Raw genomic sequence first — 85,919 nt, forward strand, 5'->3', positions numbered from 1 at the left:
AAAATCACCAATGAGAAAATCAGCAAGGATATGGAAATTGCTGCCGAACGATTAAAAAACTTAAAGATAGGATAACTAAAAAATTCCTTCTTAGAATTAAAATCCATTGATAACATTTCAAAAAGAGATGTGTCAATGGATTTTTTTGTTGCCTTACAGAAAGCCATTAGAAGAAAAAAAGACTTCAACAAATAAGGAAAAGGGTATTCGTTTGTCACAAATAGAAATACGTCATTAAGACTTACCTATTTTCCCTGTTTTAAACACTTAAGGCACGTAATGGCGGTTCGTTGTTCGAGTGCAAAGGTATTTCTGTGTTCTTAACGCTTCTTGCAAGGTCAAGCCCGATGGGTTTTCAAAAAAATCTCCAGCCCTTGTCCGTTGTCCTGCGGGTAGTATTTTTTTGAAAAACCTTGCAGAAGCTAAACACAGACCTTTTATGGCACTCGAAACGAAACCAGCTCATTCCGACCTTTAAGCGAATAAAAAAAATGTCAAATATGAGAAAAATGCCGCTTCTTACAGATTGTTTTTTGAAACGAATACCGCTTTTCCTCCCATTGTCGAATAAAAAATTTCAAAAAGACAACCCAAAAGTCGAAAATCGTGCGTATCGTGTCCAAACAAGCCGTAAAGCTGCATAAAACTCCTAAAATGCAACAAGATGAAAAAAGAACCCTGTATCGCAACTAAATTCGTTTCTCACGAAATAAGCCCCTTAGAACATCTGAAAGACTGCCAAGTCTATCAGCTCCGTGTAAAGCTCAATAGCGGTGAGAAACTCACCCGAACAGAGAAAAATTGGATTACCCAAGCGGTCAATAGTAACTGCTTTTTTAGGAATGCTATCCCCTTATTGGGCTACCGATTTGATTTTTCCGATGTACTAAAAAAGTTCATTGTAAAGCAGTATAATACTTGGTATGAATACTATGCTATCGACCGCACCAGCCTCCGTGCCTATCTTTATGGGCGCATAGACCAAATAGTAGAAATTTAGTAACCTAATAACAAATAGAACGCTTATGAATATCGTAGGAAGACTTACCGAAAATGCACAAGTGCAAACCCTATCAAATGGCAAACAAGTCGTTAATTTCTCTGTAGCAGTGAACGACAACTACCGAAACAAAGCAGGTGAAAACGTACAACAGACCTCCTTTTTTGACTGTGCTTATTGGCTCAGTACGGGAGTTGCTCCGTACCTTACCAAAGGTACATTGGTTGAATTGGAAGGACGAGTATCGGCACGAGCGTGGCTCAATCGTGAGGGAGAACCTCAAGCAGGCTTGAACTTTCACACCTCCAAAATCAAATTCCACTTTAGCAAGAAAGCAGAAGTAACACCTAATACCTCTGCAAGTGAGACAAATAACGCAAATGCCATAACACCTTTGCCAAAGCCCCAAGTTACAGCAGGGCAAGTAGCAGAGGAAGACGAGGACGATTTGCCTTTTTAAATGTATAACCCTTTAAAATTGAACAGAAAATGAATATCAGCAAAACACCTACAACACACCTATTGGTGTGTGCCTATACCAATAGCGAATGGGATAGTTGCGACTTTGCCCTTATCACCCTTACCGAGCAATGGTTTGAGAAAGTGAAAAAAGTAGCCCAACAAGTGGCTACCCTAAAGAGCAACCCCGATTTTGTGAACCTTAGTTTCTATGAAACAAGAACCGACTTTTATACCCTCAGCGATGAGGAACAGCCCGATTTATCCTTTTTGGAAGAACGTACTTGGGCTTTTGTGGAACTCACTGAGGAGGAATTAGCCTCTTTCAATACGCCTGAAAGCCGTTTAGATATTTACCGAAGCGTATTTACTCGATACGATGATTTCTATATAAAAGCCTATGGAAAATACTCCTCCGATGAGTATTGGACGGACGACATCCGTTTTGATGAACTTTTTAAAACCTTTGAAAAATGATAATAACAGACCTCAATGGTGCACCTATAGAGGTAACCGACCTTGATAAAGCCTTAGCGCAAGCCGATAGCTTTAGAGGCTATAAGCATACCAACAACACCCACAAGGCGTTAGACAAGAGGCTAAAAGCCTATTGGCAGAACTTATATATTAAACTAAAGCAACTCAAAGAAGCCCAAAACTAAACCCTTAATAAAACCTAACAGCCTATGGAAAGCGTTTACTTAGTCTATAAAACCGACAGCTGGCACTATATGAGTAGCCGTGTCCTTATGCAAGTATGCACAAGCAAGTACAAAGCAATCGAAGTGATAAAAGCCTATTGCAAGCGGTACAAGCTACCCTTTACCCAAGACGACCTAACCAACTTGCAATGGTACGACCAAACCCAATGTAGCAAAAGAAGCATTGAGTTTGAGATAGAACCCCAAGAAGTAGTTTAACCTAAAAAAGAGTATCCCAATGAAACCACTCAAACAACCCTTAGCAACCGACACCCAAGCCCTGTCCTATATAGGGATAATCATCCGAACTTTTGAGCCACTGCACTTTATAAACCTTAGCGACCAAGACCGAGAGGCAACCCTCAAAGCCCGACAAGCCTTAGAAGCTATCGTAAAGGCAAACGGCTACACAGTGAGTTATCGCACTGAAAACACTATTAAAAAAGTCCCTTAAAAGATAAGGATATAAAAACAGAAGTATTAATTTAAAAACGAAGTAATGAAGACACTTAACATAAATGTATTCCCCTATAGTGAGTTATCTATAACCTCTCAAAGAAAAGCCGTAGAACACTTTAGATACATCAATGTAGATAATGTAGATTGGTGGGAGGGTGATTTTATTGATTTTGTAGCATTATGCACCTATATCGGTATTGATGTACACCCTAAACAAATCTTTTTTAATGGCTTTTATTCTCAAAGTGATGGAAGCTGTTTTTTCTCTTACATAGATATTCCTAAAATGATAGATGGAATTTCTAAAAAGCGTTGGAGAGAAATTGCCCCTAACTTGCTCTTAGAGTTTGACAATTGCCCTATCCCTAAAAGAATTGTCAAATTAATAGAAGTTGGTGCTATTGACTACTATGCACTTACTAACATTCCTAAACAAGGTTATTATATAGATTTGGAAATCCAATTCTTTTTAGGCGATAAAACCTACAAACGTATAGAAGAAGCCTTAAACACTCTAAAGGAATGGTTACAAGAGAGTTTAGAAAATATCAATCACCACCTATTTTGTAGTTTGCGAAATAGTTATGAAACACTTATCGGTGACGAAGCTATTGCTAATAGCCTTATTACAAATGAATATCTATTTACCAAAGACGGATATTACAGCGACTACCTAATGCAAAAAATCAATATAACAGAAGTATCAATTTAAAAACGAAGTATCCAATGGAAACCCTTTTTTTCAATCAAATTGCTCAGTTAGCCATACAAGGCAAACTACACTTAGTCATAACTCAAGAAGCAAATAGCCAGCTTGTTGTATCAATATTGCTTGAGAATGAACATTGTTCAGACCCTGCTAAGCACCTTTTGCCTCCCTTAGTACTTAGAGGCACTGCCGAAGAATTAGACGCAGGCTTTTTTCAAAGCATCACCCAACCCTTAGAAGAAACCTCCTCTCTGCTTGTGAATATGGAGCAGTACATTGAGGCGCAAAAGCAAGCCCAAAGGCAATCAGCTATGGAAAAAGAAAAAGCCGAGAAACAACAAAAGAAATACGATGAGGCTATGAAAAAAGTAGCTGATTTAGAAGCGCAGGGCAAGTACCGAGAAGCGTGGTCAAAACTACCTCCTCCCGATGAGTTCCCTAACTATGCCGATAAAATCCGCAAAAAAAGGTCAGAACTATCCACACACTTTGCCCCTACCTTGTTTGAAGAATAAGTATTAACCCCTAAAAAAAGTATTGTTATGCTCATAGCTACCCAACTGAAAAGAATGTTTGTCTTTGAAGAAAACCGACAAACTATTCATCTTGCCGACCCTAATCCATCGTGGTCAGTAGAGCAAGTCAAGAATTTTTACAGCACCCATTACCCCCTGCTCACCAATGCCAAAGCAGGCACACCTTACGTAGAGGGAGACAGCGTTGTCTATCCCCTACAAATCACAATGGGTACGAAAGGCTAAATCTCTATTAATTCTAAAGCTATGAGCCTTGTAAAACAGCTTAAAACAAGGCTTATAGCTAAAATTACAAACATTATCAAAAACTAAAAACAAACTAAAAATGTATGCCACAGCAATCCCAACAAAACCTCGCACCTATACAAAGCGAAGCACAGAGAGAACTCTACCGCAGGTTAAGAGAGTTTTCCAAAGCAGTCCAACGCCCCAAAGACCGCTCACAGATACATCAAGAACAGCAACAAGTAGCCCCGAAAACTCTTTTGCCAATGGTTTTCTAAAAACGACCTTTCCTCCTAAAGTGTATCATTCAAGCAAGCACATCATTTTTAGTGGAGAGGAGCAGGCACAGCTAAAAACCACTCTCAAGTGTTCCCTTGCTCAAATGGCAGACCATTACGGCTTTACTCCCTTTCCCATAGAGCAGTACGACCTTTCTTGCGGGATTGCCTTAGCCCTTTCTTACAGCCAAGAGCAAATCAAAAAGAGAGATACCAAAGGTACTTTCTGTGAACTAAAAGTATTGAAAGCCCGCAATGGTAATGCTTTTTTCTCTTGCGAAGAACGTTTTTATTTGCCCAACGAAGTGTTTTTTGTTCCTCTGCAACCGCTTTATAAACTTCTGAAAGTACATAAAAACAAACCACTTTATGAACTATTTTTATCGGTATATGCCTACCTAAACCAACGTGCTTTTATAGCGAACTATGTACAAGAAGATTGTTTTGTGGCTTATGCCTATGAAATGTTGCAGGATTGTATTAGCCAAGACTATGAAGAAATAGCAGAAAAAGACCACCTCCTGCACCTTTTAAAGCAGGCACAACAAATAGGTGCTATTCTTTCCAAAAAGATACGAAACCCTTGCCATTTAGACTTTTTTCAAAGGCGTATAGACCGATTTATTCCTAAGAATGATTTAGAAGCCGAATGCCTTGCCCTTTCACAAGCCTTTTATACCTTGTGGCAGGATTTTCCTAATCACTCTATCTATACCCATTTGCACAGAGCAGAGGACTATGGGCAAGGTGAAGAGGAACTTTTTGAGGTAGAGAAATATCTATCTTTTGTCTATGAAGACCAAAGCGACCTATTCCATACCTATCTTTTAGATTGGCTCAATGGAGAATACTCCCAATGTAGTGAGATAGAACTCCCTACCATTTACAAACATTTTAACGGCACAACACCCCTTGCTAACTTTGATTTTGAACAGCGTTTCTTTCCTCTCTTAACCAAACTTATAACCCTTTTAAACCGCATTTAAAATGAAATATACAGACCTCTCCCCAGAAGTAGGGGAAGTATATCGCCCTACATCGGCACTTGTTTTTTACGAAGACAGTAACCGCTACAACCCACAGAGTTATGTAGAGTACTTACACCTTGATAGCAATGGTAACCCTACAAGCGCACAACCGCTTACCCTCGACCAAGCGCAAGCACTTGCCAAAACGCTCACCTGCCAAAAAGAGCAAGCAAAAGCCTTTCTAATACCCAAAGGTATTATCCCCCGCAGGGTGCTCCATCTATCCCATAAAGGTGAGGGGCAGGCTGTTTGGTACTCTAAAGCACAAAAAAAGCAGTTATTTTTTGCCTCCTCCCTCGCTATAGAAAGCAAAGAAGTAAATCTACCTCCTCTGTTGTGGAAAGCTACCCCCAAGAGCCTTTGGATATATGCTCTGCCGAAAAACCAAAAGCCACACCTTAATACACCTCTATGCTATGCGCCTTTTTTTAACGTTTATGAAAATGGCAATGTGTGTATGGGGTCAGTGCAGGTAGATGAGCGTAAAGCCTCTTGCTTAGAAGATTTTATCACCCAATGGGAAGATTATTTTTTCAATAGCTATTTTTCTCATCAATTAGGCTCATACCCTATAACCAAAATACCCTTAATAACCCTTTGGCAGGAACTCACTCAAAGTAATAAGCCTTTTCCTTGCGAACTGCTCAATCCCAATCATCTCACCTTACAACAAATCCTATAACAATGAAACAGAATACAAACATTCTCAACCCTTTCAATACCTCTGTCCAAGCACACAAAGAGCGGGTACATTTTACTGATACTGCTTTGCTCAACGCTACCAATCCTATTAAAGTACATCTGATAGGAGCAGGAGGCACAGGCTCGCAAGTAGCCACTGCTTTAGCACGTATCAACCACGCTTTGGTTGCTTTAGGACACGCAGGGTTATCGGTAACCCTTTGGGACAATGACTTTGTAAGCCCTGCCAATCTCGGCAGACAACTTTTTTCGGCTTGTGAGTTAGGAATGTATAAATCTACTGCCCTAATAAGCCGTATCAATCGCTTTTTTGGTACAGATTGGAGAGCGCAAACACAGCTATTTAGCACTGAGACCTTTTCCTCTGAAGAAGAAACAATGAGAGGAAGTATTTACCTTTCGTGTGTAGATAGCGCAAAGGCACGCTTTAACATTGGGGAAGTACTCACTCATTTAGAACGAGCTCACCACTACCACAACAACCCTAAGTATTGGTTAGATTTTGGTAACAGCACTCATTCAGGGCAAGTGATTTTAGGTACTTTACAAGCCATTGAGCAACCTCATAGTGATACCTTTATCCCTATAGACACCCTGCCTACTATTACCCAAGCCTTTGGAGAACTATTAACGCAATCCGAGCATAATGACAATACCCCAAGTTGCTCCCTTGCTGAAGCCTTAACCAAGCAAGATTTGTTCATTAACGCCACTCTCTCACAAATGGGAAGCACCCTACTTTGGAACTTGTTCAGAGAAGGACTCACTCCTTACAGAGGTTTTTTCCTCAACCTCAAAGACTTTCGTACACAACCCTTATTGGTTTAATTCTTAATAAAAACACCTCTTAGAGTATTTCTAAGAGGTGTTTTTATAACTGCTTGTCAGTGCTACTGACTGCCTGCTGGTGCTACCAGCCTTCTTTTCTTTGAGAAAGAAAAGAAGCAAAAGAAAGACCTTACAGATAGATTTTTTGTTAGTTTAGGATAAAGAGAAGCCTTATAAGATAGCTATTAAAGATAAAAAGAGGAGCTATTTCTTATAGTTAGCCTCCAAAATCTTTAGAATATCACTTTGTTTAAAGAGAATTTTACCACCAATTTGGATATAAGGAAAGAGCCCATCATCACGGTATTGCTGTAGGGTTCTTTTGGTGATATGTAGCAGCTCACAGACCTCCTTCCCTGATAAAAATACTTCGCCGTCAAATACAGGACGGAAGTTTTTAAGGATAAAGTCCATTTGTTCTTTTAGGTTTTCAAGCTGACTTAGGTAAGAGCCTAGTTCCTGGTGTGTTTCTGTGAGTAAGTTCATCGAGTTTGAAGGTTAGAGGTTAAAAGCTGTTCTACATCACTACGCTTAAAATAGTTCTTGCGGTGGATACACGAGAAAGGCAAGAGTTTTTGGTCTTTATAATACTGCAGAGCACGCTTACTAATGCCCAAAAGCAGACAAACCTCCTGAGAATCCAACCACTTTTCTTTTTGCCAAATACCTTTGTAAGTATCCATTACCACTTGCAGAGAATTGTTGAGTTGCTGTACATCTTTTTGTATCTGTTCAAAAACAGATTTTTCTATAACTACTACTTCCATTTGCATTATTTTGCGCAAAGGTAAAACAAAACAAGCCCACTTTTAGAAGTAGGCTTGTTTTGGAAGAGAAAGGAGGATTTTGGCTTTTACAAGGGTTCTAAATCAGATAATTTATTTTCAGTTCCTAATTCTTCAAATTCATTATTAATATTTATTTGGATAATTTTTCTATCCGATTTAAATTTTATATGCCCCACAAAAAGTAATCCCAATAGGATTTGTAATTTATTTTCTTTCTGATAATAGTTTATATCATCAATCCATTTTTCTTTTATAGCTTCATTTTCTGGAAGATTGATATCTATTACTGTACCATATATATTCCATTTGTCACTAATCTTTTTCACTTGTAGTTCTTGTTTGACTTCCTCTGAAATATCTGATTTTTCTATTTTAGGTAAATTAGATTTTTCTAAAATGAAAATAGTGTTTTTGAAATCTATTGCAGGTAAATAAATGATATTCTCTTTATATTTACTATTTTCTATTTTCTGAGTAGTTTCATATCCTCCACTAAACACTATTATTACAATATCTTCTTTGTCCTGAATAACTCTATCCATTCCTTCTAATAGATTATTATTGTTTAATAGATAGCGATTAGTTTTTGCAATTAAAAAACTATTAGAAATATCTCTTGGAATAGAATAACTTGAAATAAAATCAGCTAAACTACTATCAAAACCCATACAAGGGATATCATCATCTACAAAAAAAGATTTATTAGATAATGTTCTTTGTCCTAAAAAAGTAACCTTAAAATCAGTATCAAAATCTTCTGGATTATTAATTGGGAGATACTCTTCCAAACAATTCTCTAAGATTTTTTTCGATGATGCGTAAAATTGTTTTATTTTCTCTTGAGATAATTCAGCTCTTTTCTTTTTATCTGATATACGTTCGTCAATAGATTGTTCAAGTTCAATTATAAATTTATCTATTTCTGAATATTTTAGTTCATAGGTATTCCACAATTCAAGTTGTTCTAAGGCTTCTTTATCTTCTAAAACCTTATTCAAACAGAACTTAAAATAAGTAATTGATTCTTTCCAATTATACAATTCCATTAAAGATAAATCATATAAATATGGTTGATTTGTAGTATTAGAATAGTATAGAGTTTTTAGCAATTTATATTGCCTAATAAACAACACACATAAATAACGACAAATCCAAAAAACAACTTGTCTATTTGTTCCTGCACTATCCAAATTTGGAAACTGATATCTAGTAAAACCTATAATGAATATTGGGATTCGTTTATATTCATTTCTGAAAAATTCTATCCATTCAAATATTTGCTTCATATTATAAGGCAAAAGTTTATAATCAGGAGTAGATTGTTGAGAATAAGAAAAAATGTACTTCAATGCTTCATAGTTCTTAGAATAGAGCAATAAACCTCCTACAGCATAATGAAATTCTAAGAACCTTTTACGTTCTTCCTCTCTTTCTATAAATTCCTTTTCATTAGACCTGTCAAAATTTAGTGCAATTTCTTTTAGTCCCGTCCAAAAATATTGATTAGAATATGCCCAAAACTTACTTATATAATAAGTATTATTCCTAATTAATGTGATATTATACCATAGGTTATTATAAGTATTCTCTGATATTTTGATATCTTGAGTATCATAAGGTATTAATAGTTCCCCATTAATAGCACTATACCTAAGAGGCAATAGGTCTTTATAATTATTCTCGACACACTCATCAATTATACGACGAATCAATCCCGAAAACTCTTCATCATAGTTTAATTCTTTATCAGTATTGTTATATTCCTTTCTATACTTGATAACATAGTTAAAATAAAACTTTAATAATTTACTTTGTAAATCAATGTCTTTTGTGTTAACAGCATATATAGCTATATCATTAATAGACATAAAAGCATATTCTTTAGTTTTTCCATTAGAACTTTCATATCTTTTAATGATATAATCAAGTAAGTTATCTATATTGCTATTATATATAGAAATTTTTTTTATCCATTTGGAAAAGATAAATAGTAATAAAGCAGTTACTAAAAAAACTAATATGTTTGCAGAATTATTAATAAACCAATTATCCCAACCAAATAAAGGTTCAAATTTAAATATAAGGAGAAATAGAAGAAATAAAGAAAGGTACAATATCCATTGAAAAGAACTTTGGTTATAAAATCTCTCTTGTTTAAATAAAGCTATAATGTATTTTGAATGATACTTTTCTCCTATATTAGAAATATTGTTTAGAATTATAGGATATGCTGTTCCTAACAATATGATTATTAAAGGAACACAAATTTCTACAATGTTATTTACTGAGGGTTGCATCTTATTTTGTTTTATTTAAGACTGCAAAACTACAAAAAAAATCCCGAATTAACGGGATTTTTCTTTTTACTCTTTCTTCACATTAAACTCAAAATCAAGTTTTTGTTCATTGCCGAAGGAGTCGCTTATCCAAACGGAGAAAGACTGGTTAGCTTCTGAGGCAGAAGTGTAGTAAAGCCTAAACGCTTCTTTGGAGACAAGAGGATAGACATCATTAACAAGTAAGACTTCTCCTTGTGGAGAGGTACGCAAACTACCTTTTCCCTCATACTGAAAGTAACGAATAAAATAGCGGTTCTCATCGTACTGGTAGGGAGAGCGCAACTCACAGCGTATTTCTACCGTATCGGTTTTACCTATGCTTTTAGGTACAGGCAATACCTTTACCTCAAAAGGAAAGTTTTGTTGTACGTCTAACTCTTTTTTACAAGAGGTGAATAGGCTCACACATAGCATTGCAATAAGTCCTATTACAATTTTTTGATTTATTTTCTTCATTGTATTGTCTTTTAAAGGTTAAAACATATAACGCAGTCCTACAGTAGCACAGGAATGCAGTAGCTCAAAGGAACTTCCCCACAAAGCCGCTACCTTGCCAGAGCAAAGTACTAAAAAATGATCACTTAGGTAAGTCTCTATCTGCAAACCTACCTGTGCACCATAGAGAAAATGGTTTTCATTCTTTAGCAAAGCTCCATCAGGAAGGAGGCTTTTGCTATGATTGACTACCTCATAGCCCAAAAGAGCTTCTGCTCCTAAGTTCAAAGCTACCGTTTTACTGCTGTCACTGACTAAGGCAAAACTATACCCTCCTGCGCCTATATACCTCTCAACGGGTATATTCAGACTCTTGTAAGGGTACAATCGCCTTTGATATTCAAGGGCAAAATGCTTGTAGTTACCCCTTTTAGTATTGATACTATAGCCCAACTGTACCCCAAAATCATCAGAAAAGGAGGAAGTAAAAGCCTCTGCAGGTGCAACCCAAGAGAGCGAGATACCTTTTTGCTTGGGTAACAATCGCTGTGCCTGGGCAATGGAGCCTCCTAAAAAGCACAGACAAATACAAGTGATAATTCTTACCATTGGCATTAAAATTTAAGGTTAAACTGTTCAATAGGGCGAGCGGCTATAATCTCCTCGTTGGTGATAAGGAACGATTGGTAACGAGAGCCGTTCTTTTCAAAGATTTCTACCCGCAAAACCTTGTCATCAGAGAGGGTGAGTTGGTCTAACATATACACCGAGCGGGCTTCTTTATGCGCCTTTAGTAGCGATATAGGTTGGTATACGCGCAAGGGATCAACGGGCACTTCTTGTACAATGCTCTTTTTGGTGGTCTTCTTATCAATGATTTTAAAAGTGATAAAATCTACTTCAAAAGGCAGGTTAGAGCGATTGGACAATTGCACATCTACATAGAGTTTGCTATTGTGTACATAGATGCCTTTTAGTAGCCACTGTATACCTGCATTCTCTGAACCTATATGCTTGATGTAATTCTTCTTCTGATGATAGATAGATGACATAATAATTTGTGCTACCGCAGGTGATTCCCAGCCTGTATCGGAGAAGAGAATATCCGATTTCACATTGTTGCCTTGGGGCATTCCTCTGCCAAAATCAATGGTAAGAGGCTGTGGCGTGGTGTGATAACTTACCTCAAAGCTATAAAAGCCTCCGTCTTGAGTGATGACCGATAGGTTGGTGCTATCGGTAAAGTCTGTTTTAGCTGCCTTTACCCTTAGTACATTCTCGGCATCTTTCACCTTGTCAGCTACTAAGTTTTCACTGCCTAAATCCACATAGCGGATAGAAGCAGGAAAGATAAGATGAGTTGTTTGGTCATAAGCTACCTGCAAAGGATACGGCACTACCTTTCCTGATTGAGCTAAAAGTTCCTTTTTCTCAGTACTGAGGGCTGTGTTTTCCTTTGCCTCATTCTGGGCTTGCACGGTAACAGTAAGCATTGTTACCGATAAAAATAAGTGTAATTTACGCATAAATAAAATGATATTAAGTGTGTTTAATAGGTTGAAAAATAAATAATTGTGTTGTTTTGTGCTTTGTTGTATGTTTATGGGTTTGTCTGAAAGGCTATTTTTTAGAGATGAGTAGGAGCTGATAACCTGCTTTAACTCTTATGGAAGGCTGTGCAATCTTTTTAGAAAGATAAGACGTACCTCCTTGCACGACCCCTTTGCTCAGCTCAGAGACAATTTGGTCTTTGGCTGAAGAGCTAAAGGTAAAGCTACTCCCTGAACTTTTGCTCATTCCTGCTGCTATCTCTCTAAAGGCATTGGCATCGGAAGAAGCGGGCAGGTATAATCCTTGTTGCCCATCGATGTCGTAGGCAGCTATAGAGACAGGAATCACTTTGCCCTTGTACTCTAAGGATTTTACGGTGAGTAACAATCTATCACCACTCACTTTAGCAGAGGCTGTAAGCAGTTCTCCTTTAGGAATGAGTATGCCTGCTACTCGTATAGGCTCTAAAAGTCTTAGTTGCACCCTTGAGTTTTCTCCTAATAGCTGTTCAATATGCGTACAAGCGCGAATGCTATTCTTTAGGATACTACCTTGTGGCTTAAAGCTCTCGCCATTGAAAAAAGCGGTCTGTTGCTCCTTTACCCATTCTTGCAGAGCCTCCTTCTCGGACTGCTTGCGGGGCAAACGACTGACTACCTTTTCCTCTGGGGTATAGACAGGAGCGATGTTTTTACTCTGTTCTGCATTATCAGCTTCGCTACTATTGTTTCCCTCGCCCTCTTGCGAGCCTGCACCACCCATCATTGAGGGGTTTTGTTGTCCTTTAGGCAAATATCTTGAAGCCATTTCATAAGACTTTTCCATCAATGCCATTTGGGCATCTATAGAGGTAGGATCTTGCTTGTTGGAGAGTTGAGACTTGAGTGAGGCTATCTCTTCTTTGAGTCGTTGTTGCTCCTCGTAAGCACTATTGTCTTGGTAGAAACTGCCTAAAGTCTGGTGAATATCGCGATAAGACTGGGCAGAACGCTCAAAGGCATTAGGGGTAGCCTTGCGATAACGTGGGGAGGGTTCTTCTTCCTCCTCGATAGCTTCAGGATACTCCTCGCCTTCATCTTCCTGCCAATAGTCTGACAGCGCATTGAGAGAGGCTTTTTTATCAGCTTCTTTTTCTTCTAAGAGGGCTTCTTCGTAGGCTTTTTCCTTATCAGAAGGCAAGAGTGTCTCGGTAGCTTGTGGTATTGCCTCATTGATGCCTACTTGTGTTTGCTCTTGCTCACTTCCGCCACCAAAAAGCAGATACATACAAGCGAGGAAGATTATCCCCATTAGGGCATAGATGACAATTTTCTTGAGTTGTTGTTTTTTAGCAAGGGCTTTTTCCTCATTGCGCTCTTGGAGGGCTTTTTCCTCTTCTTCACTGACCAAGAAACTCGGTGTAGAAGAAGAAGCGTTAGCCTTATCTGAGACAGGGGTATTACCGTTTTGCTCTGGAAGGGGTGTGTTCTTTTCCATTATTAAGTTGTTTAAAAATTAACGAATCCTTTTTTGGGGTATTTCCCTCTGTAGGTACAATAGCCTTGTTGTCAATATGCTGTATGGCAGGGGCTTCGCCTTGGTGGTACTCTTGGTAAGCGTGCCATAGTATAAAAAGAGTAAGCAGCGAGTAGACTGCAAAGGCTAAGAGTACCAAGCGTTTTCTTTGTGAGGGTGAAAGTCCCTGACAATAGCTTTGGGTTTGCTTTTTTAGAGAATGTATCTCTCTTTGGATTTTGGCTATCATCTCTCTACAGTTCTAAGGTCTTTGTTTTCTATTACATTGAACTGTTCGATGATAAACCCTTGAGGGTTATTATCAGAACGCACGGAGTTAATCAACCGGCAGGAGGTAATAAGACTCCTTTCGGTGATGTTGCTGGCACGAGTGATGAACTGTTTGGCAAAGGTTTCTACCTGATAAGGATAGCTATTAAAGTTACAGCGCACGCTATCGATGACTACCCTTTGGAGAATATTGCCAGAGATGATGCGGTTGTAATAGCCTTTTTCAGCCAAATCTTTATAGTAGTTAAAGGCAGATTTATCAGCCATAAAGAAGGCACGTTTGGTATTGTCTTCAATTGCTTTTTTATCAGGGGCTAAGTTGAAGAAGAGTTCGTGAAACCTGCGCACGTGTTCTTTAGCCTCGACAGGGCGATTGATTTTCTCATCTTGAGAGAGTGCCAGCATTAGTGATTTACCGTTGTCTAACACATAGATTTTCTCGCGCTGTTTCTCAGCAAAGTAATAGGCATAGCCTACAGCGAAGATACTCACGCCTGAGCAGAGCACTGCAAAGGCTATGGCATACATACGGATTTGCTTGAATCCGTTTTCGATGTTTCTAAAGATTTTAAATTCCATTAATTTTAGTATTCAATTAGACTTGTTTTTACTTCATTAACCTACCTGTAATATTACCTGAAAGAGAGCCAGCTCCTGCACCTGCTATATTACCCGCATTAGAGGTAGCTTGGTTTACATTTCTACCATAATTACCCATACCTCCTGCTTGTATAATCCAACCTGCTACAGTAGGAATGGTAAAATAGCCTATGATACCAATGACCATAAAGATAATGTAGGCTGTGTTGGTAGTATCAGGAATGAAACTTGGGTCGGAGAGTTGTTCGATGTCTCGTTGTAAGATAAGGGATTGGATACGTGCTAAAATAGCACTGAACAAATCGGATACAGGAAGCCATAGATAGACACTCACATAACGAGTAACCCATTGTAGTAAGGTAGATTGAAATCCATCCCATACCGAAATGGCAAAGGCTATAGGTCCTAAAATAGACATCACCACAAGAAAGAAAGTGCGTATGGTGTCAATCACTAAAGCGGCTGCTTGAAAGAGCATTTCGAGTAGTTCACGAAACCACGATCGGATGCTTTGCTTGAGGTCATACATCCCTCTTTCAATGTACATTCCTGCCATTACAGCCATATCTTCGGGCATCCAACCTAATTCATCAATCTTTTTGTCAAACTCTTCATCTGAGACGAGATAGGCAGTTTCGGGGTTGCGCAATTGTGCTTCTCGCTCTAATCGGTCTTTTTGCTCTTGTAGTTTGTGCAAATCGAGCGTTTGTCCTTCTAAGATGCTATGGGTACCCGTTACCACAGGGCTTAGCACTGTATTCATTGTTCCTAACACCAGAGTAGGGAAAAATATCACACACAGCCCTATGGCAAAGGGACGGAGCAAGGGATACACATCCACAGGTTCGGCACGGGCTAAGGCTTGCCATATACGCATTGCCACATAGAACAGTGCCCCTAAGCCTGCCAAGCCTTTGGCTATGGCAGACATCTGAGCTGTTAGGGGCATCATCTCATCGTATAAAGTACGGAGTATTTGGTGTAGATTTTCCATTTATCAGTTTTTACCAGTATTTGAGTTCCGTTCCATAGAGTGAAAGTACCTTTTGCGCATCGTTTTGCTTCTTAGCACGTAGGTAGCTTACCGAGATGTTTTTCTGGGTGTAGTAGCGTACTAAATTATAGTACTCTTTCACTTCCTTATGCACCTTGTCGATAATGTCCATACGCTCTTTGTCGTTCATCGATAGCGAAGAACTATTGACGATTTGTTGCAGGTCTTTGAGCAGTTTAGAACTTTCCCCCAAGAGCTTGGAGTAGCCATTGGCAATAGCCGACAACTCTTGAGAGGAGAAGTTAGGGTCTTGGCTCATCTTCTTGAAGTTGGTTACATACATCTTGGAGATGTCGCCGACAAGTAGCACCGTTTCCTGTACCTTGCGAGCATCTTTTACCAAGTTATTTACCTTTTTCAGAGCATCGTAATACTCCTTGCCTTGGTTGTATAGCTTTTCCACCTCTCGGAAGTTGTTGAGCATATTCTTAGCTGTTGAGGAGGTCTGCACTATCTGCTGGGTAGTGTTGATAATGCTCTGAGCAAAATTAGTCGGGTCAGTTACTACCCATTGTGCGCTTAGTTTGGGGCTTGCCAGCATAGCTATAGCAAAAAGCCCCGTTAATAACATTTTTTTCATTGACTTTAATTATTATGATTTACGTATGATTATTAGTTTATTACAGTCCATTAGCCATTTGTACAATGGCTTTTTCCAAATTGCCGTCTAACTTCTCGGAGAGTTCCATCACTTGGTGTTTTTCGCTCTCTTCAGTGGTGTAGGCAAAGTATTCTTCTCGGCTTACTTCTGTAGCATATACCGCAGAGTGTGTGCCTCCTAAGCCTATCCACACTTCTTTGTATTTGCGACGAGAGTCGTTAGAGAGATTGATAGATAGGATTTGCGACTTCTCTTTCTCGGTAAGTCCTAACATCATCGAACTTGTTCATATACTTACGCTGGTCGAGCAATATCTTGCAATCGGAGTTGTTGATGATAGATTCCTTCACGATAGGTGAATGGATAATATCATCTACCTCTTGGGTTACAATCACTGCCTCACCAAAGAACTTACGCACGGTTTTGAATAGGTACTTGATGTACTCCGCCATTCCTTCTTTGGCAATCGCTTTCCACGCTTCTTCGATGAGAATCATCTTGCGGATACCCTTCAGACGTCTCATCTTATTGATAAACACCTCCATAATGATGATAGTAACCACAGGAAAGAGTATCGGGTGGTCTTTAATCGCATCGATTTCAAAGACGATAAAGCGTTTGGAGAGCAGGTCTAACTCCTTGTCAGAATTGAGCAGATAGTCGTATTCACCTCCTTTGTAATAAGGCTCTAACACGTTGAGGAAGTTAGCCAAGTCAAAATCTTTTTCTCTAACCTGCTTCTCTTGTAGTATGGCTCGGTAGTCATTCTTGATATACTCATAAAAGCCATTGAAAGAGGGCGTGTGCGAGGGATTGTCTTTTACCAATTGCAGGTAAAGGTTCACTGCATTGGAAAGGGCTACCTCTTCCGCACGTGTAGGAGGCTCATTGTCTCGCTTCCAAAGGGTGAGTATCAGTGTTTTAATACTCTCTCGCTTTTCAATGTCAAACACTCCATCATCGGTGTAGAAAGGGTTAAAAGCAATAGGGTTGTCTTCGGTATAAGTAAAGTAAATCCCGTCCTTTCCTTTGGTTTTGTGGTGAATAAGCTCACAAACCCCTTGGTAGGAGTTCCCTGTATCTACTAAAACGATATGCGTTCCTTGTTCGTAATATTGCCTTACTAAGTGGTTCGTGAAAAAGGATTTGCCACTACCCGAAGGTCCTAAGACGAACTTATTGCGGTTGGTGATAATCCCTTTCTTCATAGGCTCATCGGAGATATCTAAGTGGATAGGCTTGCCTGTGAGCCTGTCGGCCATCTTAATGCCGAAAGGACTGGAAGAACTTTGATAGTTGGTCTCCTGAGTGAAAAAGCACAAAGCGGGCTCTATAAAAGTATAGAAAGTCTCTTCACTGGGGAAGTCGGCAGCATTGCCTGCAATACCTGCCCAATAGAGAGTTGCCGTATCAATGGTGTTATGGCGAGGCTTGCACTCCATTGACGCCAAAGCGCTACCCACATCGTTTTTTATACTCCTGAGCTCTTGTGGGTTGTCCGACCATGCCATCACATTAAAGTGCGCTCTGATAGAGGAAAGTCCGTAAGAGTGTGCCTCATTGAGGTATTGCTCTATCCATTCTTTGTTGATTTGGTTGCTACGGCTGTATCTTGAAAGTGAATGCATATTGCGTGCTGACTTCTCAAACTGTCTGAGGTTCTCATCGGAATTGTCCAAGAACAGATATTGGTTATAGATATGGTTACAACTCAGTAGCAAGCCCACAGGAGCTGCAAACGATAAACGGCAATCGCTCTTATCGGTAGAGAGTCGCTCGTAACGGCTATCGGCTTGTACCTTAGAAGGCAAATCTTCTGTATCTGATAAGGTATGCACACAGAGTCTTTGGTTACCAATGCGCATTTGTTCGGCAGAGAGGCATATATCTTGCAGGCTCTCTTTCTCATTAGTGGAAAGACTGAGATACTGCTCAAAGAGTCCCTTTTTGTGAGGAGTACCTATGTAGTCCTCCGTTTTAAGCTGGCGGAGTTTTATTAGGTTAGAGTCGTTTAAGATGCGTTCCAGCTGTGCTACCGCTTCCAAGAACTGGGTGGCGTGTTCTCGGTTAGTGAGCTCCTTAGGCAAGAAGTTTCCTTTGCAAAGGGAGGAAAAGTTGCTTTGGGCTCTCATTCGGTTTTTAGTGGTTTGGGTGATAAATAGGTAACATCTGTGATTTAAGAACGGACGTTCGTTAAAATGCTTTTCATACGAATGAGAGAGAAAACTCAGATTCTCGCCTTGCAGTTCAGGTTCGTATTGTTCCTTGATAAACCAGTCCTGTTTGTGGATAACGGTATACTGTGGCAATACTTTGATAGCCTTATGCCAAAGTGAGTGGAGTATCTCATAGTCCTCACCCGAAATGGTAAAGAGCTCTGGAAGCTGCACCTCGAAGCCGACGCTGATGTCGGCTTCTTTGGTGAGTAAGCAGTCTTGTTCTATGGCAAGAATAGGGAACTTACTCTCTAAGGTATTGATTTTAGAACTATTTCTCATTGAGGGTTGTTTTAGGTTTAGGGTAACGAATAAATTGGCGTGGTGATCTTTGGTGGCGTAGGTATTTGGGGTGGCGTTTGCGAGCTGCTTGTTTCATCAGGCCGTGTTCACCGTATTTTTGATTCAGTGAAAAAGTCTGCCAAACCACAAGGCTGACCATACTAACGCCTACCCCCAGGCATACAAAAGAATTGACCCCTATCGTGTAGAGGATCATCACCAAGATAAGCACCGAGAGCAGTCCTCCTGCAAAGATGAAGAGGTACTGCGCTTTAAGTCCTTTGAACTCTACACTTCTGCCGATGCCTTTGTTGATAGAATAGCTATTTTTTGTCTCCATAATTTATAAGAAGAACGAACGCAAGATAGTAGCCGCTACAATTAGGAAGATACAAGCCCCAAACCAACTGGCAGCAGTTTTGCTGGTGTCGGGGTCGCCACTACTAAACTTGTTATACACCTTCACCCCACCAATGAGTCCCACCACAGCCCCTATGGCATAGATGAGCTTGGTAGCAGGGTCAAAATACGAGGTAACCATACGGGTAGCTTCATTGATACCTCCTACGCCATTGCCCTGAGCAATGGAAAATTGTGTAACTCCTATCATCGTCAGCAGAAGGAGTCGTTTTAGAATTGATTTTCGCTTCATTGATAATCTGTTATTTTAAAATTTGGTGCAAAAGTAAGGGGAGATAAAGAGCTATAAGTAAACGTGGTAGCAGGTGGCTGAAAATGGCAGGGGATGGCTTGCTGTTTAAGAAATTTTTTGTAGCTTTGCAACGTGAATTAAAAAAGAATAAACAATGACTACTAATATAGCAGTAAATAGAGGTTCTGAATGGAGAAAATGGGATTTACACTTTCATACTCCTTCATCATATGATTATAAAGATAAAAGTGTAACTAACCAAAAAATTATAGATATATTAGCTGAAAATAAAATATCTGTTGTTGCAATAACAGACCACCATACAATGGATATAGATAGAATCCAAGAATTGCAACTACTTGGTAAAGATAAAGGAATAACCGTCTTACCTGGAGTAGAATTTTGTTCGGAATTGGGAGGTTCTGAATCGATACATTTTATTGGAATATTTTCAGAAAAATCAGACTTTAGTACAATATGGACAAAAATACAAGGAAAACATAATCTAACTAAAGCTGATATAGAGTGCAAAGGAAATGAAAGAATAGTTTGTAATTTTGTAGATACTTGTAAAACAATCATTGAATTAGGAGGAATAATATCTGTTCACGCAGGGAGTAAGAGTAATTCAATTGAAAGTATAAAAAGTAATCTTTTAGTGAAACAAGAAACAAAAACAACTCTTTTGTCTGATTATGTAAGCATTTTAGAGCTAGGAAAACCTGAAGATGAAAAGGTTTATCAAGAAAAAGTTTTCCCTTCTATAGGATTTAAATTACCAATAATAATTTGTTCAGACAATCATGATATAAAGAATTATTCCTTAAAAGAAAACTGTTGGATAAAAGCAGATCCTACTTTTGAAGGATTAAAACAAATAATTTATGAACCAACAGAAAGAGTAAGAATACAAGAGAACAAACCTGAAGAAAAGTCAGGTTATCAAGTTATTGATAGAATAGAAATTTACCATGAAGACTTTCAAGAGAAAATAGAGAAAAAAGGAAATAAAGAAACTATAGAAGAAGAAAATGAAGAATATAAAACTATCTTCTTAAATCCCAACTTAAACACAATTATAGGAGGAAGATCTACTGGAAAATCCATATTACTTGGTGCAATTGCTAAAAAACTTAACTCAGATAAAGAAGTAAAACTTGATAATACAGAATATTCTCAATATATAGATGAAATAGTATCAAGTATGAAAATATTTTGGAAAGATGGTGATGAAAATAGCACACGCGACATTGAATATTTTCCACAGAGCTATATGTACCAGTTAGCTAAAGATTCCAATGAATTGAATAAATTGGTAGAAAACATTATAATACAAGATGCAAACAAGAAAACAAAAATAGAAGCATATCAATCATTTAGCTCAGATAACAATAGTAAAATAATAGAAGATATTAATAAACTATTTAAAGCAAAATCTACTATTGATAGTATTCAAAAGAGTATGACAGAAATAGGTGATAAAGAAGGTGTTACCAAAGAAAAAGAAAAATTATCAACAGAGTTAGAGAGTTTAAAGGCTAAAATACAGATTACAAGTAATGAATTGATTAGTTATTCTAATTTAAAAAATGAATATGATAAAAACATTAGTTCTATTCGAGAAATAGAACAACAAAAAATATCTCTTTCTGCATTAAAATCTCTTTCAATAATAAATGATATAAGTCTTAATCTTATAGACTTAACGGAAGATATTAGGGATCAAGTTAATAGGGTATACTTAGATTTAAAACAAAGATATTCAGAAGAATGGAATGAAAAAATAGAAACTATTTTAGCACAAAAAGAAACTGAAATAGTGAGAATAAAAGAAAGGAATGAAAGTATAGAAAAAGATGAGTTATATTTAAAAGGTAAGTCCGTTATTGATAGTAACCAACAGTATAAAGAAAAGGAAGAAAAGTATAAAATAGAAAATAGTAAACTTGAAAAAATAACAGAATTAGAAAAACAAAGAGATGAATATGATAATTTTATTAATTCATTAAAATCCTCTATTATAGAAAATTCAAAAAAATATTATACAGAATTACAAAGAATACAAAATGAATTATCTGTTTCTTCTGGAAGGTTAAAAATAACAGCCACAATAAATACAGATTTTCCAAAATACAAAAATATCTTGTATAGTAGCATAAATCAACAAGGTGTTCAAGGAAAACAAATTATTGAAAAATCAATAAATACAACTCAAGAACTATTTGAAGATATCTCTAGTATGTTTGAGTTATTATTATCTAATTCTATAACATTAAAAGGAGGATATGACAATCAAAAACTCATAAAAGAACTATTAGGAACTAATTTCTTTAATATTTCTTACGAAATAGAATATGACACTGATAAATTTAAGGCTATGTCAGAAGGTAAGAAAGCTTTTATCATTTTAATGTTACTATTAGATTTCAGCAAAAAAGAATGTCCTATATTGATTGACCAACCTGAAGACGACTTAGATAATAGAGCTATTTATAATGAATTAGTAACTTATATAAAAAGCAAGAAAAAAGAAAGGCAAGTTATTATAGTTACACATAATTCCAATATTGTCATCGGAGCGGATAGCGAATTAGTTATAGTTTCGAATCAGCAAGGCGTAAACTCTCCAAATAAGAATAATAGGAAATTTGATTATATCTTTGGAAGTATAGAATCTTCAATGGAAAAAGATAACACTATAAGTGAAATTCTATATAGTCAAGGAATTAGACAGCATATTTGTGAAATACTCGAAGGAGGAGAAACAGCCTTTAAAAATAGAGAAAAAAAGTATGGATTTTAACTTTAACAAGATATGAATCAGCAAGACATACTACACTTCTGGAGAGATGTTGAAATTTTCAACCTTCCAAACTTTCCCAAAGCCAATCAAGGACAAGGAAGGCTTTATCCATTGAAGACCTTTTCTTCATTGCCTTGGCAACAAACTCGCCCAACAGAGAAAAACAAAAAATGGAGTTACACTCTATTTTTTGGTAAAATCTCTCAAAAAACGATAGTAGCGTATGTAGATAATCTACTAAAAAATAAAGTAAAAGAGGAATGGGAAGAACCTATTGATGGCTACACTTGTTTGTCCTGTATAAACCTTGATGAAGAAGGAAAACCCAACTTCAAAAGTTATACAATAGCAAGTTATGTGGTAGGGTTAACGCTTCTTACAAGAAGGAAAGATTTATCTCTTGTAAAAGAAGAATTAGAAGAGAGTAGTTTAAAATTTTTAGAAAGGTACAATATACCTCAATTTAATGAAGCTAAAGAAGAAATACCAACAGGCGATACTGTTTCTTGGGAACATATCAAAAATGAAATAGCCTACTTAAAAGAAGAAAATCCTTGGCTCACGCAAGATATTGAAGTATACGTTCTTGAAAAACAAGTTAAAAAAGATACTGAATCTGAAGTTCCTTTCCTAAATAGTTTTTTCTTAGATGATTTGAACAGACTTATTGCTTCAAATGATTTTAGTCCTACTTTACAAAGTTATTTAAGTCTTTCTGTAGCTGATAAAAAGCAAGATTTAATACAAAACAAACAGTATCTGTTTAACACTATAAATCCGCAGAACCTCACAGCGGGTAGATGGCCATCGAAAATTGAACATGGCTTATGTACTGCACAAATGGGAGCTGTAAATACTATTCTTTCGGAACTTGAGTATTCTGGGGTACAAGGTGTAAATGGACCTCCAGGTACAGGCAAAACAACTTTACTTTTAGATGTTATTGCTGAAGTTATTGTAAGAAGAGCTAAAGTTTTAGCTGATTTAGGTTGCGATAAGCTATTCAATGGACATCAGAAAGTAGATATAAGTGATTCCTCTTATCTCTTTATATACAAACTTGCTCCTAAATTGCTTAACAATTTTGGAATAGTAGTAGCAAGCAACAATAATTCAGCAGTAGAAAATATCAGTAAGGAGTTGCCACAAGCAGAAAAAATTGACAAAAACTCTTTCCCTGAAGCAGACTATTTTGCTGATTGCGCCTCTAAGATAACCGATAAGGAAAATTGGGGTATCTTAGCCGCTGCTTTGGGTAATTCTGCTAACAAAATTGCTTTTTACAATAACTTCTGGTGGAACTATAAAGAAAATGAAAGAGACTTTTCTACAACATTAGAAGAGAACCTCAATAATGAAACTAAAAACCAAGAACTTTTCAACAATTCTGTAAAAGAATTCAAACAATTGTTGTTGTCTTTTGAAGAGTTTAAGAAGAAGGCAGCTAACCAATACTTAGAGGATAATAAAACAGAAAATACAAAATCTGCTTTGGGGGCTTTTGTAAATTGTCTTAAGACAGGAATACTCTCTCCAAGAAACAAGGTAAGTGATAATAATTTAGAAGAACTAATCAATAAATATGGGATTGAAACAAAAAATCTATTCAATGAGGAATTTACTTCTAAAGACTTAAAAGAAATACACTTACTTAGTCCATATCATTCTGAAAAAGTAGCAACTTTACGTAGTCAGATTTTTCTAAAAGCATTAGAAATACACAAATATGCTATCTTAGCCAATGCTAAGAAATTTAAGAATAACCTAAAATCATTCTTTGAAATGATTTTAGGAAGAGCTACGGTTTCTAAGGAACTAACAAGTATTTTATGGGATTCTTTCTTCTTATGTGTTCCTGTTGTCTCTACCTCCTTAGCTTCTGCAAGTAGGCTTTTCCCTAATATTAATAAGAATCAAATTGGATGGTTACTTATTGATGAAGCAGGACAAGCTACTCCACAATCTGCTGTAGGACTCATACAACGTTCTAAGAGATGTGTAATAGTAGGAGACCCGCTACAAATAGAACCTGTGGTTACAATATCTAAAAATTTGGTCAATAAATTCAGAAATGATAAGGGTATTTCAGAAGTATGGTCTCCTTATGCATCTTCTGTTCAGAGGTTAGCCGACAGAATATCTGTTTATGGTACCCAAATAGATGAAAACACTTGGACAGGCTTCCCTCTCAGAACACACAGAAGATGTCAAGACCCTATGTTTTCTATAGCTAATAAAATTGCGTATCAAGATCAAATGGTATTAGGAACCTCTACAGAAAAGTCTTCTGAAAAATATTTAGGGACTTCTTGTTGGTTTGATGTAGTAGGAGGTGGAGAAGGAGACTCTCAAGTGATAAAGGAGGAAATAGAGTTCCTTACACAAAAAATAGCTGAATTAAGGGAGACATACCAAGACAATGTTTATGTAATTTCTCCTTTCAAAGCTGTAGCTAAAGAATGTGACAGAGTATTAAGAGAAAGGTTTAATGACCCAAAATTACTTTGTGGCACTATCCATACTTTTCAAGGAAAAGAAGCTGATGTAGTATTCTTAGTTTTAGGTAGCCAACCCAATAGAGAAGGATCTCGTAGATGGGCTTCTGAGAAACCTAATATGCTCAATGTTGCTGTAACACGAGCTAAAAAACGCTGTTATATCATAGGAAATAAGAAGTTATGGGTGAAACAACCTATCTTTGCCGTAGCAAATGAAATTCTGTGCGACATAGCTACTCTCACACAAACTCCCTAATATCAAACACTAAAAAGAAAAAATAATTTTGCCCTGTTAAAATAAAATACTATCTTTGCCATATTCTTTATAAATCATAAATCATCATCCACAATGATAGGCATACTCAACATAGCAGGACATCAAAGAAAGTTGCTTAGTCTCACCACTTCCTACAGCAAAACTGTTTGTAAGAAGGGTTATCCCGATAGTCTCCCTATAGCACACTTCTTTAAGATTTCTTTCCTAACAGAAGAAGGAGATGACTTTTTTGCAGACTGGATGTATGGTAGAAATAAGAACTATCCATCGCTAAAAGGGCAGTGGTACAACGGTACGATTATCTTTTATGACGAGACTTTTTATGGACAAGAGTTCTTGCAGTATGAACTTACTGAAGCTCTTGTGACGAGTTTTAGGGTAGATTACGACCAAGAAAAGGGGATGGTAACTACCCTTGAAATCTTTGCTCGCGAGCGTGTGTATGACCATAAGTTTATTATCAACTCCGAATACTATGCTATTACTTTTGACTATGTGAAGCCTAAAGAGAAGACCCAATAGTTGCTGAATGATTAACCAGAATTCATAGCCAAATACTATACAGACTTAGAAGGTAATAAAATTAAAGAAACCATAATAGGTGAAGAAGTCTATTTGGTTTTGGAAACTAAAAATATGATAGGAAAAACAGTTGATATTGACTTATCTGATAATACAAAAGATTTTGAGTATGAAGGGCAAGTTTTAGAAGATGATATACTTGCAAATCTCACTATCAATGGAAATATACAGCAAGAAAAATTAAAAGTAATCCCACAACAAAAATAATAATATCATGGCAAATTTAGTTATAAAAGCTCCACAGCTGGGGATAATAGATCCTATTTTAGATGTGTATTTTGCAAAAGTTGTCGAAAAAGATAAAGGTATACTACTTGAAAAATTAGAGGAAGCATATCTTTATCAAAAAGTTTCTGTTGTTGTAGAGGTGCCTCAAAGGGTAGCTACACTTCTATACTTAAAATTGCGTTTATGTTTTTGTAACAAGGAATCTAACAAAGGAGAAGTTTTTAAAGTTCAACAAAAAGGAAAAGAGGTAGATACAATAGAAATGACTATAAGTTCAAATCAAAAAGAAGGTGAAGTTGTTTATACGGCTATTGCTGAAATTGACTTATATACCCAAGATAAAGAAAAAATGGGAATGTTAGAAAGTTTATCCCCTTTAAATACATTTATACAACTTACTTGGGGGATTAGGGATTTTAATCCCCAATATTCTTTAAAATCAATAAAAGAATTTATATATAAAGATTCTTATTTTTATCATTTTTTTGGAGAAGGGAAATGGTTTAAAATAAAATTTTGTAAATGTTGCGCTTATAGAATAGAGAACAACTATTTAAAAGATTTACGAGATAATAATGTTGTTTATCAAGTGAAAGGTTCTAAAATTATTTCCCAAGGTAAAATGGAAAAAGTAAAAGCTATTGTGTTACATAGAACATCTGGCTATTCAACAGCTGGAGCTGTTAGTTCAACTATTGGAGCTCATTTTTATATTGATGGGTTTAGAGGCATAGATGGACAAATTTTTCAATCTCTACCTCTAAATGAAGTTGCTGCTCATATTATGGATGAGACAGCAAGAACTGATAGGAGGGATATCTTGAAATCTAATTCTATTGGTATTGAAGTAGTAGGAATGTGTTTTGATAAAGATAAGAAAGGTAATTGGTTTAGTTCAAAATACAAGTTTCCTGAAGGCAATAATAACTTATCTAAATCATATAAATTTGATAACGGAACCCATCAATGGGATATGCCAACAGATAAACAAATAAATTCCTTAATATGTTTAATACGTGTGTTGTTAAAAGAATATAACCTCACAAAAGAAGATATTCTATGCCACGAAGATATCCAAATTAAAAGAGCTGGAGAAGGTCGTCTTCTATATGAAACTATCATTTCTAAAATTTAGCATTATGAAGTATTGTCTTATTCTTTTTTTTATATCATTGAGTTTTTCTTGTCTTGATAATAAAAAGGTAAATTTAGTAAATGAACTTCAAAAAGAAACATTATCTCTAAATAATAATTTATCTTTTGTACAAGATACTTTAAATGTTATTGATTCATTGCAAATTTTCTATTCTTATATTGAAAATAATGATATAGATCAAGAAAAATTTGAAGAAACTGTTTATGGAATTATTCAATTTTATAATAAGAAAGATACCATTAGATTAAACAAACTTATCCATCCAAAAATAGGATTGTATTTTCTCTATTCTCCAGGAGGTGATGTATATTGGAGTAATCAGAAGAAGATTTATCTTGATACTTTATATCAAGAAAAGGAAAAAACTTTTATAAGTGGTTATGACAGAAAAGAATTAGCGATAGAAAAGATTGGTGTAGGAAAGGTTCCTATTGAAAAAGTAACTAAAAATATTATTCCTACTGAATATATACCTAAAACAGGAATATTCTTTGTAGACAATTTAGAAGCACAGAAAAAATTAACTTATTATATAAATGTTTATTTAGAAACTACTCCACTATCTCCAAAAGAAAGAAAAATAGTATTATTAGAATTAAAAAAAGCTAAAAATATAGAAAAAAATACACGTTGTATTATTGCTTCTTGGAAGAAGAAGTCAAGTTTTAATAATCGTTTTTATACAGCTAATTTTGTTTTTTATGTAACAAAGATAGAAAACAAATGGTATTTAACTATGATTGATTTTTCTTGGAGGGCTTGATTGGAATCATCTCAACACTGTCTTTTTAACTCACACAAACTCCCTAATATCAAACTCCGTTTTACTTTCCACGGTTTTAGGCAACGCCTTCTCCAAGAGCGCACTTACTTTAAGTGTCGCTTGGGGTAAGGCTTTTTCTATGGCTTCTAATAGGCTTGTGCCCTCTACTTTTTGCAGTAACTCTATGTTCTCGGTGGTAACCTCTTCTTTATCCTCAGAGAGGAAAGTAGCAACCTTTTCCAAGTCCTCAAACGAAAGCCCCGTAGCAAAATCATTGTCCTCTGCCTCTGTGCGATAACTGCGCAAATCCTCTTCTTCATCTTCAAGGTTTATGGTGGGGTCCTCATCCCATTCTGTCAGAATATCCTGTTGCTCTTTTTCTGTTAAGGAGATAGCTGTAGAGATTACCTTTGCAGGAGGCACAAACCTGCTTTCCCCCATTACCGAAGTTAAATGAGCTGTTTTGGGTATAGGGGTAGCTTTAGGTTTGGGAGCTCTCTTTTTAGAATGTGTTATAGGCATTTTGTCTGATAGCAACAACAAAATCACCACAATAAGCAGTAAAATAATTATCTTTTCCATTGTTAAAATATAGGTTTGTATTTCTGTTCAAAACTCTGTGTAATTTCCTCTTGATACAGCTCGAAATGCGCTTTAAGTACATTGTCCAAATAGTTATACAGACTGATCTTATCTTCTCCTATCACCTGTACAATGCGGGCTATTCGCTGGTGAAACTCTGGGCGTATATACACTGATTTTCCTTCCCTTGCTGAAGTCTCTCCCTGCTCAAAAAAATAACTTTCATACTCGTAGAGTTCTGCCTTTTTCTTCTTGGTAGAAGCTGGTTTCTGGGGTGTTTTCTCTGTCTCTATTGGAACCGTAGCAATGGCAGGGGCAGGCGTGGGTTGCTTGCCTGCCATTAGCTCCATTAGTTCGTTTTCGTCTATAGGTTTTACTGTCTTCATATCTTTAGGGTTTATTGAATAATCTGTACCAACTCATTAATAAAGTCGTCCAAATGACAACCACTCATCAACTTCTCATCAGCAGGCATTAAGGTAGAACGGAATACCAATCGTTGGTTTTCTGTGCCATCTTTTCGGAAACGCTTGCTATCAGATATGTAGGCTTGCATTAGGTTCAAACCTAAATCAGCAATCACTTGCTCATAAATCTTGTACAAAGGCGATTTTTCTCTCCCATCTACCTGATTCCAAAACAAATGCACGCTTTTAATAGTACTTTCGGTATTCTTAGCGATGATATTGGAAAGTACCTCAGTAAAACTCAAAGTACTTTCAATCACCACTCTATCGGCAGTGATAGGTGAGAAAATGTGATGCATTTGAGCTAGCAGGGTCAATATCCCTGCGGTGTTTACTGTCCCTGGCATATCAAAAAGGATAACCTCTATAGGAAAAGGTGTCTCTGCGATAAGCTGTTGTGCCTTTTCAAGGGCTTCATTAGGCTTACATTGTATTATGGGATATGCCTTTTTGTTTAGCTCACTAAACTGTCTATGAGCAGCTTTCTTAAAATGCTCGTTGTTCATCACTGTTTTGAGGTCTTGTTCTCGCATTCGGTGTAGGCTGTATTGTGGATAATCACAATCCATCACTGCTACATTATAGCCCATTCGGTAATGTAGCAAGCTGGCTACTAAGGTGGTAAAAGTGCTTTTTCCTACCCCTCCTTTCTGGGTAGAAAAGCTAATGAATTTTGTCGTTGATGTCATATATATGTGTTTAAATATGTTTGTAATTCAGTAAGTATATAAGTGCATAGCTATTCAAATACAACTATCTGTAATTAGCCAATTATCTAACTGCCTCTATAAGTAAGTATTTACTCACATAAATAATTGACTAATTATCTAATTACTTGCGTATGTACATACATACTTCTGTAGCTTTATAGCTTTGTAGCTACATAGCTACCTAATTGCGTTTTTACTTTTGTACATACTTGCTTTGGTATGCAGGTGCAAAGGAACATACAAATATACATACAGCCTTATGTAGGGTTGTAAATGGCTTTGTAAGGAAGTGATTGGCTTTGTGTTATATACAAATCCTTTGCTAAGAAATCACTTGTTTTGCACCCTGAAATCATTTTACCCGCTCGTAGTGTTAATTTCTCTCTTTATGGCTAATTAAAATTCGACCGTTAGGGAGAATTTTCTGTTCACCAGAACAGAGCAAGTTGTGTTTTGAGGCACGCATTAGGCGTGTAGGCACCTCAAAACCACTTGCCCTTGCAGGGAGCTTAAAACGCACTCCAAAGTCGTGGTTTTTTAATAATACTGAATTTATATGACCTTACAGAAAACAACTCACAAACGCCCCACAGGTAGGAACAAAAAGATAAATCCTGCTTCTTTTAGATATGTCTTTAGATTAAATGAAGAAGAAAACAATCAGTTTCTCTCGCTTTTCGAGCAATCAGGAATGAAAGTCAAAGCACATTTTATTACCTCTTTGCTTTTTAACCGAGAGATAAAAGTGGTGAAAATTGATAAATCTGCTTTAGATTATTACACCAAACTCACTGAACTCTATGCACAATTTCGTTCGGTAGGGGTCAATTACAATCAGATTGTAAAGATACTCTACCGTAATTTTTCGGAGAAGAAAGCGGCTGCTTACCTCTATAAATTGGAGAAAGAAACTACCCAATTGATTGCTATCTGCAAACAAATATTAGAGCTTTCGCAGCAAATGAAGCAAAAACTAAAGTAGTTTTTAAGAAGAAAAACAGCAGTTTATGATAGCAAAAGTACATCGAGGAGGACAGCTGTTAGGAGTACTTTTGTACAATCACAACAAGGTATCTAAAGGACAAGGTGAGGTGTTATACGCTCAAAAAGTGATACGACCTCTGCAAGGAAATGTGGGCATTTCGGAAGTGTCTCGCTCCTTTGCACCTTATCTCTATGCCAACATAAGGACAGAAAAACCTATCCTGCACATTTCCCTCAATCCCGATCCTAACGATAAGGTAAGCGACGAGACCTTTGTAAAGTTGGCTACTGACTATATGGAACAGATGGGCTTTGGCAACCAACCTTTTGTGGTTTACAAACATTCAGATATTGAGCGCAAACACATTCACATTGTATCGCTGGGAATAGATGAGTATGGCAAGAAAATCCCTGATGCTTTTGAAAAAATACGCTCAATGAAAGTATGCCGAGAGTTGGAAACGAAATACCAACTTATCCCTGCTATCACCAATGATTCACAGCTAACAGATGATGAGTTCTTGCCTTTGTCTAAATTAATACCCTTAGATTACCGACAAAACGACCTTAAAAAGGAGTTGATACATACTGTAAAACAATTGCTAAAACACTATCATTTTGCCTCGTTAGGAACGTTCAACGCCTTGCTCAATCAGTTTAACATAGCGGTAGAAAAGGTAGAAGGCGAACTGCAAGGCGTTCCTAAAAAAGGTTTGGTATATGTGGTATTGGATGAAAATGGCAATAAGGCAAGCCATCCTTTTAAAGCCTCCAAGCTCGGAAAAACACTGAGCTTACCTTATATCGAAAAACACTTGCAAAAGGGACACGAATACCTAAAAGGACAGGACACCACTTCCTTAAAGGCACATATCACCTTTGCCAAAGAAACAACTCATAGTAAAAGTGAATTTGTTCAAGAACTAAAAGCTAAATGGATAGAGGTCGTCTTTCGTAAAAACAAAGAGGGGAGAACCTACGGAGTAACCTTTATTGACCACAACAGCCGATGTGTGTATAATGGCTCTCAGCTGGGGAAGGAGTTTTCTGCCAATGTTTTTCATCAGTGGCTAAAATCGTTAGAAGAGCCTGCTCCTACTTTAACCTCTGAGGTAAATATGCCGTCTGTAACTCCTTATGCAAGTAAAAATCAAAGCAATACAAGCACTGTTGAAGAGGATACTTTCTCTGATACTTCTTGGACACATTACCAAGAGGATTTTGGCAAGGACTCAGCCTTAAATGCTTTCTTTACTCTTTTCTCTTTGGATGATCAAGGGGTAGATTACGAAGAAGAGGATTTTACCAGAAGAATGAAACGTGCTACTGCCAAACGGCGAAAAATAAAAAACAAATCTTAGGTGTGGCCAGTGAGCTGACATAGCTAAGTATAAAATATTGACAAACACTAAAAACAGAAACAAATATGCAAAACGATGATGATTTAAGAGCATTAGCCAAGATTATGGCTTTTATGCGTGCAGTAAGTATTCTCATAGTACTAATGCACCTCTATTGGTATTGTTATAGCTTTTTCCAAGGCGAAAAGTGGATATTAGCTGTAGTAGATAGAATCCTGACCAACTTCCAACGAACAGCAGGACTGTTCTCTCACCCGCTATACACCAAATGCTTTGCGCTCCTGCTCTTAGCCTTGAGCTGTTTGGGAACAACAGGCGTAAAAAACGACAAGATTACTTGGCGAAAGATTTACATCGCTCTGGGGGTAGGAGCTGCTCTTTACTTTGGTAATTTTTGGATTTTATACCTGCGCCTTCCTGCTTCAGTGGTTGCCTTTTTCTATATCCTTACCTTATCTTTGGGCTACATAGCGCTCCTTATGGCAGGTTCTTGGATGAGTCGCTTGTTAAAAAACAACCTTTTAGACGATGTTTTCAACAACGAAAACGAGTCCTTTATGCAGGAAACTCGACTGATGACAAACGAGTATTCTGTGAATCTACCTACTTTGTTCTACTACCGCAAGAAGTGGAACAAAGGTTGGATCAATGTGGTAAATCCCTTTCGGGCAACCATAGTGCTTGGTACTCCTGGTTCTGGTAAGTCTTATGCCATTGTGAACAACTACATCAAACAACAGATTGAAAAGGGTTTTGCTATGTACATTTACGATTTTAAGTTTGATGACCTCTCCACCATTGCCTACAATCACCTACTAAAAAACTTAGACAAGTACAAGGTAAAACCTAAGTTCTATGTGATAAACTTTGATGATCCTCGTCGCAGTCATCGTTGCAATCCTATCAACCCGAACTTTATGAGTGATATTTCCGATGCTTATGAATCTGCTTATACGATTATGCTCAATCTCAACCGCTCGTGGATCCAAAAGCAAGGTGATTTCTTTGTAGAGTCGCCTATCATTCTCTTGGCAGCTATTATTTGGTTTTTGAAGATTTACAAAGGTGGTAAGTACTGTACTTTCCCACACGCCATCGAGCTATTGAACAAGCCTTATGCCGATGTCTTTACTATTCTCACCTCATACCCCGAACTTGAGAATTACCTATCGCCTTTTATGGATGCTTGGCAAGGAGGCGCACAAGACCAATTGCAGGGACAGATAGCCAGTGCTAAAATACCGCTCTCCCGAATGATTTCGCCTCAACTCTATTGGGTAATGACAGGCGATGATTTTTCGTTGGATATCAACAATCCAAAAGAGCCTAAAATTCTCTGTGTAGGCAACAATCCTGATAGGCAGAATATCTATTCGGCAGCTTTAGGTTTGTACAATTCACGTATTGTAAAGCTCATCAACAAAAAAGGACAACTCAAATCCTCTGTGATTATTGACGAGTTGCCTACGATTTATTTCAGGGGGTTAGACAACCTAATTGCTACTGCTCGAAGTAATAAAGTAGCCGTTTGTTTAGGTTTTCAAGATTATTCACAGCTTACTCGTGATTATGGCGATAAGGAAAGCAAGGTAATACAAAATACAGTGGGGAATGTCTTTAGCGGACAAGTAGTAGGAGAAACTGCTAAAACCCTTTCTGAGCGTTTTGGAAAGGTATTGCAGAAAAGGCAATCTACCACGATTAATCGCAATGATACTTCTACTTCCATATCTACACAATTGGATAGTTTGATTCCTGCCAGCAAAATATCCAATCTTACTCAAGGAATGTTTGTAGGAGCTGTTTCTGATAATTTTGACGAGCGTATCGAGCAGAAGATATTCCACGCTCAGATAATAGTAGATAACGAGAAAGTAGCTGCTGAGACTAAAACCTACCAGAAAATACCTCAAATCCTCTCCTTTGAAGACGAAAATGGAGAAGACCAAATGCAACAACAAATCCAAGCTAATTACAAGCAAGTAAAAACTGACATTATCCAGCTTATTAGTGACGAGCTCACCCGTATTGAAAACGACCCTGAATTAGCACATTTGATTAGGAAAGAAGAGGAAAATTAGAAAAGATAATCTAATAACGTGTTTTCTACATAAACAAACATAGCATAACGTGAGTTCGATTTAAGCCACAACGAGCCTTTTTAGATCGACAATGTCTTCTTGATAATTAAAAGAAGACCTTTTATCAAAGAAAAAATAAAGTATAATTACTGATAATAAGTTAGTTATGAAATTATCAAAAGAACGATGTCTTGTATGTTCTACTTGACAAATGTTTTTTAATTTGTCATTTACTGTTTCTATTAAAGTACGCCTTCTAAGTGTTATTTTAACGTGAGTTCGATATAAGAAAACGTTGATTTACAGTTAGATGTAGAGAATAATTACAATGTAATTCAACTTCAGATAAAAATCTATGGGATAATGTAATATAAAGAGACTTATCCAGTCCCTTTTTCGTATAAAGTTGTGAAATCCATTGGAGATTTGAATCTATATTTATTGATTATCAGATAATTGCTTAGGTCGAACTCACGTTATTTTATATTGTAAGAGCATCAAGCTATTTTTCATATTCTTTTTAATCTTAGTGATTAAATGTACCCCCATCAATAAATAGCTGTTCAAATAAATCTTTGCTGATATCCCTTATCTCCAAAGAGTTTTCCAAAGATTCTCTTATGTAAGTTCTTGTCAGAGAAAGGTTTACGATTATCTATGTTGCCTGATGTTATTATAAAATCAAGTATTTCACTTTTATCATTAATATTAGATGTAACTTAAATCCATAGAACCAGCCTAAAGAACATTGTCTTTTTTGGCTAATCCTTTGAATACTTCATGTTGTTTTTCACGTTTGATATAACACAAAGAAGAGGTACCCGCTGACAACATAGAGTTGTAGAGGGTAGCAGCTTATTAGAAGCCATAGAAAAAGCCTTGCTACAAGAGACTCTTAAAGTGAGTGCGCTCTTGGAGAAGACGTTGCCTAAAACTGTGGAAAGTAAAATGGAGTTTGACATTAATATTTTTCTATAGAGTTTAGTTACATCAGTAAATAAACTTCTATTAATAAATTATTTCCTTTTTTCCACTGAATCCATCCTTTTTCATTAGTATTATTCTCATTTTGTATTTTGATCCAATCCTTTTTTACTTTTATCACATTGTATATTGTATTTATATCCTTTATCCTAATAATTTTAGATTTTTCAAAGGGTTCATTATGTAAAGGATTTATTCTCCAATTTAAGTTAGATATTCCTATGGTATTTCTTAGGAATTTTTCCCAAGATATAAATTTTGTTTGAGTTTTGGATACAAAATATATTTCTCCAGTAGCTGATAAAACTTTATAATACTCTTTCTGATCATCAAGACAAACAATATAAAAAATATTATTATAATCAGGTTTAAAAAATATAGGAACTATATATTTAGGACTATAAATATATTCATTTACATTTTTATTAAGTTTTGGATTTTTAATAGTTATAAATTGCTTTTCTACTTTTACCAAACCAATCCCAAGACTTTCGGTTTTATTGTAAAAGTTACAACTTAAATTTTCTTGTGAATCTCCTTTAGCATAGAAAAAGAAAAATGCACAAAATAAAAATACATTAAGTTTTATTCTCATATCTTTTTATCTTTTAAATCCTATGTGATAATGATCTTGATGTACAGCTGTAGCACCTCCATTAGTATATTTTACTCCTTTTTTATAGGCATAATTATATTCTTTTAAGAATCCCCAATCAACTGCAATTTTTAATATATTTTCTAATACTTCTAAAAAATCCTCCTCACTCCCATAATAATTCTTAGAAGCACTCCATAATTTTTTACCAATAGAATTATCTACACCTGGATAACGTATATCTATGTCACGTCCAGTTCTATGTGTTTTGTGTCCAATGTTTCTTTTATCATTTGCTGAAATATCATTATAATAAACTGTATATTCAGGCATTTCCTTTTTCAATGTATAAAGGAATCCTAAAAAACCTGCACATGCCTCTTCATTAATCCAATTATCTCCTCCAGATTCTCTTGTACCAAATCTTCCCCAGTTATCTCCCGTTTCTGGAAATGGTAATAGATCAAAATTATTAGCTTCTAAAGAAAAAATATTTCTCCTATCTGATTCAAGAACTATGTAAGTATATTTTTTACAATTTGGAACCTCTAATGTTTTTTCATAACAACCTTTATCAATATGTATTTCATAAATGTTTGTAGGTTCAGTGATTCTAAACCATTTTCCTTCTCCAAAGAAGCGATAAAAATAAGAATCTTTATATGCAAATTCTTTTATTAGTTTTAAAGAATATTCAGGATTAAAATCTCTAACTCCCCAAGTAAGTTGCATAAATATATTTAAAGGAGATAATTTTTCTAATATTTTCATTTTTATTTTATCCTGAGTATATAGCTCAACTTCTGCTATAGCCATATAAATAATTTCATTATTTTTAAGAGTAGTATCTATTTTTGTTTCTATTATATTTACTTCATTTCCATTTTGTTGTACATTAAAAACAAAATTTTCTTTAGTTCTGCTATCGCAATAGTACAGCTTTAATTTTAAATCTAAAAGAGTAGCAATCCTTTGAGGAACATTTACAACAATACAGACCTTTTGATAAAGACTTGCCTCATTCAATTTTTCATAAAGAACAGATTTTTCTTCTATTCTCTTTTTAGCAAAGAAAATATCAACAATAGGGTCTATTATTCCCAGTTGTGGTGCTTTTATAAGTAAATTTGCCATAATATTATTGTTTTTGTTGTGGGATTACTTTTAATCTTTCTTGTTGAATATTTTTATTAATTGTAAGATTTTTTAGTATATCATCTTTTAAAATTTGTCCTTCATATTCAAAATCTCTTGTATTATCTGATAGGTCAACATCGATTACCTGACCAATCATATTTTTACTTTCCAAAACTAAATATATTTCCTCTCCTATGATAGCTTCTTCAATTTTATCACCTTCTAGATTAGTATAATATATTTCAATAGTTTGTGATTTAGGTACATACTCAGGAATAGGTATCCCTGTGGTATCTATACCTGCAGGAACATTTATTTGACCTGAGTCTATAAACTCTATTTTACCACTTTCAATAGGGGCATTGGCAGGAGGCATTTTGCCTGTGCCCATAATAGTAGATTTCTTTATTAGAGCTAAGTTATCTTGAAATTTAACCGTTCCAACATCTTGCCATTGTGTTAGAGTCAATAGCTGAAATCCATCCATAAACGTAAAGTTTGCAGGACTTTTTTCTATTTCAGTACCTATAGTTTTACTTTGGATGGTAGGGGTTCTATTTAAAACTTTAAAAGTACCTATATGAGGGCCAAACTTTACTTTAGCTCCATCTATTACAAAAAGCTGGTCTTGTTTAGACTTTAATTCTTTTTGTTGAGAAGCTTTTATAGGTTTCATTTCCTCACTTCCTTTGGATAATTCTCTTTCTATTTCACGTTTTTCTTGAGTTTCAGGAGAAATTTTTCCAATAGCAATAATATCGGATTCTTCCCTTTCTTTTTCCTCTCGTATCTTATTGTTTTTTTCTAAGTTTTCAATATATTTTTGTTTCTTATTGCCAAATAACCAACTCATAACTATTGTTTTTTCTTAATTAAAATTTCATACCTTAAATCAGTATCTATACAACTTGTTTCTTTTAGAGTATTGTCCTGATAGAATATAGACTGCATATTATCTTTTGCTTTCAAAAAGACACCATATACCGAATGTTGGTATACAAAATCTAACAATAAATCAGTATTATTAATAATTTTGTCAATTTGTTGAAAATATTCTTCAATGCAAACTCCTTTATTTTCAACAAGGAGTTCTGTTTTAAGCTTATTCCAATTTTCTTTTAAAGTATCTTGATTTCGTACTTTCTGAGACTTTATTTCAGTGCACTCAGTATCATAATATTCTATTTCTAAGACGATTTCATTAAAAAGGAAAGTAATTGCTTTTTTAAACAAGGGAACATCTTGTTCATTTATACCAAAGTCATAACTTAAAGCTAAGAAATGAAATATTACTTTCTTTTCAAGGAAAAACTCTCTTACCTTTATAAGTCGAGTATACTTTCTCTTTTTATTTATGAAGAAAGTAACAAATGAATAGATATTATTTTTACTTTTCATACTTCATTTTATTAGGCAGGAAACTCCTTCCTCTTTCTATCCTCATTAGGTTTATGAGGTTCTATAAAAGGTCCTGAACTTCCATAATGTGCTGATTGATGCAAATATTTATGACGAAGTTTTTTTAATAATTCTTGTTTTACTCCTGATTGGAAAGTCCAATCTTCTTTTACTTCATTATCTTTTTGTATGAAGTTTTTTATCTCTTCATTATTTTTTATTCCTTCTAATGTTTGAGAAAGGACTTTAAAAGTTGTCTCATCTAGATGTTTTTTCACCTCTTTTAAAATAACATCTTCTATTTTATATAAATCTTTGATTTCTTTGAACAAAATATATTCTTCTTCAATTAAAAAAGATGCATATTTACACATCCATAACAAAGGGAGATAGCTATATTCTCCTTTTAGATTTCTTGTACCTATAAGTTCTTTTTGCTTCGGCCAATGATTATCATCCAACTTTAATTCTTCTTTTGAATACCATCCTTCATTAATCAATTGTTGTTTAAGTTTATCTAATTTTTCAAGATGTCTTAGATTTTGTCCGAGTATTACCTCTTCTGAATGAACTTGGTCACAGTCATAGCTTCCCCCTACATCAGAATGAGCTCCTGGCAAATTTTTCTCAATTGCTTTAGGATGGGATAATCGAGTTAGGGAGAAGTATTTACGAATTTCATCTAATGCTGTAAAATGAATTGCTAACATTGGATTACCAATCTCATTCAGATGTAGTAAATGAATGTGTTCTTTAAAATGAGTAGAGAGATCAAAACGTATAGGATTAAAAGAAGCTACTGTATCATAAAGACCAACAAAACGAATATTGATTTTTTTTACTAATTTATTTAACCCTGCTTCTTTTAAAGCCATTTGTAGGTAGCTTTCATCTGCAATTTCAAATGTAGTATCACCTATCCAGGATACTTTTACTTTAAGATGTTTGTTATTTGACACTTGATATAAAAAGTGCCGTGCGGCAGTTGCTCCACGACTAAAACCAAATACATCAAGGGTTAAAATAAGATTTTTGTTTTTTGTTTCCCTATAGTGTTCTTTTATTACATTTGTTAATTCCTCACTTCCTTTTCTTATTTTTTTCAGAAGACCTTTTTCTCCATCAGCATGTGAAATACCAGGGAGATCACTATCTTCTAGCAAATCTCCTGTTCCTACACCTTCTATATAAATAGCATATTCTTTTCTATTGGATTTAAGGTATATTTTTGCTATATTGGTAAGGTCATTCTCGTAACTTGTATTATCTTTATAGTTGTCGTATGCAGTTTTAAGCTCATTACGTGTGTACTTATGCTCACTATCTTTTTTTTCAGGATACTCTTTTTCAATACGTTCTTTTTCTTTTTTCTCTCGCTCACTTAATCCTTTTTTATCTTTATAAATCACATATTTGCGAGCATCTGTATTGTATAAATTATTAGCTGTACCATCGAAAAATAATCCTATTTTCAATTCTGATTCTCCTGTTTGTGATTCTTCAGAAAAAGAGCCACTATTATATACATACACTTTTCCCATAGTTATTCATTTTTTTATAATTACCATTCATCATCTTCAGATATATAAAAACTACCATTGCAAAACCATTCGTTACGTTCTCCTACTTTTAGGTGAGCATTTATATCTGTTTTTTCTTGATTCACTTCTACAATAAGTTCTCCTGCCTTATCTTCTTGCCCCTTAAATGCTTTCTCAAAAACATCCATTGCTTCTTTTACATTGAACTTGATAGAAGCTTTATAAATAATGCCTTTTTCATCATAAAATTTAATATATACAACAAAGGGTACTGACCTTTGAGCAATGGTTGTGTATCGAAATTTTTCAGGGATACTATATTTTTCTATTTGATTTTCACCCCATATTCTTTCGCCAAATAATTCTTCTATTTCACGATTAAGACCTTGGTAATAATAAGAGTGAATGAATTTTGTTCTGTCTTTGGTAATAAGAGTCATTTTCCAAGGATAACGTTTTCTAAAGGTATCCCATATTCCATAAGGAATCTTAAGAATATCATCTTCTTTAACAGAACTTTCAGTAACAGGTGTACCGCATTCATTGTGTTTCATCAATATTTTCTTCTTAGGCATACCTAATTTTATAGCATAATCTCTATTTTCTATAGTATGCTCATCCAAGACAACATCTCCTGTTCTTTTATAATATTGACTTGCTTCTTCTTTAGTTACAAAATGAATATCTTCTGTCTTTTTTGCTTGGTAACGCCCTACTTCTACAACCCTACCATAGTTGTGTAACCAAACAAAAACCACTCCTCCTGGAGCTAAACCTACAGATATATTATACTCTTCTATTTTTGGAGCAGTATCATTCTCATTAAGAGAAAGAGTATACACCTTATCTTTTAAAAGTTCTGCTATCTTAACGCTGTCTAAAGGTTGATCTTCTAAGAGATATTGACATTTTTCAACATACGAAAGCCAAGAAACATCCAAGTGAGTAGGGATACCTTTAGCTTCACCTTCTTCGGCATTTTTAAAAAGACCTGGTGTTCCATTACTTATTGAAAAAAGGGGAAAAGGACAATCGTTTTCAAATATAAAATTTGAACTTGTCCCAAATTTACTAGCTCCATCTTTTCCATATACTACCCCGCGATAAGTTCTTATAGGGTAGCCCGCTACTGGTTTTACATAAGCGACCCAATGATATTCTTTATTCATATTTTCTTTTTCTTTACAAGAAGTTAATGATGAAAGTAAAACTAATAGGGTTATGATTATATTTTTCACTGCTATTTTTTATATTTTCCAGATTTATCTAATTCTGACCAAGGCACTTCTTCTATCTTTGAGGAAATACACTTATTATCCTTAAATTCTAAGCTAATAAAATAATCATATTCACCCACAGTTGAATGAGAATAATTTTCTAATTGAATTCTTACAAAAGTTTTATCTTTCCTTTTGGTATATTTAATTCTCTGTGGTATACAAGTTGTTATTGTAAAGTCGGGTTTGGATGGAATGTAGATTTTATTTCTATTAAACTCAATAATTGGATTGTGTTTCTTCAATTCTTCTCTTGTAATTGTCGTTTCATTTTCTAATGATAAGGCACATTTCCTTTCTAAAATAGCTATAGAATTCTCTGTTTTTATAAAAATTTTTATATTATCTTTTAGAAGATGAATATCTGCGATATAATATAATTCACAAAAATTTCCATCACCACAAGGAAGTAAGATTACACAATAATCAATGTCTTTTTCTATTGATGTTTGTGAAAACAAAGAAAATGTACTGATAAAAACGAATACTAATGTTGTGATTGTTCTCATATTCTTGTTAAAACTTATGTAATTTCAATTCAGAAAAAGGTATTTCCTCTATCTTTGAAAGAGATAGTTTATTATTCTTATATTCAAGATAGATATAATACTCATAATTTCCAAAAGTTGAATGAGAAACATTTGTAAATGCTATTTTTACAAGCGTTTTGTCCTTACGTTTTTGATACTTAATTTGCATAGGAACACATTTTTGAATAGTCTCTATGTGTGTAGTATCTAAAATGATAAATTGGTCGTTAAACTGAATTTTTGCTCTCTTTTTACCTAACTTTAAAAGCTCTTCTTTAAGATTTGCATCAAGGAGAGCAAAGGGAGAAGATTTCTCATTGAAATAGTCATTATCTTCAGCAATAAAAAGTTTTATTTTATCTTTAAAGAAAGTTTCTTCAAGCACATAATACCTATTACACAATTTTGTACTATCTTCTCTACAATAAAAATTACCATTCTCAGAAGGAATTTCTATAAAATAATAATTATCATCGACTCTTCTAATACTATTTTGTGCACAGCAAGAGAATGCTATGAGCAAAAAAAATGCTAAAAATATATTATTTTTCATCTTCTTTGTATTTATAAAAAATTGTTGAACCAAAACCTTTTAATCCTTTGTAAACAGAGACAGATACACAAGTAAAATCTTTTTCATTTTTCCAATTCTCAAATCCGTACAATTGATGTTCTTTTTTGATGAAAAGATTCCTTTTCCACCAATTATCATTAAAAATATCTGTTGTATGCCAACCAACAGCTTTTTCACTAATATCTTCTTCTTTTTCTTGGAGATACAATAATGCTTTTATAGTATAATTGATAGCCAACCTCATTTTACTATATTTGTAGTAAAAATTATCTTTATTGTTATTTCTCTCCTCTAAAAATTTATCAAAATCTACTATTTTTTCTCCTTCTTCCATTCCTAAAAAAGCACGAAAAGCACCATTAGCATCTTTCCCACTAGCCTTTTTCCCATTAGCATACAAATAATCTGTTCGGTCGCATCTCATATCTATAAAAGAATCTTTTAATCTATTCCTTAAATTTTCATCTTTATTAAAACGAGATCGATTAATCACTGCAAAAGGCAATCTCATAATAGCTTCATTATTGTATCCTGTTTCACTATAGGCTGTTCCTGCAATGCTTAGGAAAAGGTCTTTATCAATTTCCATATTTTTAGGGTTTTCAAAAATTGGATTCCCGTTTTTATCTTTTTCTTCTTTCTTACTATTGCAGGCAAAAACATCGTTTTTATTTCCTTCTTCGGAAGTAGTTACCTTAGCTAAGAACCTTCCTTCATAGTCAAAATAGTATCCATTAGGTGTGATAGGTTTCTCTTTTTTCTGTTCTTCTTCTAAAGGTTTATCTCCTAACTTACCAAACAAAGTTTTAACACTTTGTCCACCTCCCGTATGTATGGTTGTTTTAGAAAGTTTTTTAAGAATATCAGTTAGTTTTGCTACCTCAGATATATTTACCTTTGTATCACTACTACCTAATAATTTTGCCACTTGTGCACTATGAATAGTAACATTTCCTTCACGGGCTTGGTGGAAAGTCTCAGCTGTGCTCTCTAATAATTTTCCTGATATTTCAACACCTTTGTCTCCTTTTATCTCTTGAGAATAATTATTACTACTAAAGTCATAATCATTAAGTACTTCTAATTTATGATTATTTTGTACAGTAGTAAACAAATCGTTCCCTATTTCCATAATACAATTAGTTCCCGCTTTGATATTTACATTTTCTCCCGCTGTAAAACTAATATTCTTAGGAGCACTTACATTGATATTTCCCTGTCCATCCATTAGGTAGGTATTACCACTAGGATCTTCTATAAACACGCTACCTTCCCCATCATTGAGAATAATTTTAGTACCTGAGCGAGTATGTATCACTTTCTTGTCATTGCCTGCTGTATGGTATTTACTAAATTCCTTGCCGTTGTAGTTACTTCCTACTACAAACGGACGTTCGGCATTTTGGTCTTCAAAGTCTACCCATACTTCTTCGCCTATTTCAGGGATAAAGTAAAAGCCTTTGCCGCCTCCTGCGTGGGGTTGTACTACGCGTATCCAAGGGGTTTTGGTTTGGTGCTTTTCTTGCCAAATAAACTGTACACGTACGCGCCCTAAGCCCTTAGGGTCGTTGTTGTCCATTACTCTGGCTATTTGCTGTTCGGCTCGTGGGAGGGCTTCTTCATCATAATAGTAAGCGATATACACATCGGGGATAGCGATAAACTCGTTGTAATACTCATCTCCTGATTGATAGTGTTTGATATCTATCACTCGGTAGGTTTCCATTGGTTTGCCATTGATGTCTTTGAGTTTTACAAAGCCTCCTATACGCACCTTTGGATTACGGCTTCGCCCTCTGACTTGCATCAGCTGTTCTCGGCTTTCTTTCTCTCGGCGTACTACATCTTTTAAATAATCACCTCTAAACTGTTCGGGTATGGCTACATAAGGCATTTCAGGTACTTTGGTAAAGACTTTGTTTGAGGCTTTGATAGCTGCAAACTGAAAAGGATTTACCTTGTCTTGCAAGCGTACTTCTTGGGTCTTTTTTTGTTCTGTACCTGCTTTTTCTGCATCATAGGACAAATAGGTGAAGTTTTGAGGCTTGATCATTAGTTCAAACTCTACATCCATCATATCATCTCCTTCAAAAAGCTCTACTGTGTTCTGTGCTTCATTACTGAAAATGAGCTGGGTGCCATTGTAGTAAAAGAATTCTCCATAACGACGGGCTAACCTACTGATAAAGCGATAATCGGATTCTTTATATTGTACCACATAAGGAATTTTATACTTAGTATTAATCATTCCTTCGGTATTTACCTTGGCTTCTTGAGGGTATTCAGTGGTGGCTTCGGCGATGATTTCAGGAAGGGTTTTGTTTTCATACGACTGACAGTCTTTGCCATTTTCTAAAATGATACTTGGTGCAAAACCTGAGATATAGAGCCTGCCGTGTCCGCCTCCTTCGTCTTTGCGGTTACGAATATTGGCTATAATCCCTTTGAATGACTGTACAATACTTCCATGATGATGGAAATGAATAGTAATGTTCTCTCCTAAAAGATCTTTGGAGTTTTTCATCACTTGTCCTGTAAAGTCATCAATAGCTGTATCATTGACCACAATGGTAAACTCATCGTGGGCATTGGTGTGCTGTGAAAGTTGTAAAGAAAAAGTGGCAGTGTCTAAAAATCCTTTACCATTGAGAGAAAGGGTAATCATCACTACTGAATTTTCCTTATCTTTCAAAAAATCTTGAAAGTTCTTTACTGAAGCAAATTTCGCAAAGGTTTCGGGATCGTTGGTGCGACCTGGAACGGAAGTATTATCGTTATTCATAGGATTCTTTTTTACTAATGAAATTTAAAAATATAGATCTAAATACCCATTTTCCATTGTTTGTTATGGGTGATGCCATTAATTGTTATCTGTTGTGCCGATAAAATGAGCTCAATTTGCAAGGGTTCTGTACTATTGGCATTAAAGTCTTCTGTAAAATTTATACAGAAAGCCTTTTTAAAAGAAAGTTCCTGCAATTTACTCATTGCATCTCTACGATAGTAAATAATCTTACCATCTTTGGTCTCACTAACACTATTCATCCATTTGAACAAGTCAGGTTCTCCTGTACTTTCCAAACGAATAAAGATCTCGCCACCTCTTGGCATCCCTTTTGGAAGTCCTGTTTGATCTACATTTTGTGTAAAATTATACCTACAAGCCAATACATTATAGGTTTTTCCGTCTAATTCTAATTTGACTTTGAAAGACATATCTATATTATTTTAGAAATTATACTTTTATTTTATTTTCGTCTGTTTTAAGCAGAAAAAGGTAGCACCCTAAAGCGCTACCCTTTTTCCATAAGTTTTACACCCACTCATTTTCGTAGGCACCTGTACCCATTTCTAATTTCCTTGCAGAAATGGTAAAGGATTCTGTGAGGGGTTTTTCACCTGAGGCATCAAAATGCTCTCGATGTTTTACAAGGTAAGCCTCAGTGAATTTCAATTCTTTTAGGGTGGCTTCACTGTCTCTTTTTAAGAAAGTGATACTACCGTCTTTACGTTCAAAAGAATTGGTCATCCACTCGAAGAAGTCAGCTTCTCCTGTGCTTTCCACTATTACATCAATTTTTCCACCACGTGTAACGGTAGAAGGACGACCTGTTGCATCTGTTTCTTGGAACAATGCATAACTAACGCTAAGAACATTATATTCTTTGCCGGCTACTTTAAGTTTGGCTTTGAAAGACATACGCTTAAAAATTTAAAAAATTAATAATTACATTTAAAAAATCAAAAGAAGATTACACCCATTCATTGGTATGTTTGGCTGTACCCATTTCAATCTCTTTGGCAGAGAGTGTAAAGGTTTCTGTCAGCGGATTATCACCTGCTGCATCGAAATCTTCTTTGTACTTCACGATGTAAGCTTCTTTAAATTTCAGCTCTTTCAAAGTAGCCTCGCTGTCTCTTTTGAGAAAGATGATGCTTCCATCCTTGCGTTCGAAGGAGTTGGTCATCCACTCAAAAAGGTCGGTATCACCTGTGCTTTCCACAGTGATAGTAATTTTGCCACCTCTGGTAACCGAAGAAGGTCTACCTGTGACGTCGGTCTCTTGTAACATTCCGTAGTCTACGGAAACGATGTTGCGTTCTTTTCCAGCAACATTCAGTTTGCATTTAAACGACATAATTAAATAAATTAAAATTTAATACTCAATAATACCAATTATGGAAATATATATAAAATGTCTCCAATGCCTTATGTTGGAAGTCTAAACCTTGTTTTATTGTTTAAGGTGCATCATCCCATCATAAGATGGTACTTTACTTTTGTTCATATTCAGTATCCCATTCATTAGCATCAGTTCCCTTGTGTCCATCCATCTTGATAAGAAAGTTTTTAGCAGGGAAATAAGGTTTCATATGAATGTCTAAATAGATTCTGTCTTTTTGTTTAGGGTCTTGTTCAAATCGTCTTATCTCAAAATTCTCAATAAGGTTTTTAGGACCTGTGATGCTATCCAAGAATTGGACAATTTGGTTCATAATATCCTTACGTGTAGTGGCTGTAAAATTCTCAAAAGCTCTACGGTTAAGGAAATCCATTAGTACTTTGGTCACATAGTCGAACACACGTACTACAGAATACGTTTGTAGTCCTAAGTTATCTCCATTGAACAATGTTTTGCCAGAAAAAGCCATTACTTTTCCGTATTCATTTACCATAGGGATAAGTCCTAAACTTTCCAAGTTGGCTATTTCACTTTTCTTCAAGTCGAAACGAACACCTTCTACTTCGTTGATACCTCCAAATTTCTTTCCAGCAGTAACCTGAGACATCAAAGTTTTGTAAATTTTTCCTGCTAAAGCAGCGGAAGGGGGTACAAATAAATCAGCCGTTTCGCCAATTTCATTGAAACGACCTCTACCTACTAGCCAGTTGCAGGTCATTAGTACATTGGCACGATACACATCGCCACCTGTGAGGTTTGCTTCGTCGAACATCTCCATTACATCATCGGGTTCATCTAAGTGTTCAAAGTCAGTAACGAGCATTACTTTATTTTCGTGAGCGATTTTTGCCCATTTTTCGACTACCATATTAGATCCTAAATAACCTGGAATCACTAACAATCCATAGTTATTTCTAAGGTCTAAACGGTCGTAGTTATCGGAAAGTTCGGCGTGTATGGTATCAATAAAACGTGTGTTGTCAAGGTCTTTGAGTTGCTCTAAGGAAGCGTTCATCACTGTAACGTTTTTGATTTTGTCTTCCTCAGTATTTTTGTAGAACAAAGCTATGGTTCGATAGTTTGTTTCTAACTCACGAGTAGCCTCTACAGCATTGTATAAGTTTTTAGAAAGCAACTCTTCTGCTGATTTTTGTTGATCTTCACAATGTGTGACCATTTCAACCAAAGAATCACTTTGTTTTAAAACACTTGCCCAAAGTTCTAAGGTTTTCTTTAGGGTATCTCTTTCTTTTTGCTTACTACTTTCGGTAAGGAATATCTTTCTACGAGCGTTTCTCTCAGGATTTACATTTTGTACATTTTCTATGGATGCTTCTAACAAATCAAAACCTCCATAACGCACTAATTTATCTAATGACTTTTCTAATGAAATGGGTGATTTCTTAACAGATTCCTGTGCTTGTGATGCTGTATTTACTGTTTCTATTTTATTTGACATTGTTTCAAATATTTAATTGGGAATTTAAAGAATTAACTCAACTCAGCTATTAGAGCTTCTAATGTATCTTGTAAGGCTTTTTTAGCATCAGGATCTTCCAAGGCTGCTTTAAGGAGTTTGTTTGTTTTGAGCTGTTTGATTATCTTCTGATATTGGTCTTTTTCTGTAGCCAATCCCGTAAGGAAAGCGCTTTGGGCTGTAATTCCTTTAGTGCCAAAATCTCCCAAGTTTTTAAAAGTCAATTCTTCTACTTTTGTAGCTCCTTCACTATCTTCAAAATCTACCTTCATAGTAGGTTTAAAGTGCTCGAACACTTTATCTAAAGTATTGAGTCCTTCCACCAATTCAGGTTTTACAGGATTTTCTGCGCTCAACTTTTGAGCTATCAATGTACGGTTCGGAGCTATTTCTAAAATAGCTTCGCTTGCATCTATAGGCACCTCATTGCCCCCTATTCCTTTATTTACTAACATAGATTTCTATATTAAGAGAATTAATACTTTTAAAAAAAATTTACTCTAAAAAATAATATTTTGTACTTCTATTACTGCGCAAATGTAGTTTATTTAGATGAAATCTCCAAATTTTTCTTTGATTTTTTCTCAAATTATTTTTCAATAAAAATATATTTATTTGATTATCAGCAATATAAACTATTTTATTTTTATAATAATTCAAGTTGTACAATCCTTGAAAACAAGATTTTTTTTGTTTAAAGTAACTTTTTCGATCAATTACTTCTCAAAAATCCTATAAGGATAGATGTTCGTAGAAGACTTTTCTAACTTAATCAAGAAACTATCCTTTAAGTATTCCCATTCTGTTTCACTTACTTCTACCTCTTTATTTTTATTTAGGTAAATATCTATAGTTCTTTTGAAACCTCCTTTTAGTGAGATTTCTTTTTTAGTACCTTTTTGTACATCTAATCCTTCAATAGTATGTTTGAAATGGCTTTTAGCAAAGGTTTTCACATCAGCAATAGTGACAATTCTACCTCGTGAAAGCAAAGCATTGCGATATTCTAAAATTTTATCAGAAGTAGTAAGTCCGCGCCTACCTCCTAAGGAAGGCCTTACCGTAATAGCTCTACTAATAGCTGTTTTGTTTTCACTATCACAATCCAACAAGACACCTGTTTTTATATCATTTCCTTCTTCTGCAGCTGTATGCCAATAAGAAATAATAAAATTCATATCCATTTCTCTATTGTTTGAAGAGAATATTAAATAAGGATTAGTATTTAAAGACAGATTTTTTTCTTTTATATTTTGGTATATGGAAGCTAAGTTTTGTCCTATTTGTTTGAGTTCTTCTTCTATAGCATATTCATTCCCAATAGCTGAAAAGGCAGCTGTTTCCTCCCTGATAAGACTTAAGAGATGTTGCAGGTGCTCTAAAGCATTCCTTTCATCAAAGCGAGCTACTCCTCCTCTCCTTAACACAATAGAAATATTATCATCTGATAAGTAATTTTTTACATCATATCTTTTTTTGTGATTATCTGCTATATAATCTATATCTAAAAAGGAATCCTCTCCCATAAGAGGGTAAAGTGTAAGTTGTCCTTTGATACGCTTGTAATCTTCAGTATGTCGTATATTAATAGCAGGCACACAGTTTAGAGCAATACGTACATTTTCTAATATTTTAGGGGAGATGACCTCATAGAATTTGAATTGCAACCATATAATATCTTTCTCTGTTATAAAGTTATGATTGAAAAAGTGGTTTTCTAATAAAGTAGTTGCTACTGATTTTTCTTCTCCTTGGGGAGGGGAAAGTGTTCCTTTTAGTGTAAAGAAATTCCCTTGGTAGAATTGGTTTACCTCATTATATATAGCATCTATACCTGTATAATTCTTAGAGATAATATTCTCATACTCAACACTATTAATAGGTACATTATATCCCTCTACTAATTCATATTCTTTGCCCTCTGAAAAGACTTTTACTTGTTGAAGGTAATAGGTAAAAAACTCTTTTTGCTCTTTGTTATTTACATCTATGTAAAAACACAAATCTTCTAATTTTTCCACCCCTGAAGCCTGCAGTCCTATCCAAAATTCGCCTGAAGGGATATTCCTCTCTGAGCGTGCTATCTCTTCCTGATAGAAAAAACTTTCTTGTTGTAGTGCTTTATTGCCATACAGCAAATATTTCACTTGTGCTGTGGTAAGTTTCATTTCTAAGGTCGGACTGAAATAGATATCTTTTGTATTTACCTGAGTTGGGTCATATATATTTTGAGTTTTTTTAATAGCCTTGAAATGATTATAACGAGAGAGCTGAACGTTATTTTCTAGAGGAGTGAGTTGTAACAATGTCTGTGAAGGGACCACTCCTACTATTTGATTAGGGAAAATAATCTCGAGGATTCGATCTGTAATTCTAGCACGGGAATTTTCTTGTTCAAAACGCAATTTCTCAAGCTCTGAGGCACAAGCTGAAAGTAGGAGCTCTAAGACAGGATCAAAAGAACTTTCGGACTCTAACTCACTATAGCCCCACATTCGTGAAGCTCTTTTTATCATTCTATTTTTTATCTGTTCCTGATTCATTTCTATTTATTTGATTTTAAAATAGTTGCTTTAATCATTAATAGGACAAGGGGCTTACAAAAAAGGAAAAATCATACACATAGGGGCGATTGGTTTCTAAAACAATGGCTCTTACTGAAACTAAAACCTTTTTCTTTATCCGCTTTTTGTTGATCTCCCCTAAGTTTTGTTCAGAGATTCTCACATCTATCTCTTGTAAAAAGATTCGTTTTTCATGTTGTGTAATACTGTTCTTCAAACTTTTGGAAACAAAGACTTTTAGTTCATTATCACTCTTGAGCAGATCGAAATCCGAGTCCCACAATTCACAGCCGTATGTTTCATCAAACTTACATTCTCCAAAAGTAGTGGTCATTAGGGTATAGATAGATTGAGAGATAGAATCTTCTAAAGCTATTTTTGCAAGGTCTTGTTTTTTCATCAAGCCTTCAAAATCGATAGGGAGCTTGTAATATATTCCTTTCATAAATATGAATTGTAAGTGTTTCGTGTAACTTTTCTAATAATTTACAAATAAATGAGTTTCTGCACTTTTCCTTTGCTATCAAAAGAGAATTCTTTGGCTATTTTTGCGCGTTTGACAACTTGTAGCATTACTTTTGGGGTAAGCTTTAGCATCTTTTCTCGATAGGAAATATCGCCTATAAAACTTTGTCCTTCATTACTATCTACAATAATAAAGTAATTATCTATATCTGTAGGTTTTGTAAAGTCTTCTAAGCTCCCTGCATAGATAAGGAGTTTCTTATCTCCACTTTGAAACTGATAGGACAAAGAATCGTTGAACAATTTGCGATAACGCGATAGTTCGAAACTCTCTATACTGTCTTTTTCGGGTTCAAAGGCTATGTTTTCATATAGGAAAGTGGTTTTATCAAAGCGCTTGATGCCTAAGAATGAAAAAAAACTTTTTTGGATAGTTTCTTTTTTAAAGGCAAGGAAGTCACGAGTAACCTGAAAAGTTTTTATTTCTTCAGTTTTATCGTCTGTAACGGTAAGTTTGTAGGTAGGAAGTTCTACCCAATGGTCATCTATTTTTAGTTGAACGCTTCCTATAGGTTGTTCAGAAATGAGGAGACTGATGGTGTGTTTTTGAAAATGGGTGTCAGTACGTACCACTACCTTATCGGCATCTCTATCATTCCATTTTTCTGACAGATAGCGGTCTTCATATCGCAGTGTTAGTTTTATTTCGGGTAGTGGCATAGTATTTTTTTATTATTTCACCTTGTACCTTCTTAGACATTGTATTAGGGTAATGATATCATCACTTTGTTTAGGACTTATCAAAAACTCATAATTTTTATAATAGGTATAGATACTGATTTTCGTTATTTCTTTAAAAATAATTTCATCTATTTCTTTGGTATTTAGCTTATGTGCAAAAGCTCCTTCACAATTGATGGGAAATTGATTTTTTAGGGTCATCTTTTCTCCTGAAGCAAAGAGTATATCAAAATTTTCTTCTTTTTTCAAGCAAACAGATTCGTCTAATATTTTGACATATAAGAATAAATCCTCCCCTCTTTTCCCAAACTGGAACACTCCATAGGTAAGTGTATCTTTATTAGCACGTAAATACAAAGGCTGTGCACTTGCAAATCGTCTTCCCTTGAGCTTTTTATGTCCTTGTACTATCTTGCAATTGATAGTAACAGGCTCTTTGGGGTTCTTTGAGATGATTTGCAAGCTATCCTGTTTTTTTTCCTGCTGAGAAAAAACAATAGATGAGAAGCATATAAAGCCTAAGAAGGAAAGTAAACATTTTTTTAGCATATCCAATACATCTTTTAATAGCTACTTTATTCCTGTTGGTACAATTGTTTGCAAACTTCTAAATCTACTTTCATCTTATCATATTCTTCTTTTAAAGTTTTGTTGATAGTACTAAGACTATCCAAAGTTTTTTGGTTGATAGTAAGTTGTTTTATTTGTTTCTTAGCATCAATGAGCTCTTTGTATACCAAGATAGTATTGTTATACATATTTTTATTTCTAAGAGAGTCTTTAGGGATTTGCTTGTACATATCGGCAAGGATAGAAAGGGCTAATTTTTCGTTGAAAAAGTCGTTTTTATAACCACCTTGAGGTGTTCCTATAGAATCTACAGCCACTTTTACTTTTTCTAACTGAAAAGAAAAGCTATCTTGAAATTTCATTTCTCGTTGTATACGAGCATTTTCTTGCTTGAGCAAATTGTTTTCCTTGAAAGGAAAATAGATATTGACCATAAGAGCCAAAATTATAACAAGTACTGCAAGAGTGAAAAACAACACGAAAAAGCCTAATGCTTTTGTACGTTCTTTCTGATTTAATATTTCCATATAGGTTGATACTTTTGTTGTTAATTTCTATTAATCGGCTAAGAAAGTCCTACTTCTTTCAGGTTGTAGAGAGCTTTTTTCATTTGTGATTTCAGATACGAAAATGCTGCCATCACGTTTCTTACCAATGAAGTCTAAGCGGTTTAGAATAGCAAATAAATCTTCTAAGGTTTTCATAAAACGTTCTACTTTCACTACAGCATCGTTTATTTGATTATGGTTGTATTCTGTATTGATTACCTCAGAGAAGACTGTTTCAAACTCTCCTTGACTTACATTGCACCAATCGGCAAAGTAATTGAGCAATTCCTCTTTACCCACTCCTGAACGGGCATCGATAAAGTTCTTGAGCACTCTTGCAAAACCTACTACTGACACTAACATTTCGGCAGGGGTACTATAGAGTGTAAGCCAGCGAAAATGATTGATTTCAGTAGCTAAATAGTAGAGCATTCTATCGGTCATTTGTTCTATGATAGTGGCTAATTTGTTGGTTTGGTTTTTAGTATGTATTTTTTGAGCGATTTGGATAGCATAAATCTCCATCTGACCATAGAAACGGTCGATTTCGTTGTATAACTGCTGTAGTTTTTGATGAGAAGCTACCAGTACACAAGGTGGAATATAAGAACTATCAAGATTGGTATTACCACCACTTACCCATATTTTTCCTACAATGAGATAATGTCCCCCTACTCCCATATCTTTTCTAAGATCCTCTTCCTTTACTAAAGAAAGGTAGTATTCAGGCTCAGTATAAGGGTCGCGTGGTGGATTCTCCTCAGGGTCAGGGTCTCCACAAGGGACACGTTTGAATGGATTGACAGAAATACAAGCCAGTAGAGCAACCTCATCTTCTTTTATCTCTTTGATAATTTCGGGATACGAAAAAGAGAGCGTACTCTGTTCTGTGTTAGAACTGATGTCTATTCGAGAGCCATTAGGAGTAATCGCGTGACATTCTTCTATGCGGAGTCGGAGGTTTTTATGAGTGTCTACTGACAGGTTCATTCTCACTGGGTCATTGACGGGCAACAATCCATAGGTAAGCATTGAGGTGTGTACCCCTATGGCATCGCGTACCGAATCGATGACAAAGTTTTGAATATCTATAAAATACCTTTTATTGATTTTCATTCCATCAATAAAGTTCACTGGCAAATGGGTGAGTTTTTCTGTCATGGTTTAATATGTTTTTACTCGTTCGTTATCTTTTTCTTTGCTGTATTCAAAATCTGTTTCTTGTTCATTATTATTCATTGCAGTCTCAGAAACAAGTGTTCTCATACAAATAATATAGCTATTCTCTTCTATTCCATTCATATACAGGGTGAATTTTGGATCTATATATTTGGTAGATTCATACCATTTAGGTTGTTTGAAGAATACCCAATTATAAAAGCCATCTTCATTCTGTATCTCAATAGGAGCATCGGCAAAACGCTCGTTGTAATCTTCTACAAAATTGTAGAACAAGCGCCCAAAATCTATTCGGGTAGGTCCTTTAGCACGATATAAAGTGTAGTCTTTATCATTTTCTTCCTTTTTTATCATAAGTGTGAATACTACTAAATCACGCATCTCATCATCACTCACTCCTACTAACTCTTTGTAGTTTTCAGGAAATTGCCAAGTAGTGTAGATTTTAGGTGGTATCTTTAGAGAACGATTGAAGCTCGCATTCACTAAAGTAGGGATGAAAAAGACTATGAAATTGCCCATCATCAAAGGCAAATAGTACATTCCATTTAAGAAAGTGTAAATTAACAAGAAAGGTACTGAGGCATATAGTACCACCAATAAGGCGAAGAATAGTTCTTTGAACACATCGTCCTCTAGTTTGAATTTGTTGAAAAACAAGCGATAGAAATAGCAGTGGAAGACACCAAGGGTCAAGGTACAGATTTGATAGAAAACAAATTCACTTAGGGTTTTCCCTTCAAAGAGGCGGCTATATCCTAAAAAGGCAATGACTGTATATACCAATACTGTTAAGAACAGATAGATATAGATATTGGTTTTATACTTTTTGAACTCAGGGACTTTCTTTGAGAAAATAATAGTAATGGCTATACACATAGCCACTAAAAATAGCAGTAGTATCAACAGTTGCGGGTCGAACAAATTGATGAAATAATTCTTTAACTTTTTCATATACAAGTGTTATAACCTAAGATAGGGTCATTATTTTCTTTTAATTCAAATTGACTTTCTTCTTCTGAGAGCAATACACTTAATTGGATTTCTACTTCCAAAGGGAAAAAGTGCTCACAGAACATTGTTACAAATTTTTCTTTATTGCCCCCAAGTATATAATCGGTAAAAGCAGAATGCTTTAAGGGACCTATCTCAAGGGTCAGGTGTTTGGTATAATCTTCATAGGCTGTACCTGTGATCATATCCACTCCTAAGTAAATGTCTTCTCCCAAGCAAAAACCTTGTGATTCATCAGAATAAGTAGCAAACTCTCTTTCTTTAAGCTGTACTTCTTCACCTAAAAGTTTTGAAAGTATTTGTACTGTAAGGGGTATATTACCTACTATTTTGTAGCTATAAGGCAATAATCGTATAAACTTAGAGACTAAGAGCGTTGGAAAATCTTTTGAAATACCCCAAAGTTCATAGAATAATGTAGAAATTTCATTGGCATTAAGCTCTTTAAAGCTATCTTGTTCAAAGGATTCTATTTCTACCCCTAACTTAAAAATCTCATTCTCAAAAGGGCTAAAAAAGGTACGAGCAGCTTTTTCTTCTTGTTTCCTCTCTCTGTAATCTTTGAGCATTGTATCCACTCCCTTGCCTTGAGTTTCATTCTTGGTATGGTGAGCGACGCTTTCGGGTAGTATATCATACAAACTATCACGAGAAAGGCTTACCTCTATCAATTGGGTAGGATCATAGTTGAAATCAGTAAGTTTTGCACTTAGTATATCGGCGCGATAACCGCGTACAAACTGCCCTTGGTGTTTTACTACATACTCATTGTCAGAGATGATTCCTTTGTCTAACAAGTGGTTTAATAGCACTTCTGCCCTTATATCATAAGGTAACCGATTTATCTCATTTATAACTCCTGTTAGGTGTTCCATTTTGATAGTTTTTCAACGTTGCAAATGTACAAAAAAATTACAAAAGTGCAAATTTTTGTTTTTATTCTATTTCGTGTTGTTCGTTATGTCCTTTATGGGTAACGGATATTTTACCGCCTACAGCACACTGACAAGTGCTTTTCTCAGTGAGGATTTTTAGATCGTTGATAGTATCTTTCTCAGCTGTTTGCTCCCATTTTGTAGGAGCGGGCATACAAGGCAAATAACCTCCTGTAGTAGGTTTTAGCTTACACTGACCAAAAGGCATTATATTCACATTAGCTTGTTTGTCGCTCTCAGTAGCAACAGGCTTGTCCTCAATAGTTACAAAATCCTGACTTGTTACAGTAAGTTTACTTTTGGCAGTGCCTTGATTGCAACTAAGTTCTGCGGTATTGGTGATGATATCCATAGGCTGTTAGTTTTAAGGTTGTTATCCAAAGAGTTTATCCCAAAAGCTCTTGTGGTTTCGATTAGTTTGGTATTTTTCCCATTGTTCTTCTTCATAGGCTTTCCATTCTTCTTCGGTATAGGAAATACCATTGACTTTTCGCCTTGTATCTGGGGTTTTATACTTTTTGCCATTTTCGTCTCGCCAGTCTTGGTATTTACTCTGTTCAGGAGGAAGTTTGTCTATTTTATTAGGTACAATGGTTTTAAGTACTTTAGTATAGCTCCCTCCTTCTTCTTCATAGATAATAATATGGCATAACACCTCGCCTGTATTACCATCTATTCGTAAAAAATGATTATTTTCCCAAAAACTTATATTAGTTTCTATCTCCCAATAATTTCTGCCTTTAAATGATTCTTTGCTAATTGACAATGTTTCAAGACTTATTTTATCTTCTATATTATCGTATAAGTAATTAATCACATCTTCATAACTAAAATCCCATCCTTTATCGTGATCAACCACTCTAAGAAGTGTTGCATTATTATCATAGAAATACTCTTTGCCAAGTATTATATTTGTCTCTTTCCGATCAGCAAAAAGTGTTTTTTGTTTTACCTTTAGTGTTTTAGCATCATACGCTTTTGCTATATGATAGTTTAAATTGTCAAAATATTCCTCATAGATATAATAATATCCTTTACGTAATATTATTTTTCCATTAGGTGTTTTTTTCTTATATGTTTTATAGCCAGTTATTTTATCCTCAACTAAAAGACCTTCATAATCCTCTAAATGAAGAATATCAAATAAACCATCTATTTTTGGGCGTTCATTCTTGTTCATTTTTTCTAATTTTAATTGATTATACTGCGCATTACTAACGTTTACTATCAATAGTAAACAACTAATTGTCATTAACTGTTTCATAACTGTTCAGGTATATAATTATCAGGTTCTGCTGTTGCATTACGGCAAACTATCTTTATTTGCCAATAGAATAGATTATTTCTATTATTCGTAGTATAATCCATAATATTGGTGGTCTTTCCGTATTCAAATGAATATTTCCCGTTTGAACCTATAGATCTATTAAGAGGGTTTATGAGTGCTGGCATATGTCGCTTACTCTCAAAAGAATGAGGTAATTTTAAACTATGGTACACTTCATGTGCTATAGTAACTGGTTTTAATTTATTTGTTGCTACAATCACCTTAAAAAGAGGGTTGTAATAAGCTGTTGTAATACGATCATCTTCAAATTTCTTCTGCGGTAAAAAGAATATAGGAATATAATCTGTTAGATCAGTATGCAAGTTTCTTTTTAAATATGCACTTAAAGGGGTTGATGACCTTTCTTTAGAAAAGAGTTTTCCTCTATGAGCATAGTTTCTATTAAACTCATTTCTAAGTGTAAAATCTCCTGTATTTAACCCACTCAAATCTAATCTTGCCGTCTCAAATATAGGATCTATTAAGGAGTTTCTTAAATACTTACGTAAGTATCTTTTCTGTTCAAAAAGTTTTTGTTCATCATAACCAAAATCATTTCCAAACTTATTGTTTATATTTGTAATTACATTTACCATTAGCAGTTTTACCACTTTGCGATTGGCTTTGTCATTAGGCATTACATCCAAGACCCCTACTACCTTTTTCTGTGCAGGTTGCCCATTAGTGCCTTCTGTAAGGGTATACGCTTTTATCTGTTTCCCTTTTAAGTCTCCAAAAGGCTTTAAGCACTCTATTTCAACAGTAAGGCTTTTATGGTTTCCAACTGACTTTGAAGGTATTTTAAATATATTGTAGCCTTCTGGTGGTGTGTAGGCTACCTCTGGGAGAGGGGGTTGTGGGGGTGGAGGTGCAACAGTAACTCCTTGTTCAATAATATCAAAAAACGTACTTTCATATTCTATAAAGAGGTTGTTAGGCTCTTCATACACATCATATATGATATCAAGAGTAGCTACACTTCTTACTTGTTCATTTTCATTCTTATACAAGATAAGTTTAGGCACAAAATACCTATATGGTGTGCCATTGCGATCTATTGTTACATTTCTATACTCATTTTTAAAATTTTTGATTACCGCAGCATCCTCATGGTTAAAAGAAGTTTTAGTGTTATTATTGTGATAGAACCCCATAATAGTGTCTATTCGCGCTGCATCGCCTATTAGTTGAGTGTCATTTTCCCGATACCAGTCAAAGCCATAAGTAGGGTTATCAATTGGATTAGTGAAATCTTCCCAATCACTACTCGGTCTGAACATCACTAAGGCTTTGCCTTCAATCACAACAGGTTCTTCTGCAAAGCTTTCTGCCTTATTACTATGTTTTGTTCCCTGCTGTCCTTTCACCTCAAGCAGCCCTTTAGAGTTCACCGTTGCCAACTCATCGGAGTGGATAAAGAGTTTTTCTACTCCTGCCACATTGGTTTCTCGGGCTTCTATCTTGATTTCTTGGTCAGAGTTTATTAGGGCTTTGCCGGCTTGGGTGTGGAAATAGTCGGCAATGAGTTGTTTCATAAATGGAGTAGTTACCAACATTTGTTGCAATACATTGAAGAAAGCTGTGTTGGCTACGTCCATCACTAAATTGTTGCCGGCACTAAGATTGAGGTCTTTACCTGCACACAATGAGATACTCTCTGGCGCAGAAATCTCTATGTTCTTGCCTTGGGTGTCAAATCTTAGGGTATTGCCATTTTTGTCGGATAGCAAAATGCTCTCGTCTTCGGTGAAGATGAGTTTGTGTCCGCTACGGGTTTGTATGGCTTTGATATCGTTGTTTGTGTTATGAAAAGGGCTGTATTCCTTGCCGTTGTAGTTGCTGCCTACTACAAAAGGGCGTTCGGCATTTTGGTCTTCAAAATCTACCCATACTTCTTCGCCTATTTCAGGGATGAAGTAAAAGCCTTTGCCACCTCCTGCGTGGGGTTGTACTACGCGTATCCAAGGGGTTTTGGTTTGATATTTTTCTTGCCATATAAATTGTACGCGCACACGTCCCCAACCTTCGGGGTCGTTGTTGTCAATCACTCGGGCGGGTTGCTGTTCGGCTCTCGGGAGGGCTTGTTCATCGTAATAGTAAGCGATATACACATCGGGGATGGCGATAAACTCGTTTTCATAATCATACCCCGACTGGTGGTGCTTGATGTCGATAATGCGATAGCTTTCCATCGGCTTATCGTTGATATCCTTTAACTTTATAAAGCCTCCTATGCGCAGATGTGGATTTCTACTTTTGCCTCGCACTTGCATCAGCTGCTCACGGCTTTCTTTCTCACGACGAACTACATCTTTTAAATAATCACCTCTAAATTGTTCGGAGATTGCATTATAAGGAATTGTTGGTTTCTTGGTAAATACCTTTTCAGAGGCTTTGATTGCGGCATATTGGAAAGGGTTTATTTTGTCCTGCAAATGGACTTCTTGGGTTGTTTTCTGTTCGGTATTGCCTGTTTCTACATCGTAAGAGATATAAGAGAAATTTTGTGGTTTGATCATTAGTTCAAACTCTACATTTATCAGGTCTCCTCCCTCTAAAAGAGTTACTGTTTTTTGAGTTTCGTTGTTGAACATCAACTGGGTGCCATTGTAATAGAAAAACTCACCGTAACGACGGGCAAGGCGTTGGATAAACTGATAATCGGATTCTTTGTATTGTACTACATAGGGGATCTGGTACTTGGTGTTGAGTAAGCCATCGGTGTTGATAGTTACTTCTTTATATTCTTCAGTAGCTTGTGCTACTATTTCTTTGAGGGTTTTATTTTCATACGACTGGCATTCTTTTCCGCTGTCTAACAATATACTGGGAGCAAAGCCTGAAATATATAAATTACCGTAGCCACCTCCTTCGTTTTTCTTATTGCAGATATTGGCTATAATTCCTTTGAAGGATTGTACAATGTTGCCTTTTTGGTGAAAATGAATTGTAATTTTTTCTCCCAGAAGGTTTTTGGAGTTTTTCATCACTTGCCCATAAAAATCATCGATAGCGGTATCACTTACTACGATGGTAAATTCATCGTGGGCATTGGTGTGCTGGGTAAGGAAAGTTTCAAAGTGGTTTTTGTTTAGAAAGGGTTGGTCGCCGAGGGTGAGGGTAACCATTACCACGGGGTTGTTTTTGTCCTTTACATAGTCGTCATAACTTTTTATGGAAGCAAAGCGGGCAAGAGTTTGAGGGTCGTTCACACGACCTGGGACTGATGAGGTGTTGTGAGTGTTGTTTTCCATAGTGTAGTTATTTTATTGTGTTTATTGAGGACAAATGTACGAAAGATTTTTTGAATCGACAAGGGTTTGAATAAAAAATCTACTTTTTCTCTTTAAGTCTTCCAGCACTTGTATAGCGTTTTTGGAAGTACTCATCATTGAAATCATAGATATTTAGCCCTTGTGTAGTACAAGCCAATATCCTGCCATTTCCTAAATACAATCCTACATCGGAAATAGGTTTGAACTTATCATACCTAAAAAACAAAATATCCCCTTCTTTTAAGTAAGTACGCCCTGTGAAAAGTTGTAAATCCTTAGAGCGGAAGATACCATCGGGAGTCTTGGGAAAAGTAGTTTCATACACTTCACTAAACAATGCCTGTATAAAGTAAGAAGCATCTGCTCCTTCTTGTTTTTCTAAGGTCTTTTCCTTATAAGGCGTTCCTATCCATTCATCTATAAAAGCATAGAGCTTATAATTAGTGATTTTTTTAGGGGGTACAGCTAAAATAATGGAGTATTTCTCTCTTAAGGCTAATTCCTTATCGGATAGGTTTTCTCCCTTATCATCTACCAAGGTATACTGCTCATTGATTTGTTTCTTTTGGGCTAATACTGCTTTGTAGAAAGCATCGGTAGGGTAATGATAAGGAAGCTCAGCAAGATAACGGTTTGATGAGCAAGATGATAATGCAATTGTACTAAAAGTAACGAAAAGTATTTTTAAGTGTTTCATTCTATTTATTCGGTTATGTTCGATTTTTTCCAAGCGACTTCATTATTTTCCCAGAGTACCTTTATAGTATCTCCTTCTTTAAATTCACCTGCTACAAGTTTTTTAGCCAAAGGACGGCGTAATTTGGCACGAATGATACCTTTTAAAGGACGAGCTCCATAGGTGGCATCATAGCCTTGTTCTGCTAAATGCTCTTTTACTTCTTGAGCAATATTGAGAGAGATGTTTATACCCTCCGTTAGGTTTAAAAGCTCTTTTTTCAAATGTATTTCAAAGATTTTTAGAGCATTCTCTTTGCTAATAGGTGCAAAAGGTACTATCTCCGTAAGACGCCCCAAAAACTCTGGTCGGAAATAACGACTCATTATCTCTAAAAGAGTAGATGAGGAAGGGATATTCCCCTCAGTAAAAGATTTTACAATAAAGTCAGAGCCTATATTGGACGTAAAGAGGATAATGGCATTAGAAAAATCACCTTCTTTACCCAAACGGTCGTGCAACTTCCCTTCGTCCATTATTTGTAGGAATACATCAAATACAGAGGCGTGGGCTTTTTCTATCTCATCAAAAAGTACGATAGAGTAGGGCTTTTGTCGGATTTTATTCACTAATAAACCACCTTCCTCATAGCCTACATACCCTGGAGGTGCTCCATAGAGTAAGGCTGCCGAGTGCTCTTCTTTGAACTCAGACATATCAAAACGGATAATGGCATTTTCATCTTGGAAAAGGAATTCGGCTAAAGATTTAGCCAATTCTGTCTTCCCTGTTCCTGTAGGTCCCAAAAAGAAGAAAGAACCTATCGGTTGTCCTGCTTTGCTCAATCCAGAGCGATTTTCGAGTACAGCCTCACTGATAATAGCAATAGCGTGGTCTTGCCCTACTACCCGCTCGGAAAGAATAGCATCCATATCACTCAAACGCTGTTTTTCCTCTTCTTTGAGTTTGCCTATAGGAATATTCGTTTTTTGAGAGATAAGTACAGCTAAGTCCCATTCGGTGATGTGAGAACGTTTTTCTTGAGCTACTTTTTCAGCTTCGGTAATGAGTTTGCGTCCATAGCTCAATAAGTTGTCAGCAGTTTCAAAAGTAGTAGTTTGTTCCTCTTCTAAAAGGGTAGAGGCATCTAACAAAAAGGGAATGCGTTGTTTGATATCATTCAATAACCAAGCAGCGTTTTTTTTGCGTTGCTCTTCTGTAAAACCTTGTGTATTGTCCTCCAAGTGAATTATTTGTGTAAGCAAGGCATTTTTTTCTTTTAAGAAAGATGCTCCTGCTGTTTTCACAACAGACATTGTATGGTCTATGAGGTCTATCGCTGAGGCAGGCAGACTTTTCTCTTTTAAATACCTTTTAGAAAGACGTATGGCTTCCCAAATTGCCTCATCGGTTATGGCTATATGATGGTGGTTTTCATAAGCTGAAAGGGTTTGACGCAACATTCTAAAATGGGTTTCATCATCACTTTCTTGCAATTCTACCTTTTCAAACAAAGGTTCTAAACCTGATTTTTCTATTTTTTTGGTAAATTCATCGATAGTAGAAGTGCCTATGACAGTGAGTCCTTTAGTAAGTTCACTTTTAAGTAAATTTGCCATAGAGGAATCAAAAGAGTTACCTAAAAGTGCGTGTAATTCCTCGATGATAAGTACTGATTTAGGATATTGCTTGAGTTCTTGGGCTATGTTCTTGATACGGTCTTCTATTTCACCTTTGTAGGAAGCTCCTGCTATGAGGGCTCCCATATCCAATTCAAATACGGCTAAGTTAGACAACACATCGGGGACTTGACCTGCTATAACCTTCTGTACAAAACTATTGATAAGGGTAGTTTTTCCTATACCTGAATCGCCTATGATAAGCACATTTTGTTTGCTAAATCTGCACAGTATTTCGGTAATTTTTTGAGTTTCGGCAACTCTGCCAACAGGTATTTCTTTTGAGGCTTTAGCTTTGAGGATATCTTTTTTATTAACACAGTATTTTTGCAAAAAACCTTTAGCCGTGGAAGAAAGAGGAGCAGAAGAGAAAGGTTTTTCGACAGAGGCAGCAGGAAGAGGAGTCGTTTCTAAGAGTTCGGCACGAGTTACAGGATAGGTTTTCATTTGGTCGAAATTAAAAGCTACTCCCTGAGTACTCAATGCAACAAATACATCCCATAAGGAGATTTCCTCCTCATCTAAAATTTCCCGAATAGCTTCTGCTTCAGTGAAGATAGTGTCTATCACTTCATCGGGGTCGCAGGAATAAGTGTTAGTAGCTTTTAGAGCTTCCTCAATGCGCACTTCAGCCCATTCTTCTAAATAGAACACATCGACTCCTTTAGATTCCAAGAGCTTTAAGAGTGGTAAATCTCTGTTGAGAACGGCTTTCAATAAGTGTCCGCCAGAGTAACGAGCGTTCATATTTTCACGAGCTATTTTCTGTGCTATCTCCAATGCTTTAGTAACCTCTGGGGCATAGCTCAATTTCTTTTCTTCCATTGTTTTGTATTTATTCGTTAAGTGAATATGTTTGTTTTACCAGTCAGGAGTGCCTGTAAGGGTATCTACTTTTTGCTTGATATAAATTGCACAATTACTAATTTTTTTACCATTCCATTCTTTATAGTTTATTAAAGGTGTTGGTAATTTTTCTTTTTTCTTTGCGTAGGGGAAAAGAAAAATAGTATCTTTTCTAATGATAGCTCGGCTGTATTCATAAGAAGCATATGCAGGGCTATGCGCTATAAACTCTTGCATTTCTAGCTCATTAGAATTGCGCATTCGATAATATCCTATAGTAGCTGATTTTGGTCTATTATATTGCAAGCTATCTTCTCTCAAAAAACCTGATATTAACCGACCATTATCAAAAAAACGAAGAAACCTAATTTGTTCATTTCCTAAAAGGCTACTCCTCTTTATGTAAATTACTTTTGTGTCAATACTATCTTCCTTTTTTAAAATATAGGGTGCAGGTAATGCAAGTTTAAAATTGGAATGCTTAGGTCTGACAATAGTTCTACCATTTTCTTCACTCTGTATTCTGTAGTAATTTCTACCTGATATAGAATAATAGGTGCAACTACTACAAGAAAAAAGAATCAAAAAGATTATTGCTCTTCTCATCATTTTCTTTCATATATAAGGTTCCCATTAAGAAGTACAGCTCTCCTATAATATGGAAATTTCAAGTTTTTTAAAATTCCATGAAGTCCATTTTGTCCCCACCCATCAAGTTCAAAATCTAATTGAATTCGAGAGTTATTATTGTTTATTCTAAAACGGGGGTTAATATTACTTATTCTAATAAAGGTAGGAGCTTTATTAAAAGATTTTTGAATACTATCTTGTGTATGATAAATGTATTCGCTTAATACATCATCAATATTCTGATTGATTTCACTTTTTAGTAGATTTCTTTGCTTTGAGTTTAGTGTTTTGTCTTTTTTGACATCTTTTTTTAGAGCCTCTAATTGATTCAATTTTTCTTCTGGTTCTCCATTTTCATTATATCTACCAGTAAAATTCTGATAGCCACCTTCTATTAATTCCCCACTAAGCAAAAGGAAACTTACTATAAAACCTCCTGTCCACCCAAAATCAGTATTTCCCCCTCCATAAAATCTAGAGTCATTATTCGTACTAAAAGAGATATTGTTTATTCGTACATTATAATACCCTTGTCTTTGTAAATTATTAAGGCTAAACACTTCATTGATAGCAGAATTATAAGTAATAGCTTGTCCTATAGCCCCTGAAATTTCAAAGTTGTTAGGTATAGGTTCAGGGAGATTATAGTTTATGGTATAATTATTCATAGGCATTCCTTCTCCTTTACCCAAAACAATACTTGAAGAAAGAACTACATCAATTGAAATATTCTTATATTTAGAAACTCCTGCTCCTTCTGAAGATCTTATAAAAGAAAACATTGCCGAATGATTGGTAGCTAAGTTTCCAAACTGACATTGTATCCCAGCACCAGCAGTTGCCCTATAATCTAATTTCATTTTGTAATTTAGAGTTATTTCAAGTGCTACATAGAATCCTGTCTTGATTCCAAAATTAGGAGGAGAGGGGTTTGTAGATTGCCCTATAACCTCCATACCTTCTAATCTTTCTTGTACATAGCTTTTAACAGCTGCTTCTAAATTACTTTCAATAGAAAATTGAGTAGGGTAGTTTAAACTTTGTTGTAATGCTGATGATACAGCATTTTTCAATTGGAACTCTGAAAAAGGCATCTCAAAAAGTGTTGTTGAACTCATAATTGTTATATTTTTAAATTGTTATTATCCTTTCTTCCAGAATATTTTTCCTTTTACTTTGTAATAAACATATATATTCTGGATACAAGCGTTATTAACATCCTTTTGCAGGCGCAAATTTTCTATTTTTACTTTCTTTCCAGAAATTTCTTTACAAAACTGTACAAAAGGTACGATTTTATCATCATTGATAACTACAGGGACCTGGTAGTTCTCACAAAGATAGTCTTTGAAATCATCTTTGGTTTTAGCTTGAGAGGCTACCCCATTGAGAAGCAGGATAAACTGCTCATTAGAGATATCAGGGACTTTCTTTGCAGGAGGAAGGGTATCTTCCTTTTTAGGTATTTTAGGAGCTACAGGAATATTGGTAAGCATATCCACTAAGGGGTCTTTCTGTGCTTTGCCCATAGGCAGCGAAAAATCGCTATGAGGTTGTTCATATACATAACTCTCCATATCTATAGGCTCTTTAGCAACAACGTGCTTGGGAGCTACATAAACGGTTTTGGTGGCTATATGGTCTAAATCGCCATTGACGATAAGGGTTATCTTCTTTTGTCCTACACGTTTGAACTTATAGGTTACAGAATCACCCACAGCATCAGTAGAGGAAGTTTCTCCAAAACTCCACTCAAATGAGATGCCTCCTTGTTTTTGTCCTATGAATTTAGTGGTTTCACCTAAGAAGACCACATCAGGAGCTTTGATGGTAGGCAGGTAGCCTACTTGTTGATTGAGAGAGGTAATGGTAAGCACCTTTTGAGAAGTACAAGAGCCGTTGATAGTAAGAGTTACCACATATTCTCCAGTCTTTTCATAGGTGTGGAAAGTACGCTGTCTAAAATCGGCAGGAGAACCATCGCCAAAATCCCATTTCCACGATTTAGCATTTTTGGTTTTATCACCAAACTCAATTACTTCCTTCACAGCATAGTTATCGGCAAAGACATAGAAGTTAGCCTCCTGACAATCTACGTGACGAGAGCATTGAAAAATGAATAAGAAAATACCAAGACAAAGGAGTACTCCAAAACTCCAATAGATTTTAGGGTCAAATTTAGGAAAAAAACCAGTAGAATTATAATTCATATATCTTCTTATTAAAGAAATAATAGTAATTTAGAGGCGCAAATTAGTGATTTTTGACGAAACAACCAACAAAATTCAAATATATTTTTGTTTTTATCTTATATGAAAATTATAAACACTTATTTATCAGCAGTATATAAAAATAAAGAAAACCAGCAAAACATCAGTTCTGCTGATTTTCAAAATGGAGATATACAGGTTCTTTAAGGAATAAATGCTACATTTTAAACCCTCGTGAGTTTCTGTTAAGAGTCTCTCTTACAAACTCCTTCGTGGGAGTTGGGACTTCTTGAGTTTCACTTTTTTGACTCTCTTGTGATAGCTCTTTATTGAGTTCTTCTGCCTCTTGTACCTCTTGTTTTTCTTGTTCTTCTTGTGCCTCTTGTGGAGTATCGGAGGAGAGCGAAAGTTGTATTTTCCTATCGAGGGCTGAGAGCTCAGTTTTAAGTTCGGAGAGCTGTGTTTCTTTACCCCATACTTTTCCGATAATTTCCTTTAGAAGAGGAATGTCCTTTTGGATAAGGGCAATCTCTTTTTCTTCCTTTTCCATCATTGCAGGGATTTTCTCAATGGCATTGACAAAATTCATTACTGCCAAGTTAGGGTCACTTGCCAATCGTCCGTTGTTATAGGTGTACTTGATACCACCTTCTCCTTGTACAAAAAAGCGGTTTTCTTTTAGGTCAAGTTCGTCTTTTTTGGAGACTTCAGTCTTTACCAATATCTGAAAACCATAGATACTTCCTATTTCTTGATATTCGCCTTTGGTACGAGCGTTTTGGGCATAATCTTGTAACTTCTGCGCTAACTGTTTTACACTGCTCTTTTCGTCTAAGCCTTCCAAACGCAAGGCATTGACTACCGAACCATCTTCTCTGCGTACGGCTTTATCTGAAAAGTTTTGCCAATCCGTCTGAAAACGATACAAGCGATCTTGTAGGGCTTTCAAATCGCTACAGAGGTTATCTAAACGGTTTTTAGAGGTGTATTTAGAGCGTAAGAACGTTTGCTTTTCACTCTCTAAAGCACCAATCTTCTTTTCTAACTTTGCTTTTTCAAGTAAATCGGTATTCCCTGAGAGGATAGCCACGTATTCAGAATAGTTCATTCCCGACTTTTCGTCCATAGCTCCCTCATCAATGGTTCGTTTGCCCAGCTTATTGTTTTTAAGCTGGTCGATAAAGAGTTGTTTATTAAATAGTAGATTGAACTTGTAAGAGTCCAAAGATTTTTCAACGGCATAGATAATCACATCCACCTTATTATCAGCAAAATATTTGGCCACTTCATTACCTTTGCGAATGGCACGTCCGTCCCTTTGTTGTAGGTCACTGGGTCGCCAAGGGGTATCTAAGTGATGTACAGCAACGGCTTTTTTCTGTGCATTAACCCCTGTGCCAAGCATATCGGTAGATCCAAAGAGTACCCGTATCTTTCCTTCGTTGGTGTCGCTGATGAGTTGTTTGCGCATTTTATCGTTTTTAGCCTCTTGGATAAAACGGATTTCGTGAGCAGGAATGCCGTAGTCTTCTACCAATTTGCGTTTGATTTCAGTGTAAGGATTCCATTCGTTGGGCTTGTAAGTACCCAAATCAGAAAAGACAAACTGAGTCCCTTTCTGTGCTTTGTATTTTTGGTAATATTCATTGATTTTCATCGCACAATGAGAGGCTTTGTTATCAGGATGATCTTCATACTTATCAGAGATCATTCGCATATCTAAGGACATTTTACGGGCATAATCAGTTGCAATAAGCATTTTGGCTTTTTCCTCGGATTCGGATAGTGGTGCACGTCCCAAGAGGGTTGCATTACCCGTTTTGGCAAACTCCATTAGTTTTTGAATAAATACCTCTTGATCGGGTGTAGGGGGTATATTGTGTAAAATTTCGTTCTTTTCGGGTCTGTCTATCCCAACATCCTTTGCGGTTCTATAATCGGTTATTTCGGCGTAAAACTGTGCTAATTCGGGTACTTTGATAAAGTAGCGGAAGCGTTCTTTCTGCACAATGTTATTAGCCACTGAAAATTCGTAATCGGTGGTCTTGCGGGCATAGATTGCTGCCCAAGCATCGAAACAGTGAATTTGTTGCTTTTCTAAGGCTTGAGGACGCAGGTACTTAAAGAGCAAATAAAGCTCAGTAAGTGAATTGGAAATAGTAGTCCCCGATAGAAAAGTAGCCCCCATATCCTTGCCAGTGCGCTCTTGAATGGTACGCAAGGCAAAAAGCAGATTCAGTGCTTTTTGACTGCCTTGAGAATTGCCCAATCCCGCCACTCTATCGTGCCTTGTATTGAACATTAAGTTCTTGAACTTATGGCTTTCATCTACTAGCAGATGGTCAATGCCCATCATCTTAAAATCCACTGTATCATCGGTGCGCTCATTGATGTCGTGTTCTAAGGTTTTGAGCTTTACCTCTAGGTTTTCTTTACGCTTATACATTCCTTTAATCATCGCACGAGAGACTTCACTGCCTTGTTTTTCCAACTGCCAAAGACTCTCTTCAACATCTTGGAGTTCTTCTTGCAAAATGCTCTGTTGCACCTCGGGGGATTGCGGTATCATCTTAAACTGGTCGTGGGTGAGAATCACGCAATCCCAATCATTGTTTTTGATGTCTCCAAAGATACGCAAACGCTTTTGAGGGGTAAAATCCTCCTTGCCAGGGTAAAGGATTTTAGCAAAAGGATAGGCACGGCGATAGGTCTCGGCTATTTCGTGTACATTGGCTTTAAGCCCTATAATCATCGGCTTGTGTGCCAATCCTAAACGCTTCATCTCTTGAGCGGCACAGCACATAATAAGGGTTTTACCAGCTCCTACCTCGTGGTCGCAAATCGCCCCATTGTTGAGCTTTATCATCCAAATAGCATCTTTCTGACTATCATACAAATCCTCTATCCCTAAACTCTCTCTATCAAGTCCAGGGAAGGACTGAAAAGAACCATCGTACTGCGGACGTACAAAACAGTTAAAAGACTGATTGTACTGCTCAGCTAAGCGGTCTTTAAACTCCTGACTCTGTTCTAAAAGCCACAGAGGGAAAGCATTGCGTATTTCATCAATCTTGCTGTTTGCCAGTTGGATTGCCTCCATATCGCGCACCTTGACTTCCTTGTCATCTATCTTGATTTTCTTGGTAATATCAGGGGTAGTATTTACTAAGGCGTGTTTGAAGAGGGCAATACCATCGTAGGTTCTGCTCTCACTTTTTACAGCGTATTTCTCCCAGATATGCAAGTTTTTTTGTCGGCATTCTACTGAAAACTCATCGGTTTGAGCACTGTATTGCACACCTACCTTGGTATCGAAAAGCGAAGAGGCAAAATCACTATAGATTTGTGGGGAGATCCAACGCTCTCCCAAGTTAAAATCCAACTCTTCAAAAGGAATAGGGGTAGGAATTACCTGCCTGAGTCCCTCTAAAGCGTGCTCAATTTCTGATTGTTTAGGATGTTCAGAGTGAGTATTTTTATATGCTTCTACGGCTTTGATTTTAGTAAAGACATCCCCTGCTTGCCACTTTTGAGTAATTTGGTATTCGTCTTCTATAGGATTGTAAAAGAGTTTGCCCTGTAACTGCGCTTTGACTTCTTCCTCATTGGTGTTAGAAAGCTCAGCTATGTAGGGAATATCCACCCGCCCCAATTCACTTAAGGAAGTGAGTAGCGCCTCTTCAGTAGAAATGTTTTCATTCTTCCTCAGAGAGAATACCACAGGCTTGTGAAAGATATCTGCCTTTTGATAAACACCGTTTTTGATACGCTCTAAGTAAGGGATTTCAGCGCCTGAGGCATCGGTTTTTATTAGCTTGATATTATCAGCACTATTTAGCCGACCATAGTTCTTGACAAAAGTATCGTAAAGAGCGTTAAGATTTTCTCTTTCCGTAGGATAAGGGGTATAGGTGGTAGCCTCTTTATGGTACAGATCAGCATAAGCATCACGCAGAGCGATATAGGCAATGGCTTTTTGTCTTTCCAAAGAAGAAAGCGCAAGAGGCACAAAGGTAGCAGCTGTTTTGTTCTTATTGAGATCTTGCAAAAAGCCCACCGTATCGGCTTGTACTACCAAAGTATCTTCTCTGAAATGAGGCAAATATTCTCCCTCAAAGGGTACAGGTTCTTTTAGTAATGATACCGCAGGAGGCGTGTAATACAAAGCAGGAGAAGCTTTTGAAAGCACCTCTGTTTCATTTCCTTGATTGACAGGATAAGTAAAAGAAAACAAGTCCAACTTTTGAGCATTCCCTAATTGAGAGGTAGTTGTTTTCTTCTTTGTTTTCTTTTTAGCCCCAGTGGGTATAGTAGGGACTGTTTTAGCTGAAATGTTGGGAGGACTTGCTAAAGTAGCGGTGGTTTCCTGCTCTGATAGGAAATCAAAGAGACTTAGCTGAACGACTTTGGGTTCAACTTTTTGATTCTTAAGTTCTTTTGACTCTTTAGAGGTGAGATTAGTATTGGAAATAGCAAAGGAAGGCTCGTTGATTTTGCTTTCAATTTCAATAAATTCTTGCCGTTCAACCTTTTTTACCTCAATTTCCTTTACCTCAATTTTTTGTGAATTAACCTCTTGTAGCTTAATTTGTGTTGTTTGGCTTTGTTGTGCTGTTTCAGGCGATAGATAATGTTTTTTAAAATCGCTTAGGATTCTTTCTTTTACCTCCTTGGCAATACCTTCTACTCTTTCACTATGGGTATAGACCATCGCAGGCTGTCCGTATAGGTTGGTGCCTGCAAGAGCATCCGTACAAATAACGTTTTCTCTTTGTGAAAGATACTCGTTTTGTAGCATCCCCTGTGGCAGCCTTGCTGTATTGCAAAACTGCTCTTCTATAGGGTTTAAAGCACCTCTTTGACTGTCTTTTTGAAGGATGATAAGATCGCTTCCTGCTTCGGTACCTGCATAATCGGTAAAGAGGTTGTTAGGCAGGCGCACGGCAGAGACAAGGCGCGCATTGGAGAGCATCGCTTGGCGAATAATCTCATTTTGAGGGCTATCGGCTACCCCTTGGGAGGTGATATAGGCAAGGATTCCTCCTTCCTTTACCATATCTAAGCCCTTTAAGAAAAAGTAGTTGTGTACCCTACGGGAGGCTTGTACCTTAGCAGGATCGCTACTACGAGAGTAACTCAAATCAAAGATAGCGGTATCGGAAAAAGGGATGTTGCTGGTTACCAAATCAAACTGGTTTCTTTTCAGTGGGCTGATTTGTTCGAAGCCATCGATATGTACTTGCTCCTCGGGGTAAAGATGAGAGAGCACTTTGCCTGTGAGCAAGTCCTTTTCAAAAGCAGTAACCACAAGAGAAGGATGCTCTTCTTTAAAAGCACGGATAAAATTGCCTCCTCCTGCCGAGGGTTCTAACATTGTTTGCAGAGGTACGCCTGTTTCCTTTATTGCTGAAGCGATAGCCGAGGTAAGACGCATTGGGGTATAAAAAGCCGTTAGTACAGAATTTCTAAGGCTTTGTACATAGTTTTGGTATTGCCTTTCATCAGTGGAATGTTCTCTAATAAGGGCATACAGACTCCTTACATCTTGCCAAAAGACTTGGTCAGCTTTTGCCCAGTACTTTAAATCAGCTTCAGACTGGTGGGGATTGAGGATAAACTTCAATCCCCCGAAGCCTGAATAGTGTTGTAAGAGTTCTCGCTCTTCTTGGCTTAGAAGCGTGCGCTTTTGCTTCTCTAAATCGAAAGCCAACGCCAATGCACGAGCATTACGATTAAAGCTCAGTCGTTTAAGATATGCCATTTTCTTCTATCCATAGTTCGATGGCACCCGTAAGTTCTGTATAGAGGGATTGATAGGCAGCAGAGTGCTGAAAATCCTCATCAATTTCATTCTCGTACTTTTTAAAGTAAGGAACCAGTTCTGGGAAGATTTTTAGGGCAAAGGGGCGCAAATCCTCATCGGCTAATTGAGTGTCGAACTCCTGAGAAACGACCTCAAAAACCATATCAAAGGGAGAGAAGAAAAAGTGTTATTTGAAAAGTGAGTAGTGGTAGTAACTTCTCACTATAAAATCCTTAGAGTATAAGGACAAAGTGGTTCCCGTCTCCATAGCTACCTACGACATTAATGGACAACAAGGGACTATATCTGCTTGCCTCCGCTGGTGCCAATATCTTTGGAGAGATAGCCACTAGGATGAGCAAAAGCTATGGTATTAACTTTACATTAACATTTTTGGAAAGGTGAATATTTTAATTATTATCGCAATTTAAGCAATTATCATACATCGTTTCTTCAGTATCATAATACTTAGCAGGAACACATGAAAGAGAATCTATACAATAACTAAGTTTTTTTATGTCATCTATTTTTAATTCTTCTGTCGAAAAAACATACCACTCTCCCTCTTTATATGCAAGATTTATACTTTTACAGTTAATATTTTCAGGTGAGACTTGAGTAATTCTCAGATATCGGAAGTCTTCAAAACTACATTTTTCTGATTCATTATTAAGTAATTCATTTGATTCTCCTTGTCGTAATATAACAATAGAGTTTAGATTAGTTTTAAAAGAAATTATTTTTTTGTAAAAGCTATTCTCATAAAGGAAAACTTTATATAAATATTCAGGTAAGTAATTCGGAATTTCTCCTTTTATTTTTCTAAGTTTTTCACTATAAGTAAAAGCTTTATTCCAATTATCTTTATTCCCTTTTCCTCCAAAAATAGAATCTTTTACAATGATCTCTCGAGTGAGTAATAATTTTTCCTTTGTGTTTAGCTTTTCATCTTTTATATCTAATTGATAAAAAACAGAGTCTTGGTCAAAATCTACTACTGAGATAGATTCATAACTATTTTTCTGTCCTTGTGAATTACAACCAGAAATAAAGAGAATAATAGTAGATAATATGGAAAAATATAAAATCTTATTTTTTCTTATTTTTATCACATTTCTTTTTATCATAATTCATCGCATTTTTAAAAAGTTTTGTATATTTTTCTCTTTCATTTAAATGACTAAGTCCAGCATTAATCTTTGCCGTAACATTTCTAACATTATCAGTATCAGCAATAGGGTTTATACTTCCTTTTACAATCGCTATAACACCACTTTTCCCCTGTCCATCAGCCCAATACCAACCTGCAGAATCTACAGCATAATTCCAGTTTGTTGCTACCTCAGAAGCAAACTTTTTGAGAGTTTGGTCTAATTTTTTATCTTTAATTATTTTTAGGATATTTTCTTTATTATTAAAAACTCCATTTTTTCCAGCTTCTACAATATTATAATTATTAATATAGTTATAATACTTAAAATAAGCTATATCATTAGTTAGATGAAGTAATCCTCTTCCTCTATAAACACTAGTCCCTGAATACTTTTGTTGTGTATCAGGTTCACATATTTTTAAGAAGTACCCTGTTTCTACATAACTTTGTGCTAAGAAATGTATTTTTCTAATACAAGTGTTTATATCATACTTTTTAAAAGCTTTATTTAATTCATTAACAAATTTCTGGTAAACTGCATCACTATCTCCTTTTAAATTAAATGACTCATCTCCTAGTGTAAAGAGATCATATCCATTTTTAGTAAATGAATCTCTTTCCTCTCCATACTTATCTCTTTTCTTATGGGGGATTTCATTTTCTTTATATTTCATTTTTTCATATTTTGCTAAACTGAAATACTCAGTCCCCATTTGCACAACTAAGATATTATTTTTATCTTTTAATATTGGATTATGAAATTTTCTATGCCGTGGATCTACCTCTTTTCCTTGAATTGTGTCAGTATATTGGCTTTCAATATGTTTATCATCATTCTTTCTTACATACTCTATTATTCTCTTTAAGTCATCTACTGTAAAATCTCTATTACAGAAACAAGTATCATTAGAAGAAACAACCTCAGGGAATTTAATTTGCAATGTATTTCCTATGCCACTACTAAAACGTACAGTAGCTAAATTTGTTTTTTGATTTTCTGCCATTTTGTTTAATTTTTAGGTTCAACTGTTTTTAATTTGATATGGGTGGTATCTCCTGTGATAGAAATATCTTTTAAAATATCATTCTCCACTATTTGTCCTTCATATTCATAATCTATTCGAGGATCATTTAAGTTTATGGTAAGTGTTTGGTTTGAAGCGTTTTCAGTTTCGACGCATAAATATATTTCCATTTCAGGTTCTAATTTATCTTGGCTTATACGTTTTCCATTTATATCCTTAAAATAATATCCCATAATTTCAGGTTTTTTTGATACTTTCTTTTGTCTTTCTATTTCACCAAAGTGATGCACCCCGAAACGTATATCTGTATAGTATATTTCGTTGGTAATAAGGGTAAGAGCATGGATCTTAAGTCGGTTTATAGTTCCTAATTGATGGTCGAACTCACTATCAAACTCAATTCCTGTAGAATAGTAGATTTCGTGTTGTTCTACTATACGATTCCAAACTGCATCGTATAACACTATTTTTACTCGTTGTGGCTCTTCACTTTTGTTAAGCACCCAACGATAGAAGAATTCGTCTCCTTTTTCAGGATAAAAGGATATATTAAATATCATTTCTTTTAAAAAAGCAGGACGATCATTATTTCCTATGCGCTTATTTGCTTGGAAATTATAACTCAAAAGGGTTCTTTCTCCTCCATCAAAGTATAACTTAGCTTTTACTGACATAGATTATGTTTTTAAAAATTACTCGACAAAGGTATTATATTATTTTGAAATATCAAAATAATTTTAGAAAAAAAAATATTATAAATAAGAAAAAAAGCTATCTAAAAAGATGATTTTAGATAGCTTTTTATTATATTACAATACTATTTCTTTTTTAGTAGTGTTATTGGGTCGATCGGTAGCGGAGATAATAATTTTAGTACCTTGTAGCGTGGCGTTTAATGAAGTGGTAGCATATTGCCATTTACCATTTGATAGGGTTGCCTCTCCTTCCTCAAGGGTACTTTTGTCTTTTGCAACAATTTTCACACTTAATTTAATCACTTTGGTATTGTTATCTAGTTCAATAATTATTTTTTGATTTGTAACATCACCTGTATATCCTGAATAGTCTATATTGTTAATTATGGGTGAGGTTAGATAGTCAGCAACAGCTACATTATAAGCACTTACATTTTGCTTTTTCTTTGCTTCTGCTTCATAGTATTCTTTTAGAGTAGTGTCTAAAAGAGCACTTTTAGCATAGTTAATTGCCAATTTAAAGCGTTGGGTTTGTCCTTTTTGCTTTTCTGATAAAGGAGCTGTTTTGTTTGGTGTTTTTGATACAATGGTTTTACCATTTCTATGTCGGTATACAAAAATATTTCCTATTTTTCCTGTCATACCTTCCATAGCGAAATTGTTTTTAATTCTTGCCATTTTTTAGTATATAATTTAAAATTAGTTCATTATTTATCATTCTTCATTTTTTCTACTATTAGGGTGGTTATTTAATTTTATGCAAAGGTACATATTATTCTTAATACAGCAAAATTTTTATGATGTTTTTTATGTACTTATAAATAAATTTAAATTGCATTATATTCAATGTTTTTATTTATTTTAACAATTAAATTGAAATTTAATTTTCAAATTATGTTGCCGTCTCTTTGCCGTTTCTTTTCCGTTTCTTTTCCGTCTGAATACTATTTGAATGATATGTAATAAAATTATGGAAATGCTGAAAATAATGTAATGTGAATTTTAAAACACTCCTGCACATTGGTAGTAAAAACTCTCCAAGCCCTCACGAATGACCTTTAATCGCTCTCTGCGAGGGAGTTGGGCGAGGCAAAAGGCGTGTAGCAAATCAGGAAGAGAGGTTAGTTTAGCTCTTTTAAGCAGTTTGCTAATGTTTTGATAGAGCTGGTCTTGAGACTGTTCTGTATCGAAAAATAGCACCACTTTATCTTTGTGGCAAGGTAGTAGCGTTGTGCCCAATGTGTCAATAGGAAGGTTCTTACTGTTAAGACAACCTGCAATGAGGGCACTTACATAATGACTTTTGCCTGTACCTTCGCCTCCTGTAATGCCCAATAAACTACTCTGTACTCCTACAGGAGTTTTGCCAATGGCAATGATGGTCTCTTGCTTTTGGGGAGGTTTATCCCATTGGATTTCGCAGTTTTTAAGTAGCGATAGGCTTTCTTCATAGTGTTTGCTAAGGGTCTGATAAAAGAGTTGCAATAGGTCTCTACCCGTTTTACCTTGCGCAAAATAATCGGATATATCTTTATCCTTTTTAGTACCTGAAAGAGGTAAAACCAAACGAAATACTTCTAAAGGTGCTAATTGGGCTTGTTGCTCTAAAGAGGCTCTTTTACCTGTTTCGTCGCTATCAAACAAAAGGACTAAATGTCGGAATCGCATTTTTAGCTTTTGGAGTTTTTGTAAAGGAATGTGGGCTGTTTCACTATTAAAACAGATAGCAGAAAAGCCTCTACTGGCTAAGCTCATTACATCTTTTTCACCTGCAGTGATAAAAAGAATGTCGCCTTGTAGTGGTAGCTGTGACTCACCAAAGCAGTAATCTTGAGGGCTTCCTCCGTAGAGAAAACGCAGTTTAGAAAAGGGACGATAGACCTTTAAATGCTTTTTAAAAAGGTAAGCAAACATCCACTCATTATAGGTGGAGGTGATAGTGTAAGGTTTGCCGTCTTTGTTGGTACTTGAATAGCTTTGCAAAGAGATCACGTTGTATTTGCTCAGGATTTCTTGAGTGATGCCATATTTTAGCCAATAGGCTAACTCTTCTTGGGTAAAAGGTTTTTGGGTAAATTGATAAGAGATAGATTTTTTGGTTTCTGGGGTAGTACTTTCTATGGTGATAGTGGGAGGTATTTGAGGTTTTTGTGTAATTATAGAGGTGGATTGCTCTAACCCCAGATGTAAATCTCGATTGATAATCTTTAGGATTTCGATAAAATCAGAGGCATTTCGGCAGTCCAATTGATAGAGGTAACCTACTAAGAAAAAACAGTCACCCCTGAAAGTATCATTGCCAAAGTCTTTCATCTTATAAATCCCCTGTCTGTACTTATAGATATTGCAGGAAGCATTTTTATCGTCATAAAAAGGGTTTTTAAAGTTTTTACCTACCCACCAGTTGCCTTGTAGATAGTGCTGGAAGACCTGTAGTCCTCCTTCGGTTCTACTTAAAATATCTTGCTTTTTCAACATAACCTTTGGCTTTTTGAGTGAGGGATTGCAGGTAGCTTTCAGTGTTTTCTACCGATTGACTGATAAGGAGTTTGCGAATGCTTCCCAAGGTATAGAAATACTGTCCATAGATTTTGGAGTAGGTGATTTCATTGCGTTTGCGCATTCGCCATAGGGTTTTCTCACTTAGGTGGAGATATTGACAGATTTCTTTTTGGTTAAGCCACAAACTATCCCACTCAATAGGCTCTTGCTTGAGTTGGTTTTCAATGCTTTGGAGTTGCTCCATAAGGGCTTTCCAAGCAGATTCTTCAATGGTGATTAAATTCATTGCGTATAAGGTTAAATTCTCGGCGGCAAAGTTCTGACAAATACCAAACATAAACTGCCAAGTACTACCCATTGAAATGTGCATTTTAACGTAGTTGAAGTGATTTTTATTTATTACGTTGATTGTAAAGAGATTAATAGTTGTTTTGGAAGATATTAGAGATGTTTATAGGAAGAAATATCTAAAAAATGCCAATGGGTTATAATAGGCTTTTTTGAGAAATGGAGGTAAAAGTGTGTTTAGGGAGTTTCTATAGAAGAGTTAAATTGAAAATAATAAATATAATTGAAAATAATGAATATAATATTTGAATAAATCCTTCTCCCTAAAAAAGGGAAACTGTCTATTTCCCTAAAAAACTGATTAAACAATGTTTAAACGTTTTTATTTGAAGTTAGCAAAACTACTTTTGGTCGGAGTTGTTTATATGATCTAGTAAAGCCACTTTTAAAGCATCGAGGAAAGGTGTAAGGTTTTTTGAGCGTCCTTTCATACGATGAAAAGTGTGATACAGATCTCCCAATTCTACCTTGAAGAGCTTTTCAAATACCGCAGTTAGCTTCTTGATAGAAACTTTTCCTGATGAAATGCGATTGGTAGCATACAAACCATAGATTAGCTCTATGAGCTCGGTCTTTTGCCCTGTCCATTCTAAGAGATTTAGAATTTCTAAAGGCATATCTTCTTCTTCACGAGTACGAAAAAAAAAGATAATCGGAGAGTTCCTTGGCAGCCCCTATCTTAGCAACTTCAAAGCTATGACAGGTAGAAAAGGCTCCATCAAAAGAAAACAAATACCCCTCATTGCTTTGAGGAAGGTAATCATAATTGCGAGTAAAATACTCTACATCACGATTGGTTCTTCCTAAAGCAATGTAACTGAAGAAATCGGTTGCTTCTAAAGTCTCTGATTCTTTAAACCATTGGGCTTCTTTGTCTTTTAGAAACTTTTTAGCAGCCTCAGTAGAGAGTAAAGTTGCTTTACTTTCTATCTGGTAGATCTCATTATAGAAAATGAGTCTGCTAACCATTTGAGGTTGTACCTCGCGGAAGAAATGTATCTCTTCAGCTTGGTCCGTAAAACCTCGTTGCTGTACCTCTTCCTTAGCCTCCTTTAAGAGGTCTTTTAGGAATTGTACCATTTCTAAAGATTCTTTAACCACGGCGGATCCTTCCAGCGTGATTTGGCGTTCTCTTACAGCCAACTGATTCAAAATTTGTTGAAACATAAATTAAATATTAAATTTATTGCGCTATATTACGAAAAAACAATGATATACGCAAACTTAAAAAAATCTTCATTTTTTAAACAATTGGTTTTTAGGAGATTTACAATTAGCTCCACGCAAACGTGCGCTGCTGCATAGGCTTCTACAGAAGCCTATGCAGCAGCGCACGTTTGCGGGTGCAAAGGTAAAATTTTTTGTTTATATTGTCAAGATGTTGTACCTTTGCACCCAGAAGTTACTGAGAAAATAGGTATAATCAAATGAAATAAGAACCATTACTAAATCGTTACCTACTCTTATTGTAATTCCTGTATCTTCTTTATTTTGAATAGATTATAAAAGTAGTTTCATTTTAGAAAAAAAATAATATGAGATATCTAATAATCGTATCCTTATTTCTTTTCTTTGCTTGCGTTCAAAAACAACAATCCAAGCAAACTCCTCAGGAGAGTGTTCTCTTTGAAGAAGAAGATAATATCAAATGCTATCAAGATGAAAAAGGAATATATAAGTTGCAATATTTAGGGCAATCCTATCCTATTCCATACTATTTTATAGTAGGAAAGGATACAATAGCTATTACTGATATGAACTTTGAAAAAGAAGCAAATACACTAAAACTTCATATATATCAAGGTAATGCAGGGCATTATCAGTATGATTTTAGCTTGGCAGAAAAACCTTTTTTAAAGAGTGTTTATGTGATTGAGGAAAACAATAAAAAAGCAGATAGTTTACTTATCAATAGAACACTTCCCATAGAACCTGAATTACAACAAAAGATAAATGTTTTTATCAATAAGTAGTTGTTAATTATTAATTGTAAATTGTTAATTGAATGAAGTCTTATATCAACGGAATAGCCTGTATCTCGGTTCAACCTACTTTCTTAACTTCTCATTTCCTCGATGAAGCCATAAAGGTTACTCCAGAGGAAGTGTGTTACGCTCAAGAACCTTCTTATAAAGAATATATTGCTCCTAATGCTAGTCGTCGTATGGCTAAAGGCGTAAAAATGGGTATAGCGACTGCTACCGAAGCCTTAAAAGAAGCGCATATCACTACCCCTGATGCTATTTTGGTGGGTACGGGTATGGGGTGCCTGCAAGATTCTGAAAAATTCCTTACAGCGCTTATCAACGACAACGAGGAGCACCTCACCCCCACGGCTTTTATACAATCTACTCATAATACTGTTGCGGGGCAGATAGCCCTTTTGTTACAGTGCAAAGGAGAAAACTTTACCTATGTAAATGGGGCTGTATCATTTGAATCAGCTTTGTTAGATGCCAAAATGCAAATGGAGCAAGACGCTATCAATACGGCTTTGGTAGGAGGTGTAGATGAACACAGCCCGCACACTTTGTATTTATATGATTTAGTAGGACTTGATCAAAAAGGGGAAGGAGCGAGTTTCTTTGCATTATCAGCAGAGGCTACCCCCAATACCTATGGAGAACTTGTAGATGTGGCTTTGTACAATGAACTCACCTCTGAGCAACAACAAACAGCCCTAAACAACTTTCTTTCTCGCCACCATCTTACCCTCTCTAATATAGACTTGATACTTACTGGTGAAGCAGAAAACCGTTCTTGGCAACGCCCTACCTTGCACTACAAAACCCTGAGTAGCGAGTATTACACAGCCTCAGCTTTCGGATTTTGGTTGGCTTGCCAAGTACTACAAAAGCAAACCCTTCCTGCCATTTGCGAGCTTACTCTCTCCTCCACCCCTATACAATATATTTTATTAGTAAATTCATATAGAGGCAAAGATTTTAGTTTTGTACTGTTGAAGAAATAAAAAAAGCAACACTTACAATAAGTAGGTGTTACAGTTTTTGTTTCTATTATTGATGAAAATTAAGGCATAGCTTTTAGTTTAGTACCTTTTACCACTTGTTGGTGAGTATTAGGGTCATATTCTGTTATATCAGTAATGTATTTCCATTGAGCATTATTCTTATAAGCGTTTAAACTACTTGCAGGAACATACACATTCTGTAAATTTATCTTTCCAAGATGAGGGTTGTTGTTATATTTTCCATTGTGAAGTATAGGAGGAGTAGTAGCTTCTATATAAATAGTTTTAACCTTTGTACCTTCAAAAATATTACGACCAAGTGAAGTGACATTTTTAGGTAAACGAATTTCTTCTAAACCACTATCTTCAAATGCTGAATGCCCTATAGTAGTTATTTTTTCAGTAAGTTTGATAGAAGACAAATCTTCGCAACCATAAAAAGCTTTATTCCCTATCTTAGTAACAGTAGCCAATTCAGGGATAGCCGTCATATCAATACTTGTAGAATTTTTATTTCTCCATTGCAAGAGTGTTGTGCCATCGTCACTTACTAAAAAATCAGTTTTTTGTGTAGCGCCACTGCTACTGCCTATCAAGCTAATTCCTGTGCCCCAACCACTTTCTGTTTTAGGTCCGTAAAGAAGTTTGTTTTGAGTGTCAATGTACCAATCACCTACTTTTCCTTGTGAAGTAGTAGGAGCTGTAATTCCAGATAGAATAGTTGCTCCATCTTTTCCGTTAGAACCGTTTGTTCCATTATTACCATTACTTCCGTTGCTACCATTAGAGCCATCTTTTCCATCTTTTCCCTTTTCACCTTGAGCTCCTTTTAGATCTATGGCATTTCCCCATCCTTCAGTTGTTTTAGGCCCGTAGAGTTCCATTGTAGTTTTGTTTAGATAATAGTCTCCTACACTTCCTAACGAAGTCGTTGGTACATCATTACCTGAAAGAATTTGACTACCTTTTTGAACTTCTACACGTTCAATTACTTTTTCGGTTTCTTTTCCGCAATTGCTAATAGTCAGTGCAACCAACACAGCTACTGCCATTAAAATTACTTTTCTCATTTGTTAAATAAAAAATTTAGTTTGTCATTCCTACTCTCTTACAGGCTTTTCGGTTTCCGCCTTTATCGTTCATATAAACGCATAAAAAAAACGTGAAACATTCCTTATTGCTCAACTTCAGAAGCCCGACCAAAGGCTTATACCAAAAGCAAAAGGAATGCCCACGCTTATAACGCAGGCATTTCCACTTCACTTTCCTTGGTATAAAAAATATGGTCGTATTTTCTGAAGTTAGGAAATTGTAAAGCGAAACGCTAATTTATGTCTTTATGTAATTGTTATTCTGTTTTCTTTCTACTACTTATGCCGTTTCAGCTACTCGTATAGTTTCTAATCGCTTAGAAATATCCTTAATAGTATTATGTGTTCTTTCCATATCCGATAAGAAAAAATTATATATGAATGAACGCTCTTCAGTAGTAGTATAAGTGTTTTTTAATTCTAATAACTTACTGTCAAACAAAGCACTGCCCGAAAATTGCATTAATGCTTGTAAATCTTTTTTGAGTGTTTCCATTTTAGATATTTTTTAGATTAGTATTCATTATTTTGTAACTCACTGCGTTTTTCTATCAATTTGTATAAGTCATCAAGCATAATGTTGATTTGGATTTCTATTTTCTCAGGAGCTTCGTCAAAAACTTTGGTAAATTTCAGATAATCAGACATCTTTTGTTTTAAACGTTGTATCTCATTATCTATTTCATCTAATTCATCTTTCATAATTTTAGAGTAATAGTTTAGGTAAGTGTTTTATGTTGTTAATAATGTTTTTAAATTCGCGACAAATGTACAACTTATTTTCAAACGAAGAAAATTTTACATCGAAAAAAGTAAAAATAAAATTCCCTTAATAAAAACTGAATTCCTACGCTTAGAGAAAAAAATAACTCAAATATTTGTAAGGAAGTAAAATGTATGTTACTTTTGCCGTACTAAAACAACTTTTATTGTAGAAAAACTAAAATATTCACTATTTAAACCATTGAATAAACACTTTTACACCTCTGTTATTTTTGTAATTGCCATAGGAACTTGCCCCCTATGGCAAGCCCCCCTATATGTCTATATTCTATTAGTAATTCTATTTTTAGGCATTATCTCTTGGGGGGTATTCGATATCCGCCTCTCTTATTTTGTTAAAACACAATACTTCTTAAAGGGGCGTCCAGCAAAAGCAGTAGTACTAACTTTTGATGATGGTCCCTCAGAACTCACACCACAATTCTTAGACCTTTTGCAGCAATATAATGCCAAAGCAGTCTTTTTTTGTGTAGGTGAACAAATACAAAAATATCCAGAGGTCGTCAAACGTATGCAAGCCGAAGGTCATTTAGTGGCAAACCATACTTTTACACATCAGCCTAAAAATATTCTGCACGCAAAAGCCCTTGCCAACGAAATTCTCCATACCGATGAAACGTTGGCGCATTTGGATATCGTTACTCCATATTTCCGACCTCCATACGGAATCACCTCACCACCCGTTGCTAGAGCAATTCGGGCAACAGCTAAAAAAGCCATAGGCTGGGATGTACGTTCATTAGATACCGTAATACACGATGAAGACAAGCTTTTTCATCGCATCGTGCGCAAACTTACCAACGGCAATATTATCCTGATGCACGACCGTCTGCCTCATACCCTCACCGTTTTGGAACGCTTATTGCAGTATCTCAAAGAAAATAACTATACAATTACAAACAATTTAGAATGAAAAAACTCTTAATATTCCTTATTTGTGTTGCACCTTTAACAATCAGTGCCCAAGCCCTTACTGAAGTCCAAATACGCGACTTCAAAACGCAAACTATTGCTAAAAACAAGGCAATCCAAACAATGCAAGCCGATTTTACTCAGAAAAAACACTTGGATTTTATGAGTAAGGATATTGAGACTTTTGGAAAAATGGCATTCGCTAAACCCGATAAACTGAATTGGCAATACACAAAGCCTTACCATTATCGCATTATTTTTCAGAAAGATAATATCACAGTGAACGATGCAGGTAATGTCTCACAGATGAAAGCTGATAATAAAGTCTTCAAAAAAATAAACAACTTGATAGTGAGTTCTATCAGTGGTGATATGTTCAACGAGAAAGAATTTGCTATGACCTTTGCTAAATCGGGCAAAAGTACATTGGTAAAACTATTGCCTAAGGATAAGATGCTTTTGAAATATGTGAGTGAAATACATCTCTATTTCGATGTCGATAGCATAGTAGAGCGCGTAAAACTTATTGAACCTTCTAAAGACTACACCGAAATCTTATTCAGCAATAAAAAACTAAATACAAAAATTGATGAAGCAAATTTTAAAATGTAGTCTGTTTGTTATATGGCTCGGCAGTTGTTCACCTTCTTATAACCTCCCTGCTGAATACCAATCAATGGCTACAACGCCAACAACGATAGCCAATCCCCACATAAGAGTAGGGGAGGAGTATCTCTATCGAGCTACTATTACTGCTTATGGTCACACTTTTAGCGGACTCTTAGCAGCTAAAATTACCGCAGACAATACGTGGCGAGTAGCCCTCACTACCGACTTTGGCAACACGCTTTTCGATTTTGAAAACCAAAACGGAAAGATAAAAACCAACTATATAACTCCTGATCTCAATAGAAAAATCATCATTCGTACCCTCAATACCGACTTTAATCACCTACTGAAAACCCATTGGCAGGTTACCCAAAAATACATAAATAACACTATAGTGGTGGAACAAAGCAAAGATGGGAATGATACAGTTTATCTGTTTACCTCAGAAGATACACTCCAAAAACAACTCAATATACAAGGTAAAAGGTTGTATACTACCTTTATATACAATCCTAACAACATAACCATAGAGCACCACACCCTTACCATTAAAATAGTTTTAGAACCCCTTGTTAATTCTTAATTGTCAATTGTTAAAGATGTTAAAAGATTTTTATACCCTCAATAGCTTAGAAAAACAAGATGCAGAAAATTACCTCTGTACCCTTACCCTCAATCCTCAACACCCTATTTTCGAAGGCCATTTTCCTAACAATCCTATCACTCCCGGGGTGTGTATGATGCAAATCATCAAAAACCTCACCGAGGAAATTACAGAACATAAACTCTTCTTAGCCAAAACAACTAATGTAAAGTTTATGGCACTTATCAACCCTATAACTCATCCTATGTTGCAACTTACGCTCGCTATTCAACATAAAGAGGCCGATATACAAGTGAAAAATACTACCTCTTTTGATGAAACAGTAGCATTAAAACTTACGAATTTATACAAAATACTATCTTAAGAAGTTCGTTTCTTTACTCATTGTGTAAAATGAAAAAAAATAGTTAAAAAAATTGCGCTATGTAAAATAAAATAACTACTTTTGCAATCATTTTAAAAAAAGCATTACAAATAAATAACACTAAAACAGCAATATTAATAGTGGAAAAGGAACGAAAAAAATTTACAGAGAAGAGTTACGAGAAGTTGAAAAATGCAATTCAAGAGATTGTGAATGAGGAGGATAAAAAAGATGTATACGCACTGTCTTTTTGCTACACCTGTGACGACGACGATTTGCGATTCCCTAAAATTACACTGAGCTATAACACCCTTTCAAATGTAAAAGAAGAAAGCTACAATGCTGCCTCTAAAGAAGAAGCCAAGTGGAATTTTGATTATTGGTTACAAACTGAAATGGAAACTATAGGAGGTAAAAAAGATAAACTGCTTAAACAGTGGTTTACCAAAACCCCTCACTTTTACACCGATGAAGAAAATGATCGTGCTATTGAAGAAGACGAGGATTTGTACGATAAACTCCTCAAAAAAGGAGATAGATTTTGCAAAGAATTTATAAAAGAAGTGATCGCCCTCGCCAAACAATTGTTAGATGAAGGTGAAATAGAGAAAATATTCGGTCGTAATATTCCTATTATTATTCATCAGCAAGATTTTGAAGAAACTCCAATTCTTTGGACTAAAAAAGCCAATCCCTCCAAACTCATTAAAGAGTTTTTAGAATACTGGGATGGTGATGACGAAGAATAAAAACAATCTACACTTTGCCAAAGATATGAATAATCCCAAAAGTTCGTCTCTTTGGCAAAAATTTATTATTATCTCCCCCCCAAAAAAAACTCATTATCACCCATTCCCCAATCACCAAATCCCACCGCCTCCCACCACTCCCATCACTCACATCCCCCGAAAAAACTCTCACCCCTCCCATTCCCTCCGAGTTTCTCCCAGTCCCTCCGAGTTTCTCTCCCACCCCTCCCATCC

At 35.6% G+C, this 85,919-nt stretch carries 90 protein-coding genes and 2 pseudogenes; 29 read left to right on the plus strand and 63 right to left on the minus strand.

Translation table 11 applies throughout. The annotated features are described in order from the left end of the window. Nucleotides 1-664: 664 nt before the first annotated feature. From JMN12_RS10130 to JMN12_RS10185, 13 genes are all read left to right on the plus strand, one after another. Entirely contained in the window at nucleotides 665-1,000 is a 336-nt protein-coding gene (locus tag JMN12_RS10130; protein WP_009389122.1) for a hypothetical protein, read from the plus strand. A 25-nt stretch (nucleotides 1,001-1,025) separates the two neighbouring features. Continuing rightward, nucleotides 1,026-1,460 carry a single-stranded DNA-binding protein gene (locus tag JMN12_RS10135; RefSeq protein WP_009413225.1) on the plus strand — a complete coding sequence of 145 codons (435 nt, stop codon included), beginning with the start codon at nucleotides 1,026-1,028 and terminating at the stop codon, nucleotides 1,458-1,460. Nucleotides 1,461-1,489: 29 nt separating this feature from the next. Continuing rightward, nucleotides 1,490-1,936, plus strand: a complete 447-nt coding sequence (locus tag JMN12_RS10140; RefSeq protein ID WP_203138978.1) for a hypothetical protein — start codon at nucleotides 1,490-1,492, stop codon at nucleotides 1,934-1,936. Continuing rightward, complete coding sequence (locus JMN12_RS10145; protein ID WP_203138979.1) at nucleotides 1,933-2,121, plus strand: hypothetical protein; 189 nt, start codon at nucleotides 1,933-1,935, stop codon at nucleotides 2,119-2,121. Before JMN12_RS10140 ends, JMN12_RS10145 begins: the two co-directional genes overlap by 4 nt. Before the next feature lie 24 nt (nucleotides 2,122-2,145). After that, complete coding sequence (locus JMN12_RS10150; protein WP_009389118.1) at nucleotides 2,146-2,379, plus strand: hypothetical protein; 234 nt, start codon at nucleotides 2,146-2,148, stop codon at nucleotides 2,377-2,379. 19 nt (nucleotides 2,380-2,398) lie between these two features. Next, nucleotides 2,399-2,614 (plus strand): hypothetical protein, encoded by a 216-nt coding sequence (locus tag JMN12_RS10155; protein ID WP_203138980.1) that lies wholly within the window; start codon nucleotides 2,399-2,401, stop codon nucleotides 2,612-2,614. Between the two features lie 45 nt (nucleotides 2,615-2,659). Beyond that, the gene (locus JMN12_RS10160; protein WP_095900560.1) at nucleotides 2,660-3,331 is read left to right on the plus strand and encodes a hypothetical protein; all 672 of its coding nucleotides are present in this window, start codon (nucleotides 2,660-2,662) and stop codon (nucleotides 3,329-3,331) included. Nucleotides 3,332-3,345: 14 nt separating this feature from the next. Then, a complete protein-coding gene (locus JMN12_RS10165; protein WP_203138981.1) occupies nucleotides 3,346-3,843 on the plus strand; it encodes a PRTRC system protein E in 498 nt (165 codons plus the stop codon). A gap of 27 nt (nucleotides 3,844-3,870) precedes the next feature. Beyond that, nucleotides 3,871-4,089: a PRTRC system protein C gene (locus JMN12_RS10170; protein ID WP_009744763.1), complete on the plus strand. Its 219-nt coding sequence runs from the start codon at nucleotides 3,871-3,873 to the stop codon at nucleotides 4,087-4,089. 104 nt (nucleotides 4,090-4,193) lie between these two features. Then, nucleotides 4,194-4,367 (plus strand): hypothetical protein, encoded by a 174-nt coding sequence (locus JMN12_RS15295; RefSeq protein ID WP_238423879.1) that lies wholly within the window; start codon nucleotides 4,194-4,196, stop codon nucleotides 4,365-4,367. A gap of 104 nt (nucleotides 4,368-4,471) precedes the next feature. Next, entirely contained in the window at nucleotides 4,472-5,353 is an 882-nt protein-coding gene (locus tag JMN12_RS10175; RefSeq protein WP_238423880.1) for a hypothetical protein, read from the plus strand. Between the two features lies 1 nt (nucleotide 5,354). Further along, on the plus strand, nucleotides 5,355-6,077 hold the full coding sequence (locus JMN12_RS10180; RefSeq protein WP_203138984.1) for a PRTRC system protein B: 723 nt from the start codon (nucleotides 5,355-5,357) through the stop codon (nucleotides 6,075-6,077). Between the two features lie 2 nt (nucleotides 6,078-6,079). Next, on the plus strand, nucleotides 6,080-6,925 hold the full coding sequence (locus tag JMN12_RS10185; RefSeq protein ID WP_203138986.1) for a PRTRC system ThiF family protein: 846 nt from the start codon (nucleotides 6,080-6,082) through the stop codon (nucleotides 6,923-6,925). Between the two features lie 204 nt (nucleotides 6,926-7,129). On the opposite strand, the gene JMN12_RS10190 is transcribed toward JMN12_RS10185, so the two are convergent. The 14 genes and pseudogenes from JMN12_RS10190 to JMN12_RS10255 all read right to left on the minus strand — a co-directional run bounded on the left by JMN12_RS10190 (nucleotide 7,130) and on the right by JMN12_RS10255 (nucleotide 19,186). Next, on the minus strand, nucleotides 7,130-7,411 hold the full coding sequence (locus JMN12_RS10190; RefSeq protein ID WP_203138988.1) for a helix-turn-helix domain-containing protein: 282 nt from the start codon (nucleotides 7,409-7,411) through the stop codon (nucleotides 7,130-7,132). After that, complete coding sequence (locus tag JMN12_RS10195; protein ID WP_016419923.1) at nucleotides 7,408-7,692, minus strand: helix-turn-helix domain-containing protein; 285 nt, start codon at nucleotides 7,690-7,692, stop codon at nucleotides 7,408-7,410. The genes JMN12_RS10190 and JMN12_RS10195 overlap by 4 nt, the downstream gene beginning before the upstream one ends. Nucleotides 7,693-7,778: 86 nt before the next feature. Further along, entirely contained in the window at nucleotides 7,779-10,010 is a 2,232-nt protein-coding gene (locus tag JMN12_RS10200) for a hypothetical protein (RefSeq protein WP_203138990.1), read from the minus strand. 66 nt (nucleotides 10,011-10,076) lie between these two features. Beyond that, complete coding sequence (locus JMN12_RS10205) at nucleotides 10,077-10,508, minus strand: TraQ conjugal transfer family protein (RefSeq protein WP_203138992.1); 432 nt, start codon at nucleotides 10,506-10,508, stop codon at nucleotides 10,077-10,079. 18 nt (nucleotides 10,509-10,526) lie between these two features. Next, nucleotides 10,527-11,096: a conjugal transfer protein TraO gene (locus tag JMN12_RS10210; RefSeq protein WP_238423881.1), complete on the minus strand. Its 570-nt coding sequence runs from the start codon at nucleotides 11,094-11,096 to the stop codon at nucleotides 10,527-10,529. Between the two features lie 5 nt (nucleotides 11,097-11,101). Further along, complete coding sequence (gene traN, locus JMN12_RS10215) at nucleotides 11,102-12,013, minus strand: conjugative transposon protein TraN (RefSeq protein ID WP_009744753.1); 912 nt, start codon at nucleotides 12,011-12,013, stop codon at nucleotides 11,102-11,104. Nucleotides 12,014-12,107: 94 nt separating this feature from the next. Then, the gene (gene traM / locus JMN12_RS10220; protein ID WP_203138997.1) at nucleotides 12,108-13,514 is read right to left on the minus strand and encodes a conjugative transposon protein TraM; all 1,407 of its coding nucleotides are present in this window, start codon (nucleotides 13,512-13,514) and stop codon (nucleotides 12,108-12,110) included. Then, a complete protein-coding gene (locus tag JMN12_RS10225) occupies nucleotides 13,477-13,782 on the minus strand; it encodes a hypothetical protein (protein ID WP_009389096.1) in 306 nt (101 codons plus the stop codon). The genes traM and JMN12_RS10225 overlap by 38 nt, the downstream gene beginning before the upstream one ends. After that, nucleotides 13,779-14,402, minus strand: coding sequence for a conjugative transposon protein TraK (traK, locus tag JMN12_RS10230; RefSeq protein WP_009389087.1), 624 nt, complete (start codon nucleotides 14,400-14,402; stop codon nucleotides 13,779-13,781). The genes JMN12_RS10225 and traK overlap by 4 nt, the downstream gene beginning before the upstream one ends. A gap of 28 nt (nucleotides 14,403-14,430) precedes the next feature. Continuing rightward, a complete protein-coding gene (gene traJ / locus JMN12_RS10235; RefSeq protein ID WP_009389084.1) occupies nucleotides 14,431-15,417 on the minus strand; it encodes a conjugative transposon protein TraJ in 987 nt (328 codons plus the stop codon). A gap of 10 nt (nucleotides 15,418-15,427) precedes the next feature. Further along, a complete protein-coding gene (locus tag JMN12_RS10240) occupies nucleotides 15,428-16,057 on the minus strand; it encodes a DUF4141 domain-containing protein (protein WP_009389083.1) in 630 nt (209 codons plus the stop codon). 40 nt (nucleotides 16,058-16,097) lie between these two features. Beyond that, nucleotides 16,098-18,576: pseudogene (locus JMN12_RS10245) on the minus strand (TraG family conjugative transposon ATPase). Next, entirely contained in the window at nucleotides 18,566-18,916 is a 351-nt protein-coding gene (locus JMN12_RS10250; protein ID WP_203138998.1) for a DUF4133 domain-containing protein, read from the minus strand. Before JMN12_RS10250 ends, JMN12_RS10245 begins: the two are co-directional and overlap by 11 nt. A gap of 3 nt (nucleotides 18,917-18,919) precedes the next feature. Continuing rightward, nucleotides 18,920-19,186: a DUF4134 domain-containing protein gene (locus JMN12_RS10255; RefSeq protein WP_074698907.1), complete on the minus strand. Its 267-nt coding sequence runs from the start codon at nucleotides 19,184-19,186 to the stop codon at nucleotides 18,920-18,922. Nucleotides 19,187-19,382: 196 nt separating this feature from the next. On the opposite strand from JMN12_RS10255, the gene JMN12_RS10260 reads away from it, so the two are divergent. The 6 genes from JMN12_RS10260 (at nucleotide 19,383) to JMN12_RS10285 (ending at nucleotide 27,535) form a co-directional block, all read left to right on the plus strand. Further along, a complete protein-coding gene (locus JMN12_RS10260; RefSeq protein ID WP_203138999.1) occupies nucleotides 19,383-22,031 on the plus strand; it encodes a TrlF family AAA-like ATPase in 2,649 nt (882 codons plus the stop codon). Nucleotides 22,032-22,043: 12 nt separating this feature from the next. Next, the gene (locus JMN12_RS10265; RefSeq protein WP_203139000.1) at nucleotides 22,044-24,785 is read left to right on the plus strand and encodes a DEAD/DEAH box helicase; all 2,742 of its coding nucleotides are present in this window, start codon (nucleotides 22,044-22,046) and stop codon (nucleotides 24,783-24,785) included. 93 nt (nucleotides 24,786-24,878) lie between these two features. Next, the gene (gene tssD, locus JMN12_RS10270; protein WP_203139003.1) at nucleotides 24,879-25,328 is read left to right on the plus strand and encodes a type VI secretion system tube protein TssD; all 450 of its coding nucleotides are present in this window, start codon (nucleotides 24,879-24,881) and stop codon (nucleotides 25,326-25,328) included. A gap of 114 nt (nucleotides 25,329-25,442) precedes the next feature. Further along, entirely contained in the window at nucleotides 25,443-25,595 is a 153-nt protein-coding gene (locus tag JMN12_RS10275; protein ID WP_203139005.1) for a hypothetical protein, read from the plus strand. A gap of 7 nt (nucleotides 25,596-25,602) precedes the next feature. Continuing rightward, complete coding sequence (locus tag JMN12_RS10280) at nucleotides 25,603-26,751, plus strand: N-acetylmuramoyl-L-alanine amidase (protein WP_203139007.1); 1,149 nt, start codon at nucleotides 25,603-25,605, stop codon at nucleotides 26,749-26,751. 4 nt (nucleotides 26,752-26,755) lie between these two features. Beyond that, a complete protein-coding gene (locus tag JMN12_RS10285) occupies nucleotides 26,756-27,535 on the plus strand; it encodes a hypothetical protein (RefSeq protein WP_203139016.1) in 780 nt (259 codons plus the stop codon). A gap of 30 nt (nucleotides 27,536-27,565) precedes the next feature. Here the strand turns inward: JMN12_RS10285 and JMN12_RS10290 are convergent, their stop codons facing one another. Genes JMN12_RS10290 through JMN12_RS10300 form a run of 3 tightly spaced genes read right to left on the minus strand, consistent with a single transcriptional unit; the run spans nucleotide 27,566 to nucleotide 29,273 of the window. Further along, nucleotides 27,566-28,117 (minus strand): hypothetical protein, encoded by a 552-nt coding sequence (locus JMN12_RS10290; RefSeq protein WP_203139018.1) that lies wholly within the window; start codon nucleotides 28,115-28,117, stop codon nucleotides 27,566-27,568. A 2-nt stretch (nucleotides 28,118-28,119) separates the two neighbouring features. Continuing rightward, complete coding sequence (locus tag JMN12_RS10295; RefSeq protein ID WP_203139020.1) at nucleotides 28,120-28,503, minus strand: DUF3408 domain-containing protein; 384 nt, start codon at nucleotides 28,501-28,503, stop codon at nucleotides 28,120-28,122. Between the two features lie 11 nt (nucleotides 28,504-28,514). Next, nucleotides 28,515-29,273 (minus strand): ParA family protein, encoded by a 759-nt coding sequence (locus tag JMN12_RS10300; protein ID WP_203139022.1) that lies wholly within the window; start codon nucleotides 29,271-29,273, stop codon nucleotides 28,515-28,517. Between the two features lie 577 nt (nucleotides 29,274-29,850). Between JMN12_RS10300 and mobA the strand changes: the two genes are divergently transcribed. From mobA to mobC, 3 genes are all read left to right on the plus strand, one after another. After that, nucleotides 29,851-30,276, plus strand: coding sequence for a conjugal transfer protein MobA (gene mobA, locus JMN12_RS10305; protein ID WP_009744740.1), 426 nt, complete (start codon nucleotides 29,851-29,853; stop codon nucleotides 30,274-30,276). A gap of 25 nt (nucleotides 30,277-30,301) precedes the next feature. Continuing rightward, the gene (mobB, locus tag JMN12_RS10310) at nucleotides 30,302-31,639 is read left to right on the plus strand and encodes a conjugal transfer protein MobB (protein WP_203139028.1); all 1,338 of its coding nucleotides are present in this window, start codon (nucleotides 30,302-30,304) and stop codon (nucleotides 31,637-31,639) included. 65 nt (nucleotides 31,640-31,704) lie between these two features. After that, nucleotides 31,705-33,720 carry a conjugal transfer protein MobC gene (gene mobC / locus JMN12_RS10315; RefSeq protein WP_203139029.1) on the plus strand — a complete coding sequence of 672 codons (2,016 nt, stop codon included), beginning with the start codon at nucleotides 31,705-31,707 and terminating at the stop codon, nucleotides 33,718-33,720. A gap of 60 nt (nucleotides 33,721-33,780) precedes the next feature. Here mobC and JMN12_RS10320 read toward each other — a convergent pair whose 3' ends face one another. The 42 genes and pseudogenes from JMN12_RS10320 to JMN12_RS15495 form a co-directional block, all read right to left on the minus strand. Further along, on the minus strand, nucleotides 33,781-34,020 hold the full coding sequence (locus tag JMN12_RS10320; RefSeq protein WP_203139092.1) for a transposase: 240 nt from the start codon (nucleotides 34,018-34,020) through the stop codon (nucleotides 33,781-33,783). Between the two features lie 263 nt (nucleotides 34,021-34,283). Further along, nucleotides 34,284-34,495 (minus strand): annotated as a pseudogene (locus tag JMN12_RS15595) (transposase). Between the two features lie 210 nt (nucleotides 34,496-34,705). Then, a complete protein-coding gene (locus JMN12_RS10335) occupies nucleotides 34,706-35,299 on the minus strand; it encodes a hypothetical protein (RefSeq protein WP_203139030.1) in 594 nt (197 codons plus the stop codon). A gap of 6 nt (nucleotides 35,300-35,305) precedes the next feature. Next, complete coding sequence (locus tag JMN12_RS10340; RefSeq protein WP_203139031.1) at nucleotides 35,306-36,433, minus strand: hypothetical protein; 1,128 nt, start codon at nucleotides 36,431-36,433, stop codon at nucleotides 35,306-35,308. A gap of 4 nt (nucleotides 36,434-36,437) precedes the next feature. Continuing rightward, a complete protein-coding gene (locus JMN12_RS10345; RefSeq protein ID WP_238423882.1) occupies nucleotides 36,438-37,289 on the minus strand; it encodes a hypothetical protein in 852 nt (283 codons plus the stop codon). Nucleotides 37,290-37,291: 2 nt separating this feature from the next. Beyond that, nucleotides 37,292-37,834: a hypothetical protein gene (locus tag JMN12_RS10350; RefSeq protein WP_203139033.1), complete on the minus strand. Its 543-nt coding sequence runs from the start codon at nucleotides 37,832-37,834 to the stop codon at nucleotides 37,292-37,294. Between the two features lie 11 nt (nucleotides 37,835-37,845). Next, entirely contained in the window at nucleotides 37,846-39,375 is a 1,530-nt protein-coding gene (locus JMN12_RS10355; protein WP_203139035.1) for a T6SS phospholipase effector Tle1-like catalytic domain-containing protein, read from the minus strand. Nucleotides 39,376-39,395: 20 nt separating this feature from the next. Next, a complete protein-coding gene (locus JMN12_RS15300; RefSeq protein WP_317193629.1) occupies nucleotides 39,396-40,613 on the minus strand; it encodes a DUF2931 family protein in 1,218 nt (405 codons plus the stop codon). Between the two features lie 2 nt (nucleotides 40,614-40,615). Next, the gene (locus JMN12_RS10365; RefSeq protein WP_203139036.1) at nucleotides 40,616-41,161 is read right to left on the minus strand and encodes a hypothetical protein; all 546 of its coding nucleotides are present in this window, start codon (nucleotides 41,159-41,161) and stop codon (nucleotides 40,616-40,618) included. A gap of 7 nt (nucleotides 41,162-41,168) precedes the next feature. Beyond that, a complete protein-coding gene (locus tag JMN12_RS10370; RefSeq protein WP_203139037.1) occupies nucleotides 41,169-41,735 on the minus strand; it encodes a hypothetical protein in 567 nt (188 codons plus the stop codon). Continuing rightward, complete coding sequence (locus tag JMN12_RS15305; RefSeq protein WP_238423883.1) at nucleotides 41,725-44,538, minus strand: type VI secretion system Vgr family protein; 2,814 nt, start codon at nucleotides 44,536-44,538, stop codon at nucleotides 41,725-41,727. Before JMN12_RS15305 ends, JMN12_RS10370 begins: the two co-directional genes overlap by 11 nt. Before the next feature lie 38 nt (nucleotides 44,539-44,576). Then, nucleotides 44,577-44,972, minus strand: a complete 396-nt coding sequence (gene tssD / locus JMN12_RS10380; RefSeq protein WP_203139038.1) for a type VI secretion system tube protein TssD — start codon at nucleotides 44,970-44,972, stop codon at nucleotides 44,577-44,579. Nucleotides 44,973-45,069: 97 nt separating this feature from the next. Continuing rightward, nucleotides 45,070-45,456: a type VI secretion system tube protein TssD gene (gene tssD, locus JMN12_RS10385; protein ID WP_016479764.1), complete on the minus strand. Its 387-nt coding sequence runs from the start codon at nucleotides 45,454-45,456 to the stop codon at nucleotides 45,070-45,072. 52 nt (nucleotides 45,457-45,508) lie between these two features. Next, a complete protein-coding gene (gene tssD / locus JMN12_RS10390) occupies nucleotides 45,509-45,895 on the minus strand; it encodes a type VI secretion system tube protein TssD (RefSeq protein ID WP_009411176.1) in 387 nt (128 codons plus the stop codon). A gap of 136 nt (nucleotides 45,896-46,031) precedes the next feature. Next, entirely contained in the window at nucleotides 46,032-47,399 is a 1,368-nt protein-coding gene (locus JMN12_RS10395; RefSeq protein ID WP_203139039.1) for a DUF5458 family protein, read from the minus strand. A gap of 32 nt (nucleotides 47,400-47,431) precedes the next feature. Then, nucleotides 47,432-47,872, minus strand: coding sequence for a hypothetical protein (locus JMN12_RS10400; protein ID WP_203139040.1), 441 nt, complete (start codon nucleotides 47,870-47,872; stop codon nucleotides 47,432-47,434). A gap of 261 nt (nucleotides 47,873-48,133) precedes the next feature. Further along, nucleotides 48,134-49,960 (minus strand): type VI secretion system baseplate subunit TssF, encoded by a 1,827-nt coding sequence (locus tag JMN12_RS10405; protein ID WP_203139045.1) that lies wholly within the window; start codon nucleotides 49,958-49,960, stop codon nucleotides 48,134-48,136. Between the two features lie 37 nt (nucleotides 49,961-49,997). Then, nucleotides 49,998-50,426, minus strand: coding sequence for a GPW/gp25 family protein (locus JMN12_RS10410; RefSeq protein WP_203139047.1), 429 nt, complete (start codon nucleotides 50,424-50,426; stop codon nucleotides 49,998-50,000). Between the two features lie 41 nt (nucleotides 50,427-50,467). Beyond that, a complete protein-coding gene (locus JMN12_RS10415; protein WP_203139048.1) occupies nucleotides 50,468-51,166 on the minus strand; it encodes a hypothetical protein in 699 nt (232 codons plus the stop codon). 12 nt (nucleotides 51,167-51,178) lie between these two features. After that, entirely contained in the window at nucleotides 51,179-51,736 is a 558-nt protein-coding gene (locus JMN12_RS10420) for a hypothetical protein (RefSeq protein ID WP_203139050.1), read from the minus strand. 26 nt (nucleotides 51,737-51,762) lie between these two features. Beyond that, a complete protein-coding gene (gene tssO / locus JMN12_RS10425) occupies nucleotides 51,763-52,284 on the minus strand; it encodes a type VI secretion system TssO (RefSeq protein WP_203139052.1) in 522 nt (173 codons plus the stop codon). A gap of 30 nt (nucleotides 52,285-52,314) precedes the next feature. Beyond that, on the minus strand, nucleotides 52,315-53,466 hold the full coding sequence (locus JMN12_RS10430) for a hypothetical protein (protein WP_203139054.1): 1,152 nt from the start codon (nucleotides 53,464-53,466) through the stop codon (nucleotides 52,315-52,317). A 3-nt stretch (nucleotides 53,467-53,469) separates the two neighbouring features. Beyond that, the gene (locus JMN12_RS10435; protein ID WP_203139056.1) at nucleotides 53,470-54,438 is read right to left on the minus strand and encodes a TssN family type VI secretion system protein; all 969 of its coding nucleotides are present in this window, start codon (nucleotides 54,436-54,438) and stop codon (nucleotides 53,470-53,472) included. Further along, nucleotides 54,435-55,373: a type VI secretion system baseplate subunit TssG gene (locus tag JMN12_RS10440; protein WP_203139061.1), complete on the minus strand. Its 939-nt coding sequence runs from the start codon at nucleotides 55,371-55,373 to the stop codon at nucleotides 54,435-54,437. The genes JMN12_RS10435 and JMN12_RS10440 overlap by 4 nt, the downstream gene beginning before the upstream one ends. A 61-nt stretch (nucleotides 55,374-55,434) precedes the next feature. Next, on the minus strand, nucleotides 55,435-55,785 hold the full coding sequence (locus JMN12_RS10445; RefSeq protein ID WP_203139062.1) for a DUF4280 domain-containing protein: 351 nt from the start codon (nucleotides 55,783-55,785) through the stop codon (nucleotides 55,435-55,437). A gap of 21 nt (nucleotides 55,786-55,806) precedes the next feature. Beyond that, on the minus strand, nucleotides 55,807-56,613 hold the full coding sequence (locus tag JMN12_RS10450; RefSeq protein ID WP_238423885.1) for a hypothetical protein: 807 nt from the start codon (nucleotides 56,611-56,613) through the stop codon (nucleotides 55,807-55,809). A gap of 80 nt (nucleotides 56,614-56,693) precedes the next feature. Next, nucleotides 56,694-60,014 carry a type VI secretion system Vgr family protein gene (locus tag JMN12_RS10455; protein WP_203139064.1) on the minus strand — a complete coding sequence of 1,107 codons (3,321 nt, stop codon included), beginning with the start codon at nucleotides 60,012-60,014 and terminating at the stop codon, nucleotides 56,694-56,696. A 79-nt stretch (nucleotides 60,015-60,093) separates the two neighbouring features. Continuing rightward, nucleotides 60,094-60,732: a C40 family peptidase gene (locus tag JMN12_RS10460; protein ID WP_203139065.1), complete on the minus strand. Its 639-nt coding sequence runs from the start codon at nucleotides 60,730-60,732 to the stop codon at nucleotides 60,094-60,096. A gap of 5 nt (nucleotides 60,733-60,737) precedes the next feature. Further along, on the minus strand, nucleotides 60,738-63,215 hold the full coding sequence (locus JMN12_RS10465) for an AAA family ATPase (RefSeq protein WP_203139067.1): 2,478 nt from the start codon (nucleotides 63,213-63,215) through the stop codon (nucleotides 60,738-60,740). Nucleotides 63,216-63,251: 36 nt separating this feature from the next. After that, nucleotides 63,252-63,845 (minus strand): hypothetical protein, encoded by a 594-nt coding sequence (locus JMN12_RS10470; RefSeq protein ID WP_203139069.1) that lies wholly within the window; start codon nucleotides 63,843-63,845, stop codon nucleotides 63,252-63,254. Further along, nucleotides 63,842-64,984: a hypothetical protein gene (locus tag JMN12_RS10475; RefSeq protein ID WP_203139071.1), complete on the minus strand. Its 1,143-nt coding sequence runs from the start codon at nucleotides 64,982-64,984 to the stop codon at nucleotides 63,842-63,844. Before JMN12_RS10475 ends, JMN12_RS10470 begins: the two co-directional genes overlap by 4 nt. 24 nt (nucleotides 64,985-65,008) lie before the next feature. Beyond that, nucleotides 65,009-66,076 (minus strand): PKD domain-containing protein, encoded by a 1,068-nt coding sequence (locus tag JMN12_RS10480; protein ID WP_203139073.1) that lies wholly within the window; start codon nucleotides 66,074-66,076, stop codon nucleotides 65,009-65,011. Nucleotides 66,077-66,293: 217 nt separating this feature from the next. After that, entirely contained in the window at nucleotides 66,294-71,837 is a 5,544-nt protein-coding gene (locus JMN12_RS10485; protein WP_203139075.1) for a helicase-related protein, read from the minus strand. Continuing rightward, complete coding sequence (locus JMN12_RS10490) at nucleotides 71,824-72,042, minus strand: DUF1896 family protein (RefSeq protein WP_238423886.1); 219 nt, start codon at nucleotides 72,040-72,042, stop codon at nucleotides 71,824-71,826. Before JMN12_RS10490 ends, JMN12_RS10485 begins: the two co-directional genes overlap by 14 nt. A gap of 247 nt (nucleotides 72,043-72,289) precedes the next feature. Next, a complete protein-coding gene (locus JMN12_RS10500) occupies nucleotides 72,290-73,006 on the minus strand; it encodes a hypothetical protein (protein WP_203139076.1) in 717 nt (238 codons plus the stop codon). Next, nucleotides 72,969-74,036 (minus strand): hypothetical protein, encoded by a 1,068-nt coding sequence (locus JMN12_RS10505; protein WP_203139077.1) that lies wholly within the window; start codon nucleotides 74,034-74,036, stop codon nucleotides 72,969-72,971. Before JMN12_RS10505 ends, JMN12_RS10500 begins: the two co-directional genes overlap by 38 nt. Before the next feature lie 5 nt (nucleotides 74,037-74,041). Next, a complete protein-coding gene (locus JMN12_RS10510) occupies nucleotides 74,042-74,731 on the minus strand; it encodes a hypothetical protein (RefSeq protein WP_203139078.1) in 690 nt (229 codons plus the stop codon). Between the two features lie 135 nt (nucleotides 74,732-74,866). Then, nucleotides 74,867-75,430: a hypothetical protein gene (locus JMN12_RS10515; RefSeq protein WP_203139079.1), complete on the minus strand. Its 564-nt coding sequence runs from the start codon at nucleotides 75,428-75,430 to the stop codon at nucleotides 74,867-74,869. A 324-nt stretch (nucleotides 75,431-75,754) separates the two neighbouring features. Beyond that, nucleotides 75,755-77,230, minus strand: coding sequence for a toprim domain-containing protein (locus JMN12_RS10520; protein ID WP_238423887.1), 1,476 nt, complete (start codon nucleotides 77,228-77,230; stop codon nucleotides 75,755-75,757). Then, on the minus strand, nucleotides 77,202-77,612 hold the full coding sequence (locus tag JMN12_RS10525; RefSeq protein WP_088594471.1) for a helix-turn-helix domain-containing protein: 411 nt from the start codon (nucleotides 77,610-77,612) through the stop codon (nucleotides 77,202-77,204). The genes JMN12_RS10520 and JMN12_RS10525 overlap by 29 nt, the downstream gene beginning before the upstream one ends. A gap of 331 nt (nucleotides 77,613-77,943) precedes the next feature. Then, nucleotides 77,944-78,219 (minus strand): RteC domain-containing protein, encoded by a 276-nt coding sequence (locus JMN12_RS15490; protein ID WP_009413673.1) that lies wholly within the window; start codon nucleotides 78,217-78,219, stop codon nucleotides 77,944-77,946. Nucleotides 78,220-78,229: 10 nt separating this feature from the next. Continuing rightward, the gene (locus JMN12_RS15495; RefSeq protein ID WP_203139080.1) at nucleotides 78,230-78,769 is read right to left on the minus strand and encodes an RteC domain-containing protein; all 540 of its coding nucleotides are present in this window, start codon (nucleotides 78,767-78,769) and stop codon (nucleotides 78,230-78,232) included. A gap of 368 nt (nucleotides 78,770-79,137) precedes the next feature. Here JMN12_RS15495 and JMN12_RS10540 point away from each other — a divergent pair, with 368 nt between their 5' ends. Together JMN12_RS10540 and JMN12_RS10545 are read left to right on the plus strand one after the other, a co-directional pair. Beyond that, entirely contained in the window at nucleotides 79,138-79,575 is a 438-nt protein-coding gene (locus JMN12_RS10540; protein ID WP_203082360.1) for a hypothetical protein, read from the plus strand. Between the two features lie 32 nt (nucleotides 79,576-79,607). Then, on the plus strand, nucleotides 79,608-80,573 hold the full coding sequence (locus tag JMN12_RS10545) for a beta-ketoacyl synthase chain length factor (RefSeq protein ID WP_203139081.1): 966 nt from the start codon (nucleotides 79,608-79,610) through the stop codon (nucleotides 80,571-80,573). A gap of 59 nt (nucleotides 80,574-80,632) precedes the next feature. Here the strand turns inward: JMN12_RS10545 and JMN12_RS10550 are convergent, their stop codons facing one another. The 3 genes from JMN12_RS10550 to JMN12_RS10560 all read right to left on the minus strand — a co-directional run bounded on the left by JMN12_RS10550 (nucleotide 80,633) and on the right by JMN12_RS10560 (nucleotide 82,366). Next, complete coding sequence (locus tag JMN12_RS10550; protein ID WP_203084881.1) at nucleotides 80,633-81,643, minus strand: leucine-rich repeat domain-containing protein; 1,011 nt, start codon at nucleotides 81,641-81,643, stop codon at nucleotides 80,633-80,635. Between the two features lie 301 nt (nucleotides 81,644-81,944). Further along, complete coding sequence (locus JMN12_RS10555) at nucleotides 81,945-82,160, minus strand: hypothetical protein (RefSeq protein WP_203139082.1); 216 nt, start codon at nucleotides 82,158-82,160, stop codon at nucleotides 81,945-81,947. A 17-nt stretch (nucleotides 82,161-82,177) separates the two neighbouring features. Further along, entirely contained in the window at nucleotides 82,178-82,366 is a 189-nt protein-coding gene (locus JMN12_RS10560; RefSeq protein WP_203139083.1) for a hypothetical protein, read from the minus strand. 262 nt (nucleotides 82,367-82,628) lie between these two features. Between JMN12_RS10560 and JMN12_RS10565 the strand changes: the two genes are divergently transcribed. The 5 genes from JMN12_RS10565 to JMN12_RS10585 all read left to right on the plus strand — a co-directional run bounded on the left by JMN12_RS10565 (nucleotide 82,629) and on the right by JMN12_RS10585 (nucleotide 85,685). Then, complete coding sequence (locus JMN12_RS10565; RefSeq protein WP_203084883.1) at nucleotides 82,629-83,360, plus strand: polysaccharide deacetylase family protein; 732 nt, start codon at nucleotides 82,629-82,631, stop codon at nucleotides 83,358-83,360. Beyond that, a complete protein-coding gene (locus JMN12_RS10570) occupies nucleotides 83,357-83,971 on the plus strand; it encodes an outer membrane lipoprotein carrier protein LolA (protein WP_088593987.1) in 615 nt (204 codons plus the stop codon). Before JMN12_RS10565 ends, JMN12_RS10570 begins: the two co-directional genes overlap by 4 nt. Then, nucleotides 83,949-84,551, plus strand: a complete 603-nt coding sequence (locus tag JMN12_RS10575) for a hypothetical protein (protein WP_203139084.1) — start codon at nucleotides 83,949-83,951, stop codon at nucleotides 84,549-84,551. Before JMN12_RS10570 ends, JMN12_RS10575 begins: the two co-directional genes overlap by 23 nt. 16 nt (nucleotides 84,552-84,567) lie before the next feature. Then, nucleotides 84,568-84,936, plus strand: a complete 369-nt coding sequence (locus tag JMN12_RS10580) for a 3-hydroxyacyl-ACP dehydratase (protein WP_088593989.1) — start codon at nucleotides 84,568-84,570, stop codon at nucleotides 84,934-84,936. A gap of 140 nt (nucleotides 84,937-85,076) precedes the next feature. Further along, on the plus strand, nucleotides 85,077-85,685 hold the full coding sequence (locus JMN12_RS10585; RefSeq protein WP_203139086.1) for a hypothetical protein: 609 nt from the start codon (nucleotides 85,077-85,079) through the stop codon (nucleotides 85,683-85,685). A 7-nt stretch (nucleotides 85,686-85,692) separates the two neighbouring features. Here the strand turns inward: JMN12_RS10585 and JMN12_RS15320 are convergent. Beyond that, nucleotides 85,693-85,919: hypothetical protein (locus JMN12_RS15320; RefSeq protein WP_238423888.1), on the minus strand; the 227-nt coding region annotated here is incomplete at its 5' end.

This window comes from Capnocytophaga genosp. AHN8471, assembly GCF_016806945.1.
GTDB lineage: Bacteria > Bacteroidota > Bacteroidia > Flavobacteriales > Flavobacteriaceae > Capnocytophaga > Capnocytophaga periodontitidis.

Bases quoted from the DNA above. Each gene is read 5' to 3' on its own strand.
- JMN12_RS10130 (WP_009389122.1), top strand. From the start codon at position 665: ATGAAAAAAGAACCCTGTATCGCAACTAAATTCGTTTCTCACGAAATA.
- JMN12_RS10135 (WP_009413225.1), top strand. From the start codon at position 1,026: ATGAATATCGTAGGAAGACTTACCGAAAATGCACAAGTGCAAACCCTA.
- JMN12_RS10140 (WP_203138978.1), top strand. From the start codon at position 1,490: ATGAATATCAGCAAAACACCTACAACACACCTATTGGTGTGTGCCTAT.
- JMN12_RS10145 (WP_203138979.1), top strand. From the start codon at position 1,933: ATGATAATAACAGACCTCAATGGTGCACCTATAGAGGTAACCGACCTT.
- JMN12_RS10150 (WP_009389118.1), top strand. From the start codon at position 2,146: ATGGAAAGCGTTTACTTAGTCTATAAAACCGACAGCTGGCACTATATG.
- JMN12_RS10155 (WP_203138980.1), top strand. From the start codon at position 2,399: ATGAAACCACTCAAACAACCCTTAGCAACCGACACCCAAGCCCTGTCC.
- JMN12_RS10160 (WP_095900560.1), top strand. From the start codon at position 2,660: ATGAAGACACTTAACATAAATGTATTCCCCTATAGTGAGTTATCTATA.
- JMN12_RS10165 (WP_203138981.1), top strand. From the start codon at position 3,346: ATGGAAACCCTTTTTTTCAATCAAATTGCTCAGTTAGCCATACAAGGC.
- JMN12_RS10170 (WP_009744763.1), top strand. From the start codon at position 3,871: ATGCTCATAGCTACCCAACTGAAAAGAATGTTTGTCTTTGAAGAAAAC.
- JMN12_RS15295 (WP_238423879.1), top strand. From the start codon at position 4,194: ATGCCACAGCAATCCCAACAAAACCTCGCACCTATACAAAGCGAAGCA.
- JMN12_RS10175 (WP_238423880.1), top strand. From the start codon at position 4,472: ATGGCAGACCATTACGGCTTTACTCCCTTTCCCATAGAGCAGTACGAC.
- JMN12_RS10180 (WP_203138984.1), top strand. From the start codon at position 5,355: ATGAAATATACAGACCTCTCCCCAGAAGTAGGGGAAGTATATCGCCCT.
- JMN12_RS10185 (WP_203138986.1), top strand. From the start codon at position 6,080: ATGAAACAGAATACAAACATTCTCAACCCTTTCAATACCTCTGTCCAA.
- JMN12_RS10190 (WP_203138988.1), bottom strand. From the start codon at position 7,411: ATGAACTTACTCACAGAAACACACCAGGAACTAGGCTCTTACCTAAGT.
- JMN12_RS10195 (WP_016419923.1), bottom strand. From the start codon at position 7,692: ATGGAAGTAGTAGTTATAGAAAAATCTGTTTTTGAACAGATACAAAAA.
- JMN12_RS10200 (WP_203138990.1), bottom strand. From the start codon at position 10,010: ATGCAACCCTCAGTAAATAACATTGTAGAAATTTGTGTTCCTTTAATA.
- JMN12_RS10205 (WP_203138992.1), bottom strand. From the start codon at position 10,508: ATGAAGAAAATAAATCAAAAAATTGTAATAGGACTTATTGCAATGCTA.
- JMN12_RS10210 (WP_238423881.1), bottom strand. From the start codon at position 11,096: ATGGTAAGAATTATCACTTGTATTTGTCTGTGCTTTTTAGGAGGCTCC.
- traN (WP_009744753.1), bottom strand. From the start codon at position 12,013: ATGCGTAAATTACACTTATTTTTATCGGTAACAATGCTTACTGTTACC.
- traM (WP_203138997.1), bottom strand. From the start codon at position 13,514: ATGGAAAAGAACACACCCCTTCCAGAGCAAAACGGTAATACCCCTGTC.
- JMN12_RS10225 (WP_009389096.1), bottom strand. From the start codon at position 13,782: ATGATAGCCAAAATCCAAAGAGAGATACATTCTCTAAAAAAGCAAACC.
- traK (WP_009389087.1), bottom strand. From the start codon at position 14,402: ATGGAATTTAAAATCTTTAGAAACATCGAAAACGGATTCAAGCAAATC.
- traJ (WP_009389084.1), bottom strand. From the start codon at position 15,417: ATGGAAAATCTACACCAAATACTCCGTACTTTATACGATGAGATGATG.
- JMN12_RS10240 (WP_009389083.1), bottom strand. From the start codon at position 16,057: ATGAAAAAAATGTTATTAACGGGGCTTTTTGCTATAGCTATGCTGGCA.
- JMN12_RS10250 (WP_203138998.1), bottom strand. From the start codon at position 18,916: ATGGAGACAAAAAATAGCTATTCTATCAACAAAGGCATCGGCAGAAGT.
- JMN12_RS10255 (WP_074698907.1), bottom strand. From the start codon at position 19,186: ATGATAGGAGTTACACAATTTTCCATTGCTCAGGGCAATGGCGTAGGA.
- JMN12_RS10260 (WP_203138999.1), top strand. From the start codon at position 19,383: ATGACTACTAATATAGCAGTAAATAGAGGTTCTGAATGGAGAAAATGG.
- JMN12_RS10265 (WP_203139000.1), top strand. From the start codon at position 22,044: ATGAATCAGCAAGACATACTACACTTCTGGAGAGATGTTGAAATTTTC.
- tssD (WP_203139003.1), top strand. From the start codon at position 24,879: ATGATAGGCATACTCAACATAGCAGGACATCAAAGAAAGTTGCTTAGT.
- JMN12_RS10275 (WP_203139005.1), top strand. From the start codon at position 25,443: ATGATAGGAAAAACAGTTGATATTGACTTATCTGATAATACAAAAGAT.
- JMN12_RS10280 (WP_203139007.1), top strand. From the start codon at position 25,603: ATGGCAAATTTAGTTATAAAAGCTCCACAGCTGGGGATAATAGATCCT.
- JMN12_RS10285 (WP_203139016.1), top strand. From the start codon at position 26,756: ATGAAGTATTGTCTTATTCTTTTTTTTATATCATTGAGTTTTTCTTGT.
- JMN12_RS10290 (WP_203139018.1), bottom strand. From the start codon at position 28,117: ATGGAAAAGATAATTATTTTACTGCTTATTGTGGTGATTTTGTTGTTG.
- JMN12_RS10295 (WP_203139020.1), bottom strand. From the start codon at position 28,503: ATGAAGACAGTAAAACCTATAGACGAAAACGAACTAATGGAGCTAATG.
- JMN12_RS10300 (WP_203139022.1), bottom strand. From the start codon at position 29,273: ATGACATCAACGACAAAATTCATTAGCTTTTCTACCCAGAAAGGAGGG.
- mobA (WP_009744740.1), top strand. From the start codon at position 29,851: ATGACCTTACAGAAAACAACTCACAAACGCCCCACAGGTAGGAACAAA.
- mobB (WP_203139028.1), top strand. From the start codon at position 30,302: ATGATAGCAAAAGTACATCGAGGAGGACAGCTGTTAGGAGTACTTTTG.
- mobC (WP_203139029.1), top strand. From the start codon at position 31,705: ATGCAAAACGATGATGATTTAAGAGCATTAGCCAAGATTATGGCTTTT.
- JMN12_RS10335 (WP_203139030.1), bottom strand. From the start codon at position 35,299: ATGAGAATAAAACTTAATGTATTTTTATTTTGTGCATTTTTCTTTTTC.
- JMN12_RS10340 (WP_203139031.1), bottom strand. From the start codon at position 36,433: ATGGCAAATTTACTTATAAAAGCACCACAACTGGGAATAATAGACCCT.
- JMN12_RS10345 (WP_238423882.1), bottom strand. From the start codon at position 37,289: ATGAGTTGGTTATTTGGCAATAAGAAACAAAAATATATTGAAAACTTA.
- JMN12_RS10350 (WP_203139033.1), bottom strand. From the start codon at position 37,834: ATGAAAAGTAAAAATAATATCTATTCATTTGTTACTTTCTTCATAAAT.
- JMN12_RS10355 (WP_203139035.1), bottom strand. From the start codon at position 39,375: ATGGGAAAAGTGTATGTATATAATAGTGGCTCTTTTTCTGAAGAATCA.
- JMN12_RS10365 (WP_203139036.1), bottom strand. From the start codon at position 41,161: ATGAGAACAATCACAACATTAGTATTCGTTTTTATCAGTACATTTTCT.
- JMN12_RS10370 (WP_203139037.1), bottom strand. From the start codon at position 41,735: ATGAAAAATAATATATTTTTAGCATTTTTTTTGCTCATAGCATTCTCT.
- JMN12_RS15305 (WP_238423883.1), bottom strand. From the start codon at position 44,538: ATGAATAACGATAATACTTCCGTTCCAGGTCGCACCAACGATCCCGAA.
- tssD (WP_203139038.1), bottom strand. From the start codon at position 44,972: ATGTCTTTCAAAGTCAAATTAGAATTAGACGGAAAAACCTATAATGTA.
- tssD (WP_016479764.1), bottom strand. From the start codon at position 45,456: ATGTCTTTCAAAGCCAAACTTAAAGTAGCCGGCAAAGAATATAATGTT.
- tssD (WP_009411176.1), bottom strand. From the start codon at position 45,895: ATGTCGTTTAAATGCAAACTGAATGTTGCTGGAAAAGAACGCAACATC.
- JMN12_RS10395 (WP_203139039.1), bottom strand. From the start codon at position 47,399: ATGTCAAATAAAATAGAAACAGTAAATACAGCATCACAAGCACAGGAA.
- JMN12_RS10400 (WP_203139040.1), bottom strand. From the start codon at position 47,872: ATGTTAGTAAATAAAGGAATAGGGGGCAATGAGGTGCCTATAGATGCA.
- JMN12_RS10405 (WP_203139045.1), bottom strand. From the start codon at position 49,960: ATGAATCAGGAACAGATAAAAAATAGAATGATAAAAAGAGCTTCACGA.
- JMN12_RS10410 (WP_203139047.1), bottom strand. From the start codon at position 50,426: ATGAAAGGAATATATTACAAGCTCCCTATCGATTTTGAAGGCTTGATG.
- JMN12_RS10415 (WP_203139048.1), bottom strand. From the start codon at position 51,166: ATGCCACTACCCGAAATAAAACTAACACTGCGATATGAAGACCGCTAT.
- JMN12_RS10420 (WP_203139050.1), bottom strand. From the start codon at position 51,736: ATGCTAAAAAAATGTTTACTTTCCTTCTTAGGCTTTATATGCTTCTCA.
- tssO (WP_203139052.1), bottom strand. From the start codon at position 52,284: ATGGAAATATTAAATCAGAAAGAACGTACAAAAGCATTAGGCTTTTTC.
- JMN12_RS10430 (WP_203139054.1), bottom strand. From the start codon at position 53,466: ATGACAGAAAAACTCACCCATTTGCCAGTGAACTTTATTGATGGAATG.
- JMN12_RS10435 (WP_203139056.1), bottom strand. From the start codon at position 54,438: ATGAAAAAGTTAAAGAATTATTTCATCAATTTGTTCGACCCGCAACTG.
- JMN12_RS10440 (WP_203139061.1), bottom strand. From the start codon at position 55,373: ATGGAACACCTAACAGGAGTTATAAATGAGATAAATCGGTTACCTTAT.
- JMN12_RS10445 (WP_203139062.1), bottom strand. From the start codon at position 55,785: ATGGATATCATCACCAATACCGCAGAACTTAGTTGCAATCAAGGCACT.
- JMN12_RS10450 (WP_238423885.1), bottom strand. From the start codon at position 56,613: ATGAACAAGAATGAACGCCCAAAAATAGATGGTTTATTTGATATTCTT.
- JMN12_RS10455 (WP_203139064.1), bottom strand. From the start codon at position 60,014: ATGGAAAACAACACTCACAACACCTCATCAGTCCCAGGTCGTGTGAAC.
- JMN12_RS10460 (WP_203139065.1), bottom strand. From the start codon at position 60,732: ATGAAACACTTAAAAATACTTTTCGTTACTTTTAGTACAATTGCATTA.
- JMN12_RS10465 (WP_203139067.1), bottom strand. From the start codon at position 63,215: ATGGAAGAAAAGAAATTGAGCTATGCCCCAGAGGTTACTAAAGCATTG.
- JMN12_RS10470 (WP_203139069.1), bottom strand. From the start codon at position 63,845: ATGATGAGAAGAGCAATAATCTTTTTGATTCTTTTTTCTTGTAGTAGT.
- JMN12_RS10475 (WP_203139071.1), bottom strand. From the start codon at position 64,984: ATGAGTTCAACAACACTTTTTGAGATGCCTTTTTCAGAGTTCCAATTG.
- JMN12_RS10480 (WP_203139073.1), bottom strand. From the start codon at position 66,076: ATGAATTATAATTCTACTGGTTTTTTTCCTAAATTTGACCCTAAAATC.
- JMN12_RS10485 (WP_203139075.1), bottom strand. From the start codon at position 71,837: ATGGCATATCTTAAACGACTGAGCTTTAATCGTAATGCTCGTGCATTG.
- JMN12_RS10490 (WP_238423886.1), bottom strand. From the start codon at position 72,042: ATGGTTTTTGAGGTCGTTTCTCAGGAGTTCGACACTCAATTAGCCGAT.
- JMN12_RS10500 (WP_203139076.1), bottom strand. From the start codon at position 73,006: ATGATAAAAAGAAATGTGATAAAAATAAGAAAAAATAAGATTTTATAT.
- JMN12_RS10505 (WP_203139077.1), bottom strand. From the start codon at position 74,036: ATGGCAGAAAATCAAAAAACAAATTTAGCTACTGTACGTTTTAGTAGT.
- JMN12_RS10510 (WP_203139078.1), bottom strand. From the start codon at position 74,731: ATGTCAGTAAAAGCTAAGTTATACTTTGATGGAGGAGAAAGAACCCTT.
- JMN12_RS10515 (WP_203139079.1), bottom strand. From the start codon at position 75,430: ATGGCAAGAATTAAAAACAATTTCGCTATGGAAGGTATGACAGGAAAA.
- JMN12_RS10520 (WP_238423887.1), bottom strand. From the start codon at position 77,230: ATGTTGAAAAAGCAAGATATTTTAAGTAGAACCGAAGGAGGACTACAG.
- JMN12_RS10525 (WP_088594471.1), bottom strand. From the start codon at position 77,612: ATGGGTAGTACTTGGCAGTTTATGTTTGGTATTTGTCAGAACTTTGCC.
- JMN12_RS15490 (WP_009413673.1), bottom strand. From the start codon at position 78,219: ATGCCTTTAGAAATTCTAAATCTCTTAGAATGGACAGGGCAAAAGACC.
- JMN12_RS15495 (WP_203139080.1), bottom strand. From the start codon at position 78,769: ATGTTTCAACAAATTTTGAATCAGTTGGCTGTAAGAGAACGCCAAATC.
- JMN12_RS10540 (WP_203082360.1), top strand. From the start codon at position 79,138: ATGAGATATCTAATAATCGTATCCTTATTTCTTTTCTTTGCTTGCGTT.
- JMN12_RS10545 (WP_203139081.1), top strand. From the start codon at position 79,608: ATGAAGTCTTATATCAACGGAATAGCCTGTATCTCGGTTCAACCTACT.
- JMN12_RS10550 (WP_203084881.1), bottom strand. From the start codon at position 81,643: ATGAGAAAAGTAATTTTAATGGCAGTAGCTGTGTTGGTTGCACTGACT.
- JMN12_RS10555 (WP_203139082.1), bottom strand. From the start codon at position 82,160: ATGGAAACACTCAAAAAAGATTTACAAGCATTAATGCAATTTTCGGGC.
- JMN12_RS10560 (WP_203139083.1), bottom strand. From the start codon at position 82,366: ATGAAAGATGAATTAGATGAAATAGATAATGAGATACAACGTTTAAAA.
- JMN12_RS10570 (WP_088593987.1), top strand. From the start codon at position 83,357: ATGAAAAAACTCTTAATATTCCTTATTTGTGTTGCACCTTTAACAATC.
- JMN12_RS10575 (WP_203139084.1), top strand. From the start codon at position 83,949: ATGAAGCAAATTTTAAAATGTAGTCTGTTTGTTATATGGCTCGGCAGT.
- JMN12_RS10580 (WP_088593989.1), top strand. From the start codon at position 84,568: ATGTTAAAAGATTTTTATACCCTCAATAGCTTAGAAAAACAAGATGCA.